The organism is Vibrio sp. 2033, from assembly GCF_033339735.1.
The window spans coordinates 56,604-171,946 of the sequence record NZ_JAWOVC010000004.1 but is presented as its reverse complement, the minus strand read 5'-3'; the positions used below and the strand labels follow the sequence as shown (position 1 = coordinate 171,946).

Here is a 115,343-nt window from a genome sequence, read left to right as displayed (position 1 = left end):
TCTAAAAATTCTCGAATCTGAGGGAAATACGACTATCCCTTGGACACGCAAGTGTATACACAATATAGAATCACTTGCACTTGATACTGACGATATCCAAAATTTATTAAGACAAGCCATAACCCAAGGCCAATACGTGAATTCTGAGTGGTGCGTTCAAAAGCCAACTGGACCTTGGGCAGCATGTGATAGCTACCGCTTACAAAGAGAGGAATGGCGAGAGCATGCATATAAGTATATGAGCTGTAATTATTATGTAAAATTTGCGATTGGTAAGACAGGTAAAATTCTATTACTTGTGTCATGCCACGTCTCGCAATAAGGATTGAGCAATGACAACTAAAATTTGTCCGATCTGCGAACAAGGCCACTTGAGTACCCAAGAAGAAATTATCCATGTTGAACATATGGGACAGCATGGTTCAATTTCTAGTCAATTTTCAACTTGTGATGTATGTGGAAGTGAACAAGCAACCCCTGCAAATGCTCGTTTTAATAAACGTGCAATGATTGCTTTCAAAAAGCAAGTTCAAGGCCTTTTGACAGGCGTTGAAGTGCGCGAACTTCGTAAGGGTTGGGGTCTCAGCCAAGAGGATGCTGCAAAAATATTTGGTGGCGGCCCTGTGGCATTTTCAAAATACGAGTCTGATGATGTAATACAGTCCGAAGCTATGGATAGGCTCATCAGGGTAGCTCGCGATGTTCCAGCCTCTCTCGATAAGCTGATGGCAAATGCAGGCGTTAAGCGTCAAATAGCTACCGACTGGACGACTGTAGCAATAGTAAATTTCCACGATAAATTAAATATCAAGCGAACTCATGTAGTGCGTCAACATGAGTTTGGTTTAGAGGCAAATTATGGCTACTAAAAATAGTAACCACTTACAGAAAGCCATTGAAAATCTGGTTATTGAAGATGTGTATCAGAAAAGTACAAGAGCATTCTGTGCAGACGATTTTGATACTAAATCATATAGTGAAATTGAACACCTTCACATCCAACAGATGCACGTTGTACACAAGAGCGAAACGATTCAGATTGAAGATGATGGTGAATTACTTCGTGTATTCGTGCGACTTGGCACACGATGGATCGTTCCATCAGAAGATGCTGAGAAACCAGATATAAAAGCTGCTATTGAAAGTGATTTTATAGCAGAATACAGAATAAAATCTCCTTTAGAACAAGAATGTATCGATGAGTTTTCATTGAAAAACGCTAGCTACCATGTTTGGCCATACTGGCGAGAATATTTAAGTTCCCAATGTGAGCGCATGAGATTACCAAGAGTTGTCCTTCCTACCGTACAGTTCACTAAATAACTAAGCCAAACCAGTGCTAACTGCACTGGTTTTTAGCCGCTAGATCGATTTCCCCCCAAAGCCACTTACGGACATAAAAACATCCTATTGCCACATAAAGTAAGCGGTATTTAGGCGAACTATATTTATCTAAGCATTCTATTTTACTAGAAACCAATAAAGGGGTAGGCGTTTCAGAATAGAATTGTTATTAATATATTTACCATCAGAGGGTTCAGAACTAAGAGAGCTTTTTTATCTATCAATGAAATGAGCAAACTTTAGTTTTTTTGATGATTTGAGCGAGAACAGTGTTCTCACAGTAGCATTCTTCTCTGCCAGCCAGACTCAATAGGTTAACTTTTATGTTATGAGAACACCCTTCTATACGGTTAAACTGCTTGAACCCTCACTCATATTCAACAGTCGCAAGTGTAGCGACACTTAGGATACGCAGAGCAACCATAGAAACTTTTACCCGCATTACGACCTTTTTTAGCAACACGAATCACAAGGTTAGACTGGCAGTTTGGGCAAACCTTGGAATGAGGCTCGGGTGCAGGCTCACCAATGACTGGCTTATTCATAAAGCTGCGTCCATCTTCAATCATGTGGACTAGCTCGCTACCATTAACCAACCACATGCGCTTCTCTTGAGCAAAGGCGATGGCTTCAGAAGTAAAATCTCCCGATGTTACGATGATCATTTTGCTAGCACGATTGTCGATCATCACACCATACATTTCTCTTAAGACTTGAACTCCGACTTTTCTAGCTTTCCAGTGCTTACATTGTACAAGACTCAACTCACCGTCTTTAGTTAACCAAATATCTACCCCACCATCGGCCTGCTTTGAGAAAGATTGTTTAACGTCGTAGCCTTGCTGCTTAAAGTACTCGCCAATGTAGCTTTCAAATTCAATCCAACTGAGGGAATTAAGCGGAGTCGTGTTTTTGTGTGCTCTGATTTGAGACGTCGTCGCAAGATAATTATGCTTTCGCTGATACTGCTTAAAGAATGCAATGGGAGCAGGAATTAAAAACAAAAAAGCAAAATACGGTGCCATTTGCGGAAGATTCGGCCCAATGGCATTGAAGATGAAGTTATCACTGCGAGCCGCTAAACCTGGCAATAGGAAAGATAAACCAACATAAATGCCTGCTGAGAACAAGATACTCACCCACCACGGCGCATCCATCAAATGCCAAATAATTCCATCATTTTTCCGAGCCATAACTCCTCCCAATAAGCATCAAAATGCATTAAAGCACAATTGCCAGACCTAATACATAGAGTTAAATCATGTATTTAGTGGGAGAACAAACAGCTAGAACATTGTTCTAGCAAGAGCATTTTTATTCGTGTTATTAATCATGTAAACAATGACTTACTTTATATTTACGAAGGTTAAGCGAGAACACTGTTCTCGCAGTAACAAGTGCATCTATTTTTGTTCTTCTAGCCATCGCTCAATATCTTTTCTCTGCCACCCAACAACTCTAGAACTAAGCGTAACAACGGGTGGTATTTTTCCATCTCGACGCCAGCGCCACAAAGTACTTACGCTTACCCCGATCTCTTTCGCTAACTGCTCTTGTCTTACAAACATTTTATTACCTTTATTTCTCTATTATTTAGTCGCATCTTAGATTCTCATCGCCCAACTCATAATATAGAATAAGCAACAAACCATGTTGACATGATAACGAATGGACTTAGATCAAAAGCGCAATGCATTGAGAGTACAGCTAGAAACAGCAATTAATGACTTAAAAAAACAGGCCGAATATCGAGGTTGTAAAATTGCTCAGCGACGTCGTTCTGGGTATTTATACGCTGTTGATGCCGCTCGGAACATTGTTCTGGAAACGTGGTTTACCAAGTTACTCAGACAACATGGAACCATACTCAAAAAGTACAGCAGTTCTAATGCTATCCATCTTGCCGAGATCATCGAAAGTTATGGTGGATTAAATAAAACAATTAAACTTATTGAAACGGTGCTAGCTTTACGTGGATTCGGTCTTCATACTCAACAACGTATCGATTATATGGATCAAGTACTGTGGGGGTTAAAAGATTTACGTTCACTCACGCCACAGCACCAAGAAGAAGCGATACGCTGGAACAGTGTTCTACCTTACTGCGCACTATGCTGGCGTCTACGCAGCCGATCTCACTACTACTGCGAAAAACACCATCCCATTAAGTCCACTAAACTTTATAAACAGCAAAAATACGCAGTTATCACTGCATTGAAACACCTGCCCAACCAGAACAGCACTGCTTACGAAAAGTATCTTGCACAGCCTAACAAACAGAAAAAGTTAGGACGACAACTGTATGATCTGGTCAGCGGCTATGCGCCGCATCCACGAGTATTTCTACGTCACTGTAAAGATAGCGCTATGTCAGGGGACTGGATCACACTATCAAAGAACATTGTTCAGACATGTAAAGTAAACTACCCAGCGAGCTATAAAAAAATAAATCAGATCAAGTCAGATGATTTTGGTCAATGGTCATCATGGTGTATCGCGATAGTGAGATGTTTAGATTCTAAAGAACCAAACGCGTGGAGTGATAAAGAGTGCCTAACGCTTTTCAATGAGTTGAATACTTGGACCACACTGATTGGGATCTTGCATCGCTTCGAATGTGTAGAACGAATCAATAGCATTGAAACTAAGCGTGGCCCAGACGTTGGATATGGAGCCAATCTAGAACAACACCAGTTGATCAAAGAGCTGTTAAAACAACAACTAGCAACGAATAGCAAAACTAACTTAAGTGATATCGCCAGAACGCTTGGGCTTAGCAGACAACGCATACACCAGATCATTAAAAAACATCAATTGCTCTCCTAAGCAGCAAAGTAACTGTTCAAAAAACAATCAAATTTATTTTACATTTTTAATTATTAAATCAAATAAAAATCATAAATATAATTACGAATAATTTAATTATTAAATTTAGCCAAGATAATTATGGCAATAAAATAGTTTTTACTTGTTGACTTTTTCATGTTATAACTATTATAACTGTTATAATTATTATAAATTTATAATTCTAATATAACGTTAATCTATTAAAATTTGGATTCTTAAACGGAATGTTCTAATTTTTAGGTCTAAATTTTAGTGCCACCATTGGCACATTCGCTGCCAATCCTGACACTTCCTCTGCCACTACTGGCAGTCTCGTTGCCAATCTTGGCAAAAAAATGTGCCACGCAATTTTGGTTTAAAAAACTTAGGCAAACATACAGTGCATTATTTTAATAAATAAAAAGCAAAATTTTGTGTTTATTATTTTCTATATATTAGATTCAAAGTAAAGAAAACATTTAATTTAAACCACATCCCAGATCAAGAGTATATTTTTGATAATATATCAGTGGTATTGGGGAATTTTCAGAAAGTTCTTCTAATCGAACAAAGGCTGCCACTGTTCGGCAACACCTTCTACTGATTAGCCTCATTACAAAACTCTCACTGCACACATAAACCTATTGATGGCAGCATATTCAGAGCCTTCGCCTTAGAGACTCATACATACCGTTACACACTTCACTGATAAGTCAGTATCTTTTCTGCTTTTATGCATCCTTTGGTATAGTCATGAAATGCATTTGTACTGAGCTGGCTAATCGCATGGAATCGACAATCAATAAATCAAAGCTATCTGAAACCGACATCATCACGAAATTCATTCTTCCTGCTATCAAAGATGCAGGATGGGATGATATGTCTCAAATCCGTCAAGAAGTTAAACTGCGTGACGGTAAGGTCATTGTTCGTGGTCAGGCAGCGGCGAGGAAAAAGGTTAAGTCTGCGGACATCGTCCTTTACCATAAACCGAGCATGCCTCTAGCCGTTGTCGAAGCAAAAGCGAATAAGCATGAAATCGGCAAAGGTATGCAACAAGGTCTAGATTACGCCAGCTTACTTGAAGTCCCTTTTGTCTTTGCCTCAAATGGCGACGGTTTTATCTTCCACGACAAAACCAACCCAGCTCAACTCGAAACTGAAATTCGACTTGAAGACTTCCCGACACCTCAGCAACTATGGGACAAGTACTGCGTTTGGAAAGGCTACAAAACCGAGCACCTTCCAGTTATTACTCAAGATTACCATGATGATGGTAGCGGTAAGTCTCCGCGCTACTATCAGCTACAAGCGATAAACAAAACCGTGGAAGCGGTCGCAGCAGGACAAGACCGAGTACTCTTGGTTATGGCAACGGGTACGGGCAAAACTTACACTGCATTCCAGATTATTTGGCGACTATGGAAGTCCCGAGCCAAAAAACGCATCCTATTTTTGGCGGACAGAAACATTCTGGTCGATCAAACTAAGACCAACGACTTCCAGCCGTTTGGCACCGCTATGACCAAAGTCACAGGGAGAAGCGTCGATCCTGCTTACGAAATTCATCTAGCTCTGTATCAAGCTCTGACAGGCCCAGAAGAGCACCAAAAAGCATACAAACAGGTCGATCCTGATTTCTTTGACCTTATTGTCGTTGACGAGTGCCATCGTGGCAGTGCCGCTGAAGACAGCGCATGGCGCGAGATTCTTGAGTATTTCGGTTCAGCGACTCAAATAGGGCTAACCGCGACACCGAAAGAAACCGATATCGTGTCTAACACCGAGTACTTTGGCGATGCCATTTATACCTACTCGCTAAAGCAAGGTATTGAAGACGGTTTCTTAGCCCCTTACAAAGTTGTGCGTGTAGATATCGATGTAGATTTACAAGGTTGGCGACCAACAAAAGGACAAGTCGATAAACATGGTGAAGTCATCGAAGACAGGATCTATAACCAGAAAGACTTCGACAGAACTATGGTCATTGATGAACGAACAGAACTGGTTGCACAGACCATCACCAGCTATCTCAAGCGCACCGACCCCATGGCGAAGACCATTGTGTTCTGTAATGACATTGACCATGCAGAGCGTATGCGTCGGGCACTAATCAACTGCAACCCTGAGCAAGTTGCAAAGAATGATAAATACGTAATGAAAATCACTGGTGATGATGAAATAGGCAAAGCTCAGCTCGATAACTTCATCAACCCCAAAAAGGCTTACCCTGTAATCGCGACCACCTCAGAACTTATGACAACAGGTGTCGATGCAAAAACTTGTAAACTGGTTGTTCTTGACCAGGGCATTCAGTCGATGACCAAGTTTAAGCAGATCATCGGTCGTGGTACTCGTATTGATGATCGTTACGGAAAGCTATGGTTTACCATTCTCGACTTTAAAAAGGCGACAGAACTGTTCGCGGATGAGCGCTTTGATGGTGTCCCTGAGCGAGTTAAAGAGACAAAACCAGAAGACTTCGAAACCGATGAAGGACTCGATGAGATTATCGATGGTGAGGATGAGCTTGAACAAGATGATCCATTTGAAGGGGAAGATATCGACCCTGAAAGCATACAAGAACCAGAAGCTCCATACGACTATAGTTCATCTCCTTCAGGTGCTAGCAATCCCGATGATGATTGGCAGGATGAAAACCGAGTTAGAAAGTTCCATGTCAACGGTGTAACGGTGAAAGCCATTGCCGAACGTGTTCAATACTACGATTCCGACGGTAAACTCGTAACCGAATCGTTCAAAGACTATACCCGCAAGACGATGGCAAAACAGTTCACCTCAATGGATGACTTTGTTAAGCGCTGGCAAGATGCCGATAAAAAGCAAGCAATCATTGATGAACTGGCAGAGGAAGGCATCATCTGGGAAGCGTTAGAGCTGGAAGTCGGCAAAGATCTCGATCCATTCGACATGATTTGTCATGTCGTGTATGACCAACCAGCACTCACCAGAAAAGAACGCGCTGACAACGTCAAAAAGCGCAACTACTTCACTAAGTACGGTGAAACGGCTCAGCAGGTGTTGAATAACCTACTGGACAAGTACGCAGACGAAGGCGTTCAAGAGATTGAGAATATTCATGTACTCAAAGTTAAGCCTTTTGACGAGATGGGACGCCCTGCTGAAATCGTCAAAAAGTGCTTTGGCGGAAAAGAGCAGTACTTAGAAGCGATTTCTGAACTGGAAGCTGAGATTTATCAATCTGCTTAATCACCATTTAAACCAAGCTAGAGCTTCTTTAGCTTGGTTAGTGACCTCAAGTCATCATGCATATCTATATTTTTGGTAACCTAAATTCAGGTAAAACAACGTTAAGCAAACAAATACAAGGACGTTTGCCTGAGTTCATTTATTTATCGTTAGATGAGTATCGAATTCGCTTTGGCGATGGAACCGAGCAAGGTGAGCAACTTGCTTGTGAGCATTTCCTCGCTGCGGTTAAACAACAGGAAAACGCGATTGTTGAACTTACAGGATACGGTCAAACAGCTAGCCTTCTTACCAGTCAATTAGATAGGAAAACAGGCATACTAATCTGTTGTACTAGAGATATTGAGCAGAGCATCAATGCAATTGATGACGAGAAATACTCAGAAATCCCTTACCCATCGTGCTACAAAAAACTGCAAGCTGTTGATGAAACGATTAGATTTTTGAAAGATAAAATCATACCGACGGAACTAGAAACTCGCTGGCAAAGACAAATTTGGCAGTCTTACTGCTTTGACTTCTCTGAGAACTTTGATGCCTTCTGGGCGGACTTCCCATTATCTCAACACACTTGGGTCAGAAAACTTTATAAAGTATTGAGCACAGATACAAGTGTATCTACAGCTCTACTTTACGGAAGTTTGGGCGCTAATCAGTTAACAAAGCGCTCCGATATCGATTTATTTATTCAGTCATCGATTTCGGTTCAGAGTTGGCATGAAAGACTCCTCAGATTGTTCGGTGCACAATTGGCTCATACCGATATTTTAGGGTCGAAAATCACTCTTAGAACACAAGAGCGTTTGCTTATAGAAATCGTTATAGGCCAATCGCTGTCTGACATTTCTCTTTATTATCGCGAGTCACAAATCTACAACGTTCACTTCACTATTTTAAAGGGTGAGCTTGGCCTTGCAGAACAATTAGACGCAGTTACCAAAACACATACAAGCGAGCGAAAGCAAGCCAAAGAGTTGGCCGCTCAGGTTTACTTTTTGTTTTGCTCCTTACCGAACCTTATCGCTAACAACGACAGTTACAAGTACCACTTTCACTGCTCTATCATCCAGCACTATTGTGTTCAGCTAGAACATTTATTGCTAAGTGAGTTTAAACACAACTACCTTCCCAAACATGCCGCTACAACATTGATTGATTTCCCATGGCAAGTATTTAACTGCTCAGCAACTCATATCAATACAGTGCAATATACTGAACTTTATCAGTACCTAATCTCACTGTTCGAACGGCTTAGAAAGAAACAACTGATTAAAAGTAATGGCTATTTCTCTGTGGAGAGTCGCTTTCTCCACGAGATCTCTAGTGAAGATAACAAGGCTTAAAAATTGAAAAATCATCAAATAAAAACAATCAACTACCAACTGTGGCTAGTGCTGATTCTGACAAGCTTAATACCATTAATCTACTCAACTACACGAATCCATTTCTTGGGCAGCATCCCTAGCCCATGGACTTTTAGTATTGCAGCACAAGTTGCATGGCTAAATGTAGGATATGAAGTCCTCAGCGAAGCATTACTTATCCCTCTAGCATTTATTCTAGGCAGAGTGATTCATAGTAATGAAGCTTTTCGCGAACGAGCCAGTCTATCTCTTTTGGTTACCTTAATTTGCTACTTTGTGGTGACCTTAATGGTATTGTGGCTAGCCCCGAACTTTGTAGATGCTATGCAGCAACAGGCTGAATTATTGGCCCAAACGATCCAATACATTCGATTGGAATCTGCCGCTATTCTGCTCTCCAGCTTCTATGCTTTTTTGTCTTTAGTTCTCGTCCTAAGAAATGAACGAAAGGCGCTGTATGGTCTCCTAATAGTACAAATGCTCATGACTGTCCTTTGTGACAGCGTCTTCGTCAGTCAACTACCTTACTCCCTTCAGTTAGGAGTGAATGGCATTGCTCTGAGTAATATCGTAGTCAATAGTCTTCTCGCACTATTTGCCCTGATTTATTTATCGAAATCAGGGATCACTCTGAGCTTCAAGTTTTCTAAAGGAGATCAATCGCAATGGCTCAAAGAATGGGCAAAGATTGGATGGAAGTCAGGGCTTGAGTCACTCGTGCGAAATACTGCCTTTATCGTCATGATTCTTCAGCTTATTAACCAAGTACAACAAGCGGGAACATTCTGGGTTGCTAATCAATTTATTTGGGGCTGGCTACTACTTCCCGTTTTGACATTAGGGCAACTGGTTAAGCAAGATGCTGCGACAAACAATGGATTAACATCTGAGCGAGTCAATGGCTACCTTTGGATAACGTTAGGAATTATTGCTGTTTGGATACTCACCGCACCGCTTTGGAACAGCTTTATAGCCAATGTCATGGGGATAGAAAACCCAGAATCAATCACCAGTCTAGTTTGGCTAATGGTTGGGTTCTATGTGATTTTCAGTTTAAACAATGTCATAGACAGTTACTTTTATGGTATTGGACGCACGGATTTAATGCTGTATCAATCACTTATCGTAAACACCTTGTTTTACGGTTGTGCTTTTGTGCTCTATCAAATCGGTATCTTTGTACCTACGCTTGAACGAATCGCCATAATGTTCGGCTTGGGCATTACTGCTGATGCGCTAATCACTTGGGTGTTGTACCTTGCCTTACGGAGCAAAGAGAGCATGAATCAACAACCAGAAAGCCATTAATTTATATATTTACCACAGATATAAATGCCCACTAACCTCCACCGTTATTGGGCATCACATCTCCCCCTTTTCAGTACTCACATTGACGTAGAAATGCTATAATCTGCCCCAATTTTTTTCAGTCATTTAGTAGTAGAACTCCATGTCAATCAGTTCAGTTATCAAGTCTATTCAAGACATCATGCGTAAAGATGCGGGTGTTGATGGTGACGCGCAGCGTCTAGGTCAAATGTCGTGGCTTTTATTCCTTAAAGTGTTTGATGCTCAAGAGGAAGAGCTAGAGTTCGAGTTAGATGATTACCGCGAACCCATCCCAACGAAATACCTATGGCGTAACTGGGCGGCAGATAACCAAGGCATTACAGGTGATGAGCTGCTGGAATTCATCAATGATGACCTATTCCCGACGTTAAAAAATCTAACCGCACCGAAAGACACCAACCCACGCGGTTTTGTGGTGAAAGAAGCCTTTAGTGATGCCTTCAACTACATGAAAAATGGCACACTGCTTCGCCAAGTGATTAACAAGCTCAATGAAATCGACTTTACTGACTCTAAAGAACGCCACCTGTTTGGTGATATCTATGAACAAATCCTACGCGATCTTCAAAGCGCAGGTAATGCGGGTGAGTTCTATACCCCTCGCGCGGTGACTCGTTTTATCGTCAACAGACTGGATCCAAAGCTAGGTGAACAAATTATGGATCCTGCCTGCGGCACGGGCGGATTTCTGGCTTGCTCGTTCGATCACGTCAAAGAGAACTACGTGACAAGCGCAGCCGACCACCAAACACTGCAAAAGCAAATCCATGGTGTAGAGAAGAAACAACTGCCACACTTGCTGTGTATCACCAATATGATGCTCCACGGCATCGAAGTCCCTGTGCAGATCAAGCACGGCAACACGCTTAACAAGCCGCTTTCAAACTGGGATAGCAATATCAATGTGATTGCGACTAACCCACCGTTTGGCGGTACAGAAGAGGACGGGATTGAAAAGAACTTCCCTGCCGAAATGCAAACTCGTGAAACCGCCGATCTGTTCTTGCAGCTTATTGTCGAAGTATTGGATAAAGATGGTCGCGCTGGTGTGGTGTTGCCTGATGGCACCTTATTTGGTGAAGGTGTAAAAACCAAAATTAAAAAGATGCTGACGGAAGAGTGTAACCTGCACACGATTATTCGCTTACCTAATGGCGTGTTCAACCCATACACGGGCATTAAGACCAACATTCTATTTTTCACCAAAGGCCAACCGACCAAAGAAGTGTGGTTCTATGAGCACCCTTACCCAGAAGGCGTGAAGAACTACAGCAAAACCAAACCGATGAAGTTTGAGGAGTTCCAGCAAGAGATCGATTGGTGGGGTAACGAGGCCGATGGATTCTCTAGCCGCATCGAGACCAAGCAAGCTTGGAAAGTGTCGATTGAGGATATTATCGAGCGCAACTTTAACCTTGATATTAAAAACCCGTATCAGGACGAAGTCGTCAGCCATGATCCTGAAGAGTTACTGGCGAACTATCAGCAGCAACAACAAGACATTAAAGCACTGCGTGACCAACTGAAAGGCATTCTCGGTGATGCGCTTAGCTCTACCATTCAAGGTAAAAAGCAAGGTGGAGAACAATAATGGCTGTAGAAAACCTGATCACCGAGCATATTGATATTTGGACTTCGGCAGTAAAGACCAAATCGACCTCTGGTCGCGGTAGCAGCAAGAAACTAGAGCTTTATGGGATTAAGAAGCTGCGCAAGCTTATTCTTGAACTAGCGGTTCACGGGAAATTAGTTCCACAAGACCCCAATGATGAGCCAGCAGATATATTGGTTCAAAGAATCATGGCTAAGAAGAAAGAACTTCTAGCAGATGGCACCTTAAAAAAAACAAAGAAAAGCAAAGTTCACGATGCAATAATTTCCGCCGAGGAATTACCTCTAGGATGGGTTGCTGCTGATTTTGGAGACATAACTTTCAACCTTGACGCACAAAGAATACCGCTATCAGTAAGTGAACGAAAAGGACGTCAAGGGATCTATGACTACTATGGTGCTTCGGGAGTAATAGACTCGATTGATGCGTATCTATTTGATAAACCGCTTCTCTTGATAGGGGAAGATGGTGCAAACTTAGTAAATAGGAGCACCCCTATAGCATTTATGGCTCGCGGAAAATACTGGGTTAATAATCATGCACACGTTATAGATGGTATTAGTGAAGACTTTTTAATCTACCTTAGCTTGTATATTAACTCGATTTCACTTATTCCATATATAACTGGTATTGCCCAGCCCAAAATGAACCAAGCGAAAATGAACTCGATCTTGGTATTACTTCCACCTGAAAAAGAACAACACCGCATCGTCGCCAAGGTCGATGAATTAATGGCGCTTTGCGACAAGCTTGAGCAACAAACCGAAAGCAGTATTGAAGCGCATCAAGTGCTGGTAACGACTCTGTTGGACACACTCACCAACTCTGCCGATGCTAACGAGTTAATGCAAAACTGGGCGCGAATCAGTGAGCATTTCGATACTTTGTTCACCACTGAAGAGTGTATCGACCAGCTTAAACAAACCATCCTACAACTGGCTGTGATGGGTAAGTTGGTTCCGCAAGATCCAAGTGATGAACCTGCTGCTGAGTTACTGAAAAGAATTGCGGAAGAAAAAGCACAGTTAGTTAAAGAGAAGAAAATCAAAAAGCAAAAAGCCCTACCGCCGATTGCTGAAGATGAAAAGCCGTTTGAACTGCCGAATGGATGGAGTTTTTCAAGGCTCGAAAGCTTAAGTGAATTAATAACTAAAGGATCGTCTCCTAAATGGCAAGGTGTCAGTTATACAGAAAATCCTGAAGATGTCCTTTTTGTTACAAGTGAAAATGTAGGTGCATTTAAGCTTTTATTGGATAATGAAAAGTACGTAGAAAAAAAATTCAATGACATAGAGCCTCGTTCAATTCTAAAGCAAGATGATTTTTTAATGAATATTGTAGGGGCATCGATTGGAAGAACAGCATTATTTGATAGCGATCGTGTAGCTAATATTAATCAAGCAGTATGCCTTATTCGCATACTTGCTCATGAACTGATACCCGAATTTTTCCTGATTTTCTTCAATAGCCGAATCTGCATCTCTTATATGTATGATAAACAAGTAGATAATGCTAGGCCAAACTTGAGTATGAGTAATATATCTAAGTTTGTTATTCCTATTCCTCCAGTGAGAGAACAAAAACTTGTTGTTGCTATGGTTAATCATTTTATGGATGTCTGCGATCAACTTAAAAGTCGATTAAAAGAGTCCCAAATCACTCAACTACATCTGACTGATGCTATTGTCGAACAGGCGGTATAACCATGAGCCTATACAATATCGCCAATAAAAACCTCACCGCACTGACACCGACCACTTTTGCAGCCGAAGGGCTGCAAGAGCGGCACGATTTACAAGAAGCGCTGAAAGGCTGTATTGATGCCATCGCTCCTGACTGTTTGGTGATATCAGAGGAGTTTTCAGACTGGGAAGACAGCCGCCGCCGTATCGACCTGTTAGCCATCGACAAAAATGCCAACTTAGTCGTCATCGAGCTTAAGCGGGATGAAATCGGGGCGCATATGGAACTTCAAGCGCTACGCTATGCCGCAATGATCTCTACCATGACGTTCGACAAAGCATGTGACTACTATGCCCAGTACTTGAAGAAAGAAGGTCTAGAGATCGAGGCCCGCGAAGCCATCCTAGAGTTTGTCGATCTTGATGAGAACAGCTTGGATGACTTTGGTAACGATGTGCGAATCGTTCTAGCCTCAGCAGACTTCGGTAAAGAACTCACCACTTCTGTGTTATGGCTGCGTGATAAAGGCGTCGATATCAGTTGTGTGCGCCTCACGCCCTATCGCTACAAAGAAGATGTACTGATCAATGCTGAGCAGATCATCCCTGTTCCAGAAGTGGAAGAGTACCAAGTGAAGTTCCGCGAGAAGCGTGCCGAGCAGCGCACAAGCGTTCAAAAAGGCGAAAAAGATTACTCGGAGTACCGCTATAGCGGTCATACCTATAAAAAGCGTCACCTCGCGCTAGCGTTAGTCACGGACTGGATCGAGAAGCATCAGCCACAAAGCCTGAATGATGTACTCAACGCATTTAACGAGCCAGTAAGACGACGCATTGCCATCCTAGCAGATGATATCCCTCAAGGTAGAATTCGCCGCTTCCACAGCGATGAGGACGCGCTGATTACCCTGCCTAACGACGAGGTGATAGCCATCACCAACCAATGGAGCCTAAGCAATATCACTCGATTGATTCACTTTGCAGAGCAAAGTGGCATGGTTGTAGAAAAAGCAGACTGATTCAGCTACCCAAAGTCTCAAGTAACAAGCTTTGAGTAGAACATCGTTCTCCTCGAAGCATTTTTTATTTGTTAATCAAATACTCAATCTTTAGGTTTTGATGATTTGAGCGAGAACAGTGTTCTCGCAGTATCAATCACCAGCTCACCAATACCGTTTGCAACACTCGCGACTCAGGGAACATTGTTCCAATATTTAGAATATCCCTACTATAAGATCTATAAAATCATGGATGAGCAAAGCCTTGGGTCAATACGACCTTTTGCTAAATAAGCTCATAGCATAGTCATATTAATTAAGATCCATCCACTTAAAAAGTCAAAAATATAGTTTTTATTATACATAAAAAACTTTTTAGTCAAGTTGAAAAAACACTTGATTAAGAAAAAACATTCTAATATATTAAATCCCGTAGCAAGAAGCAGAGCTTCTATCTAGAAAGTGGCTTAAAGATATATTTAAACTAATATTACTTAACCTTTAAAAGTAAAAATAATTTCTTCCACCTCACTGGTGGCTTAAAGAAAATTTAGTTTTAATACAATTAAATGTATCACTATTTTATCCACTAATAGATGGTTACACTTCCGCGCCAACTGGCGGTTAAGCGTTGGATAAAAAGGTCGAGTTTATCTCGGCCTTTTTATTATTAATTGCAAAACTACTCTTCAGGACTTTTAATTAATTATATTTTTAGAAGGCTAGTTGTTGAGTATTAATTATTAACTCCACAAACACTACTCTCTGAAAGCCTCTCTTATTAAAAGAAAGGTTCTCTGACTTATCATTCGGAACATTGTTCTTCCACAGTTTTTATTGATTAATTAAATACCCAATCTTTACTATTTTAAGATTGCGATAAGAACATTGTTCCAAGTAAACATCATCTCACTGTCGAGATAGTTATTCACATAAAATCAAAACAGGTGTTACTTAAAAGCTAGCGTCAGATAAGGCAATACATACGCTTTGAGCTTAGACTCTATCTGTTCCACTGTTTTTAGTTGAGCTGGTAGAACATTGTTCATAGGAGTTTCAACATCTATAACAGTGACCATTCCACTCGCTCGTGGTACCGTTTTTTTCGTTACCACTACTAGTGCTTCGGCTTCACTTTCAACGGTATCTAGTGCACTTAATAGAGCGTCACATTGAGATATTTGCGGTGTGTAACGAATCAAAAATCGGGTAGGGTTTATTGGGCTTACGAACACTTCCCGAGCAAGTTCTGCTGTTTCGTGGTAAAAGTATCGTTCTACTACATCTCCAATTGCTACCTTCCAACCTTGTTGAATGGCCGCAGTCGTTGTCGGCATCCAAAACTTAGAGAAATTCTCTCTCTGTTCTCTTGGCACATTACGTGTCAGATCGCCAATCACTGGGTGAGCAGGAACAAATCCCATGCTCTTAAAACCATCTCGTAATTCTTTGACGATTGGATTGGAGTCTTCGCATAACAAAGGGTAAATATCACGCCACAAATAATGAGGCCTTTCTATCGGCGATAGATACTTAGGATGGCTCGTAACTTGGTATGAAGGCGACAGTAACTCAGAGCGAATATAAATCACATGATCCACAGGCAATTGCAGATATCGCTCCAATTGTAAAAGGTTGCCACTCTCAACATTACCGATCGTTTCGGCAGCATCGAGTTTATTTTCACAAAGAACAATTGAACCATCACTTAATATCAAACGCATGTCTGGTCGGCATCCAGGATAGATAACTTGTGTCTCGACCTTGCTGATCAACCTGCTATCTTCGTCTCCAAAAATCAACCTGACAAATGCACGACTGAAACGTTCTGAAGACCTTAACGCCGCAGCGAAGAACTCAGTTAAATGATCCTCTTTTGCTACCGTTAGTTTTTGAGTATTGATGAATAAGCCCACAAGCATCCCTTTCTGTCAGCGCCGTTTCCTAGCAAAAAGGTTATCCGATTTTCCAGTCAGAACAATGTTCTTGTATCAAATATCAGCGTGATATCTTAGTAGCCTTGCTCTAAGCAAGAACAAGGTTCTTGCAATATCGTTAACCTCTTAACGAGTAATTACTTCTGGCAGAACTCAACTCAACCTAACAGTATCATGGAACATTGTTCTCATTGAACTCTTTCAGTTAGCCGCTTGTTCCAATGCCGCTTGACCGTCGGAATGGAGATACCAAGAGCATTTGCTGTTTTGGATTGACTCAGTCCTCTTACCCTACATTCTTGAACTTTTTGAGTTGTACTGATAGCTTCTGGTCGGCCAATCCGCTTACCCTCAGATTTAGCCCTAGCTTGCCCTTCCAACGTCCGTTCCCGAATACGGTTTCGCTCAAACTCAGCAAATGCTGAGAACATTTGTAGCATCAATCGTCCCTCTGCTGAGCTTAGATCAGCGGTCGGCAGATCCAGAGAAATTGGCGTAACACCTTTTTCTAACAGCATACTGATCGTATGCTGAACATCGATGTTATCTCTTCCAAGTCGATCAAGCTTTAGTACCACCAGTTTGTCCCCTGGTTCAAGTTTATGCTCAATCAACATTTTGAACTCACGTCGTTCAGTTGCAGGTACACTCCCCGAAACCGTCTCATGAACAATTCGGTGCTCCTGAATATCGTAGCCAGCATTCCGAATGGCTAAAATCTGATTTGAAACTGTTTGCTCACTAGTCGATACACGACAATAAGCGAATGTCCGTCCCATACTCCCCACAATAGCCCCCTTTTTGGCATCACAACTAGTATCAGAAAACGGATGTTTGTTGATACTACAGGGGTGTTTACATCTCGCTAAAGTTGACTAGTTAAGTCGATAATTAAGGCAAACCACCTTTGCCTTAATAAAAATCGAGTAAATAAATTATTACGCATAGATAAAAATCATTACTCTAAAGTTATTTATATATAATAAAAAACAAACTCAGTTAAAAAACCTTGACATTAAAATCCAACATAAAAAATTAAATTTTATTTATTTAATTTTTTATGTTATAACTATTATAACTGTTATAACTATTATAAAGTTATAATTCTAATATAAGGTTAGCTTTTACAAAAATGAAGGTTAAACCCAAATAAGTCTAAATTATTGCAGAAATTCTTCTGCCACTACTGGCACTTTCAATGCCAGTAGTGGCACATTGCTTGCCAGTCTTGGCAAATTCTCTTGCCACGAGCTTTGATGACGGAATTTTTAAGGCTTTCATCATTTGCCTGACACAAGCTCACAGGCTTTAACGTTGTGCAAAAAAAGAACAACGTTAGAACACGTTGAATGTCTCATTTTTCCTTGACTTATAACGGTTACAACCATATAAGCCAGGCACTCGGCATTCTTTATCTTCCTTAATAGGTTGTCTTTTTAAACGAACTTGAGGAACATTGTTCTTTTCATCTAAATTAATAAAGTTTGCTCTACGTAATGCTTCTTCATCCGAAATATCGTTATAAACGACTTGAAATCTATTTGGCTTAGTTTCACGTTCTTCTCTTGCAGAGAGATAACTCATTTCACGATTACGTTTAGAATAAACCAAAACTTGAGACATATCGACAACCCTCTTAATATATATAGATAAATTCAATGACTATTATATTTATCAAGTAATATTCTCTTTGTAAAGGACCTTTAACCACTATTTTAAAAATAACATTAACATTTGATTATTAAATAAAAATCGTTTGATTTTTTAATTATTAAATTAGAGAAGCAATAATTAGTTAAACTCCTACCCAAATGAAAAAGATCGGACTCTGGGCTATTAGTGTTGCGATTATCCTCCTCAAAGAATCATATTTATCATCATAGATTCCGAGTTAGGATCCTAACCGAGAATAGGGAACCAGCTTCTGACTATTGGTGCTGCCATTTCCTTACCTCAAAACAACCATAATCATCCCCATAAATTCCGAGTTAGGATCCTAACCGAGAATAAAGAACAGATTCTGACTATTGGTGACGCTATTCCCCCTCCTCAAAGAACCATATTCATCATAATTCCGAGTTAGGATCCTAACTCGGAAAAACCAATCAGGGATCAGGAAGGGTATTAGCGATCACCAGTTGCTATCTTCAACCATAAGTGTACAAAAATATATGTCATACTTACTTTTTATGGCTACTTATGAGCATTGACGTGAAGATTGAGGTTGCATTGGAGCGCCTGCATAAATTTGACGGGCGAGGTATACACGTTTATCGAAAGAGTGATCTCAGGAGATTATTTTTTGATGATTCACTTACAGCATTCCAGCAAAGTTTACCTCGTTTGGTGAAAGCTGGAGTACTAGAGCGGGTATGCAACGGTGTTTATGTATTCTCATACAGTCGTCATAAGGGCGGTTATACTATTGAATACATTGCCAAATGCTTGCGACGAGGAGAGTACAACTACATCTCTCTAGAATCGGCGCTTTCAGAATACAGTGTTATTTCCCAAGTAATGCTTGATCGAATTACGATCATGACGACTGGACGCAAGGGAGAGTTTAAGACACCTTACGGCGTTATCGAATTCACACATACGAAACGTGATGATATTGACATTATCAGCAATACCATAACTTCAGGCCGTCCCTTGCGGATTGCGAAGAAAGAAGCTGCAATTCGAGATTTGAAAAGGGTTGGCAGAAACACACACTTGATAGTGATGAATCATGATTAAGGCTGATTTGGGTACTCCCAAAAACCACACAACTCACTTTTGGACAAAAGTTTGCAGTGCTTTCCCTAAATTAGCATTTAGCGGATAATCTGAGGTATTGCAAATACCTCTTATCTATTGGCCAAATCAACTCATCCACTACAGTTCGAGTTAATCCGTCATGTGGCGGAGATCTTATACGTCGTACTGTTTCTTAGCTATGAAGACTTCCGACGAAACCGTTTTTGGATGATAACCCTGTCCCTTAGGTTGCACGATAAACTGCAATGAGTCCGACAAAGCTACAGGATTCTCTTCATAATCGTCACCAATGTACATTTGGTCTGAGAAAGGGGATATTGCATAAGCAAGATGTTCGACAAGTGTATCTCGATTAGAGAACTCACTTTCTTCTAAATTGATCATCTGCGCAATGATTGCACTATCGATGAAAGTGCCACTTAGCCAGTTAGATGTCGAAGCATAACCTGCACACCAACGTAAATTATTGGCAGTGGTGAAGACTTCGATTAACTCAGTATTCCCCCCGACGAAACATGAACCGAACATAACCCCTGTTATGTTGTACTGTTTTGATTTCATGCCAATAGCGAAAAGAATATCCTCTAACTTCATATTACCTATTTTCTTCTTGTACCCATGAGCTGCAATATAGACAATAGTGTTAGAAAACCTGACTTTACAAAGACATTCTAAGGCATATTCAAAGCTCTTTTTGTCATAAAAATCAGCATGGTAAACTTCTGTATCCCCTGCCAATTTTGCAACACCTTCAATAAAAGGCACAACACTTGAACGGTTAGAGTCACTATCATCCAATTCCCATGGACTTTCCAGCACCAGTATTCCCCGATTGGCACTATGTCTTGCCATCTTTAGTTCCTTTTAAAAAATTTTGGTATTCATTAAAGTTAAATTTGCAGCCATCATCTGAGCAAATCGTAAGGTAAGCTCAAAGCTTGAAAAATAGGCTTTGAGCTTCTTAGCTATTCGCAGCGTCAATATTGAAGAGTTTTTTCCTAATTATCAATATTATAATACCAAAATCGCTAGGTAGGCCGTTCACTTTTAAGTTATTAACCAGATTGCCATACAGTGTCATTTCCCAAGTGATGATTGACCGAATTACGATCATGACGACTGGACGCAAGGGGGGAGTTTAGGACCTCATATGGCGTTATCGAGTTCACACACACGAAACGTGATAATATTGACATTATCAACAATACCATAACTTCAGATCGGCCCCTGCGAATTGCTAATAAAGAGACATCAATTCGTGATCTAAAAAGAGTTGGAAGAAACACACACTGAATTGTGACGAATCAGGATTAAGCAGATGCGGGCACTCCCAAAAACTGCACAAATCATTTCTGGAGAGACTGTAAATAGTCCTTTGTAATTGTCGGGGTGACATATAATCACTCAGTCTGTCTTAGAACATAACCATCATATCAAGCACCAAATTACACCAAGAATATTACCGACCGTCTATAGCTTTACAGGTTACGGTAATCAATACCTTCACTTGTTCCAAAGCACTATCAAGGCAATATCGAGTTGAAAAAACATGGTTATCTGTCAATGACTCGATCTGCTTGGAGAGTCCTAAAAGTTTACGAAGAATTTTATCGAGGGTTAATGTATTGGTTCGCCAATCACTCTGGAAACGGCTATTGGCTATTAATAAATCTATCCTTAATAGATAAATTTGAAGCTCTAAGAGAATGTTCTGCTCTCCAACATTTTCCGATATGAACTTCGCATCTTCTAGGCATTTGTGAAGATTACTGGTATTGATCACGGTAGGTATTTGAGGGGTTAACAACACAAACCTCCTTGGAGGATAAGTGGCTACTATCGAGTAACCACACACCTGCGCCAGTCTTATTTAGATTTGAAAACTAGTCCATTTCTAGCCAGTTCGAAGTCTAGATACTCCCAAAAAGTGAAGTTTGTTAAGCAGATTTCATCATTCTGTCCGATACCTAGAAGAGATTTATCACCTGTTTCTTCATACTCTTCTTCAACTTCATCTGTTGCTTCCCTTAAAGCCTCTTCCACAAGCTGTTCTTGAATATCTTCGTCCGACCAACCTAAGAACTTTGCAGTTAGGTTTGATCTAAGTGGATAGTAATCGTAAATCTCTCCCAGTTGCGGCTCATATCCCTGCTGTATTGCTTTGATGCTTTGCTCCAGCCCATACAGGTAACTAGCCTCATCCCATTTAAATAGTTGATCTTCATCCACCGCAAATACAAGCCAATAATCAGGGTTAATGGCTACCTGCCAGCCTAGATAATTAAACTCTCTGATAATGGAAAAGCGGTCATCATGAGATAAAGGTATGCCCGTTATCTTCTGGATGAGACCTTCACGAACTTTGAACCTATTTTGACCTGCTTCAGCATCTGAACAGTGTTTTTGAGAACACAAAAGAATCAGCTTCGCCACATGCTCATAATTGATATGATTATTTTTAACTCTTCTTTTAATAGGCATAGTTAGTTTCATCCTGTTGTTTAATAAAGTAGTATGTGCTAACAACTAGCTAAACTCGCTTATACCTAAAACTAAGAAAGAAATCTCACGATTTTGCCCGATACTCAAGTCATCAAGCCAGTAAGTAACTCTTTTGTGACGTCTACAGGATGACTGCTCCCTTGTGGTCTTACCCAAAAACGTATTGATTCACCAAGAGTTTGGGGACTTCCATCGTCACCATTGGCTAAAGGGATATTCAAATCAAATGGGAAAAGAGCATTATGGAAGCAAGTGATAATGTCTTGTTTAGAGTTCAACTTACCCTCGTTAATATACCCTTCAGTGAACTCTTTGATTATTGCAGTTTCTAGTAGTACTGACTGAAACCAATCGACAGAGTGCTTATATGAAATGACCCAATTAGGACCATTTACAATATCAAAATTAGTGTCATATTATCCCCAGGACTTTGATTCAGAGAGAGTATCTTTGCTAGCAGCCAAACAAGAGCTAACAATCAACTGAATCGAAAGGGGTTCGATGAGAATAGTCTCTTGACCTTTTACTCGTGAAAGGGGCGTCAATTAGCATAGCGAATATAACTATCCACTTTTTCTTTCAGAACAGCGTCGTATACACTAGGATTCTATTACTTCGTTCTGAGAAGGATACTCATGAAAGCTCGCATTGGGGTTGCATCGGAAGATCTCATTCGTAGGCACATGATTAGTGTGGCCGCAGGCAACATTAGCCATAACAAGCATCTACCGACGCTTTGGTTCACGTCACTAAATGAAGCCTCAAAGCTACTGTGTAATGAGAATATCGAACTAATGCTGCTGATCAATAGAGAAAAGCCTGAAAGTCTAGCTGAGCTTGCGGAGATTAGCGGTCATCATATCCGCGAACTCTCACGAACTCTCGACGACTTATCATCAAAAGGATTCATCCAGTTAGAGGAAAAAGGCAACGCTTGCCGCCCTATTGCTGTATTTACTGACTTTGAGATTATTCTCGGCAAAGAATTAGAGAATACACTGCAAGAAGGCTATCTTTCATGATACCGAACACTCGTTACTGCGGCGCATGCCGCTTGGGTAGCACAGCTTCATGCTGTGCAGACTCGAATGGTGATTGTTCTTGATACTTTCCGTCTAGGCCAACTTGATAGCCATAGATGATCTCTTCCAGTTCTATTTTGAGGGCTTCAGTTACTTCAACTAGCTTATCAGTATTGGTAAAGATAGCGTGATCAAGCAAGTCAAGAAGTCCATTTAGCGTAACCTTACTATCCTTTGATTCGGCTTGCTCGTTATCACTTCTTGTAGCCTTAGCCTCGTTCTTCATATCAGCCTCGCTCATAAAAATGCCTGCCGTACACACGGCTGTAGCACAATTACACTCTCGCCAGCCTCTGAGAAGTTTCCTCAGCAAAAAACCTTAACTGTTTACAATAAAAACGATTAATTTCAGACAGTTATAAACCACCAAGATTTAGACACTAAAAGTTAGTGTCTAAATCTTAGTGCCGAAAAATCAAACAAAGCGTCCAATCATTGTCTTCCATGGAGGTTTCACTTTAAGCTACTGATGTTAAAGCACTTAGCGTATGTGCTCACTTCTCTAATCTAAAAAACCCCTGTACCATGGAGAAGTCAATCAACTCTAAGGTCATGATAGTTTGAAGTTTTACGTTGTTTCCGATCTGCATCTCGACATTCACGGAATACGCCGTGATTTCTGGTATAGCTTCGATAACGAAGCCACTTTAGTCGTTGCAGGTGACACAGCGAACGGCCTCTTAGGCATGGCGTATGTGAAGAATGTACTTTGCCGCCACTTTAAGACTGTGATAATGATTGCAGGAAACCATGAATGGTATAGCAATAAGAGTAAATCCTACCGCCATAGAAGTACGTCCGTTGGGTGCAAATCTAGTGCTAACTCTGACGTTCTCAAAGATTCTAGGAGTTCCGTACTAGCCAAGCTTAAGGCTCATAGTGATACAACTGAAAACCTGTTCTTTTTGAATAATGAGTCAATAAATTTAGATGGATGTAGTATTTATGGAGGAACTCTTTGGTTTCCTATCCACACATACTCGTCTGCGCTGATTGATGTGTACTCAGAACTGATGAATGATACAAAGTACATCAGCCATCAAATGATTGAAGAGCAGCACAAAGCATTCATTAACAACTTTCCAGAGAAAGTTGATATAGCAATATCTCACCACCTTCCATCTAAAGAAGCTTTTGCTTTCGAGCAAAATGCCAGCAGCGATTATGCTCCGTATTATCATGCAGGGTTGAGTAATGAGTTGATCTCAAGAGCTAGGTATTGGGTGGCAGGGCATCAACATGATGCTGTAGAGAAAGTCATCGCTGACGGTAGGACGACATTTATTTGTAACCCCAAGGGTTCTGTCCGCTTAAGCAGTGGATTACTTACTAATAAAGCTTATTACCTATAAGAGCTAGCCAACAATAGACTTCGGCATCTGAAAGCCCGCTAGGGCTTTCTCACTGTGATCATTGGCCTTGTGAAGCAACCAATCAGAAATGATGCATAGATTCATCACCTCCCTTCACAATGCCAACACTATCATTCGCACAAATACACACATAACACTTTTACGCGCATAAAAGTGTTATTTAATACATTTTTATGCGCACTTAAATGTTAACGCTTGCATTTTATTGCGCATTTTTATGTAATAAACAATCGACCAGATAAGCACTTTAACTGAGGTGGCTAGATGAAACGAACACTACTTGAAAACCTACTCACCTGGAAAGACAAGCCGACAAGGAAGCCTTTGCTGATTGACGGTGCTAGACAAACTGGTAAAACATTCCTATTGCAGGAACTATTAGGAAGTACATTCGAAAATGTCCTAAGAATCGATTTTCTAGAAAGCCCTGAGTTAATGGAAGCCTTTTCAGGCTCTCTAAACCCTGATGACATCATCACCAACATTGAACTCTTAACAGGAGAAATCTTCGAACCATCGACAGATCTCCTTATTTTAGATGAAATTGGTGAATGTCCAAGAGCGGTCACCTCTCTTAAGTACTTTGCAGAAAAGGCTCCCAAAGCTTATGTTGCGGCCAGTGGTTCAAATATCGGATTGCTCACGTCCTTTCCCGTTGGAAAAGTTGAGCAGCACAACTTAAGGCCACTGACTTTCAGGGAATTCTTGTGGGCATCTGGAGAAAAAGCACTGCACAAAGCATTTGACCAAAAGCTGAACTCTTCAGCTGCTCATACAAAATTAATCGAACTACTGACCGATTATTATTTTGTTGGCGGTATGCCTGAAGCCGTAAACTCATGGTTCGAAAACTCAGAACTCAGTATTATTGAACGCATTGAAGCCGTATCTGAAGTCCATAGGAACTTAATTGAGGGCTACATGCGTGATTTCGGAAAGTACTCTGGAAAAGTGGACGCACAGCTAATCGAATCTGTATTTCGAAGCATTCCCGCTCAACTATCTTCGGTATTCGACGACTCCGTTAAACGGTTTAAGTTCAAGGGAGTTCACGAACGCAAGTCTCGCTATGCTGAATATGAAAGTGCGATTACATGGCTTCACAAGTGTCGGCTTGCTTTAAAAAACCATCCTATTGAAGGACAGCCTCGTTCTCCTTTAGCTGCTTATCAGAAGGACAATACAGTTAAACTATTTCTCTTTGATGTAGGGCTATTGAACCATATGCTCGGTACTGGTTACCGTGAAATCAAACAGCAAGGCTATGAATACAAGGGATATGTCGCCGAAAACTATGTTCAACAGGAAATCGCTGCGCTAGGTATTGAACCAAGTTTCTCTTGGGGAGACGCAAGAGCAGAGATAGAGTTCATTATCGCTGATGACCTAGGTCGAATTGTGCCTGTAGAAGTAAAGAGTGGTAAGCGAACCCGTGCGAAATCATTGCAATCCTACATCGAGAAGTGCAAACCCCACAAGACAATCAAACTTACAGGTACTCAAGGCTCTCCAGCAACAGAGAAGGAGCACATCGTGATGCCGCTTTACTACACCGAATACTTACTTGATCACCTGAATGATCTAGACAAAAACTAGGTAGTAACAAAATTAACAGAAAGCCCCAATGGGGCTTTCAAAAACAATCTTTATTTAAGATTAGCTCTTAGCGACTGAGTACTTTTAATGTCTGGAAAAGGTAACGTTTCAGCGGAGGGTACAACTGACAACGCTGGTGGAACATACCCAATCAACTCTTTCAATTTACTGCTCCAGGCTTCAAGCCCAACTAACTTATCGTCAAAATAGTCATAGCGATCATAGTGACGTGTACTCACATCTTGTAACGCGTGATTTTGAATACGATCTCGAACTTCCTTGCTGATTCGGCATGCCCCCATCAAAGTTTTACACGTTCGGCGAAGATCTTTAGGCACAAACTTATCGAATCCTACGGCATCGCGATAACGAGTCACTGCACGACAAATTGAGCTAGTTTTCATGGGTTCTTCTGCATCTTTGGGATTTGGAAAAACATATCGTCCACCACCAGAAAGCTCATATTGTTTCTGAAGTATTTCAAAAGCCAATCCGTTCAACGGTACGATATGATCTTTTTTGTTTTTGGAACGTTCTTTAGTGATGCAGACAAACCTTTCTTCCCAATCAACATTCCACCATTCAAGTGTAATCACCTCATATGGTCGTTGTCCCCCTAGATAGATGCACAGTTGAAGTAAGTGCCTCAAATCTTGTCCGATGGGTACAAGATCATAGTTTTCACGAAGATCTTTTAGTAGACGCCGTAACTCTCGCCATTCTAAGAACCTTTCACCAATGCGCTCTCCATCTTTTTGCTTTGGAATTGGTGCTACTGGATTGTATTTTATGCCAAATTTCGACTCTAAAGAGAAATAGCGAGGATCGTTATCAAAGCGCATCCCATGGTTAAACGCCGCCATCACATAGCTACGTACTCGGTTGCTTTGGGTGATAGCTCCACGCTGGATCATCATACTAATAACGTATTTAATATCATCTGTCGTTACATCACACGCTTTGGTGTTTTTGTCTATATATGGATAGAACTCTCGTACCAGCGCATTTCGCACGTCTTCATACGTTCTCTTTCCATCTATTTTCATGCGCTCCGTGTAGCTATGAAATAGCTCATCAATGGTTCCTAAGCTTTTACTCTCAGCATCAATTTTTTTCTGCTCGCTCTCTTGTTGTTCAAGGTGCAATTTAGGATCTTTTCCGCCGAGCAACAGTTGTGAGAAAACTTGGGCTTTCTCGCGAGCTTCTGTAAGAGTCATGCTGCCAGCACGTGCACTGAATAAACCGATTGAGATAAATTTTTCTTTCTGGTGCTGGTAGTAGCGAAACACGAACTGCTTTTTCCCACTAGTGAAAATTTTTACTCCCAAACGCCCTGTACCGCGTTGACCTGATTGATCCCAGAGATAATAGGAATTTTTACTACTGGTCGCGGATTGAATTTTAGTAACAGTTAACATTCTGATTTTCTCTTGTCTTTTTTGGCGAAGTTAACTTTCTAGGTCAATAGACATAACCTAAAAGCAGCCAAAAATAATATTGACAGATTTCATGCCTAAGCAAAGCTAGGTCAGGTAATGGGTCAGACAAGAGAAAAGTGACATGAAAATCAATGCAAACTAACGCAACAAAGACAAACAGATAAATATTTGAATTTAATAGAAATTACCAAGCATTGCATACTCATAAAAATGAACCTGGTAGGACTCATAATCGATTGGTCCGCAGTTCAAGTCTGCGAGGGGCCACCATATTTCGAAAGGCGTAGCAGGTTAATACCTACTACGCCTTTTTTGTATCTTATATCTTTGGGTACAATTTCGGTTGCGGTAACTCGTCATTAACCTCGTAATAGCTTTTCCTCTTCCCCTTTTCTTTAACTATTATCTGGCTTTCTATATGTAGCAATGAAACAAAATGTCCGCTCGTGATTTAAACCATTGACCCTCAGACAACTTCTGATAGGATGGACATACAAACGTATGGACGTCTAAAACAAAAAATGGAGCTACAATGAAAAGTATTGGTCACTTAAAGAAACTAGCTTTGATTCTCACGGCAGTAGTCGGCTTAAGCGCTTGTGGAGAAAAAGATGACTCTGTCATTAAAGTGGGCGCGACAGTTGGGCCACATGCACAAGTAGTCGAGGCGGTAGCGAAGGAGGCAGCGAAGCAAGGTTTGAATGTCGAAGTCATTGAGTTTTCTGACTACGTGACACCTAATGCCGCTCTTAGCGATGGTAGCATCGATATTAATAGCTATCAGCACCAGCCATTTTTAGACAACTTCAACAGTAGCCATAACGCCCAATTAGTATCAATTGGTCAGTCCATTCTTATGCGTATGGGGCTTTATTCCAATAAGTATCGCTCACTGCAAGAGCTTCCAAACAATGCACGTATAGCGCTTCCAAATGACCCTACCAACGGTGGTCGTGGTCTGTTGCTACTCGCCGATGCAGGTTTAATTGAGCTGAAACAGGGTGTTGGCCATAAAGCCGCCCTAACTGATATCACAAAAAACGCAAAATCATTTGAATTTGTCGAGGTAGATGCCGCTCAGCTACCAAGAACATTAGATGATGTGGACGCGGCTGCGATTACAATGAACTACGTAATGTCTTCTGGTTTAGATCCGAAGAAACAAAGTATCTATCTTGAAGCAAAAGACGCCCCATTAGCAGTCATGGTCATCGCCACTCGTGACGCAGACAAAAATAATGAAGCGTATAAAAAGTTCGTTTCTATTTATCAATCTCAAGCGATTCGTGATTATCTCGATCGCACTTTCAAAGGCACAATCGAAGCAGCTTTTTAATCAATAAAGCAGCGAATATTTTGCTCCACGAATCAGATAGAAAAGAGGCTAATGTTTTCTCATAGCCTCTTCTTTTCATTACTCACTAAATCGACTCATTGTCGACTTTCAGCCTCTAACTTCATTGCCAAATAAGCTTGGTCAGCAGAAACCAATTCAGGACGGTTAATCAACTTCCAGAGGAAGTATGGTGGGATTAAAAATACGATGAAGTAGAGAGATTCATGGAAGAAAACATCGGCTATCGTTTGCTGATGCTCCCAAAGTGCCGTCAGTGCGAAGAGCTCTAACATCACGCCTAATACGCCAAAGACGACAGAGACAACAATCGCTAAACCCAGTAGTTCTCTAACAAAGTGCTTGTATGCCATGATACTAATTCCTTCTAGCAATAAGTCATACTAACTTACGCTCATAAGAAACAAGTGAGCTTGATTATTATCAAACTCACCTCATCACTGTTAAGAACTTAGTTTTATAAAAAAGTACTTGTATATAGCGTCAGCGAAGACTGACTTCCCTATCACAGAGCATAGATACCTCTACAAACAGAGGGTGATGGAACGACCAACTATTGGCTATATGAGCGCAACTTTAATCAGATAAGTAATATTGAACCGTCGATACCACTCGGACTTTTTTAATGTAAGGCGTGTTGCTGTCTCGGTCATAAATCGAGAACTGCCCTTGAGTTGCACGTTTGATCTTACCCAGTGAACTCTGTGAGTCTTTCGCAAATTTCTCAGCCACTTCACGCGCATTCTTAGTCGCTTCTTCGATCATGTCTGGCTTCACATCATTCAGCTTAGTAAAGCTGTACTCAACACGATTTTCATAAGGATCTTGGTTAAGCAAAACGCCTTGTTTTCCTAGCTCACCTATTTCATTGATTGCCGCTCGAACAACATCAACACTCTGGCTGTAAACCGTAACGGTTCGCGAGGCCAAATAACGATACTCAATGTCTTGCTCGCTCCCATATTGCTGTGCTTTTCTGTCAATGACCGCAGGGGAAGAAAGGGAAACGCTGGTTTCAGGAAGCCCTTTGGCACTTAGAAAGTCCAAAATCAAACGGGTTTGCTGGTCAATTTCATCAAACATGGCTCCCATATCATTACTCGCTAGAGTAAATTGAATCGGCCAAATCACCGTATCAGCAGGATACTCACGCTCCGACAAACCTTTTACTGTCACGACTCTTTCATAGGCTCGGTATTTCACCGCCGTCTGCTGCATAAAATAGCCAAGGATGCCAAGACCAAGTATCAAACTTAGCCCAATCCAAAGTGCTGCTTTATTGGAAACTCGTTCCATTATTTCCCCCTGATAAATATCAACTTAGCTTAATCTTTGTTCTAGATAAGATAGCCTATCTATTGTTTTAAGAGGGAGACATAACGCGAGTTTTGATTCATAGCACAGTGATATACCGTTTTCTTTAGTCAATAAAGCTTCATTGGTTTGTCACCAAAGGCTCATGCTTTTGCCTCTTAACTGTCATCTGTAATTTCTACTATCCAATCAGCAACTTGTACGCTGAGGTAAATATGGATAGTTCAACCCCTTTTCGTCTCCCTCGTAAAACGCCGTTTGGCATTGGTGAAAACGTTGCTGAATGGGCAACCGGTTTAAACCAACTTGATAAGTTCTACGCCCAACGCCCCGTTAATGCCGATACCAAAACTTTTCTCCGCTTCACGCTGGATATCTTAGGTATCGATTATCGCATTGCTCATGGTTCACTCGACTCAGTACCTAAACAAGGTGCTACCGTCATTGTGGCGAACCATCCGCTTGGTTGTGTGGAAGGCGTCATCTTGGCCGAACTCTTGTTGATGGTACGAGACGATATCCAAATTCTAGCCAATCAATACCTGAAAACCGTGCCGGAGTTAGATCAGCTCTTCATTGGTGTCGATGTGTTTGAAGGCAAAGACGCCGTCAAATCGAATATGAAGGCCCTCAGAGCGGCTAATAAACACCTAGCAAGTGGCGGCTTATTGCTTGTCTTTCCTGCCGGTGAGGTTTCCCAGTTAGTCGATGCCAAACAGCAACGCTTGGAAGATAAAGCGTGGAGTCGAAGCGTAAGTAGCCTAATCCGCAAAAACAAAGCAACGACAGTTCCAGTATTCATCAGTGGTCAGAACTCGAAACGCTTCTATATGGCAGGGAAAATCCATCCACTTTTGCGTACCCTAATGCTCGGGCGGGAGCTACTGAACAAACATGCACAAACCATCAACTTGTCTTTTGGCCAAGCGATTAAATTCAAAGAGCTCAACACACTTAACGATGATCAAGTGGTGAACTATTTGCGGCTCAACACTTACTTGCTCAATCGTGAACCCCATTCAGTGAAGCCTTCTTCTTCATCAGAAATGCTCTCTCCAATAGCGGCAGGGTTACCCGTAGGCGAATTGCTTGAAGAGCTGAACGGCTTACCAAAAGAGTCCAAGCTGCTAACAAGTGGTGAGTTCGATGTCTACTGCACGGAGTCGCAGAATATCCCTTCCCTACTGCATGAAATTGGTCGCCTACGTGAGCTCAATTTTCGACAAGTTGGCGAAGGGACGGGACTAGCAATAGACATTGACCATTTCGATCATGATTACCTGCATCTGTTTGTGTGGGACAGAGAGAACCAATGCTTGGTGGGCGCGTATCGTTTAGGTCTGGTTGATCAACTGATTCAAAAGCGCGGCGTAGCAGGTCTGTATTCACGAACGTTGTTTAACTATGACCAACGCTTTATCGACCAAATGGGTAAATCCATTGAGATGGGGCGCTCTGTGATTGCACAGCAATATCAAAAGAGCATGAGCGCGCTACTGCTGCTGTGGAAAGGCATCGCAACGTTCGTTCATCAAAACCCAGATTACACTCACCTATTTGGTCCGGTAAGCATTAGCAACGATTATAGCGATACTGCACGTCAATTACTGGCTCAATCAATGACACTGCACCACTACGACAACAATTGCGCAGAGTACGTCACACCTTCTAACCCACTTCCTGAGCACCACCGTGACTGGAACACCAGCATGCTCACTGCTCTGGGTGATTTACAGCTATTGTCACGTGTCATTGCCAGAATCGATGAAGGGAAAGGAGTGCCCGTTTTGCTGCGTCAGTACTTAAGCCTCAATGGCAAGCTGGTATGCTTCAACGTCGACCCTGCATTCAATAACGCTCTAGATGGATTGATTATGGTGGATTTGCGCGATGTTCAAGAAAAGACGTTGGCAAGGTATATGGGACGCGAGCAAGCTCATGACTACCTCGTCTATCATACTAATAGCAACGATGATTAAGAACAGTGATTAAGTAGAGAGTTGGGAATCACAAGAAGAACCGTGTGGCGACTCTCTTTATTTACTCTTTCATCAACTAATTAGGCGTACTCCGTGAAGTGCGCCGAAAAGAATCTTATAGATACAATCTATCGAAAGATCTAGATAGCATTTATCTCACCAATTCCGTCACAAACTTTCACAAAAAACAAAAACAGATCCAAGTCACACTTTAAATCCACCACAACTCAACACAAAACGTGACATTGATCATTACAAGTATTTAATTCGAATTTCAAAAAAAATTAAAAGCGATCAAAGTCACAAGGTATTTTAATTTTAAATTTGTCAGAAGATCGGATTGATCACTAAGATTTTCATTGACAGATTTGAAAGTGGTTTTTTGTTATTAAGTTACAAGTTAATAAGTTGAACTTGGTCACTTAAAAACCGTTTCTCAGCCTAAGAAATGCGGGCGTAGATCACAAAAAACCCGTTGTCAGTTCCAATTGGAAAATGTGTGGTAAATTGATTGGGTACTAAGCAATCAAACAAACGGTTTTGGCGAACCGTTTACTACAACAAGATTCATCAGAACATCGAACGGGGAATTGTTATGATATCACCAGATGCCAAGATCAAGATACAAAATTTTGGTCGTTTTCTGTCAAACATGGTAATGCCAAACATCGGCGCGTTTATCGCGTGGGGCTTTATCACTGCTCTATTTATCCCAACTGGATGGCTACCAAACGAAACGTTAGCCTCTATGGTTGGCCCAATGATTACCTACTTGCTGCCACTACTTATCGGTTACACCGGTGGTAAATTAGTTGGTGGCGATCGTGGTGCGGTAGTCGGTGCAATCACAACAATGGGTGTGATTGTCGGCACAGACATCCCAATGTTTATGGGGGCAATGATGGTCGGCCCAATGGGCGGCTGGGCTATCAAGAAATTCGATAACTACATCGATGGTAAAGTAAAAAGTGGCTTCGAGATGTTGGTTAACAACTTCTCTGCGGGCATCATCGGCATGCTATGTGCGATCCTTGCCTTCATCTTTATCGGTCCATTCGTAAAAATTCTTTCTGGTGGCTTGGCGGCTGGCGTTAACTTCCTAGTTTCTGCTCACCTACTACCACTGACTTCAATCTTCGTTGAACCTGCGAAGATCCTGTTCCTAAACAATGCGATCAACCACGGTATTTTCTCTCCACTGGGTATCCAACAAGCGTCTGAGACAGGTCAATCTATCTTCTTCCTAATCGAAGCGAACCCAGGTCCTGGTCTAGGTATCTTGCTGGCTTACATGGTGTTTGGTAAAGGAACGGCTCGTCAAACTGCCGGTGGTGCATCAATCATCCACTTCTTCGGCGGTATCCACGAAATTTACTTCCCATACATTCTAATGAACCCTCGCCTAATCCTAGCAGCTATTGCAGGTGGTATGACTGGCGTATTCGTTCTAACAATGTTTAACGCAGGTATCGTTTCTCCAGCATCACCAGGTTCAATCTTTGCAATCTTGTTGATGACTCAGAAAGGCTCAATCGTTGGTGTTCTAGCGTCTATCGCAGCAGCAACAGGCGTGTCATTCGCCGTAGCAGCACTGCTAATGAAGACTCAAACGTCAACAGAAGAAGACGGTGATGAAGCAGCACTAGAAAAAGCAACATCACAAATGAAAGACATGAAATCTGCATCTAAAAACGATGCGGTGGTAAACAACCAAAGCAAAGGTGACGTAGACCTAGCGACAGTACAAAGCATCATTGTCGCTTGTGATGCGGGCATGGGCTCGAGTGCAATGGGCGCGAGCATGCTACGCAAAAAGGTTCAAGACGCAGGTCTGAACATCCACGTAACCAACCTTGCCATTAACAGCTTACCAGAGAGTGCAGATATCGTGATTACTCATAAAGACTTAACGGATCGTGCACGTAAGCATGCTCCAAACGCACACCACATTTCATTGACTAACTTCCTAGACAGCGAGATGTACAACCAGCTAGTCACCAAACTACTAGCAGCACAAAACCAATCCGCAGCCAATGACGACCAAATGGTAAAAGTGTCGCTCGTGGCAGCAAACGACGACAACTTCGAACCACAGCAAACGTCGGTGTTCCAAATCCAGCGTGAAAATATTCACCTAGGTTTGAAAGCTGCCAACAAAGAAGAAGCGATTCGCTTCGCGGGCAACAAGTTGGTCGAACTTGGCTACGCAGAACCAGAATACGTAGACGCGATGTTTGAGCGTGAAGCATTGGTTCCAACTTACCTAGGCGAATCTATCGCAGTGCCTCACGGCACGGTAGAAGCGAAAGACCGCGTGAAGAAAACCGGCATTGTAATCTGCCAATACCCATCGGGTATCCAATTTACTGAAGACGACGATGATGTAGCGAAACTGGTTATCGGCATTGCCGCTAAGAACGATGAGCACATCCAGGTGATCACCACCATTACGAACGCGCTCGATGAGCCGGAGGCAATTGAGAAGCTAACCAGCACCAACGATGTGGAAGAGATTCTAAACATCCTTGGCGGTCAACAAGCGGCTTAATTACCCCTTTAATTTGCTCCTGAGGCAAATGAGGTCAGCTGTCACCCCCTATGCGGTTGGCCTCCCCCTAGTTTCGTAAGTCAACATTTTAGACATTGGTAGGTAAGAATTATGAAAAACGCAGTTCATTTTGGCGCAGGTAACATTGGTCGTGGCTTCATCGGAAAACTCTTAGCAGATGCAGAAGTCGAGGTCACATTTGCAGACGTTGACGCTCCACTCGTCGACCAACTGAGTCACAAGCAAGAATACAAAGTAAAAGTGGTCGGTACTGAGTGCCAAATCGACACAGTAACTCACGTCACCGCGGTAAACTCAGCCAGTAAAGATGTCATTGACCGCATTGTAAAAACCGACTTGGTCACAACAGCGGTTGGCCCTAACGTACTGGACATCATTGCAAAAACCATCGCTACCGGCATTGCTAAGCGCTTTGCAGTAGGTAACGATAAGCCATTGAACATCATCGCGTGTGAAAACATGGTTCGTGGCACCACACACCTAAAAGGTGAAGTGTACAAACACTTGGATGAATCATTGCACGCGAAAGCAGACGAATTGGTTGGCTTTGTCGATTCAGCGGTAGACCGCATCGTGCCACCAGCAGAAGCAGCGAACGATGACCCACTAGAAGTGACGGTAGAGAGCTTTAGCGAATGGATTGTGGATGAGCAGCAATTCAAGGGCGAAATCCCTGACATAGCTGGCATGGAAAGAACCAACAACCTAATGGCATTCGTAGAACGCAAGCTATTCACTCTCAATACAGGCCACTGCATTACCGCTTACCTAGGTTGCTTGAAAGGCCATCGCACCATTCGTGAAGCAATTGAAGACCCTAGCATTCACGCTGAAGTAAAACAGGCGATGCAAGAGAGTGGTGAAGTGCTGATCAAACGCTACGGCTTCGACCGTGACATGCACAACGCCTACATCGAGAAGATTTTAGGACGCTTTGCCAACCCATACTTAGTGGATGAGGTGGATCGCGTAGGTCGTCAACCAATTCGAAAATTGGGTGCAAACGATAGATTAGTGAAGCCTTTACTCGGTACAATTGAGTATGGCACTGAAAATCAAACACTTTTGAAAGGCATTGCCGCTACGTTGAAGTACACTAACGACACTGACCCACAAGCCGTAGAGCTACAAAACTCATTAAAAGAAGTGGGAGTGAAGAAGACGCTAGCGACATACACAGGTCTTGCAGAAGACAGCGATGAAGTGGCTCAAATCGAGACACTTTACAACCAACTTTGATTTACCTAGGGGAGCTCGGCTCCCCTTCTATGTCCTTCTCTGCTTGAAGAGTTGGGATAGCTAATAATTAGAAATGTATTCAGTATATGGCAGATAACATCAACGAAACCGAGATCATTGAGCGATTAAACAGCGCACCATCGGTACGAGGCTTTTTCATTGCAGCAGTCGACGTTTTTAACGATTCGATCGACGGGTTGGTGCAAAGAATCTTTCGTAAAGATAACTTCGCTGTTCAATCAGTTGTCGGTCCGCTGCTACAAGACTCTGGACCGCTGGGCGATCTGTCTGTTCGTTTGAAGTTATTGTTTGGCTTGGGAGTGCTCCCCGATGACATTTACCACGACATCGAAGACATCATCAAACTCAAAAACCAACTCAATAGTGACGCTTCAGATTACGAATTCACTGACCCGAATATTCTAGAACCAATTAAGAAACTGCACTTGGTGAAGAAAATGGGCATGGTACAACTGGAAGTCAGCGAACCAGATGACGACATCGACCTTGAGTTTTATCAGCTACAACTGCAACGTCAACAACAAATCATTAAGTCAGGGCTCTCACTTGCCATTGTCGAGATTTGCAATGAGCTCGGCAAAGACAGCCCTTTTTAATCGAAAAACTGGCACGGAAGCCTCCTCAACTCGCCCCTCTTTTTGCACATTCTTCTATACAACGTGCGTGAAAGCCATCACAGTCCATATTCCGATGTCTCTGTAACATCAGACCAATCTATCGCTAGTATTGAAACGGTATCGCATGCTTTCAATCGAAGACACTAAAACTAAGTGGGAGTTTTTCCAGAAACACCACTGGGTATCTCCAGAATTTTCCCGCACTCCCGTCCTCGAGTCGTGGGAGCGTTGCATAAAGCAATGCAGCCCTTACACCTGGTCAAAACCACATATTGCCTCTGGATTTACCTTCTCATCTCTAATGAAGCGCAATGAACATCTCATCGAATGCGCCACGACCGTACTTGAAGATACGTACGATATGCTTGGTGACGAAGACCTGGTATTGATGGTAACCGATGGCAACGGCTGTATTCTCTCCACCGTCGGGCACGACTCTATGCGACAAGAGATGCAAGCACTCGGCATAAAACAAGGCTGCTTTCTCTCCGAAGGAAAGATAGGCACAAATGCAGTCAATCTCTGTATCAATACTCATATCCCGTGTGAAGTTTTTGCTGCCGAACATTTCAATCGCCGCTTGCACTCTTATGCCTCTGTAGCGGCGCCTGTTTTCGACCAATTTGGCAAATTACGCGGTACAACATGCCTTTTCAGAAAAGCGGAAAGCTATAAGAAAGAAGACTTAGTCATCATCGCGTCGAGCGCGAAAGAAGTCAGCTTGCAAATCCACATTCAGTCGGAACAAGAAAACATGAACCGCCTCACTTGTGCGCATAACGCAACGTTAGAGTGCATGGATGACGGCCTTCTGGCCTGGGATGAAGAGAGCCGTATAACCATGGTAAATCACCAGTCCGAGCGCTTGTTAAACATTGAAGCCAGTCAGGTCTTGGATAAAGAAGTCTTTTCTGTTTTGCGCTTCCCACCGAATGTCCTTACTAGTATTGAGTCAGGTGCGAGCATAAACCGTAAACTCACAACGGTAGAGGTTCGTGGCGAGTTTGTTGAAGCGATCATCACCTTGCGTCCACTCAACGACGGCACACACTTATTGTTCTTGCACCCTATCGATAAAATTCGCGAACTTGCTCAACAACAAATAGGTGGCAGTGCGCGCTATACGTTCAGCACTTTGCCTGTCATTTCACGAAAAATGAAGCATGTCATTACCGTGGCAAAACGGGCCATAAAGTCCAAATCACCGATTCTAATTACAGGTGAAGAAGGTGTAGGAAAAGCCACTCTCGCCATGGCGATTCATAACGAAAGCACCTACAAAGAAGGGCCATTCATTACGCTCAACTGTCGCTCTATCAATACAGAGCAACTGGTCAAAGAAACCCTAGGCTACGACGAAGGACAAGGCATGCCTTCTAAGTTTGAACTCGCCCATGGCGGTACGCTCTTTTTAGAGAAGGTGGAATATCTGTCGCCCGATTTACAAGCCGTGTTACTTAAGTTGTTAAAAACTGGGCTCGTCAGCCGCAGCGACAGTTTGCGATTGATCCCCGTAGACTTTCAACTTATTACGAGCACCGCTTCAGAGATCAGCGAGTATGTCACTCAGCGCTCATTTGGTCGGCAACTTTATTATGAAATCTCCTCGAACGAGCTGCATATTCCGCCACTACGAAAGCGTAAAGAAGACATTGAATTTCTCGTCCAGCAGCTTATCAGCCATTATGAACGCCGCCACAATGTGACGATCTCGATAGAGCCAGTCGCACTGGAAGCGTTGATGAATTTTCGTTGGTCAGGCAACAACTCTGAATTAAGAAACCGAACTGAGCGAATTTTGCTGAACCGCAGTTCCAACTTAATCAAGCTGAACGATATTCCTGAAGACATTAAACTGAATTCTCGCCATACCGCAGAAAATACGCCAGTAATCACGTTAGAAGAAGCCGAGAGAAGAGCGATTGTTCAGGCTTGGAATCAGTGTGATGGCAAAATGCATGATATGGCGAAAGCATTGCAAATTGGCCGCACGACCTTATGGAGAAAAATTAATAAGTTTGGGCTGCAGGAGCAAAGGAAGCTGTATTAAGCCAAGAAGTGGCGTTCCTACAAAAAGTAAAACCGGCGTAAGCACGCCGGTACAGATGTACTAACGATAAGATATCGACTAAACATCGACAGACAGCTGACGAATCTGCGCTTTTAGTCCCGGGAGCATACTCGAACTGGCGCTGAATTTTCGCAACCCCACGCGAAGCAATGTTTCTGTGGCATTTGGATCGCCAGCCATCTCACCACACATACTAACCGGTATGCCCGCGCGATCGCCTGCTGCACACGTGAGCTCAATGGCTTTTAGTACCGATGGTTCAAAGTAGTTCACCAATTCAGCAACAGCGGCGTTACCTCGATCGGCAGCCATAACATATTGAGTCAAATCATTGGTGCCAATAGAGAAAAAGTCGACTTCTTGGGCTAACGCATCAGCATTTAATACCGCGGCGGGTACTTCAATCATAATACCGACAGGCAAATGAGTCGCATCCAAGCCAAGTTGGTTTGCTTGATGTGCCAACAGCGCTTTTACTTTTCTCACTTCTTCAACCTGAGCCACCATCGGTATCATCAATTGAATATTCGGTTGCTCGTGAAAAGCTCTCAGAATGGCTCGAAGTTGGGCGGTAAACAATGACTCATGTTGAAGGCACAACCGTACCCCTCTCAGACCTAAAAATGGATTATCTTCCGCTGGCATAGGATAAGCGGCTAAAGGCTTATCACCGCCAACATCTAGACTACGAATCGTAAGTGGCTTATCACCAAGTGCGGCGGCAATATCACGATACACTTGGTACTGCGCTTCCTCAGTCGGCAACTCATCACTGTTTTGAAATAGAAACTCAGTCCGAAATAGACCAACGCCCTCAGCTCCTGATGTTAGTGCATCATCAATATCTTTCGGTCCACCAATATTGGCGAATACTGGAATATGGACACCATCACAGGTGACTGCGGCTTGCTGAGCACTCGCTAGTGCACTTTGTCGGGTGCTTTGCCACTCAATTTGTTGCGCTTCTAATTCCTGTTGTATGGCATCTGAAGGAGAGAACCATAAATGCCCTCGAAAGCCATCAATAGTCACCACTTGCCCAGCACGCACAGTATCAAGACAACCCTGAGCTTTAACCATGGCAGGAATCCCCATCGCACGAGCAAGAATCGCACTGTGAGAGGTTTTCCCTCCTTCACTCAAACAGATACCAAGCACTTTCGATTTATCAAGCCCAGCCACATCAGAAGGCATAAGGTCACGGGCCAACAAAATACTCGGTTCCTGAATGTCGATGGCATTAGGCGTTACGCCTGTCATTTCAACCATAACTTGCCGTGCGATATCATGCACATCAGCTTCGCGCTCCCGCATGTACTGGCTTTCAGCCTGGCGAAACTCGTCGGCTAACGTTTGCAGTGATTCTATCCAAGCTTGCTCGGCTATCATGCCCGTTTGAATTCGCGACTCGACCGATGCCCATAATTCTGGGTCACAGAGCATCATGCTATGAGCAGAAAATATTTCCCCTTTCGGCTGCTTCGCTTGCTCCTGCAAATGTTGAACAACCACGCCTATCGCACGCTTAACCCGTTCAATTTCATCTTGTTCACTTTGGAAATCACGTTCAGGCACTGCTGGCATTTCATGAGTAAAAAAGACAACTGGAGCAGTAGCGATACCGTCATTGACTCGAATACCAACAACAGCACCTTCAATCTGATTTGAGGCCATGCCATCGAGTAAAGTATCCGAGCTTTCTTCAGGTTCGACAATGCCTTGCTCAACCGCCTCTTTTTCTCCGAAGTGCTCACTAGCTAAGGCTTCAAATGCCTTGATTGCTTCACTGGATTGAGGTCCAAGTGCGCATAAGGTGATCGTCTCTTGACTACGAACGCCAAGTTTCGCAATGCTGTTCAAGCTTTTCGCGTTCACACGGCGCTCGCCTTTTTTCAACCATAATTGGCAGTCGAAAGGCGCGAGTGCACCAACAATGGCCGCAGCGGGACGAGCATGTAATCCATGCGGATTTTGCACTACCCAATCAAATGTCCGTTCTTGCTCAAAGTTTTCTGATACTGGCGCTATCTCAGCGGATGTTAGTGGCTGATCACCAAGATGCTCTCGTTTTACGCTTAACGCATTCTGTGCCTCTTCGACTACCGTCGATAAAGGTAGCCCGGCAGCAGCTGCGACCGACGCCGCCATGGTCCCTTCAACAATAGGTGCCGAGATAAGGGTGACATTTTCCCTCACATGATCATCAATCAGATCCAGAGCCATTTCCGTGCTAAGCAACGCGCTGCCAAGATCCATCAACACAACAACCCCTTGTTGATCTTGTACCTGCTCAATCGCTTCCATCACGGCAATGGCATCGGTTCCGATCGGGTTCTCTGGATCATCAATCCCAGCAGCAATCGCAAGCTTGGCTTTGCCTTGCGTCATTTGGGTGGCAAGTTCTGCCACCCCTTCTGCAAGTCGACGACTATGAGATACAACTACAATTCCCACCATCTTAATTACCTGCTATTGCCTGCTGTAGTGCTTTAATCATTAACAAAGAAGAGGTTGCACCGGGGTCTTGGTGGCCAATACTACGTTCACCTAAATAGCTTGCTCGCCCTTTTTTCGCCAACATTTCAATCGTGGCAACCGCGCTCGTTTCTGCTAGCTCAACCATTTCATTCAGTAAGTGATCGGCGCTCATACCATTTTCTAACAACGCCTTCACGCTAACTAAAACGGGTAACCAAACATCACACATGGTTTTATCACCCAGTTCCGCTTTACCACGAGACACCACGCCATCCACACCGCTTTTTAGTGCATCCACCAACTCTTCAAACGTTAATTGCTCTCGAGTTCCGACAGCGGCGGCCGTGCGAATAAACAGCGTGCCATACAGAGGGCCACTTGCCCCACCGACACTAGAAAGCAAGGTCATGCCCGTATTCTTGAGAATGCTGCCGATATTTTGGTCCGCAAATTGCGGCAGTTTTTCAGCAACTTTTTTAAAGCCACGGTTCATATTGAGACCATGGTCTGCGTCACCAATATCACGATCAAGGTCGGTCAGAAAATCTTGATTCTCTTGATACGTTTTTGCACATAACTCTAACCAGTGAACGATATGTTGTTTTTCAATTTGCATGTTTGCTCCCCCCTCTTACCACTTGATCGCGGCCGTATCGACAGGAGCATCAAACAGCTCCAACATCTCTTTGTCTGCCTTCAGCAACGTAATCGAAACGCCTTCCATATCGAGTGACGTACAGAAGTTACCAACCATATTACGCACGATATGGAACCCTGCTTGCTCGCAGTTATGAGCCAGACGGCGGTACACTCCGTAAAGCTCTGAAGTTGGCGTACCACCCATACCATTCACCATCACGATGTAGTCGTGTTCAGCGGCGAAAGGCTCAATGCTGGATTCCACTTCATCCCATTCACCTTCGTCACGATTCCAAATACGCAATGTGCGCTGATAAGGTGTGTTTTCAGCAACTTCAGCAAACATTTCATCCACTAACGTATCGACATCGGTGTATTTCACTCGCTTGATACCTGGTTCACCATGGATACCAACACCAAACTCCACTTCATCATCTTCCAGAACAAAAGATGGTTTACCTGCTGCGGGTACAACACAAGCATTAAGCGCCACGCCAAATGAACGACAGTGGTTATTAACGCGACGAGCCAGCGCTTCACATTGCTCCAACGAATAACCTTTGTTCGCGGCAGCCCCAACTAACTTTTCAACCAATACCGTTCCAGCAACGCCACGGCGACCAGCGGTGTATAGGCTGTCTTTGACTGCAACATCGTCATCCACCAACACCGACCCAACTTTGATACCATCGGTATGAAGCAGCTCCACAGCCGTTTCAAAGTTCAACACATCACCGGTGTAGTTTTTAATGATAAACAGCACGCCCTCACCGGTATTCACTTGGTTGCCACATTCGTACATTTGATCAGGCGTAGGTGAAGTAAATACCTCTCCTGGGCAGGCGCCTGTCAGCATGCCTTTACCAATAAAACCTGCGTGCAAAGGTTCATGACCACAGCCACCACCAGAAACCAGTGCCACTTGCCCCGGAGTTTCCTCATGCCACATGTAACGAGGTTCGTAGTTCGCTTTTAGCTCAGGGCGGGACAATGCCAGACCTTCCATTTGCTGCAATACAACATCATCAACTTGGTTAATTAACTTTTTCATCGTTCTATCTCATTCCATTTATATTTTTATGTAGGGTATGAATTCATCTTAAACAGAGAAAAAGCGTGCTCAACAAAAATCAATCTGTTTCATATTGAAACAAAAACTTCGGCATTTTTGTTTCAATATGAAACGTAAAACGACAAATTGTCCTGAATAGTGATCGTCGCCATAAAGCATGCTGATGCTTATTACTTCTGACAGTCGGTTTGACACAGAGGTCATAAAAGCATGGAACAAAACCAGAGATATCCTTCACCACTTACCACACCAAACCTAATATAAACCTTATCCCTACAATGGATATTCATTGCAGTCCAAAACACACATAAAAAAGGTTAAAGGTTTGAATTATGGACAAAATTATTATCAGCCCAAGCAAATACGTCCAAGGTGAACAAGTACTTACATCTATCGCTCACTATGTGAAAACATTGGGTGAACGTCCGTTAGTAATTGCCGATGAGTTCGTGACTAACCTGGTTGGTGATGACGTCAAGCAAAGCTTTGCTGACGAAAAGCTTCCACTCACTATGAACATTTTTGGTGGCGAATGTTCGCGCGTTGAGATTGAACGCATCACGGACATTTGTGCGACTCAAAAACATGATGTCATTGTCGGTATTGGTGGCGGTAAAACGTTAGATACAGCAAAGGCCGTTGCGTTTTACACCAAAATTCCTGTCGTGGTGGTTCCTACGATTGCCTCGACTGATGCGCCAACCTCTGCTCTTGCGGTGATATACACACCAGAAGGTGAATTTGCGGAATACTTGATGATCCCTAAAAACCCAGACATGGTCATCATGGATACATCAGTCATCGCCAAAGCCCCTGTTCGCCTACTGGTATCGGGGATGGGTGACGCGCTTTCCACCTACTTTGAAGCCAGAGCCAACATGACCTCTGGTAAGGCAACAATGGCTGGTGGTTTAGCGACACGTTCAGCGCAAGCTCTTGCGAAACTTTGCTATGAAACCTTGCTTGAAGATGGTTTAAAAGCAAAAGCTGCGGTAGAAAATGGTGTGAGCACCAAAGCGGTAGAAAATATTATTGAAGCCAATACATACCTAAGCGGTATCGGTTTTGAAAGCAGTGGCCTGGCAGGTGCTCACGCTATTCATAACGGCCTAACTAAGCTTGAAGAGTGTCATCATCTCTATCATGGTGAGAAAGTCGCGTTCGGCACACTTGTTCAATTGGTGCTAGAAAACGCAGCGATGGAAGAGATTAATACGGTTCTCGCCTTCTGCCGCTCTGTAGGTCTACCAACCAACTTATTTGATATGGGCGTTAAAGAGCTTAATCACGCTAAGTTGCGCGAGGTCGCCGAAGCTTCAACGGCCGAGGGAGAAACCATCCACAATATGCCATTCCCAGTGACGGCAGAAAATGTCTACTCTGCAATTCTAACCGCTCACCAGTTGGGTCAATAACTCACCCCCTTAAAGTGGGCTTAAATAAAAAAGCGGCACATACTCTCGCATGTGCCGCTTGGATTTTTGCTGTTAAGCGTAATTACTCAACCGTTACCGCTTTCGCCAGGTTACGTGGTTGGTCTACGTCCGTACCTTTGATCAGTGCTACGTAGTAAGACAGTAACTGCATTGGGATGGTGTAGTAGATCGCCGCCGTGATTTCACTAACGTGAGGCATTGTGATGATCTTCATTGTTTCATCGCCTTCGAAGCCTGCGTCTGCATCTGCGAATACGTATAGAAGGCCGCCACGCGCACGCACTTCTTCAACGTTTGATTTTAGCTTTTCAAGTAGGTCGTTGCTTGGTGCAACCACAACAACTGGCATGTCAGCATCAATTAGAGCCAGAGGACCGTGTTTCAGTTCACCCGCCGCGTACGCTTCTGCGTGGATGTACGAGATCTCTTTCAGTTTTAGAGACGCTTCCATCGCGATTGGGTAGAACTCGCCACGGCCTAGGAACAATGTGTGGTGCTTGTCTGCAAAATCCGTTGCTAGTGCTTCAATTTCTTTCTCGAAAGAAAGTGCCGCGTTGATTTGCTTAGGAAGTGCGTGTAGCGCTTCAACAATCTCTTTTTCTTTCTCTTTGCTGATGCGACCTTGCTCTTTACCCAGTGCCGTTACCAACATAAGTAGTGCAGAAAGTTGAGTCGTGAACGCTTTAGTTGAAGCCACACCGATTTCAACACCAGCGCGAGTCATGAATGCAAAATCTGATTCACGAACCAAAGAGGAACCCGCTACGTTACAGATGGTCATCGCCGCCATGTAACCTTTCTCTTTTGCTAGGCGAAGTGCTGCTAGGGTATCAGCGGTTTCACCAGACTGAGACAACGTGATCAATAGGCTGTTTGGACGAGTCACAAACTTGCGGTAACGGAACTCAGACGCGATTTCTACATCACAGCTAACGCCAGCAATGTCTTCAAACCAGTAACGTGCCGTCATACCTGCGTTGTAAGACGTACCACACGCGACGATTTGTACGTGTTCTACTTTGCTTAGAATGTCTGCCGCGTGCACACCGATCGCGTCTGTCACAACAGAGTCTGCCGTGATACGACCTTCCATTGTGTTGATCAACGCTTTAGGTTGCTCATAGATTTCTTTTTGCATGAAGTGACGGTATTGGCCTTTATCACCTGCATCATGCTCTGCATTAGATTCAACAATTTCACGCTCAACTGGCTCACCCGTTGCATCAAACACAGTGACTTCACGGCGAGTAATTTCTGCTACGTCCCCTTCTTCTAGGTACATGAAACGGCGCGTAACGTTGAGTAATGCAAGTTGGTCAGACGCTAGGAAGTTTTCACCCACACCAAAACCGATCACGATCGGGCTGCCTGAACGCGCTACTACGATGCGTGAAGGATCTTTGCGATCCAACGCTACCGTGCCGTATGCGCCTTCAAGTTGTTTTGCTGTTTTTTGTACCGCTTCTAATAGCGTTTCTGAAGTACGAAGTTCCCACTCAACCATGTGTGCGATAACTTCTGTATCCGTTTGCGATTCAAACACGTAGCCACGAGATTGAAGCAGCTCACGCAGCTCTTCATGGTTTTCGATGATGCCGTTATGGACCACTGCGATATCACCAGACATGTGTGGGTGAGCATTGATTTCAGAAGGTTCACCGTGCGTCGCCCAACGAGTGTGCGCAATACCAGTTCCGCCGATCACTTTTGCTTCTTCTACTGCATCAGCCAATTCTTGTACTTTACCCAAGCGACGAACGCGCGTTAGGTTTGATTCGCCATCAACAACCGCAACGCCAGCAGAGTCGTAACCGCGGTACTCTAAGCGGCGTAGACCTTCAACCAAAATTTCTGCAACATCTCGTTGTGCTACTGCACCTACGATTCCACACATGTGTTTATCTCCGTTTGTAGTTTTGTTCTTCCCTAGCCATGATTTCAAATAGAGGCAGCAAGCAAAGGCCTTTATCCAGAGGGAAGTAAAATATGAAACTGATTACATTATTAGGCGCAAATGACTTTCACGCCATGTTGTTCAATCTGTACTTTATGCTCTGCTTGGATATCTGCATCGGTCACCAACACATCAACTTGATGCCAAGCGAGCTCTAAGTTTGGGATCTTACGGCCGACTTTTTCGGACTCGATCATTACGATCACTTCACGTGACGCTTCTGCCATTACCTTACTTAAGCCAACCAATTCATTAAATGTCGTGGTTCCACGCTCGAGATCGATGCCATCCGCACCGATGAATAGTTGGTCAAAGTCGTAAGCTCGTAATACAGATTCGGCTACTTTGCCTTGAAAGGACTCTGAGTGCGTATCCCAAGTACCGCCAGTCATCAGCAGTGTCGGTTCGCTCTCTAATTCATTTAGGGCGTTAGCAACATGCAACGAGTTGGTCATGACCACTAAGCCACGTTTGTCATTCAACTGTTGAATCAGCGCGGCAGTCGTGCTGCCACTGTCGATCACGATGCGATTATGATCGCGAATCAATGATGCTGCTGCTTTTGCTAAGCTTAACTTTCGAGTCGAAACATTAGCGCCCAATTCTTCGTGAATGACTTCCTTTGGGATAGCAATCGCACCGCCATAGCGGCGTAGAAGTTGGCCGTTTTTCTCTAAAGAAGCTAAATCCTTTCTAATCGTGACCTCTGAGGTTTCGAATTTCTGAGCAAGTTCATCAACGCTGACTTCTCCTAGTTCAGAAACCAAGTTAGAAATGGCGTGTCTTCTTAATTGAGTATTTCGTTTCGACATTTAAGTTTTGATTTTAAGTTTCGATGTGAAACTTATTATAGTCAAACCGAAACTTTTAAGTCCATTTATTTCGATCCAAAAAATTAATATTTCTCGATAAAACCTTGTCCTAAGACAATTCTTAAACAGTGATATTGGATTCATTCAGTGGTAGAATTCGCCACCGAAAAGAAAAAAAATTACAGAATTGAAGGCTATTTTTTTGCAACTTTCTGCATATAAAGTGGGATTAGTCACAAAAAGGTAACCAAAATCGCCGATCTTTTAGTCATAAAATGACTAAACTTGGTGAAAGACTTTCAGAATCTGAAGTTCTAATAATGAGACGAAAAATCGGTGGGTGACAGGTACTAAATGTCATCAAAAACGTCCTGACTTCAGAGTAAATAACCGACTTTCAAATTGTAACTATACTTACCGGAGAGTATCTTCCATGAAAAAGACCAAAATCGTATGTACGATTGGCCCCAAAACAGAATCTGTAGAGAAGCTAACTGAACTAGTTAACGCAGGCATGAACGTAATGCGCCTTAACTTCTCTCACGGTGACTACGAAGAACACGGCACTCGTATCGCGAACTTCCGTAAAGTAATGGAAGCTACTGGCAAACCACTAGCAATTCTTCTAGATACTAAAGGTCCAGAAATCCGCACTATCAAGCTAGAAGGCGGTAACGATGTTGATCTAGTAGCAGGTCAAGAATTCACTTTCACAACTGACACTTCAGTTGTAGGTAACAAAGATAAAGTTGCAGTAACTTACGCTGGTTTCGCAGCAGACCTAAACGTAGGTAACACTATCCTAGTAGACGACGGTCTAATCGAGATGGAAGTTATCTCTAAGACGGAAACTGAAGTTAAATGTAAAGTTCTTAACAACGGTGCACTAGGCGAAAACAAAGGTGTTAACCTTCCTGGCGTTTCTGTAAACCTACCTGCACTATCTGAAAAAGATAAGAACGACCTTAAGTTTGGTTGTGAGCAAGGCGTTGACTTCGTAGCAGCTTCTTTCATCCGTAAAGCGTCTGACGTTCAAGAAATCCGTGAAGTACTTGCTGCAAACGGCGGCGAGAACATCCACATCATCTCTAAGATCGAAAACCAAGAAGGTGTTGATAACTTCGACGAGATCCTAGAGCTTTCTGACGGCATCATGGTTGCACGTGGTGATCTAGGTGTTGAAATCCCAGCTGAAGAAGTAATCTTCGCTCAGAAAATGATGATCGAGAAGTGTAACCGTGCACGTAAGATGGTTATCACAGCAACTCAAATGCTTGATTCTATGATCAACAACCCACGTCCTACTCGTGCGGAAGCAGGCGACGTTGCTAACGCGGTAATGGACGGTACTGACGCAGTAATGCTTTCTGGTGAAACGGCGAAAGGTAAATACCCTGTTGAAGCGGTAACTATCATGGCTCAAATCGCGAACCGTACTGATTCAGCGCTAAAAGCTGAGCTAGGTTCTCGTCTAGACAGCCCACGTCTACGCATCACTGAAGCAGTATGTAAAGGCGCAGTAGACACAGCAGAGAAACTAGCTGCTCCACTTATCGTTGTTGCAACTGAAGGCGGTAAGTCTGCACGTTCAGTACGTAAGTACTTCCCAACTGCAAACATTCTAGCGCTAACAACTAACAAGAAAACTGCTGCACAGCTAGTTCTAACTAAAGGTGTTACTCCTGTAGTTGTTGATTCAATCGAAAGCACTGACGCATTCTACGTAGCGGGTAAAGAACTTGCTCTAGAATCAGGTCTAGGTAACAAAGGCGATATCGTTGTTATGGTTTCTGGCGCTCTAGTTGCTTCAGGTACTACGAACACAGCTTCTGTACACGTGCTATAAGACTGAACTTTTAACACTTCAGTTTCTTGAGAAGGAGGGCTTATGCCCTCCTTTTTTATATGGCTTTCTTGCTCTCATAATAGGCTAATTGTATTATTTACCTCTATCAGAATTTCGTACTGTTTAATTTTATCGTCACGATTAAAGTTTCTATGAGGTGTATGTGTCTAGTCCCACTCTTACCGACAAAGTATTAAGAATGATCCGTCAGGATATTCTCGATGGCGAGCTTAAACCAGGTCAAAAACTCGTGGTTGCCGAACTCAAAGAGAAGTACAACGTAGGAGCGTCACCCATTCGAGAAGCATTGGTGCAATTATCTTGGAGCAAATACGTCAAACTCGAGCCGCAAAAAGGCTGCTGGGTTGCACCTGTATGTAAAGATGAGTTACATGACTTGTACGAAAGCCTGCAAATGGTCTCCGCATGCTTACTCAGTAAGGCAATTATGATTGGCGATGAAAAATGGGAACTGGATGTACTAACTGCTTATCACAAGTTATCCCGAGTAAAACCTGGCGAAAGCTTTTGTTGGAGGGAATGGGAAGAGCGCCAAAATCAGTTTCTTACTGCGCTGTTTGAAGGTGCTGGCTCTGTCAATATGTTTGGGTTTTTCCGCGATCTACTCACGAAAATTAAACGCTACCAATACTTCGCGATGCAGATTTTAGGCACAGGGAACCCTGGGCACTGTAATCTCGATGAGCAAGAAATACTGATGAAGGCATCGCTAGACAAAAAGAGTCAGGATGCTTTAGGTTATCTAGAGCGTTATTTGAGACAGTCAATACAGTGTATCGAAGCCGCCATCGACAACCAATGTCGCATACTGGCTAGCGAATAACGCTGAGACTAAAAAGCGGGGGTCTATCCCCGTTTTTTCGTTTTTGTAAAAGCACTAAGCAATATCATCATAACTATGACACAGCGATACGCAGTTACGCCCTGCACTTTTTGACTCATACAAAGCAATATCAGCACATTTATACGTTCTTGTACGATCAGAGGTTAAATCACTATACCCAGCACTGACAGTAATGCCTCTATCACTACGCATTTGAACCGCGACACGTAGCCTGTTCAATACAATTTCAGCCTCTTCTAGTGTTGTATGCGGCATGATCACTGCAAATTCCTCACCACCGACACGAGATACAAAGTCTGTGCTGCGGACTTCTTCTAGGAGGGTTTCTGCGACACTACAAATCACCTTGTCTCCTTCGTCGTGGCCTAGCTCGTCATTAATACGCTTAAAATGGTCAATATCAAACAACGCCAAACAAGCAGGAGGGCTATCAGGATAGCGTTCAATAATCCCCGCATATTGCGCCAATTGCTCTTCAAATTTTCGGCGGTTCCACAACCCCGTCAAGCCATCTTTTTCGCTTAGGTTTCGTAATTTTTCTTCTAACTCTTTTTGCCCAGAGATATCCACCAGCGACGTAATGTAATAACTCACTTTACCTGATTTGGTTAAATTCGCCTGAATACGCATTATTGCAGTAAAGACTTGATTAAACTTAGTTCGACAACGAATCTCCCCTTCCCATACGTGTTCACTCTTCAGTGTTTTCCAGATACTCAGGTTTGCTTCGAGATCTTCAGGTAAGAGAATTAAATGATGTGCACTCCAACCTTGGGCATGCTTGGTTGAGTAACCCATCATATTTTCAAACTCTTGATTAACCATGATGATTCTATGTGAAGCATCCGAGATCATCACCGCAGTCATACCATCAAGAGCAGCTCGAGCCAACTTCGATTCCATACTATGACGCCGATAATGCAGAGCAAGGGCTGCCGTCGGCAAAGTGAAGCCGAGCACCAAACTTAGAACAAAAAACGCTTCTTGGATTAAGTCATCAATATCCCTCTGAGCTCGGGATAATAACTGCTCATTGGTAAGATCAATAACCAGATGAAGAGGTTCGCTAGAAACAAACTGGATGGTGCGATACGCGACCAAATTCGAACCATTGTAAGCATAGCCCGAATCTTTTGAATTTAAACTACGCCAAATGTTTGGGTACATCCGGCCAAAATTAAATTGAGAGCGAGCGGGAATTATATGGCCATACAAACGAGCTGATTTAGGGCTATCAATGTAAAATCCGTCACTCTTAATCAGCTCAATATGGAAATCAAGCACTGACGAATAGTTGAGTCGAGAGGATAAATAGTCAATATCAACATTAAGCACAAGATACCCTTCGCGCTTTCCGTTAAGCGAAATAGGCATCAAAATACGCAGTGACGGGCTATAGGGATAGACTAACTCGCCATACTCTCGTTCTAAACCTATCCCCCACGAAGCGATTTCGCCATCGTCTAAGTTCTTAGCGAATTGAAAGTAATCTCGCTCTGACTTATTTTGCAATTTGATCGCGGGCAACGCAGCGCCTGTTTCAATCTCATAATTAATCCTCACTTTTTCTCGACCAGAAACATCAAGAAAGCGAATTTGCTTATACAACTTTTGATTGATTGCGACCGAGATCCACATGTCTTCTAAGATGGAACGGTTCACCCGGTTAGGTTGGCGCAGATATTCATACAGACTTTGGCTGTGACCAAGTAGGTCACTGATCGTTTCGATTTGATCCTGAATATTGCTGTATTCACGGCCAGTATAGGCCAATTGATGTAACGCTTCTTGAGCGGTGTTCTCAACATTGTTTTCTAACAACGTCAGATATTTCTGATAGTAGTAAGCGGCAGTGAGTGCACTAAAAAATAGTGCTGTCGCCAATAAGGTGCCGACTCGCTTAGGTACTTTCACACGTCTAATGCCTATCATGCTTACTAAAACGACAATTATATCATTAATTGTTATTTTCTAAACAAAAAAGCCACTTAGATTAAGTGGCTTTTCTATATGCAATCAGAGAGTTAAGGTTTGAGGGCTCGCTCTCCTCGCGCAATGCCAACGACACCACTGCGAGCAACTTCGACAACTTCGGTCACTTCGGATATCGCTTGAATGAAGGCATCTAGCTTTTCACTCGTACCCGCAAGTTGTACGGTGTATTGGGAAGCCGTGACATCCACGATCTGGCCACGGAAGATGTCTGCCGTCCGCTTCACTTCTGCTCGCGCAAAACCACTGGCTTTCACTTTCACCATCATCAGTTCACGCTCAATGTGCTCATACTCGGTGACTTCTTGTACTTTCAGCACATCGATCAGTTTGTGTAACTGCTTCTGAATTTGTTCCAACTGCATCTCATCAGATGTCGTGGTAATGTTCATTCGCGACAGGGTTTCATCATCAGTCGGTGATACCGTCAAAGATTCAATGTTGTAACCACGTTGAGAGAACAAACCAACAACACGAGACAACGCACCCGGTTGGTTTTCCAATAGCAATGAAATAATGTGTCTCATATTAAGTTCTCTCCGTTTTGCTTAGCCACATTTTATCCATACCCTCACCTTTGATTTGCATCGGGTATACGTGTTCGGTTTCGTCTACGTTGATGTCCACAAACACCAGACGATCTTTCATATCCAACGCTTTTTGTAGCCCTTCTTCGAGCTGATCAGGCGTTTCGATACGAATACCGACGTGACCATAAGCTTCTGCAATCGCTGCAAAGTCAGGAACAGAACTCATGTAAGAATTAGAGTGACGACCTTGATAAATAATGTCTTGCCACTGTTTTACCATGCCTAAGAATCGGTTGTTCAGGTTGATGATCTTCACCGGAATGTCGTATTGCATGGCTGTCGACAATTCTTGAATATTCATCTGAATACTGCCGTCACCAGTCACAACCACGACCTCTTCTTGTGGCATGGCAAACTTCACGCCCATGCCAGCCGGAAGACCAAATCCCATGGTGCCAAGACCACCAGAGTTTATCCAACGGCGCGGCTTATTGAATGGGTAGTACAGCGCCGCAAACATCTGATGCTGGCCCACATCAGACGCCACATATGCGTCACCATTAGTTAGCTTGTGCAGCGTTTCAATTACTTGCTGTGGCTTGATTCGTTCTGGAGACGTTTCATAAGACAAGCAGTTGCGGTCACGCCATACTTGAATGTCGTCCCACCATGCGGTGATAGCATCTTGATCATTTCCACTACCTTGCTCTGCAAGCAGCCCGAGCATGGTTGTCAGCACTTTTTCCGCAGAACCTACGATCGGCAAATCCACTTTCACGTTTTTCGAGATCGATGACGGATCGATATCAATATGCATCACTTTTGCGTTTGGGCAGTACTTTTCAAGGTTGTTGGTTGTACGGTCATCAAAACGCACACCGATACCAAAAATAAGATCCGCTTCATGCATTGCCATATTAGCTTCGTAAGTGCCGTGCATACCCAACATGCCCAGTGAGTTTTTATGTGTACCCGGGAATGCCCCCAAGCCCATCAAAGTACTCACAACGGGTAGGTTCAGTTTGTCGGAAAGCTCTAAAATATGTTCATGGGCGCCAGAAATCACCGCACCACCACCGATATAAAGCACTGGTTTTTTCGCTTCTAATAGCGATTTAAGCGCTTTTTTAATCTGGCCTTTATGGCCCGAAGTTGTCGGCTTGTAAGAGCGCATTGAAAGCGTTTCTGGATATTGATAAGGCAGTTTGATTTGCGGGTTCATTACATCTTTTGGCAAATCAATCACAACTGGACCAGGTCGACCTGTAGTCGCGATATAAAACGCTTTTTTGATTGTTTCAGGAATATCTTCCGCTTTTTTTACTAAAAAGCTGTGTTTGACCACTGGGCGGGAGACACCGACGATGTCACACTCTTGGAAAGCATCATTACCAATTAGGCTATTCGGTACGTTACCCGAGATAACGATCATTGGGATAGAGTCCATATAAGCCGTGGCAATACCAGTAATGGTATTGGTCGCGCCCGGCCCCGAGCACACAAGTACGACACCCGGTTTACCGGTAGCTCGAGCGTAACCATCTGCCATATGAGTGGCGGCTTGCTCATGCCTTACAAGTACGTGTTTGATTTGATCGGTTTTGGCATGCAGTGCATCGTAGATATCCAAAACAGAGCCACCTGGGTAGCCAAAGATCTGCTCTACGTGCTCTTCTATCAGAGATTGAACCACCATCTCTGCGCCTGACAACATTGCTGTCATAATTGCTCTCCTTAGCCAGTTTCCTCACCGTAAGGTCAACGGATTGGTCTGGTTTTACATAGTCTAGGTCTTATTCGTAGCCTAATCGAAATACTTCCACGTTTTCGGCTATGTCTTGCGTTCGTCATAACATCCCGCAAGGTTACCCAACAAATGTAACGTTTTATTATCAAAGGGTCTAATGAGAGATTGATCTACTTTTTAAACAAGATACTAGTAATTAGAATGTTAGTAGGAATAGCAGCCACACATCTCCTATTTCACAGTACAACCTAAAAAGTTAACGCTCAAAAAAAGAACATTATTTCATAAGCTTTTAGCTATAGGGTGCGAAATAGCGTTATTTGACGAGAAAAACAGAAAAAATCAATACAAACAAAAATCCCCAGCAATGCGCGATCACATCACTGGGGATTTTTTCATCAATATAAAATCTAAGTCAGCTTAAGTTACTTTTTATCCGACTTTTCCTTATACATTTCTTCAATTTCATCTTGGTATTTGTCATTGATGACTTTACGACGAAGTTTTTGAGTTGGCGTTAACTCACCATCATCCATAGAGAAAGCTCTTGGTAACAGTTTAAACTTCTTCACTTGTTCAAACTTTGCCAACTCTTTTTGAAGATCGTTCACACGCTTCTCAAGCATTTCGACCACCTGGTGGTGCTTAATCAACTCAACGCGATCGTGATATTTGATATTCAGCTCTTTCGCGTACTCTTCTAGCGAGTCATAACAAGGCACGATAAGCGCAGAAACAAACTTACGAGTATCCGCAATGACTGCGATTTGCTCGATGAAGTGGTCTTTACCAATCGCACCTTCAATCATTTGTGGAGCGATGTATTTACCACCTGAAGTTTTCATCAACTCTTTGATACGATCGGTGATGAACAAGTTGCCATTTTCATCAATGTAACCAGCGTCGCCCGTTTTTAGGAAACCGTGCTCATCAAAGGTCTTTTCCGTCTCTTCTGGCATTTTGTAATAGCCACGCATCACCATTGGAGCACGAACCAGAATCTCGTTGTTTTCGCCAATCTTAACCTGTGCGCCAGGCATCGACATACCAATAGAGTCGGGGTTAAAACATTTATCATCCCAACACGATACTGTCGCCGTGGTTTCAGTCATGCCGTAGCCCAACTTAACGTTGATACCAATCGCATGGAAGAATCGACCGATGGTTTCATCCAACTTTGCACCGCCACAAGGCATAAAGTTGATTTGCCCGCCAAGTAGCGCACGCAGTTTGCTCAGAACCAACTTATCCGCCAAAGCGTATGACTTACGCAGCAAGAGCGATGGCTGACGTTTTTCTTGATGACAAGCGGCCATTTTTGCGCCCATGTTGACTGCCCAAGTAAACATGATCTTACGATGAATCGGCGCGCGAGACACTTTCTCGTGAATCGCAGAGAAGATCTTCTCATAGAAACGCGGTACGGCACACATCACGGTAGGTCGCACCTGGCTCAGTGCATCACGTACTTGCATGGTGTCTTGCAAATAGCAGTTGGTCGCCCCTTTGTACAATACATAAAAAGTCCAAGCGCGCTCAAATACGTGTGACAACGGAAGGAAACATAATGACACGTCACTTTGAGAAAGGCTCAAGCGCTGATCGTGCCCTTCCAATTGCGCCGCAATGTTTGCGTAGTCCAACATAACGCCTTTTGGCTGGCCTGTTGTACCCGAGGTGTAGATCAGCGTGAGTAGATCATCTTCTTTTGCCTGATCTAAACGCACGTCCAATTCAACTTGATATGTAGTGTCGCCTTTGGCAACAAATGCTTGCCAAGAGATAACGAAATCATGATCGCCAAGTTCTATATCATCAGACATCGCAACAATGAGCTCTAACTGTTCGCACTGGTCGAAAATGCTCACTGCTGCATCAAATTGAGGCTGTTCACCAACAAACAGAACTTTGACGTCTGCATTGTTAATGATGTACGCCGACTGGGCGGCAGTATTGGTTGGGTAAATAGGTACTGTCACGCTGCGTAATTGCAGTGCTGCGATATCAGCGATCGTCCATTGCGGCATGTTGTTCGAGAAAATGCCGATCTTATCTTGGACTCCTAATCCCTGAGCCAAAAGTGCAAGTGATAAAGCATCAACTTGCTGACCAAATTGCGTCCACGTAATACCTTGCCACTCCTCACCCACTTTATGCTTGAGTGCAACGCGTGTACCACCGTTCGCAATTTGTTCACGAATACGTTTAACGATATGAAAATCTAACTTGGCCATTCTTTTACTTACCTTTTGGCTTACAGGCGTAAGCTAATTGAGCGAACAAGTGTACTCACGGCTTGCTAAAACGCAACTGACCAGTATCAAACTTATCACTAATAAGAGACAACTATCACTTATACGTCGCGAACGTACCTCAAATTGCTGAATGATTACTCCATTTAACTTACTGTTTCGATTGTTGATTACGAAAACAAAAAGCCCCGAGAGACAAAAATCGCTCGGGGACCAATGAATTGTAAAAATTGATGATTACCAATATGGTCTAATCGAGAAGACCAAACGTCATCTTATTTTGCGGCAACGACTTCACCACAAGTGATCATCAGTTGATCGCGTAGCCAAATGTGGCCTTTATCTTTTTCACTTGATTCATGCCAGCTTAAGAAACCGCTGATTTCTTTGTTCGCAAATGGAAAATCAAGAATTTGCAGTTGATCGCTGTTTACCGCATTTTCCGCCATCCAACGTGGTGCAATAGTCACAAGCTCAGATTGACCCACCACGTATAGTAGGTTGCTTAAACTAGAACCTTCATACGCCGCTTGGCAATCCAGTTCACGGTACGCTTGCTCTGAGAAACTACGTTGGCCATGCACTTTCGATAACTTCGCATGCTTTTCGTTAAGCAGTTGCTCAGCCGTCACACCACCTTGAATGCGTGGGTGTGTTTTTGATGCGATAACCACTAATTCATCTTTGAAGATTTCAGTGCTTGAGAAACCTTGCTCATCAAAACGAGCGTAGTCGATCACGAAATCAATTTCTTGGTAGCGCATACGCTCAGACAACAAACGGTCAAATTCTGCATCTAGGTGAAGCTGAACGTTTGGTGCTTGTTGATTCACTTTTGCCATGATCTTCGGAGCAAAACGCATGTCACAAGGGCTGCAAATCGCAAGCTTGAATAAGCGAGTCGAAGATTCTGGTTGGAATACAGAGCTAGGAAGTTCATTGCGAATCAGCTGTAGTGCTTGGCGAATAGGGCCAAACAGTTGACGTGCTCGTTGCGTAGGCTGAATACCACGGCCTTGGCGCATGAATAGCTCGTCGTTAAACATCACTTTTAAGCGTGCCACGGCGTTACTTACCGCCGGCTGAGACATGCCTAGGTTATGTGCTGCACGAGTAATATTTTGCTCTTGCATTACAGCATCAAATACAGTCAGTAGGTTTAAATCTACACCACGCAAAGTGCTTTCCATACGGTAGCTAGCAATTGCGCTCATCGCGTCTTTCTTCTCTAACATTGAGTGCGCCTCTTTTGTAATCGTCAACTTTGTTCATTAAATTCATAACGAATAGAATCCCATCTCGCACAAAAGACGGCGGCTGGATTCGAATCATTTTACGAATAGATAACCTAACTTTTTATTATATTTATCGTCCGGATACTTCCGGCTCGAACTGTACTATCAACTAATCGATTGCGGTTTCGCAACTAGATTGATATTTAATCAGTAAATTTTAGCCAATTAGGTATTTATTCGTTAAATAACAAAAGCTTGATAAAAACATAAAAAACTATAAAACACGTAAAAATGCATTCTTTGAGGACGTATTTAGCAAATTGATAGGACAGGTGGTTAACACAAGCATGCATTTAGCTCGGTTATTGGTTGGGATAGGAACAACATATAGCAGCTATATCTCTGATTGAATTTTGCACTTATCAGTCAAATTATCAGCAAATACACACTGAATAGAAATGAGAGAGGAAGAATAAAAATGCAGCCTTCCAAACAGAAAGGCTGCAACAAAATCGTGTCAAAAATGGAAGGAACAATGTACTTAGAACAACGTACTTAAATGTTCGACACGTAACTTGGAAAATCAACCTGCTCCCACAGCTGTCTGGATAACTCTGCTTTTGAATCCCATGCACCTTGCAGTACCCAATGAACAATAGCCTGAGCAACATCTGGGTATTTCACACTTTCGGCTTGTTGCTCCTTTAGCCACTGGCGTACTGCGGAAATGTCTAAGCTCTCCATCGACATCGCAAGCCCTAAATCTTCTAAGGTCGCAACATTGCTCTGCTGCTCGAATTGACCCGCGAGTGGCTTTAGTAACAATTTTTTCCCCAAAGACAAGGCTTCTGAAGGAAGCTCAAACCCACCATTAGCAATGACACCACTACAGCGATGCAAATGATGCTGGAAGTTGCTGTGGCATAAAGGGCGCAGTTCTATGTTTTCTACCTGCTCACATTCGATCACATCCGGGTGATAACAGATAAACGCTTGTTGATTAAAGTGGAACAATAAGTCTGAGATATCTTCAATCGATTCGAACGGTAGATACACCAACACGAAGTCGTCGTTTTCTGCTTGGCTATCGACGGTATGCACTATCGGTGGTAACAAAGGTTGATCAAAATGATGCCAATGCAAACCAAGGTGGTGTTGAGAAGGCGCAAAGTATTCAATGACGGATTTATCTAACCAACTTGCTCCCTTTAGTGGCACCGGATAACGGAAAGCATTTTGGTGGCTGATACCAATAGAAGGCTTATTTTGCTGTCTCGCTGCCCACGCAGTCACAGGTTCGAAGTCATTAATGATAAGATCGTAGGACGACAGATCGAGTTGCTTAACTTCTTTGAAAAACTGCACCAAATTGTTATTCAATGCTGTTTTCGCGTAGTTTACAGAGCCTTTTTCGGTAATAAAGGTGAAGCCTCGGCGAGTCTGGTAATCGCCAAATGCTTCCATTGAAAAGTATTTTTCCGGCGCTCGCCCAGAAAACAAAAAGTCGACCTCAACATCGTGCTCTTTAAACGCATGACTCATCGCCCTTGCGCGTGCAATATGTCCGTTTCCTGTCCCTTGAACACCGTACAAGATTTTCATCAATTAGCCTCCTAACATCGCAATCGCTAATCCACCACAGAGACTGCCAAGCAGTGCACCAATGATGACATCGGTAAAAAAGTGCACACCCAATAAGATTCGCGCGGTTCCGATTAAACTTGCCCAAAAGAATGCAGCAACGCCTAGGCTCGGATAGAAATGGTCAATCAGCGTCGCCATGACAAACGCAGCGGCAGTGTGTCCTGAAGGAAGACTATAGCGATCAGAGGGGGTAATAAAAGCAGGAAGGAGTGCACTAAGCTCTTCAGGGCGACGACGCTTAAAACTATTTTTCAGCGTCCAATAAATTGGTAGCTCGATAGCAAAAGCAAGTAAACCCGCCAGTAAAAACCAGACTCCTTGCTCCTTATCTAAATACCCAGCTAATAACCCCAACACCAAGTAAAGATGCCCGTCACCACTGTGGGAAACTCCTTTACTGATATTGGCGACTTGTTGATTAAAACGGTGCTTAAGACAAACACTAGAGAGCGCTAAATCAAACTTAGCAATGGTTGCAATTGGCTGTGTAATTGTCTCTATGGTTCGCATGTGACCTTTCCTTACTTTGACAACGCCTTTGTGTGAAAAGTAGGAGGTTTAGGTGACAACAGCATGACGGGAGTTTGGACAATTAATGACAAAGGCCAAATTAAGGTGTGCCCAACAATTTATCTATTGGGCATAACCATAAAAATAGAACATTAAGAACGGTTTGATGGTTGCGGTTGAGGGGTGTCTATATACCAGACTTTTCTCTTCTTGCGGCAGGCGCGCAAAGAGCCTGTCGTAATGTCGCCATCTTTTGTAAGCTCATAGCTCAGTGAGCGGCAAGTATAGTTTCCCGACAGTTCATGCTCTATACTCGTTTTCTCCGTTTTACTCGAGTTAGGCTCTAGTAGAGGGTTAGGCTGAGTAGATAAAATGTCACGATTTATCACATTGCTGCGCGCATAATCCTTATGGACATAACCTTTTATCACTCCTTTCTGTTCAACGAGAAACCAAGGTTGATCAACCACTTTTGCTAGCACATTAAAGACTTCCCCTTTCGATAATACGCCAAGCTTTGCCCCTTCAAGACTCGGTTTGGAGCGTAGGTTTAATGTGGTCTTAGAGCGGTAAGAGACATCCATAAACTCTACTGGGTTTGAGGTATCGACACCTTCAGTGGTTGGTCGGAAAACTTCCGCTTGCTGTTTCTCACTAGGCTGGACACGGATCTTCCACCAAGAATACGTTTCCGGATCTTTACCTTTAAACTTATTTCGGCTGTCAGACTCAAGGGCAACAAGCATCTGATTCAAGAACGATTCGCGTCCTTCATAACTCAAAAATCGATCCATTTGATCATTGATGACCATGACGCTCTGTGAGTGATCATTCATAACAACGGGGGAAGCCACTTCCACATAGGTCTGCGATTGAAACAGCTGACAACCCGACAAGCTGACCAGAGTAAGTACTATGGCTGAACGTCCAAATTGTTTTGTTAACCTCATTCTTTCCCTAACCCTTATATTTCTTTTACCTAGTGCAACTGCACTACTATAAATGGTCATTCAAAACTTTTGCCAAACAATTCGGACCTTTGTGTGACAAGTCGCAATCCCGATGCTTGTTTCGGTAATGAAACGTCGCAAACTTGATGAGAACTTACTTCTTCTAGCACGTTTCTATCGCATCATGTTGTTTCACTTAGTGCATCATTTTTTTCAAGCAAACGAAAAGACTCATCCGATATGAATAAAAAATCGACTTTAGGGTTGACGCGCTTCATGGAGTGCGGTACTAATTTGTTAACTTAATTATGTGGAAAGCTTAACAACTATGTCAGCTCATTTTTCTATCCTGCTTAGCCTCCTCCTGATCGTGACCAGTTCGCGCGGGTAGGCTGTGGAAGAAAAATAACCACACCAATTTCTAAGAACCCGCATGAGAATGCGGGTTTTTTTATATCTAAATACTGGAAGTAAACGATTCACTTGCGCGAAAGTGCAGAAATCAGGAAGGAAGCAAACATGAACGATCAGGTCATTATATTCGACACCACATTGCGTGATGGCGAGCAAGCGTTGTCAGCAAGCTTGACGGTTAAAGAAAAACTGCAGATTGCCTATGCGCTGGAAAGACTCGGCGTTGATGTTATCGAAGCTGGCTTCCCAATCTCTTCACCAGGTGATTTCGAGTCTGTACAAACCATCGCAAAAAACATAAAAAACAGTCGAGTTTGTGCCCTTTCGCGTGCCGTTGCGAAAGACATTGATGCTGCCGCTGAAGCATTAAAAGTGGCTGACCAATTCCGTATCCACACGTTTTTAGCCACTTCCACCATTCACGTAGAAGACAAACTACGCCGCAGCTACGACGATGTACTAGAAATGGCAGTCAACGCCGTTAAACATGCACGTAACTACACTGATGATGTCGAGTTTTCTTGTGAAGATGCTGGTCGTACTCCAATCGACAACCTATGTCGCATGGTAGAAGCCGCCATCAATGCAGGTGCGAGTACAATCAACATTCCAGATACCGTTGGCTACACCGTACCAAGTGAGTTTGGTGGGATTATTGAAACTCTATTTAACCGCGTTCCGAACATTGATAAAGCGATCATCTCCGTTCACTGTCACGACGATTTGGGGATGTCAGTTGCCAACTCTATTGCCGCCGTTCAAGCTGGCGCACGTCAGATAGAAGGCACGATCAATGGCATTGGAGAGCGAGCGGGTAACTGTTCACTTGAAGAGATCGCAATGATCATCAAGACTCGTCAAGAGTTTTTGGGCGTTCACACTGGCATTAAGCATGATGAAATTCACCGCACCAGTAAGTTGGTTAGCCAGCTATGCAATATGCCTATTCAAAGCAACAAAGCAATTGTGGGTGCAAATGCGTTTAGCCACTCTTCAGGCATCCACCAAGATGGCATGTTGAAGAATAAGAATACCTACGAAATCATGACCCCTGAGTCTATTGGCCTAAAAAACCAAGCTCTGAACCTAACCAGCCGCAGCGGTCGCGCTGCCGTGAAGAGCCATATGGACACCATGGGTTACAACGAAGACGAGTACAACCTAGACGCACTGTATGCGGATTTCTTGAAACTTGCTGACCGCAAAGGCCAAGTGTTCGATTACGACCTAGAAGCCCTAATGCACTTCTCGAACTTGCGTGAAGAAGATGACTTCTACAAATTGAGCTACCTAAGCGTGCAGTCTGGCAGCGTAATGGCTACCACCAGCATCAAAATGCAATGCGGTGATGAAGAAATGTGTGAAGCAGCGGTCGGTAATGGCCCAGTTGATGCGCTATACCAATGTATCTACCGCGTGACAGGCTACGACATCGTTCTGGATAAATTCGACCTAACCGCGAAAGGTGAAGGTGAAGATGGTTTGGGTCAAGCAGACATCATTGCCAACTACAAAGGTCGCAAATACCACGGTACGGGTGTTTCCACCGACATCGTTGAGGCTTCCGGCCAAGCATTATTGCACGTTATTAACAGCATTCATCGTGCAGATAAAATCGAAGAAATGAAGCAGAAAAAGATTGCGACTGTGTAATAACAACCGGGCTACACGGCTCAGGAAAGAACACGCTCGTTGAAATAATTAAGCTCAAAATTAGAAAACTTAAAGGATTAACATGACAGACAAATCGTACAAAATTGCCGTCCTACCCGGTGACGGCATTGGCCCGGAAGTAATGGCGCAGGCACATAAAGTATTGGATGCAATCGAAAAGAAACATGGTATTGCGTTTGAGCGTGACGAGCATGATGTAGGTGGTATCGCGATCGACAATCACGGTTGTCCACTTCCAGAGAGCACAATAAAAGCATGTGAAGAGTCTGATGCAGTCCTATTCGGCTCGGTTGGCGGCCCTAAGTGGGAGCACTTACCACCAAACGACCAACCTGAACGCGGTGCCCTACTTCCACTACGCAAACACTTCCAACTGTTCTGTAACTTACGTCCAGCGCAAATTCACTCAGGTCTTGAAGCTTTCTCACCGCTACGTGCAGACATCTCGGGTCGCGGCTTTGACATCGTGGTAGTCCGTGAACTGACGGGTGGTATCTACTTCGGCCAACCGAAAGGTCGTGAAGGTGAAGGCGCAACAGAAAAAGCATTTGATACTGAGGTGTACCACCGCTTTGAGATCGAACGTATTGCAAAAATCGCTTTTGAGTCTGCTCGTCTACGTCGCAAGAAAGTGTGCTCTATCGACAAAGCGAACGTTCTACAAAGCTCTATTTTATGGCGTGAAGTAGTCGAAGAAATCGCAAAAGACTACCCAGATGTCGAGTTGTCACACATGTACATTGATAACGCGACTATGCAGCTTATCAAAGACCCTGCTCAGTTCGACGTAATGCTGTGTTCAAACATCTTCGGCGACATCATTTCTGATGAATGCGCGATGATCACAGGCTCTATGGGTATGTTGCCATCAGCAAGTCTAAACGAAAGCAAATTCGGTCTGTACGAGCCAGCAGGCGGCAGTGCACCAGATATCGCAGGTAAGAACATCGCTAACCCTGTGGCACAAATCCTATCTGCTGCACTGATGCTGCGTTATAGCCTAGGTGAGGAAACAGCGGCACAAGACATCGAAACGGCAGTTTCAAAAGCACTATCAGCGGGTGAGCTAACGGGTGACCTTGCTGGTGACAACCCTGCACTTTCGACGCCTGAGATGGGCGATAAGATCGCTGAGTACATCTTAAACTCTTAATACAAAACAGATTCATAATAAATACTAAATCCTCTATCCACCAATGACTTACCTCTAAGTCATTGGTGCTAAAACAAAGCAACAAGGATAACGAGGAAAGGAAGCAAACAATGGGCAAAACATTATACGAAAAAGTCTACGACGCACACGTTGCCGTCGCAGCAGAAGGGGAAAACCCAATCTTGTACATCGACCGTCACTTGGTACATGAAGTGACGTCTCCGCAAGCATTTGACGGCTTGCGTGAAAAAGGTCGTAAAGTGCGTCAGGTCAGCAAAACTTTTGCCACCATGGACCACAACGTTTCGACAACCACCAAAGACATCAACGCATCGGGTGAGATGGCTCGTATCCAGATGGAAACGCTATCGAAAAACTGTGAAGAGTTTGGCGTTACGCTTTACGACATCAACCACAAATACCAAGGTATTGTGCATGTTATGGGCCCAGAGCTTGGTATTACCCTACCGGGCATGACCATTGTTTGTGGTGACTCACACACTGCTACACACGGTGCATTCGGCTCGCTAGCTTTTGGTATTGGTACATCTGAAGTTGAGCACGTATTAGCAACTCAAACGCTAAAACAAGCGCGCGCCAAAACGATGAAGATCGAAGTAAAAGGCAAAGTGGCTCCGGGTATCACGGCGAAAGATATCGTGCTAGCAATCATCGGTGAAACGACAGCAGCTGGCGGTACAGGCTACGTGGTTGAATTCTGTGGTGAAGCGATCACTGACCTTTCAATGGAAGGCCGCATGACCGTATGTAACATGGCGATAGAGCTAGGTGCGAAAGCCGGTTTGATTGCGCCAGATGAAACCACGTTCGAATACATCAAAGGCCGTAAATTCTCACCTCAAGGTGCCGACTTTGATGCAGCAGTAGAATACTGGAAGACATTAAAAACTGACGATGATGCTCAGTTTGATGCAGTCGTGACGCTAAACGCAGCAGACATTAAACCACAAGTCACTTGGGGTACTAACCCAGGCCAAGTGATCGCGGTAGATCAACCTATCCCAGCACCAGAAAGCTTTGCCGACCCAGTAGAAAAGGCATCGGCAGAAAAAGCATTGGCTTACATGGGCCTAGAGGCAGGCAAGTCATTGTCTGATTACAACGTCGATAAAGTCTTCGTTGGTTCTTGTACTAACTCACGTATCGAAGACATGCGCGCAGCCGCTGAAGTAGCGAAAGGTCGCAAAGTCGCGCCTCACGTTCAAGCGCTAATCGTTCCTGGCTCTGAGCAAGTAAAAGCGCAAGCTGAAGCGGAAGGCTTGGACGTTATCTTTAAAGAAGCGGGCTTTGAGTGGCGCCTACCAGGTTGCTCGATGTGTCTAGCAATGAACAATGACCGTTTGGGTCCACATGAACGTTGTGCGTCTACTTCAAACCGTAACTTTGAAGGCCGCCAAGGTCGTGATGGCCGTACCCACCTAGTGAGCCCTGCGATGGCAGCGGCAGCAGCAATTGCTGGTCACTTTGTAGATATTCGTGAACTAGACTAAGGAGCAAACCAATGTCAAGCTTTAAACAACACACAGGCTTAGTTGTTCCTCTAGATGCAGCGAACGTTGATACTGATGCCATCATTCCAAAGCAGTTCCTACAAAAGGTCTCTCGCCTAGGCTTCGGTAAGCACCTATTCCATGACTGGCGCTTCCTAGACGATGCTGGCGAACAACCGAACCCAGAGTTCGTGATGAACGCACCTCGCTACCAAGGCGCTTCTATCTTGCTGGCTCGTGAGAACTTCGGCTGTGGCTCATCTCGTGAGCACGCACCGTGGGCACTAGCGGATTACGGCATAAAAGCGATGATCGCACCAAGCTTTGCCGATATCTTTTACGGCAACTCGATCAACAACCAAATGGTGCCAGTTCGTTTGACTGAACAAGAAGTGGATGAAATCTTCCAGTTTGTTGAGGCAAATGAAGGTGCAGAAGTCGAGGTCGACCTAGAAGCGAATGTCGTTCGTGCCAACGGCAAAGAATATGGTTTTGAAATCGATTCGTTCCGTCGTCATTGCTTGCTAAACGGTTTGGACAACATTGGTCTAACCCTTCAACACGAAGATAAGATTGCCGAGTACGAAGCGAATATTCCAAGCTTCTTGCGTTAAGACGCGTTAGTAAATACACAAATCAAGGGCTGGCAATTGTCGGCCCTTTTAATGTTTTGGGTAACTGTTCTCATATCGCTTTGCTTACAGAATACCGAACGCCTCTGTTGAAATTCGTCATCCTGAACAGCGACGAAGGAGTGTGATTCAGGATCGACTGCCAGAGCGCACTGTGCAGATTCATACTGTCTTTACTCAAGAGTTTGTGGGTATTAGATTCCTGATATCGCTTATGCTCCTCAGAATGACGGCGAATAAAGACCACTGATTACTGAAAGAAAACAAGCACTAAACTGGTCTACACTATCAACAATATCTCATTCAAAGGTATCTCTATGAAGCGTCTGTTATTGCTGTTGTGTGCTCTGGTTTCTTTCTCGACATTTTCCGCTCCAAAATCCGACTTATGGCCATATTGGAAACAATCGAATCAAGCCAACCAAACCCAAATTTCTCATCAAGAATGGCAACAACTACTCGATACTTATTTAGTTGAACAAGGCGAGAATACCTTGTTTCGTTATAGCCAAGTCTCCTCTGTCGATAAAACCAAGCTGAAACAATACATCCAGCGTTTGGCAAAACTAGACCCTCTACAATACAGCCAAGCAGAGCAATATGCCTATTGGGTAAACCTTTACAACGCCATCACGGTAGATCTTATTTTGGATAACTATCCAGTCGAATCAATCACCAAGCTAGGTGGTTTATTTAGCTTTGGTCCTTGGGGAGACGATGTGGTCGTGGTCAACGGGAAGGATCTAACTTTAAACGATATTGAACATCGAATTTTGCGTCCAATTTGGAATGACCCAAGAACGCATTACGCGGTTAACTGTGCCAGCCTAGGATGCCCTAACCTACAAGCTCAAGCATTCACTGCTGACAACACGCAAGCTCTACTGGATAGTGCCGCCAAAACATTTATCAACAGCAGCAAAGGCGTATCTATCCAAGGTAACACGGCACAGCTGTCTTCTATTTATGATTGGTTTGCAACGGACTTTGGTGGAGAAAAACAAATCTTCAAACACATCGCAAAGTACGCACCGCAATACAAAAACTTCTCTGGCAAAGTGAAATACGAATACGATTGGGACTTGAATCAAGCCAACTAAACTGGGGGGATGTGAGGTCAATTAGCATTAGGGACATAATAGGCCAAAAGCTAAAGACACCGGCAACTCAAAGACTAAGACATAAAAAAAAGGGCACTGAGTGCCCTTTTTTACATCCAAATGTTTGATAGAAAACGTCCGACTACTTAAAGCCTTTAACCTTCTTAATAAGATCGTAAGCGTTTTGAATCTCTTGAGATTTCTCTTTCGCGACGTTCATCATCTCTGGTGGTAAACCTTTAGCCATCAATTTGTCCGGGTGATGCTCGTTCATCAGTTTACGATAAGCACGCTTAACGGTTTTACTGTCTGCATCTGAAGACACATCCAGAATTTTGTACGCGTCGGCCAACTGATCCGCTTGTGAAGCTTGTTGCCAGCTACCACCTGAAGATTGGCCTTGATGCTGACCATGAAAACCGCCCTGGCTTTGGAAACGAAATGCGGCTTCTTGCATTTGCAAACGACGCTCTAATTGCTCAGAAGAGAAACCCAAACCACGTGCAATCTTGTGTAGTACATTTCGTTCACTCGGGTGGATCGAGCCATCTGCAAAGGCCGCCGAGATTTGCAGCTCTAAGAAAAATTGCAACAAGTCAAAGCGACCAGCTGTCGAAATTTTCACACGAACAAGAACATCTTCTAACGGAAAGTCGCTGTCTTTACCTTCACGAAACGCGTCTTGCGCTGCGCGACGCTGTTCGCCATGCAAATTCATGCGGTCCATCATGGCTGAAGCCAGTTGGATTTCCTCTTTGGTGACTTGGCCTTTCGCTTTTGCCACATGTCCCATTACCGCAAACGCCGCTTTAAAAAACTCTTCTTGGCGCTGAGCTTGACTTGGCCCTTTTCCAAAGCCGCCAGTAGAGAACCCGGCTTGACTCAAGCGACGTGCTTTATCGAATTGATGGCCAATAAATAAGCCAAAGAGTAAACCTAGCGGCCCGCCAAGTAACAAGCCAAAAAAGGCACCCAGAATTTTGCCAAAAATATGCATTATGTGTTCTCTATCAATGAATTTTTATCGACGACGGCGGTCTTATAGTGCCGGATGCAACGATTTCCTTTATGATAATGGAATTAGTTTTATTTCGGCTAGGCCATTTCGCCTGCTTATCTTTGCAGCTATTTTGTCGTCATTATGCCACAGTGAATCAATACGCTGGGATAAATGCGACTATAGTTGATTCATTTGGCTATTACGCTAGGGTACAACAAGCCCTATAGCCATCGAGTAGTAGTGACACAGGAAAGTTCAATTCAATGCAACATTTCTCCCGCACATTTTTAGCGGCCTCTATCAGCACCGCCTTGTTTGTACCCACCACTCAAGCTGAAGCGAATATCCATGATAGTGTGCAGGAAATGCCCGCCACAGATCAATGTTTGGTCGATACAAGTGGCGAGGAGGACGCTCTTAATACCCCAGTAGTGGTAGAAGCTGACACCCTGCAAGCCATCAATGGTGACAAAGCTCAGTACTCAGGTAATGTACAAGTCACCCAAGGCCAGAAGAAAATTACCGCAGATAGCGTAACGCTGCACCAACAAGACAACGTCGTGGTTGCCGAAGGCAACGTGACTTTCAATGACGGCCAAGTCAAAGCTCGATCTGATCGTGTTACTAACGACATTAATCAAGATACGTTTTCACTTGAGAACACCGATTATCAGTTCCTTTGCCAACAAGGCCGAGGCACTGCGGCCTATATCGCCCGCACAGGTCAGTCGGTTTATGAACTCGAAGACGGCTCTATCACATCGTGCCCTCAAGGCGATAATTCATGGCGATTGGTTGCGTCAGGCATCGATGTTGACCAAGATGAAGAGACAGCGACGCTGCACCATCCTCGATTTGAAGTGTTAGATGTGCCTGTTTTCTATGTGCCGTATCTAACCATGCCAATTGGAGATACGCGCAAAACGGGTTTCCTCTTCCCTTCTTTATCGTACGGTTCTAGTGATGGTATGGAAGTCGAGGTGCCATTCTATTGGAACATCGCGCCTCAATATGACATGACACTCACCACGCTCTACATGCAGCAACGTGGTACAAAACTCGATACTGACTTCCGCTACCTAACAGATGGTTGGGGAAATGGAGAAATCAAAGGCGAATACCTCAATAGTGATCGCAAATATCAGGACGAGTCTCGTTGGGGCTACCAAGTTAAACACGACGGTATCATCAATAAACAGTGGATAGTCAAAGTCGATTACTCAAAAGTGAGTGATATTGATTACTTCCTCGATCTCGACTCCGACATTGGTAACCGTGAAGATGGTCAACTGGTTCAAGAAGGACAAGTACAATATCGTTCTGACTTCTGGGATGCCTCGTTAACCGTTCGTGACTTCCAAATCTTATTGAAAGAAGAGAACCGCCCTTATCGCCTGCTTCCTCAGTTAGACTTGAACTACTACACGCCGTTGTGGGGAGACTACCTTAACTTTGACGTGAAGAGCCAAGTCAGCCGCTTCGATACCAGCGATGCTGCGCGACCAAATGCGACCCGTGTTCACATTGAACCAGGGCTTACATTACCGCTCTCAAACTCATGGGCAACGTGGACAACAGAAGCGCGCGTGCTCTCTACGTATTACTCTCAAGACTTAACGGGTTTGACAGATGTAAACTTGCAAAACCAGTTGGATGATGAAGTTTCTCGTGTTATTCCTGAGTTCCGTACGCATGCGCAACTTTACTTAGAACGAGATACAAGCTGGATCAAGGGCTACACCCAAACACTGGAGCCTCAGCTGCAGTACTTGTACGTACCTGAAGAAGATCAAACCAACATCTACAACTACGATACCACCTTGCTACAAACCGACTACTACGGGCTATTCCGCAGTCGTAAGTACAGTGGCATTGATAAAATCGCCTCGGCGAACCAGTTAAGCTACGGTGCGAGTACTCGCTTCTTTGATGATGACTATAAAGAGCGTCTTAACGTTTCATTTGGTCAGATTTACTACTTCGATAAAAAGACCAAACTGAGCAACAGCCCAAATCTTCCGGATGAGACCACCAATTACTCATCATGGGCGATTGAAGCTGATTTCAACTACAACGATTACTTGTTCTATCACGGTGGAATTCAATACGATATTGATTTGAGCTCCATGCAGTTGGCAAACAGTACCTTGGAATACCAATTCAACGGCGGCTTTATTCAGGGTAACTATCGCTACGTTACACGTGAATACATCGAAGATACGATCATTCTCGAAAACCTAGACACAATTACTCGTAAAGGTATTTCTCAAGCAGGTATTGTAGCGGCCTACGAGTTCAACCCGAACTGGTCTGCGAGTGGTCAATACTACTACGACCTCAATGAAAATGCGGACCTAGAATGGTTAGCGAGCCTACGTTACCAATCTGACTGTTGGTACATTGGCGTCACTTACTCAAACCAATTGCTTGGTTGGGAAGACCAAGCTATAGGCAGCACCGGGGCATCACCTGAATACGAAAATAACTTCAGCGTTAACTTCGGTATTCAAGGCTTTGCGACCAACCAGCGTGAAGACACTGCTGTCAAAGAACTGGATGGTTCTGACAACGCGATTAAGTACGGCCGCCCATTCTATCTGAACAATTAATCAAAATAGGCGTCTTAAATGAATAAGACGCCTATTCAAAAATACTGACGGAATTTTAAATGAAAATTTGGAAATCAATCTTATTCACGACCCTACTCTCTTGCGGAGCGGTTGCAGCACCAGTAGAGATCGATAAGGTTGCGGTCATCGTGAACGACGGTGTAGTTCTACAAAGCGACATCGAAACAGCGATGAAAACGCTGCAAGCCAACGCTCGTCAAAGTGGAAAGAGCTTACCTTCTACCAGCGTGTTAAAAGAACAAGTCGTTGAAAAACTTATCATTGATACGTTGCAAGGCCAAGAAGCAGACCGTATTGGTGTGCGTATTGACGACAACCGTTTAAACCAAGCGATTGCAGAGATCGCACGTAATAATGAGCAATCGGTAGAACAACTCGCTGCTTCTGTAGAAAGTGAAGGTTTAAGTTACCCAGAATTCCGCGAACAAATTCGTAAGGAAATCGCCGCATCAGAAGCTCGCAATGCACTGGTTCGTCGCCGTATTAATATCCTTCCAGCAGAGGTCGATAGCCTTGCTGAGCAACTATCACAAGAAACCAATGCGACTGTTCAATACAAAATTGGACACATTCAACTGCGCTTCTCTGACGATAAAGAAAAGTCAGCTGTAGAAGCAGAAGCTAAAGCGCTCGCGAAAAAGCTAAACGAAGGTGCAGACTTTACGGAGATGGCCTACACCTACTCAAAAGGTCCTAAAGCTTTACAAGGTGGTGACTGGGGCTGGATGCGTAAAGAAGAGATGCCAACCATCTTTGCTGATCAGATCAAGATGCAAAACAAAGGCAGCATTATTGGTCCTTTCCGTAGTGGCGTTGGTTTCCACATCCTAAAAATAGAGGATGTAAAAGGCCTAGAAACGGTTGCGGTAACGGAAGTAAATGCGCGTCATATTTTGATTAAACCAACCGTGATTCTGAGCGACGAAGGGGCGAAGAAGCAACTGAATGAATTTGTACGCCGCATCAAAGCCGGTGAAGCAACGTTCGCTCAATTGGCAACACAATACAGTCAAGATCCTGGCTCGGCAGCACAAGACGGTGAACTAGGTTATCAAACACCAGATCTTTACGTGCCAGAATTTAAGCACCAAGTAGAAACTCTGCCAGTTGGCTCAATCAGCGAACCGTTCAAAACCGTTCACGGCTGGCATATCGTTGAAGTGTTGGATCGTCGCCAAGTTGACCGCACTGACTCAGCGATGAAGAACAAAGCTTACCGTATTCTATTTAATCGTAAATTTAATGAAGAAGCGGGCGCATGGATGCAAGAGCTACGCGCAAGTGCGTTTGTTGAAATCGTGGATGACAACAATGACAACTAATACAATTCGTAGAATTGTCGTAACCGCAGGGGAACCTGCGGGTATCGGCCCAGACTTAGTGCTTGCCCTATCGAAAGAAGATTGGGCGCACCAAATTGTCGTCTGTGCCGATAAGAATATGCTGACGGAGCGAGCCAAGCAGCTTGGCATCGAAGTCCAACTGTCTGATTACAATCCAGAAGAAGCACCTAAAGCACAAAAAGCGGGCACGCTTATCGTTGACCATATCCAAATATCGGAACCTGCGGTCGCAGGCGAGCTCAATGAAGCGAATGGCCACTATGTACTAAAAACGCTAGAAAGAGCGGCTTTAGGCTGTATGAATGATGAATTTGATGCTATTGTCACCGGCCCTGTTCATAAGGGGGTGATTAATCGCGCAGGTGTTGCATTCAGTGGTCATACTGAATTTTTCGCCGAGAAGTCACAAACGCCGCTAGTCGTAATGATGCTAGCAACGGAAGGACTGCGCGTGGCGCTGGTTACAACACATATTCCTTTAGCTTATGTGTCCAAAGCTGTCACCGAAGAGCGATTAGAAAAAATCATCGATATTCTTCATAAAGACCTTGTAGAAAAGTTTGCTATCGCACAACCAAACATCTACGTTTGCGGGCTTAACCCTCATGCTGGCGAAGATGGCTGCTTAGGTCGTGAAGAGATCGAGACCATCACTCCGACACTGGAAAAAATTCGACAAGAAAAAGGTATCAACCTGATCGGCCCTCTGCCGGCTGATACCATTTTCAATGAAAAATATTTAAATGATGCTGATGCTGTTTTAGGCATGTACCATGATCAAGTGTTGCCAGTATTAAAATACAAAGGCTTTGGTCGTTCAGTAAACATTACTCTTGGTCTACCTTTTATTAGAACATCGGTGGACCACGGTACTGCATTAGATCTGGCAGGGACAGGTCAAGCGGATACAGGGAGTTTCCGAACAGCGCTCACGCATGCGATAGATTTGGTAGAGAAGAAACAATGAGAAATGATGTCCATTTAGGACACAAAGCGCGTAAACGTTTTGGTCAAAACTTCCTGAACGATCCATACATTATTGATGGAATCGTATCAGCGATTAACCCAAAACCAGGTCAAAACCTGGTTGAAATCGGTCCTGGTCTTGGTGCAATCACTGAGCCAGTAGGTCGTGAAGTAGATAAGTTCACAGTTATCGAATTAGACCGCGATCTGGCGGAACGCCTACGTACTCACCCTGAACTGGCAGATAAGTTGACCATCCATGAGGGTGACGCTATGCGTTTTGACTTCACTCAACTAGTGAAGCCAAACAACAAGCTGCGCATTTTTGGTAACTTGCCATACAACATCTCTACACCATTGATGTTCCACCTTTTTGAGTTCCATAAAGACATTCAAGACATGCACTTTATGCTGCAAAAAGAAGTGGTAAACCGCTTAGCCGCCGGCCCTGGCAGCAAAGCTTACGGCCGTTTGACGGTAATGGCTCAGTACTACTGTAAAGTGGTACCAGTACTGGAAGTACCGCCAACGGCATTCGTTCCACCACCGAAAGTGGATTCTGCCGTTGTTCGTTTAGTGCCTTACGAAGAGCTGCCATGCCCGGCGAAAGATCTGCGTTTGCTCGATCGCGTTTGTCGTGAAGGCTTTAACCAACGTCGTAAAACAGTTCGTAACTGCTACAAATCGTTGTTAAGCACAGAAGTACTAGAAGAGCTAGGTGTTAATCCAAGCATGCGTCCAGAGAACCTGACGCTAGAACAATTCGTCGCAATGGCGAACTGGCTTGCGGATAACCCGCAGCACTAAGAACTCAAACAATGAGCCAAACCCTTGTAGGTTTGGCTTATTATTATTGGGATATTACGTTTCTGAGGAGTGCACATGGACGTCATTCAACCTTGCATCAAAATTCAAGTTCACACCAAATACATCGAAGAACAGTCCAACCCAGAGCTACAACGCTACGTTTTCGCTTATATCATCACCATCAAAAACCTTAGCCAACAAACCGTACAGTTAGTGAGCCGCCGCTGGCTAATCACAGACTCGAATGGCAAGCAAATGACGGTTGAAGGTGACGGAGTTGTAGGCCAGCAGCCCTTTATTCCAAGCAATGATGAATACACGTACAGTAGCGGAACCGCGTTAGAAACCCCTGTCGGCGTTATGCAAGGACACTACAAAATGCTGGATGAGAAAGGGCAAGAGTTCATCACCGAAATTGAACCATTTCGCTTGGCTGTTCCAAATGTTTTAAATTAGTAAATTGGAGATTCAGTGGCTACCTATATTGTTGGTGACATCCAAGGCTGTTTTGATGAATTGCAGCGACTACTAGAAAAAGTATCTTTCTCTGCGAAAAAAGACCAACTTTGGCTTGCTGGTGATTTGGTCGCCAGAGGGCCTAAATCATTAGAAACGTTACGCTTTGTGAAGTCACTTGGCGCAAGCGCAATCGTCGTGCTTGGTAATCACGACCTTCACCTTCTTGCAGTGGCTCACGGGATAAAAAAGGTCAAAGACAAAGATAGAACCGCACCTATTTTCACGGCCCCTGACAAAGAGGAACTACTGACATGGCTAGCTCAGCAACCTCTAATGGCCGAGCATGACGAGTTCGTGATGTGTCACGCTGGCATATCACCGCAGTGGAATCTAAAAACAGCGAGAAAGTGTGCCCGTGAAGTTGAGCGCATCATCCAAAGTGAAGAGCTGCCTTGGCTATTAAAAAACATGTACAGCAATCAACCTGATTCCTGGGATGACTATCTACAGGGTTTGGACCGATACCGTTATATTATCAATGCTTTTACGCGGATGCGCTTTTGTTTCCCTGATGGTCGTTTGGATATGGATTGTAAATTGCCACCGCAACAAGTTTCCGGTAACGAACTTATTCCATGGTTTGAGGTGCCTAAACGTATCCACTTAAACAAAGCGGTGCTCTTTGGGCACTGGGCTGCACTGCAAGGTTATATGAACAGCGAAGTCATCGGGCTAGATACTGGCTGTGTTTGGGGCGGAAGCCTAACCATGATCCGTTGGGAAGATAAGAAAATTTTTACTCAGGATGCGTTAAGTTAAACACTGAATAACAGTCGATAATCCATAGTAGGAGGAATACCTGTCACTTAACACCTCCTGTAGGGTCATTCCAACGAGCCTTAACGAGACTAGAAATCTAATATCCTCGCGCTGCGAATAGATAGAAATACCTTTGACAACAAAGTACTCGTATAGAGGCTCCTGAATCTCGCTCTTTCGTCGCTTTTCAGGATGACGGTAGGTTGGGATGGCCGCTCGCTGTTATACGAACGGCATTACCGTATTAACTACGCGGTGTTAATCTCGAATTACTTTTCTAACACAGTAAAGCGCATGTTGTAGGCGTTCTTCTCATCGGCTTGATACATTTCTGAGTAAGTTTCCTTAAACTCGTCTCCCCAATCTGGGAACTGAGTATCACCATCAATGGCCGCTTCAATGTGTGTTACATACAGTTTATTGGCCATAGGCAGACAAGTGGTGTAAATCGCACCACCACCAATGATCATCACTTCTTCCACATCACCTGCGACTTCCAGAGCCTGCTCAATCGATGTTACGGTAGTGACACCTTCGATCTTTAGTGTCTCATCACGGCTAATAACAATATTCAAGCGACCAGGTAAAGGGCGACCAATAGACTCATAGGTTTTGCGTCCCATCACAACCGGTTTTCCCATGGTACAACGCTTAAACCAAGCGAAATCGGCGGGAAGGTGCCAAGGCATTTGATTGTCTTTGCCAATGATGCGATTGTCGGCCATCGCGGCAATCATACTAATGATCATGTTAGGTCCTTATACAATAGGTCTGCGGCGATAGAATAACAGCCCTGGAACCGCAAGACCAACTGCTAAACCTGCAATAATAAACATGGCCTTAAGAAAGTTTTCCATACAGGTTGCAACAAGCTCGGGTGAGTAGCCAACATGATTGATCTCTACCATAGCGATCATTGCTTTGTAAGCAAACACACCCGGCACCATCGGGATCAAAGCAGCCACAGTAAACACTTTTGGATGCGCGAGAAAACGGTGAGACCAGTACACACCAATCATCCCAACTAACGTCGCAGCAAAAAAGGTTGCCCACTCAATAGGAATGCCAAACTGCATCATCAAGTAGCGGCTACCATGACCAATCGCGCCACCAACAGCGCAATACACTAAAGCTCTTTGTGGCACGTTAAAAACCAATGCAAATCCTACGGCGGGAATCGCCGCAAAAAACATGTCATTCAACAGGCCAAACATCAAATCAAATAAACTCATTAGATTGCCCACCCCCAAATTCCAGTTACACTCATCGCAGCAACGATCCCCAAACATGTCGCCAACGTTAGTAAACTAGCCATCACAAATCGAGCAATCCCCATATTAATGTGGCCTTTCAACATATCTGCGACAGAGTTAATGAGTGGGAAACCAGGTACAAGCATTAATACCGACGATGCCATTGCTACGGTAGGTAGATTACCGATTTGGTAAATTTCCGCCTGTGCTGAAATTAAGGTAGTCACAAAAGCGGTCGCAGCAAAGTTCAATAGAGGGTTGAAATGACGATGACCAATTTCTTGGCGAACGATCATGCCACCAGCTGAAGCTAAAAAGGTCATGATGAAGACTCCCCAATCACCACCAGCTAGATGACTGAATGCCGCACAAGACAAGCCAATCATAAACACCACCAACCAGCGGTTATAACGCTCTGGACTGATAGCGTTCAGCTTTTTCTGCGCCATGGTTGAATCGAGCAAACCACGTTCCATCATGATACAGATTCGTTGAATTTGCGTAATAACGCGCATATTGATGCCACGATCAGCGCAGCTTCGGGTGGTGGTGATGCAATGCCCATCCATTACCGTCGTCACAACCAATGCATTAGCTGATAGTGCTACCGCAACTTCATTCACCCCACAAGCAAGGCCAATACGACGCATAATATCGCTCACAAGAGTACTTTCAGCACCATGAGCAAGTAGCATTTGTCCGGCTTGGGCGACAAGACGAGAAATCGATCGTTGAGTAGATACCGCCAACTCTCTAGGCGGTATGGTTTCTAGAGTCATAAATAAGTCTAATTCCTTTTAGGGTGTTACTCATTCATACGCGCGAGGGCCAAACTAACCCTCAAAAAACACGACGTATCGGTTATTGTGCCGTAAATCACATCACCTAAATATGATTTAGATACAAAAAAAGCCGCAATAAATAATTGCGGCTTAATGAATTATAGGCAAACAGGCATTGTTTGACCGTTCTGATTAGTCACGAACGTAGACAACGTGACCGTCATCTTCTTCATCGTCCCAGTCATCCCAATCGTCGTCATCTTCAGTGATAACGTCTTTACCCGCCATCGCATCTTTATGGTAATCATCCCACATGAAGTTAACTTTATCTTCTTCAGCCACTTCTTCCTCTTCGCGAGGTAGGTTATCCATAAAGTCAGCCAGTTTGTAACAAAGCTCTTTAGTACCGTTACGATTGATCGCCGAGATCTTAAAGTACTCGTCTTCCCAACCTAGTGCGTCTAAGATTTCTTGGATCTTCTCATTCGCTTCTTCTTCAGGCATTAGATCAACTTTGTTGAACACTAACCAGCGCGGCTTACTTGCCAGTTTTTCGCTGTATTGTTCTAATTCATCAATGATCGTCAATGCATTTTGCACCGGATCGGACTGATCAATTGGCATAATATCGATCATGTGCAGCAACACTCGACAACGCTCTAAGTGCTTCAAGAATCGAATACCAAGGCCAGCGCCATCTGCTGCACCCTCGATCAAACCAGGGATGTCTGCAACAACAAAACTTTTCTCTGGTACGACACTTACGACACCCAAGCTTGGGATCAACGTCGTGAATGGGTAATCAGCGACTTTCGGTTTTGCTGCTGATACTGCGCGGATAAAGGTTGATTTACCAGCATTAGGTAGACCAAGCATACCCACATCAGCAAGAAGCAATAGCTCAAGGCGAATTTCGCGTACTTCACCCTTTGTACCCAATGTTCTCTGACGAGGCGCGCGGTTTACTGAAGATTTGAAACGCGTGTTACCTAGACCGTGCCAACCGCCTTTTGCGATCATCACTTTCTTACCGTGTTCAGCAACTTCCGCCACGATTTCATTTGTGTGGATATCCACAGCGCGCGTACCCACAGGTACACGAAGAACGATGTCTTTACCACGCTTACCTGTACAGTTACCACCGCGACCGTTTTCACCACGCTCAGCTTCGTAGAAGCGCTGGAAACGGTAATCAATCAGGGTATTTAGGTTTTCATCGGCTTGGATATAAACATCACCACCGTCACCGCCATCACCGCCATCAGGGCCACCTTTAGTGATGAATTTTTCACGCCAGAAACTGACAACACCACTACCGCCATCACCAGCCTGAACTTTTACTACCGCTTCATCTACGAACTTCATCTTTTACTCCGACTACTTCGTGCGTGGATTAAATCTTACTATGTCATCCGACAATTTTAGCAGATGACAGATCTAAGCTCCCAGATTCAAATCGCTTAGGATCTTAGCGAGAAACTTCGATATGTCGACTGCCACAAATAAAAAACCCCGCCGATTCGGCAGGGCTTTTGAATTCAGCTTAAAGCTATTAAGTAATTTGGTTAAAAACCTAATTACTCAGCTTCGATGCTTACAAACTTACGGTTCTTAGGACCTTTCACTTCGAACTTCACTTTACCTTCAGTAAGAGCGAATAGAGTGTGGTCTTTACCGATACCTACGTTGTTACCAGCGTGGAACTTAGTACCACGTTGACGAACGATGATGTTACCTGCAAGTACAGATTCACCACCGAAACGCTTAACACCTAGACGTTTGCTTTCTGAATCGCGGCCGTTACGAGTAGAACCACCAGCTTTTTTGTGTGCCATTGTTAAACTCTCCTAATAGATTAAGCGTTGATACCAGTGATCTTCACTTCAGTGAACCACTGACGGTGACCCTGTTGCTTACGAGAGTGCTTACGACGACGGAACTTAACGATTTTAACTTTATCGCCACGACCGTGTTGTACAACTTCAGCAACAATTTTGCCGCCCTCTACAAGAGGAGCACCAACTTTGATGTCTTCGCCGTTAGCAACAAGAAGAACTTTATCAAATTCTACAGTTGCACCAGTTTCAACGTCTAATTTCTCTAAACGAAGAGTTTGACCTTCGCTTACACGGTGTTGTTTACCACCAGATTGGAAAACAGCGTACATATTTTACTCCGCTTTTTCCGCACAGCCTTTCTTGAGGGTGTGCGCTAAACTAATCATCAATAGGGCGCAGATTCTACAGAATAGATGCTCCTATGACAAGCCATATTTTGAAAAAATTGGCGAAAAGCTAATCGCCAAAGAAAAGTGCGGCAATCATGCCCTTTAGTAATGTATTAATCAACGTTTTTTAGTGTATTATTCGACAATTATATAAATCGAATAAGCCTTGCAGGGTCTAACTTCAGCCGGATATACGATGGATTTTAAAACTATCCAAGCGCTTACTGCCGATGACATGGCAAAAGTGAATGAAACAATTCAAGCCCAACTTAATTCTGATGTCTCTTTAATCAACCAGCTCGGTTTTTATATCGTGAGTGGTGGAGGCAAACGTCTAAGACCGCTTTTAGCGATACTGTCAGCCCGTGCACTTGGTTACCAAGGCAATGGTCATACAATGGCAGCTGCGTTTATTGAGTTCATCCATACAGCGACTTTGCTGCATGATGACGTGGTAGATGAATCAGACATGCGCCGTGGTAAAGCCACTGCGAATGCAGCATTTGGCAATGCGGCTAGCGTATTAGTTGGGGACTTTATCTATACACGCTCATTTCAGATGATGACGGAACTAGGATCCATGAAGATCCTTAAACTAATGAGCAATGCCGTAAACGTGATCGCCGAAGGTGAAGTACAGCAGTTGATGAACTGTAACGACCCTGACACGACAGAAGAAAGCTACATGCAAGTCATCTACTCTAAGACTGCGCGCTTATTTGAATCCGCAACTCAAATCGGTGCAATCTTAAATGATGCTCCTGAGCATGTGGAAATCGCAATGCAAAATTACGGTAAGTATCTAGGCACTGCGTTTCAGCTCATTGATGACGTCATGGATTACACTTCTGATGGCGAAGACATGGGTAAAAATGTGGGTGATGACTTGGCCGAAGGCAAGCCAACTTTACCTCTGCTCCATGCTATGCGTAATACCACACCAGAAAACGCCATCATGATTCGTGAAGCGATTGAGAAAGCGAATGGCATGGATCGCTTAGAAGAAATTCTTGCGGTCATGAAAGAAGCAGGCTCTCTGGAATACACAACGCAAAAAGCTCTAGAAGAAGCAGACAAAGCAATCGCAGAACTATCAGTGTTGCCAGAGTCTGAATACAAACAAGCGCTTGTTACTCTGGCTCATGTCGCAGTACAACGCACGAAGTAATCAATAGCTACCCATAACGCAAGACTTATAGCAAAAAGGAAGAGCATGCTCTTCCTTTTTTACGTTTGATACCTAATGACGACGCCGGAGGCGCTAGTAATATCTGTCACTACCGCCATGCAGTTGTGGATCATCTTCTATTTCATCAAAGCTAACGGCGAGCTGCTGTTCAGTCCCTTGTTTGGACAACAATACTGTCTCTGCTTCATGATCGACCACTAATATCGTACCGACGCCTTGTTGGCACTCAACAACCATGCCTTTACGGATTCGACTCGCTTCCATCATCTTCTCCTTCACTACGTGGTTTTATTCGACCATTTTTACGAAGTTGAGAAATCAAGGATCAAAAAAGCCGATCAAAATGATCGGCTTTCTTCTTATATAGGCTTTCTAGATTACTTTGCGAATTCAACACCAATGTTGATGTCGCCATTTAGTGTTTCTAGCATACCGTCTAATGCAGACTTTTCGTAATCGCTGAGTTTGCCGTAGCTTAGTACTTCTTCAACGCCTTCTTTACCCAGTTTCACAGGTTGCGCGAAGTACGTCGCGTGTTCGCCGTCGCCTTCAACGTAAGCGCACTCAACTACGCCTTCTTCACCTTGAAGAGCACGAACCAGAGACAGACCAAAGCGACATGCAGCTTGGCCCATTGATAGTGTTGCACTACCACCACCCGCTTTCGCTTCTACAACTTCAGTACCTGCATTTTGAATACGTTTCGTTAATGCTTCTACTTCTTCAGCTGTAAACTCAACACCTTCCACTTGAGACAGTAGAGGTAAGATCGTTACGCCAGAGTGACCACCAATTACTGGCACGCGAACGTCACCTGGATCTTTGTCTTTTAGCTCAGCAACAAACGTTTCTGAACGGATAACATCCAACGTTGTTACACCAAATAGACGACGCTTATCATAAACACCCGCTTTTTTAAGAACTTCAGCAGCAATTGGCACTGTTGTATTTACAGGGTTTGTGATGATACCAACACAAGCTTTCGGACAAACAACCGCAATCTTCTCCGCTAGCGATTTAACGATACCAGCGTTTACATTAAATAGATCCGCACGATCCATACCTGGCTTACGCGCAACACCAGCAGAAATTAGCACAACATCCGCGCCTTCTAGTGCTGGAGTAGGATCTTCACCAGCGTAACCTTTGATAGAAACTGGCGTAGGGATGTGGCTAAGATCAGCGGCCACACCAGGAGTTACTGGAGCAATATCATATAGGGCTAGATCAGAACCAGCAGGAAGACGGTTCTTAAGTAGAAGGGCCAGGGCTTGACCGATGCCACCAGCGGCACCAATAACGGCTACTTTCATGTAGTTCTCCTTGAGAGTATTTCTCTTATAAACGTATTCGTAGGGTAGTTTGTAACCAACTTAAATAAAGCTATCGGAATCACAACTTGATTACAATCAATTAACGCTAGCTTTGCGACCTCGCGCAACTCGCTGTTACCGTGCTACAAATGGGGCTTGGATTATTCTTTTATTCTGTTGAAATGACAAGGAATTCAAGAAAACAGATACAGCCCTACTTCAGCGCGCTAAAGAATTCTATGTGGTATATAGTTTACAGTGACGCATCTAACATAATCCTGGGACTCTTTGGCACCGCCTGAATATATATGCGAGAATATGCAAAATTGCTGACCCGTAATAAGAGATTTGTAATGACTATGCGCAATTCAGAAAAACAAGACAACTTAGTTCGCGCCTTTAAAGCCCTGTTAAAAGAAGAAAGCTTTGGCTCACAGGGCGAGATTGTTGACGCACTCAAACAGCAAGGGTTTGAGAGTATCAACCAATCTAAAGTCTCACGTATGCTGACTAAATTTGGCGCCGTCCGTACGCGCAATGCAAAAATGGAAATGGTTTACTGTCTTCCTGCTGAGCTAGGTGTCCCAACAGTCAGCAGCTCTCTGCGTGAACTGGTACTAGACATCGATCGTAATGCAGCGTTAGTGGTAATTCACACCGGCCCAGGTGCAGCACAGTTGATTGCTCGCTTGCTTGATTCACTCGGTAAATCCGAAGGTATTCTTGGCGTTGTCGCGGGTGACGATACCATTTTCATTACGCCAACCATGGCAATTACGACTGAGCAACTCTTCAAATCAGTGTGCGAGCTGTTCGAATATACTGGTTAAGTTCTATAAAGCTTCAATCAGCTAACTCATTGTGGGTTATAAAAGAAGTCTCATTTTGTAGCCCATAATTTATGTAAATTTTTTGCTTACTCCGCTCATTCTTTAACCATCCGTTTTGTGATTAACATCACGCAATTGATCTTTTTCATTTCAGTCACTAAACGTTAATTAAGTAATTGTTATAAAAAGAATTAAATCACAAATTGAATCCTATCCCCTGATACAAAATTCAGACTTATCAACTATAACATTTAACAATTGGATAATTTTCTGCCAATTTTTTGTTATGATTCGCTCGCTTTTTCAAACGATTGGATTGAAAAAGGTGCCGTTTCCAAATAGGAAACTCCAGAAGTGATTTATGGTTATTTCCGGGTAAATAATGAATATAAGGAAGGGAAATTCATGGCATTTAACAAACTTCTCAAAGTAGGCGCTATCGCTGCAGCCGTAATGGGCGCAGGCGCAGTTAACGCTCAAGAGTTTATTACCATCGGTACTGGCTCTGTGACAGGTGTTTACTACCCAACTGGTGGTGCTATCTGTAAGTTGGTAAATAAAGGTCGTAAAGACCACAACATCCGTTGTTCAGTAGAATCGACTGGTGGCTCAATTTACAACGTTAACACTATCCGTGCAGGCGAATTAGATTTTGGTATCGTGCAATCGGATTGGCAGTACCACGGCTACAACGGTACGAGCAAGTTTGAAGAACAAGGCCCGTACAAGAAGCTACGCGCAATGTTCTCTCTTCATACAGAACCTTTCAACATCATTGCGCGTGCAGATTCAGGTATTGAAAACGTTGAAGACCTGAAAGGTAAGCGCGTAAACATCGGTAATCCAGGCTCTGGTGACCGTGCAACGATGGGCGTTGTCATGGAAGCGATGGGTTGGACAAACGACAGCTTCAAATTGGCGTCTGAGCTAAAAGGCTCTGAACGCTCTCAGGCACTTTGTGATAACAAAATTGACGCCTTCATTTACATGGTCGGCCACCCGAACGGTTCAATCAAAGAAGCAACCACATCATGTGATGCGAAGCTAGTTTCAGCAACAGGCCCTAAAATCGATAAAATTGTTGCCGACAACCCATACTACGCCTTTAGCTCAGTACCGGCTGGTATGTACCGCGGTACAGACAAAGACGTAAACAGCTTTGGTGTTGCAGCAACAATGGTAACGACCTCTGATGTTTCAGACGATGTCGCTTACAACGTGGCAAAAGCTGTGTTTGAAAACTTTGATACCTTCAAGCGTCTACACCCTGCATTCGCAAACTTGAAGAAAGAAGACATGGTGAAAGCTGGTCTTTCTATTCCTCTTCACCCAGGTGCAGAAAAATACTACAAAGAAATGGGTCTAATTAAGTAATTTCCTCAGACTCTACATACAGGCAGGAAAGAATATTTTCTGCCTGTTTGAGCATACAGGTTGTAGCACGCTCTAACTGTATGCTTCATTCGCCAGTTTTCTTCTGAAAACTGCGAGCTCATACCCAAGAAAACTTAAACGCCGCCTAACAGAGTATCCAACAATCAACACTTTGAGTTCAGGCAGCAAAATACTCGAAAGCAAACTTCGCTCCATTCACTACACTGATAGAGGCGAAGTGTGGTTCTCGATAAAAATCAGACAGGACCATCAATAATAAGGAAAAAGTACATGGCGACGAATCAAGCTCCGTCACAAGATGTGCAAGAAATGGTGGCTCAGGCAGACACAGGTGCACGTAGCCCTTCGGGAATGCAAGGACGAATCCTTTGGTTTGTTCCTCTGTGTTGGTCACTATTTCAATTATGGTACGCATCCCCGTTACCATTTATTTTCAATTTTGGCGTACTGAACGACACGGAAGCGCGATCTATCCACCTTACTTTCGCGATCTTTTTGGCTTTCACTGCTTATCCAGCGATGAAGAATTCTCCTCGCGATCATATCCCTCTTGTTGATTGGATACTCGCGTTGGCTGGCAGCTTTTCAGCAGCCTATATATACCTTTTTTATACTGAGCTAGCAGGACGCTCAGGCGCACCGACAACGGTTGATATCGTTGTTGCTGTTATCGGTATGCTCCTCCTTTTAGAAGCAACACGCCGAGCACTTGGTCCACCATTAATGGTCGTGGCTGCTGTTTTCCTTACTTACACCTTTGCAGGCCCTTACATGCCTGACGTTATCGCGCACAAAGGGGCAAGCTTGAACAAGGCCATGTCTCACTTGTGGCTAACAACAGAAGGTGTATTTGGGGTTGCGCTAGGTGTTTCTACCTCTTTTGTCTTCTTGTTTGTATTGTTTGGAGCAATGCTGGAACGCGCTGGTGCTGGTGCTTACTTCATTAAAGTTGCCTTCTCGTTACTTGGCCATATGAAAGGTGGTCCAGCTAAAGCGGCCGTTGTTGCATCAGGTTTATCTGGTCTGGTTTCTGGTTCTTCAATCGCAAACGTAGTAACAACTGGCACCTTTACGATTCCACTGATGAAGCGTGTTGGCTTTCCCGGCACAAAAGCGGGTGCGGTAGAGGTAGCGGCTTCAACCAATGGTCAGTTAACACCGCCAATCATGGGTGCAGCAGCATTTTTGATGGTGGAATACGTCGGTATCTCCTACGTTGAGGTGATTAAAGCCGCCCTACTTCCAGCGCTAATCTCTTATATTGCTTTAATTTACATTGTTCACCTTGAAGCATGTAAAGCAGGCATGACAGGCCTTCCTCGTCGCCACAACCCAACACTAGTACAAAGTCTGCTGTCCTTTACTGGCACAATCTTAGGATTGTGTGTGATCAGCGCATTGGTTTACTACGGAGTGGGTTGGACAAAGGACGTCTTTGGTGATGCCGCGACACCAATTGTTACCGTCGCACTATTAATCGCGTACGTTGGGTTGGTGAAAGTCTCAGCAAATCACGTGCAAGATGGCGCAATTGAGATTGATGCAGAATTAACAGAAGTACCTGATCCTGGCCCAACCGTTAAGTCAGGCTTGCACTACCTACTCCCTATCGTCGTATTGGTTTGGTGTTTGACTGTCGAACGTTTCTCACCTGGCCTTTCGGCATTCTGGGCAACGGTGTTCATGATTTTCATTTTGCTTACTCAACGTCCGTTGATTGCACTGCTATCAAAGCAAGGTGACATGCTTCAGCAAACCAAAGATGGCTTTATCGATCTTGCCGAGAGCTTAGTTTCTGGTGCGCGCAATATGATTGGTATCGGCGTTGCAACCGCGGCAGCGGGCACCGTTGTTGGTGTTGTTACACTAACGGGTATCGGCCTAGTGATGACCGACTTCGTCGAGTTTATCTCTGGTGGCAGCATCATTCTTATGCTGCTGTTTACCGCCATCATTAGCTTGGTTCTGGGGATGGGTCTGCCAACAACAGCGAACTACATCGTGGTCTCTACGCTAATGGCGCCGGTTATTGTTACGCTCGGCGCAGCGCATGGCTTAATTATTCCGTTGATAGCGGTGCACTTGTTCGTTTTCTACTTTGGTATTTTGGCCGACGATACCCCACCTGTAGGCCTTGCGGCTTTTGCAGCAGCAGCAATTGCGAAATCAGATCCAATTCGTACTGGTATCCAAGGTTTTACTTACGATATTCGAACCGCTATTTTGCCGTTCATGTTTGTGTTCAATACCCAGCTATTGTTAATGGGGATCGACTCTTGGTGGCATTTGGCACTCACAGTCATCTCATCGATCATTGCAATGCTGATATTCTCTGCGGCAACTCAAGGGTGGTGGTTCACGCGTAACAAGTGGTGGGAAACAGTCCTATTATTAGTACTGACATTTTCGTTTTTCCGTCCAGGTTTTTGGTGGGACATGCTGTACCCAGCGAAAGTTCTTTCTCCTGGCGTTGAGGTAGCTCAAATCACGGAAACACTAAATGTAGGAGAATCATTGGAGTTACGTGTTGCCGGTGAAAACCTTGAGGGCGACTACATTGAGAAAACGGTTCGTCTTCCATTCGAAGACAGTGCGACAACAGCAGACGCACGTATTTCATCTATGGGTCTGATGCTGACCGAAAGTGACAACAAAATGATTGTCGATATGGTTGAATTTGGTAGTCCAGCAGAGTCCGCAGGTATCGACTTTGATTGGGAAATCAAGTGGGTTATCCAGGATGCAGACCGTCCGATGAAAGAGTGGGTGTTTGTACCATGCTTAATGATTTTGCTGGTGCTTGCAATGAACCAAAAACGTCGTGCTCGTAAGGAACAATTGAGCGCATAACCGATTTGGCCCCGAGGATAAAGGGGCCTTAATGAGAGACATTGAATGTACAAACAAATTCTTGTTCCGGTTGATCTAAATGACCAAGGCTTTTCAGACCGAGCGGTTGAACTAGCGGTTTGGCAGGCAAAGCAAGCAAATGCTCAAATCCATCTTCTGACTGTACTACCTGGTATTCACATGTCGATGGTTGCCACATACTTTCCGAAAGATGCTGCGGCCAAAATGAAGCAAGACGTGAAGCAGCAACTAAAAACTTTCGCTAATGAGCATATTGCTGAAGATGTGGTTTACCAAGTGCATGTTGCTGAAGGCAAGGCCTACGCGACCATTCTTGATTATGCAGAACGTTTAGGCGCTGATCTCATCATTATGCCAAGCCACAAGCGCTCTAAAATCAATAAAGTAATGCTTGGCTCTGTCGCGAGTAAGGTTGTGGAATATTCTCCAATCAATGTGATGGTCGTAAAACCGCAAGGCTAAGTAAATACAGAAACGAAAAAGGACGCTAACATTAGCGTCCTTTTTATATGAAACAAGTAAGGGTTATGCCATCACTGGGTAATCGGTATAACCTTCTGCTCCCCCCAAATAAAAGTGTTCTGGTTTCGCCTCATTAAGAGGTGCATTTTTCTTAAATCGCTCAACTAAATCTGGGTTTGCGATAAAGGGAACGCCAAATGCGACCACATCAACTTTGTTTTCTGCAATTGCTGTTGCCGCTTCTTGTGCACTGTAGCCCACGTTCGCCATTAAGTGACCTTGATAGTTTTCGCGTGCTGGCTTGAGAACATCTGCTTTTTGTACGCCTTTCAGATCCGCACGCATCACGTGCCAATAAGCAAGATCGAAAGAATTAAGTTGCTCTGCTAAGTAACGCACCAAACCAACTGGATCACTGTCTTTCATGTCATTAAATCCATTTAGCGGAGATGTACGCAGACCGACTCTTCCGGGTCCCCACACCTCAACGACTTCTTTCACTATCTCAAGTAAAAATCGAGCACGATTTTCAACCGAGCCACCGTATTCATCGGTACGTAAATTTGAGCCGTCACGAAGGAAGTTATCAATAAGATAACCATTGGCGCCATGTATCTCGACCCCATCAAAGCCGGCTTTCTTGGCGTTTTCTGCACCTTGTTTAAACGCCGCAACAATGGAAGCTATCTCATCCACTTCGAGTGCTCGTGGTACCGTATATGCTTGCTTACCCGAAGGGGTATGGACTAATTCATCACGAATGGCCAATGCGCTCGCCGCTACAGGTGTTTTTCCTTCATTCAGATCAGGATGACAAGCTCGTCCCGCATGCCAAATTTGCAGTACAATCTTACCGCCTCTCTCATGAACCGCATCCGTTACCTTTTTCCAAGCTGCGATTTGCTCTTCGTTGTAAATGCCCGGTTCTGCCATAAAAGCAGACGTACCTTCCATCACCATGGTGCATTCAGCAATGATAAGTCCGGCACTCGCACGTTGAGCGTAGTATTCAACCATAAGGTCATTAGGAATATGGTCTGCGCCAGCACGAGCTCTCGTTAAAGGCGCCATAATAGCACGGTTATCTAATGCTAATTGACCGAGTTCGATAGGAGAAAATAAGTCTACAGAGTTGGACATGTTGTTTACCTCAAATGACAATAACTTGATGGCTAAGGATGAGGTGCCAGACTATAATCAGATTAATATTGAAACAATATGGATAATTGAAAGTGATTGTTCGCAATTTAGAAACAATTGACTTTAGAACGCTTTCTATCTTTGTCACAAGCTGTCGACTACTGAGCTTAACCAAGTGCGCGCTGGAGTTAAACCTACCGAAATCTACTGTTAGTAAAGCCATAACCAAACTCGAACAACACTTTGAAGCCAAACTCCTAGAGCGCACAACCCGAAAGTTAGTGATCACCGAAGCTGGCCAAATGGTTTTAGAGCGTGCTGCAAGCTTAGTTGAGGAATTCCACTCAATTGGCCATGACGTACTGGAGATGGAACAACAGATCCAAGGCCGGCTGCGTATTTCCGCGCCACCAGCGTTGGATGCGTATATGGCGGAACACATCTTTTTGCCATTTTTAAAACAATGGCCAAAAGTACAAATTGCGTTAGAAGCATCGAACGATTTTGTTGATCTGTTTTCACACGGCTTTGATATGGCAATTCGAGTCGGTCAGATAGTTGATGATCGATTGATCGCAAAAAAATTAGGCTATACGACTCGAGTCCTGGCTGCTAGCCCTGAGTATTTAGCTGAGTTCGGCGTACCTGAAACGCCAGAAGACCTGACAAAACACAACTGTTTGAGGTATCAATATGTTTCAGAAATAGGGCCTTGGACGCTGATCTCACACGATAATACCGTCAATGTTTCAATAACCAGTAACTTCTCAAGTACAACTGTAGAAGCAATATTGAAAGGCGCACTTAAAGGACTAGGCATCGCTAACTTACCTGTGCAGAACATGACGCAAGAGCTAGAAAGTGGCACCTTAGTCAGAGTGTTACCGCAATGGCACACGGTACCAATGCCTATTTATTTAGTCTATCGTCCTGGAGCAAACCGCCCACGGCGTGTACAAGCAATGATTGACCATATCATGAGCTTAAGATCTCAATTTGAATTTGGACCTCGGCATGGTTTGTGTTGCGGAGAAGCATAACCTAGCAACTATCAGGCACTAGCATGCTGCTCGGATAAATGCCGCAAGCTTCTCACTAGCATGCTGTTCACTCAATGCAGACATATCACCCGCGGCTTCCACTTTACCATCTGCCACAAACACAAAGTGGCTGGCAATCGCTTTGGCATCGCTTAAATGGTGCGTGACCATCAATACGGTTATTCCCCGCTCTGCTGCGAGTTTTTTTACCAAGCTCAGCATCTCTTCACGCAACACCGGATCAAGCGCCGAGAACGGCTCATCCAATAGCCACATGGGATGAGGCTGAACAAAACAACGCGCTAAGGCAACACGTTGACGCTGGCCACCAGAAAGATGCTCTGGCAAACGGTCGAGGTACTCTGCAACACCAACTTGCTGCGCGGCTTGTTCAATCTGACGATTTTGGTCCACCGTAAGCTTTAGCCCTGGGTGTAAGCCCAAACCGATGTTGTCACGCACCGATAAGTGAGCAAACAAATTGTGCTCTTGGAACAACATAGAGAACGGACGCAGATAAGGCTCTTTACGCACAATGGACTCACCATCAACACAAATATCACCACGGTCAGGATGGATGAATCCTGCCACCAACGCCAGCAAGGTTGACTTCCCTGCCCCACTTGGTCCCATCAGCGATACAATCTGTCCTTGCTCAATCGTTAAGTCAAAACGAAACAGTTCACGTTGGTAGGTGTACTGCACATCATCCAACACTAACATTACGCTCTCTCCTTCGTTTTCAATACTTTCTCAATCAAGGCAAAACAGCCCACACTCAACAACAATAGGGTCACCGATACCACCGCAGCTGCGTCCATCTGATAACTGCCAAGCAACTGGAACAAATACAGAGGTAAGGTACGAAACTCTTGTCCACCAAACAGTGCGATGGCACTTAAATCCCCTATTGCAAACATAAAGCTGATCGCAAACGCATGTGCAAACGGCTTGCGTAGCGCCTGCCACTCCACCACTTTAAACCGTTGCCAGCCACGCATGCCTAAGCTGGCACATACATACTGATACTGTTGTTCAATGTGCAGCATTGGCTGCGCTAGCGTTTTGATCACGTAAGGCAAAGCCATCAAACCGTTCACCAAAATCACGACAAAAAATGCCAAGCTAAAAACATCGGTAAATGCGCGCAGTAGTAAGAATAAACCGGTGCTAATCACCAGACCTGGAGTCACCAAAATAATGGTGCCGATTAACTCTATCTGATCGGCTCGCGTGTTTTTGTACTGCAACCGCCAACGGCGACTGGTCAATAGTATGGACACCCCTGCAGCGACCGCAAGCACGCTAGCGACACAGGCGACTTTGAGGGAGTTCAATAGCGCAAACCAAAAACGCTCATCGGTTAATACTGTCCAAACTTGTTGGTTGATGCCACTCAGTAACACCATCAATAACGGCGGTATTACCAGTAAAAAGGCACCTATGATCCAAAAGCTATCCCAAGCTTTTGACCACCCATGATCCTTCGTTAAATATTGCTGTACCGATGTGCTTCCAGCACTGATAGAAACAGGCCTTGTTAACTTCTGCACTCCAATAGCAAGCAGTCCACATAACAGCATCTGCCACAGCGCCAATAACGCCCCAGCTTGTAAATCAAAATCAAACTTAATCGCTTGGTAAATGGCCAATTCAATGGTGGTGGATTTTGGCCCGCCCCCCAACGCCATTACAGTGGCAAAACTGGTAAAGCACAACATAAACACCAACCCACAAACGTGGGGAAGCTGCTGCCTTAAACGCGGCCATTCTACCCAGCGAAACTTATCCCAATGGCTCATCCCAAGATGCGCGCAAAGCTTATGCTGCTCGGCAGGAATAGACTCCAAGGCTTGCAGAAGCAATCGTGCCGCGTAAGGTAAATTAAAGAACACATGGGCGAGTAAAATGCCGTTCAAACCGTAAATAGAGAATGGCAGTTTAGTGTCGAAACTTTGCAACCACTGCGCCAACAAACCACTGTTGCCATAAATCGCTAACAGCCCAAAAACACCAACCAAAACCGGCAAAACCAGTGTCGATGCAAACAGCTTAAGCAGTAATGATTTACCAATAAATTGGCGACGCGAAAGTGCGTGCGCTACTGGAATGGCAAAGCCAACACTGAGCAATGTGGAAAGAAACGCTTGGTAGAAACTGAACTTGGTGACATGTTGATAGTACGGGTCGCCCCATACCACAGACACATCAAGTGAAGGGGCTTGAACAATCAAAGCACCTAGGGCAGAAATAACAAAGGTCGCGATGATCATCGCGACCCCTAAACCTATTTTTGGAACAGAATTCAAAGGTAAAACCTATCTCATTCAGATGAGGGTGGAAACGTCAGCTAAAACGTCAATGCGCTTTGCCATTCGCGAATCCAAGACTTACGCATTTTTGCCACTTCATCAGCACTAAAGCTCAACGACTTGCTTGGAACACTCAAAGTTTCAAAACCTTTAGGTAACTCAACGTCAGTGACTGGGTACATCCAGTTACCCGTTGGCATCGCCGATTGGAACTCATCACTTAAAATGAAACTCATAAATTGATCAGCAAGTTCTGAATTTTTTGCCCCTTTCACTTTGGCGGCGACTTCAACTTGCATGTAGTGGCCTTCAGCAAAATTCGCCGTCGCAAACTTCGAATCGTTTTCCGCAATTAAGTGGTACGCAGGTGAGGAGGTGTAAGAAAGCACTAAATCGGACTCACCATTGAGGAACATGGAATACGCTTCAGACCAACCTTTCGTGACCGTTACGGTTTTGCTCGCTAGCTTCTGCCACGCTTGCGTCACATCGTCGCCATAAATAGATTTCATCCATAGCATCAAGCCTTGGCCCGGCGTTGAAGTCCGCGGATCTTGGTAAATCACTTTCAGATCGTCGCGCGTTTCCACCAGCTCTTTCATGCTTTTCGGCGGATTAGTCATTTTCTCTTTGTTGTACACAAACGCGAAGTAGCCGTAATCGTACGGTACAAACGTCGTGTCGCTCCAACCGTTTGGTAACACTGTATTGGACGTATCTACATTGTGCTCGGCAAGCAGACCGGTTTTCTTCGCTTCTGCCATCAGATTGTTATCCAAACCTAATACGATGTCCGCTTTGCTATTACCGCCTTCAAGACGAAGACGATTCAGAATCGACACACCATCGTCCAACGCTACGAAGTTAACGTCACAGCCACATTTTGCTTCAAAAGCTTGCTCGATTTTAGGACCCGGCCCCCAATCTGCGGCAAAAGAGTCGTAGGTATAGATGGTTAATGTGTTTTCAGCGGCAAACGCTGAAGTAGAGGTGATTGCAGCTAAGGCAATCAGATTTAGAGTGGGTTTCACTGCTCGCTCTCCATGAGTATTTCAGAGAAATAAGTTGAGCGGCACAGGGTTTGAGGCGGCTATTAAGGACTTCCAATATCCAGACTCAATTCCTACGCCAGCATTATCTGGTTCAGGTAATACGGGTCCCTAGTTAAACACTTAGGTCTCAGCGCCCCAATGCATTGATTGACTCAATGCTAAATGGGTTTGCTCCCCGATGAGTTGGATGGATTGTAAAGGTATTTGAGTGGTTACACAATCAGCTCACGAGCGCTGGTCATAACCCCAACGAGGCACCAAACCTTGCTCAATACCTAAGTGGTCAAGAATTCTCGCCACCATAAAATCCACTAAGTCTTCAATACTCTTTGGCTGATGATAGAAGCCTGGAGCTGCTGGCATGATGGTGACGCCCATTTGCGACAGTTTGTGCATGTTCTCCAGATGTAGCGTTGAAAATGGTGTTTCGCGAACCACGAGCAACAGCTGCCCGCGCTCTTTCATTACCACATCAGCGGCCCGCTCGATCAAGTTATCTGACATACCATGCGCAATCGCTGCAACGCTTCCCGCAGAACATGGGCAAACCACCATTTGCTTGGGTGCAGCAGAACCAGACGCAACCGGCGAGAACCAATCGTCTTTACCGCAAACGGTGATGTTATTTGGATTGCAGTTCAGGTGCTCTACTAATGCTTGCTGCGCCGCTTCTGGGCCACTTGGTAGCTTAAGATTATGCTCGGTTGCCATCACAACACGAGCCGCCGAAGAAATCAGAACGTAGACATGATAATCCGCCGCAACCAAGCATTCTAAAAGACGAAGGCCGTAGGGAGCACCAGAAGCACCCGTTAATGCCAACGTGATGGCTTTTTTATGAGAGGGTTGTGTTTTGTTTTGCATATCAATCAGGCTTTTTGTTTTAACTGCTCAAGAAGTTTTCCGTGAATACCACCAAAGCCACCGTTGCTCATGACTAGAATTTGGTCACCTGGTCGCGCACGTTCGACGATCTTGGCTACAAAGTTATCTATATCCGCATCGACAAACGCTGGCTGTGTGCATTGGTCGGCAATGTCTTGCACAGACCACTCGATATTATCTGGCTGGAACAAGAAGACTTCATCTGCACTGTGTAGTGACTCTGCAAGTGTGTTTTTGTGTACGCCACGCTTCATGGTGGCAGAACGCGGCTCTAACACAGCAAGGATGCGTTTTTCACCTACCTTGTTACGCAAACCACCGACTGTAAGTTCAATTGCCGTTGGGTGATGCGCAAAATCATCGTAAACCGTCACACCTTGTTCTTCACCTTTCAGCTCTAAACGGCGCTTGGTATTGATGAAACGCCCTAATGCTTGGCAAGCAAGATCCGGAGTGACTCCAACATGTCGTGCAGCAGCGATTGCCATCAGCGCATTATCCACATTGTGGTCACCCACCAAATTCCATTCGACGGTACCAACCTTCTCGCCTTGCAACGCAACGTCAAATTTTGAGCCATCAAGCACTAATTTGTGCGCTTGCCAGTCACCATCAACACCTGAAAACTGCTTTTCTGTCCAGCAACCACGCTCTAATACATCCGCTAACGCTTGATCCTGCCTCGGCGCTAAGATCAATCCATTGCCCGGTACAGTTCGCACTAAATGATGGAATTGGCGTTTGATCGCTTCTAGATCATCGAAGATATCAGCATGATCGAACTCAAGGTTATTCATGATTAAAGTGCGAGGATGGTAATGCACAAACTTAGAACGCTTATCGAAAAAAGCACTGTCATATTCGTCCGCTTCAACGACAAAAAACATACTTTCACCCAAACGAGCAGACACTCCGAAGTTACCGAGTACCCCACCGACTAAGAAACCCGGTTGATAACCACAATCTTCAAGTATCCAAGCAAGCATGCTCGACGTGGTCGTTTTCCCATGTGTACCCGATACCGCCAATACCCAACGATCATGCAGCAAAAACTCGTTGAGCCACTGCGGGCCAGAGGTGTAACGCATGTTAGTGTTGAGCACATGCTCGACACAAGGGTTACCACGGCTCATCGCATTACCAATCACCACAAGATCTGGTTGAGGGTCGAGTTGAGACGGGTCAAAGCCTTCAATAATTTCAATACCTTGAGACTCAAGCAGTGTGCTCATTGGCGGATAAACGTTGGCATCAGAACCAGTGACTTTATGTCCTAATTGGCGCGCTAGAATCGCTGCGCCGCCCATAAATGTGCCACAGATACCCAAGATATGAATGTGCATAAGCTAAACCTTGTAATGCGTTTTTTAATGCTTTCATTATCGCGATTACCGCCTGAAAAGCGAGTGACTTTAGCCTTCTTCTTGCAGTCCCTTTCACAAATATGACAAGGTTGAACACAGACTGTACAACCTCTTGCTTACTGATGAATCCCTCAAACAAGTCTACAAATAAATTGAGATCTCAAACAGTTACTTCATTACCATTAAAAAGATCTGCGACTTAAACTTACATCCAGCGCAATCGTTTAACATCCATAAAGAGATGCTCACTTGCGCACTACCCCCAATGAAATGAAAATGTAAGGATTAACCATGTCAGGACTGCGCACCCTAGGCGAGTTCATTGTCGAAAAACAAGCGGATTTCCCCCACGCTAGCGGTGATCTATCATCCCTTTTAGCCTCCATTCGTTTAGCTGCAAAAATCGTTAACCGCGAAATCAACGCAGCGGGTCTCGGTGATATCACTGGTGCTGTAGGCACGGAAAATGTCCAAGGTGAAGATCAGCAAAAGCTCGATGTTTACGCGAACGATAAGTTCAAAGCCGCGCTTGAAGCTCGTGATCAAGTGTGTGGCGTTGCCAGTGAAGAAGAAGACGAAGCAGTTGCGTTCAATAAAGAACTCAACCAAAACGCCAAATATGTAGTACTGATGGACCCACTTGATGGTTCTTCTAACATCGATGTGAACGTCTCTGTTGGTACTATCTTCTCGATTTACCGTCGTGTTTCTCCAATCGGTACTCCACCAACTGAAGAAGACTTCCTACAACCTGGTCACAAGCAAGTGGCTGCGGGCTACGTGATTTACGGCTCCTCCACCATGTTGGTATACACAACTGGTAACGGCGTAAACGGCTTTACTTACGACCCATCTATCGGCAGCTTCTGTCTTTCTCATGAAAACATGATGATTCCTGATGATGGTAAGATCTACTCCATCAACGAAGGTAATTACATTCGTTTCCCTCAAGGGGTGAAGAAGTACATCAAGTACTGCCAAGAAAACGTGCCAGAAGACGGTCGCCCATACACTTCTCGCTACATTGGCTCGCTGGTTGCTGATTTCCACCGCAACCTACTGAAAGGTGGTATCTACCTTTACCCAAGCACACAAAGCCACCCACAAGGCAAGCTACGCCTGCTTTACGAATGTAACCCTATGGCATTCCTCATTGAGCAAGCTGGGGGCATTGCATCGGACGGCGTGAATCGCATTATGGACATCAAGCCTACTGAGTTGCACCAGCGTGTACCTTTCTTTGTGGGTTCGAAGAACATGGTTCGCAAAGTTGAAGAGTTCCTTGAACTGCACCGCGACGAAGAATAATTTCAGACCTTTGTCCAACGCGGCAGGTGTTTACCTGCCGCGTTTTTGTCGCTAAAGTGAAACGCGAATTTATCATCAGATGAAGCCGCTTTTGTGTGACTCATCGTTAATGAAAAGGAATATTCTAATGAGCTTAAACCATGTACCAGCAGGCAAGTCGCTGCCTGAAGATATCTATGTCGTGATCGAAATTCCTGCAAATGCAGATCCAATCAAGTACGAAGTAGATAAAGACTCTGGTGCTGTATTTGTCGACCGTTTCATGTCTGCACCAATGTTCTACCCATGCAACTATGGCTACGTGAACAATACCCTGTCTCTTGATGGCGACCCAGTCGACGTATTGGTACCAACACCATACCCACTCATGCCAGGTTCAGTCATTCGCTGCCGTCCTGTTGGCGTTTTGAAGATGACAGATGAATCGGGTGAAGATGCAAAAGTGTTTGCGGTTCCCCACTCAAAAATCTCGAAAGAGTACGAGCACATCCAAGATGTGGACGATATCCCAGAACTACTGAAAGCGCAGATCACGCAATTCTTTGAGCGTTACAAAGAGCTTGAAGCAGGCAAATGGGTGAAAGTGGATGGTTGGGCAGATGTTGCTGCCGCCAAAGCTGAAATCCTAGAATCTTACGAGCGAGCTCAGAAAAAATAAGCATCACTGCTGATACAAAATTAAAAAGAGCTGCTCTAGGGCAGCTCTTTTGCTTTCATCTTACCTGTGTCAACTAGATAGGTGCGCCTGCTGAAGACATTCGTCCAGCGTCGTAGTCATGTTGAAAGAAGGGGTCAACATCATCACAAATGCCAAAATACGGCCGCCCGATAACACCGAGCATATAAGCACTTTGCTCGCAATACTCTTGCTTGCCTTGCTGGTAACCCGCTTGATAAGCCATTATCAGTTCTGCCGTCGCATGGTTAACATCATCCAGCTTCGCAATTCGCTCCTCAGATAACTCCCGTAATCCATCTAAAGCTGACTGCTTACCAAACACTTGCCAATCGGTCACATTATTCGAAGTCGGTAGTGTTGTTTGTGCGCATGCAGCAAGAAGCAACGCCATTGATCCAATTACGAATGTTTTCATCGTGACTCCTTAGTGTTTAGCTCGTTGCTATTGATAATGTCAGTATAGCTCACACCTTTTGACACCAATCTCCGGAAGCGATTTCTTCGGTTAATTGCTCAGTATCTTGATATAAGTAGATCCAAGCTTGGCCAAACGGCGTAACGATGCTCTCTCGGCGATATTCCACTGGCACATCTTCTAACCTATCTAGCTCGGATAAGGTTTCATCATCAATCAGATACACTTCACCTTGAATCGAGCGTTGCCCATCAGACAACGCTGGATAAGGGCCTAAGTCATACATTGCAAATTGAGCATCCGTTTCATGTAAACCAAGAAACTGCGCCGAGCGCAAATACTGATGGTTGTACTCTCCCTTGCGTAACGTGCCGTAGACAAAAATCAAATGCTGCATAACCACTCCTTAGTCATGACTGTGTATGCTTAGGTTAAAGCACTTTAATCGAACTCAAACTGATAGAGTAGGTCAACGGCGCTATCTACACCAGATACCGCTTCTAAATACAAGTCTTGCATCAATCGGTAACGCACAGTGAACTCACCTAGGGAGTTAAAGATGCCGACACCATATTTCACCTGCAAACCTGGCAGAATATAACCACTCACCGTCACTTGCGAGTCATCGCCCGACCCAGCAGTGTCCAGCTGTAAATCCTGTACGCCAAAGGCTTCACCGATTTCACCAACCACACGCCCACTCTTCGCCAAGCTTAAACCAATTAAGGTAGTCGTCATTGCATTACCACCAGCTTCACCATCAATATCTTGACCACGAAGTAGATAAGAAAGTGCATTGGCTTGGTTCATCGCGGGCTCTGAGAAAATTTCTATACTCGGATCAGATGCTGGGCCCGACACTTGTACCCCCGCAATGACATCATCTTGGGTATTGTCTGGATTACGAATCGCTTTGATAGACAAGTAAGGTTGATCTGGTGGACCATTCATCAGAATCTTACCTTCTTTAATCAATAAGTCCTGACCAAACGAACGATAAGAACCGTCGACAACATTCACTTCACCAACGATGAAAGGACCTTTGTCTTTTTGTGTCACGTTTAGGTTCCCTTTCAACCCACCTTTTAAACCAAAAGCGGCAAGTTGGAAGTCATCACCAATTTTAATGTTGATGTTCGTTTCCACATCAAACGGCATCGCAGCCACATCGTCCACTGGCTGCAAGTTTTTATCGAGAATAACGGTATCACTCGATACGCCTACCGCACTTGGTGGAAGCTCTTCGACGACAATTCTGCCCCATGGCAAATTAATATCACCCTCAATTTTCGCAAGCTGAGGGGTCACATCTATTGTCATGTCAGGCTCCACTTTGATTTTTACCATTGGAGGCAAATCAACATTGAGCTCTTTAGCAAATACACGCGCTTTAGTGCGCCAGTTCTGTAAGTCCTGCCAGTCGGCATCACCGGTAACGTTCAACTCACCATCCGGGGTTAAAATTCCGGCATCCAAGTCCGCTTGATGGCCTTTAAAGTTGATGACGACCTGCCCTGAGTTTATATCTATCGGTGTGACTTCACCCTGTAGCTTCATTTGGTCAATCAAGAACTGGCCGTTCACCTTCGGATGCATGACGTCACCTGATATCGCTAGGTCAGTATTCATGTTTGCTTTAAACAAGCTGTACTCACCAATCAACGGTGCCAAGAAATCCAAGTGGAACGTAGAGAGTGAAACCTTACCATCAATAGTGGGCTTTTCAGACGAGACATTCAGTAAAGAAACCTTACCAGACAAGTCACCGTTATCTTTCACATCAAATAGCCACTCGGCATCAAGCTTGTCTTTCGCTAATGCTGCTTTAAAGTTGAAGCTTTCCCAACCGACTTTAATTGGCTGTTCAAGCGCTTGTTCAACTTGGCCTTTTGGCATATTGACACTTAAGGTTACTTCAGGCTTTTTCTCTGGTGCCCATTTAGCAAAAGCCTGTGCATTAACCGAGCCTTGCAGCTTGGTTTCTGGCGGCAGGAATTGTTTGATTTGGTCAAAATCAAAATCATTGATAGCTAACTTCGCCTGGCCACTCTTACCGACACTAATGTCTTCGGTTAGACATACGCTCGACTCCGCTTGCAACCAACAATGCGCTTGAACGTTCGCGATCTGTTTGTCGATATTGACCTTCACCGCGGTCGATTTTTGCAACGCCCACGGGCCTTGTTGCGAGCTCAGCGTCAAGCGGCGCAGCGCCCCATTCCAAATCATTTCTGGTTTCTGCTGGAATGTCCCTTCAATTTCTAAACTGGTCGACACCAGGTCAGACACTACATCGAGCGTCAGTTGATGCAGTTTTTCATCCCCAGAGACTTCAAGGTCAGCACTATCAACTTTTATGTCGTCATAGGTAATGTTGTTCGCAATTAGGCTTATGTTCGCTTTTGGTGCTGGCAGAGGCTTCACATCACCCTTTAAGGTGATCGTTTCTACGTTCGCCTGTTGCTGCCAGTTTATCTGATTTAAAGCGAGATCAAGATTGATGTCTGGTTCTTTCAAGCTACCACGTAGTGCGACTTTACCTTGCATTTTACCTGCAAGATCCGGAACACTTTTCGCAAAATCAGGGAAGTTAACCTCAACATCCATCAGAATTTGCTTATCTATCTTACCCTTTGCACTGAGTTGGTTTGGACCATGAGAAAGCGCTAGACCCTGAGTGGTAAGTTGGATGTCTTCGCCTTTGCCGTTCTTATCAGACGCTTCAAGTTGCCCTTCAACATTCAGCGGATACCCTCGCAAAATGCCGTCGATGTCTAACTTAGGCAAACTGACTTGCCAACCGCCTTGTTCTGTTAACGATCCCGAAGTCGAAAGGTTACCGCTGATATCCCCTTCAGCTTCTTTCCATTGTAAACCTGGTTGAATATTTTTCAGGTTCAAGTCAGCTTGCCAGTTGATTGGCGCGGCCCAATTGGCCATGACTTTCCCAGAGAGTTCGCCTCCCAGGGTTTTCACTACAAGGCTTTCGAGGTCAATTTGCTCTAACGTACCTTTGCCGTTTAGTGCGACATCAACGGCGGGAATATCTTTGCCCGAAGCTTTGGTTTCTAATGCGACTTCGTAGCCATCAAGTGAGCCTTTTGCCGCCAAGCTTGGTACAGAAACCTGGTAATCGCTTTGTCCAAATAGCGGCCATTGCGCCTGTACATTTTTAATCGCGACATCAAACGGCAACTGTGTTTTAAGCGGTTGAATATCACCTTTGATCTCCGCTTGTACAAGCTCAGAAAGCGTAGCATTTAGTGACAAATCACCAACCGAACCCGAGACCGAAAGCGACAGTTTTTGTCCCTTCGCATCCGCTTGCTTCACTAACGCGTCCAATTGCGCTTTGATAGGGTAATCAGAAGAAAGCGTCACTTGTGTGCTCAACTTGCCTTCCACTTCTGGCATGTCGAGCTCTAACGTTTTGACATCAACACGTTCACCGCCTGCTCTTGCAACCAAACCAAGATGATTGACGATCACTGGCGTTTCACCCGCCAGTTTGAAATTGTGAATATCAAGACGACGCGCTTCAACCGTCAGTGGAATCCATACTTCGGGTAACACAATATCTTGCGGCGTAACGTCAGTTTCTTTCGGCTCCTCGGCAGCCGCTTCAGGTTCAGCCTCACTTGGTGCTAAAGCCACATTAATGTCTTTCAACGCGGTAGGTGCGATCACCAAACGATCACCCTGCATCGACAAAGCGGTCGAGAATGTTTGCCAATCAATTTGATTGCCCAGCACATTGACATTGATGTCATTAAAGCTGACTTTATTAACAAAAATTGGCACTGGCGTACTGATAGAACGCAGTGGTGGTGTTTCCTCTTGCTCCTCGCTTGCTGGCGGTAGCTCTGGCATCTTAAAGTCAAGCCCCTGCAGTCTTAACTCATCGACACAGACCTTAGGGTCAAAGAAACAGCGGAAGTTCACTGCCAAAGCTAAACGCTCGACTTTGGCGTCGATATTCAAAGACTCATCGACAAAACTGACGTTATGCAGTTCGAAGCGAGGAAACAATGAACCCTGCACTTTTTCAATCTGCAATTGTGGTAATGCTTTTTCAGCTCCCCACAAGGCAAATTTGAGGCCTGGGTGGGTAAACAAAACTGTCGCGACAATAATGATGAGCAACAGCAATAGACCAATCAAACTGAGCGACAGCCATTTGGTCCACTTAAACATCATTTTGATCATAGCTCAGGCCCCAATGAGAAGTGGATACGAAACTCTCGTTCTGGTTTTGCATCCAACCCCCATGCAAAATCAAAACTAACAGGGCCCACCGGAGACGCCCAGCGGATACCAACACCAGCACCTGATTTCCAATCTGGTGTTTCATTAAACGCATCACCAATATCGTAAAACGTTGCAGCCCACCAGTTTCCATAAACACGATATTGGTATTCTAATGTACTGCTAACAATGTATTTACCACCCGTCAAAGCACCACTCTCATCCACAGGTGAAATAGATTCATAGCCGTAACCACGAATATTATTGTCACCACCTGCGAAGAAACGCAGCGACGGTGATAGCTTTTCAAGTTCATCGGTAATATTCGCACCACCTTCTAAGCGGAACAAACCACGATGATTCTCTCCAATACCACGAATCCAAGAAGTCGAGCCAATTAAGCGGAGCACTCTAGTTTCAGAAAGCATAGCGGTATCACCATACTCAATAGTGATGCTTTGCTTGTCTCCCCACATTGGCATATTGCCCCCTCGAACCCTAGTCCGAGAAAATGTCGCACCTGGAAGTACGAAGTTGAATTCATCATCTTGTAAACCTTGCGTAAAGCTCTCGTACAAATGACGAACATAAACGGTATTATGCCAACCACCGCCTGCTAACCAATGACGTTCCACTGCAAGGTTAGACTCGATACTCTGTGTGTCACGGTTGTCTAGGTTTTTAAGCCCATATTGAACTTGATAATAATCGTTAGCGACATCTTCTAAAGGAATTTTGTAAGAAGCAGTCACGGTTTGCTCTGGCTTAGATAGGGATAAAGCAGTGTTGAAACTGTGTCCTCGGGAGCTCACCCAAGGTTTCTTCCACTTCAACGTTCCTCGAACGCCGACATCCGTTGAGTAACCAATACCCGTCTCGATCTGATTCTTCGAAGCAGGAGATAAAGACACTTTAATTGGCAAGTCTCGGCCATCATCAAGCCTATCCAATTCAGGCTCAACAAAAACTGAGGAAAACCACTCCGTATTTGATAGCTTCTGGTTAAACTCGCCCAGCTTCGAAACGTTGTATGGGTCCCCTTCTTTAAAAGGTTGTAATGATGCGACACGATCTTCCCAGATGTGGTTGCCAATAAAAGAAACGTCGCCAAAATTGAAACGTATTCCACTGCTGTAGTGCAAACGGACATTAGCTTCGTTCAGATCAGGGATAACCTCTAATCGACTTAGCGTAAACTCACCATTGAAGTAACCACGCTGAAGCGCCAAGTTACGAATGCCTGACTTAAGGGTGTCGTATTGGCCTTGATTCAAAACTTGGCCAACTTTGAGCGGAGAGCGCTCAATAAGTTTTGCAAACTCTTCATCGTCCTTGGCCTCTCCAGTGATGACCACATCCATGACTTTCACTTTCACTGGCAAGCCCGGCTTGATGAGCACAATTAACTCATCATTCGCTTCAGGAATAGAGTATGAAATTTTTGCATGATAATACCCAAGCGCGTTAAGCGCTTCAGTGATACTTTGATCTAATCTCGCTTGAAAACGCAGAGAAGTGGAGTAATCCTTCTCTGGAATAGATGATAGATACGCACTGACATTCTCTTCTAAAGCGCCATCAATGCCTTTCAAAGTCAAAGAAACATCGGCATAGGCACCATGAGAAAAGGCAAACAGGCCAACAATGGTGGGGAGAGCTTTTTTTATCATGCTTTTATGGCTGAATGAGGTTAAGTAAACGTAAATAATGATAACGCCAATTAGATTCTAAGTCTGTAATATTAATAGGTTTAACGCGGTCTATGTCATCACAGCATCAGATACAGACAAAATGAAAAAGTTCGCAAATTTAAGACACGTATTGAAGGACAAATACCATGCTCAACAAACAAACATTGATCAGTATAGAAGATGCCTTGCCAGGTAGAGATCAACCAATGCAGATTGACGATCATCATTTTGTAAATAAATCTAACCTAAAGGCGCCTCTGGCGTCACACCAACAGCAGATTTTGCTCGGAATGGGCTGTTTTTGGGGCGCTGAGCGCGTATTTTGGCAACTCGACGGCGTTGTATCTACTTCGGTCGGTTACGCTGGGGGGTACACACCCAATCCCACCTATGAAGAGGTCTGTACAGGTAAAACGGGTCATACAGAAGTCGTACGAGTCGTTTTCGATGAACGCGTCATCTCATTAGAAAAGCTACTGGCTGTTTTTTGGGAAAAACACGACCCAACTCAGGGAATGCGTCAAGGTAACGACTTAGGTACTCAATATCGTTCAGCAATTTACACTTATTCGACGGAGCAGCTCGAGAGCGCAGAGAAATCGAAACTCTTGTATCAACAAGCACTGCAAGAAGAGCAACGCGCGAACATCACCACCGAAATACAACCAGCAGGTCCGTATTACTTTGCGGAAACCTACCACCAGCAATATTTGGCGAAAAACCCTGATGGTTACTGTGGCATCGGAGGAACGGGAGTTTGCTTCCCACCAAGCCTCCAAGGATAAACCTAACCAGCAACAAAAAGAGCGACCGATATGGTCGCTCTTTTCTAAATCTAAGTGGGTACCAAGCTAACTAAGCCGATAATGATGCTATCACTTGGTTGACTTCTTTAAAGATGGTGAGCCTTTTATGATCGTTGACGTCAGGTAGTAACACTTTGCCATTGTCGAACTGAAAACAGCCAACCCCAACAATAAAAAATTGACCTTTGAACAACGTTTTAACAAAACGGGCCACTTGTAATGGTCGATATACAGCAAACTCACGTAGCATAACTCACCTCAATTCCTTTGAGAAAACACGGATTGCTTATTTTTCCTCTGCAATCTTAATGCGCAATTTGCGACGGAACTCATTTTAGCAAATTCTAAATATAACGCAAGATTACACCACTCCATACGTTAAATAAATGTTATCAACGGTCCTACAAATTTCTAGGATCTGGATATATACTGGAAGCTTCCAAACCTCGTACGGAATATAACAATATGAAAACTAAGACTCTCCTACCTCTATTACTGGCCTTAACGCCAAGCTTGACCTTTGCACACAACTTGTCAGTGGGAAAAAGCGTTCCTCCTGTCAATGTTGCCGCTTACGGCGAGATTGTTTTACAAGGCGAAGGCGTTGCATACCAACCCTGGGCAACTCAACATATGCAAGGCAAAGTTCGTGTCATTCAAGCCATTGCAGGCCGTAGCAGTTCAAAAGAGATGAATGCCCCTTTAATGTCAGCAATAACAGCGGCAAATTTTCCACAAGAAAGCTACCAGACGACGACTATCATCAACCAAGATGATGCAATTTGGGGGACAGGCTCTTTCGTGAAGTCTTCAGCTCAAGACAGTAAAAAAGAGTTTCCTTGGTCATCCATGGTTCTTGATGAAAATGGCGTAGTTGCTAATACTTGGGACCTGAAAGAAGAAAGTTCGGCCATTATTGTTCAAGACAAAACGGGCAAAATTCTGTTCGTCAAAGAGGGCGCACTTGAGCAAGATGAGATAACAAAAGTCATTGAGCTTATTAAACAGAACATCTAGCTTCATTGAATGGCTCCTTGTTCTTGTTGTAAGGAGCTATATGAATTTGATTAGAAGCATGGGCAGTGACAACTCTGCTCTTTATAAGTGCGACACTTCCACAGAGAGTATTACCAATATTTTTCGGCACGTATGTGTGGAGTTAAATTTTTCTGCTAGCCAACAAAAGAGTGAACTTTTATTCATTATGGGTGTTATATTATAACAGTCGGTAAGAGGAGCTCAGATGTACCACCACCAGCAAAAAACACTAAGATATTGGTATCGCACTGCTTTATTTTTCAGTGTTGCGTTGCTGATCGCTTGGAACTTTGCGGTTGTACTCCATCAAGTCGATCTGACGCCCGACCATCATACCCATCATCATTGCCAATTATTTTCTGGTGTTCAGCACGGTATAGCAAAGGTACAACCTACCCTCTCTACACCGACTTTTACGCGCGCCCAGCATCATCATGTTTTTTTGCATCTCGTGTACGGCGAAGAAGTTCTTGGCGCTGCTCGTGCCCCTCCTTATTTTGCTTAATTTCCAAACTATTCCACACTCAAAATTATTGAGTTCATTTCCGCACCTAGTGTGTCAGGAACAATAACTTAGTGAAACTCGAATCTGAGCAATACCGCCTTTGGTTAATGCCAGTAAAATTAGGAAAAATACAATGTCATCAAAACACGTTTTAGCCCTTGCTATTGGCCTCACTTTATCGACAGCAGCGAATGCAAACGAATACCGCCAGCATGGTGCTCATGTGCATGGTCACGTCGAGTTTAATATCGCCCAAGATGGCAAAGATCTGTTAGTAGAGATCACAGCTCCTGGAGCTGATGTTGTGGGTTTCGAACATGCTCCAGAAAACGCACAACAAGAGCAAGCGCTTAAACAAGCCGTCGCTACACTCGAAGACAGCAACGCATTGTTCGCTATTAACTCACAAGCTGATTGTAATGTTGAAGAAGCTTACGTGAGCCACAACCTAAGCGAAACTCATGAGGAACATGATCATAGTGAGCACGACCATGATGACCATGCACATCACGATCATGAAGGACACGAACACCATGATCATAATGAACATCATGATAAACATGACCACCATGACGATCATGATGAGGCGCACGATCATGGCGGTCACGGTGAATTTTCGGTGCAATATCGCTTCAATTGCGAACAAGTTAATCAGCTTAGCCAAATCCAAACCGATTGGTTTAACCAATTCCCAACTACAGAGTCCATCAGCGTCAATATATTCACTGATACCATGCAATCAGCAATTAAATTAAGCAAAGATAACACCCAAATCGCAATCAAATAACACGAGTGGCGTGTAAGTACCCACTTACACGCCACAGCTTTGGTGATTTAATATGACTGAAACCACACCAAATGTTGTCGAGCTAGAGGATGCCCAATTTTTCTGGCCCGGTTCAACCAACGCGACCATCCACATCCCCAAATTACACATTACACAAGGCGAACATGTGTTTATCAAAGGTCCAAGTGGCTGCGGTAAATCGACCTTGCTCGCTTTGTTGACGGGGATTAACACATTAACTTCAGGCTCTCTATCTGTACTCGATACTGACCTTGCTAGTTTAAGTGCCAGTCAGAGAGACCGCTTTCGCGCCAATCATATTGGCTACATCTTTCAACAGTTCAATTTATTGCCGTACCTTAACGTACTTGAAAACGTATTATTGCCATGTCAGTTCAGTAAAATACGACGTGACCGTGCCCATTTAGGTGCCTCATCTCAAACGTTAAATGAACAGGCTCAGGCCCTACTAGAACGACTGCACTTGCCAAACGAGCTTCATACACGCCCTGTCTCTGAATTGAGTATTGGTCAACAACAACGTGTGGCTGCGGCTCGAGCTCTGATAGGACATCCAGAGTTAGTGATCGCTGACGAACCAACCTCAGCTTTAGACTATGACAATCGTAAAGCATTTATTGAGCTCCTTATGGAGCAAGCGAATCAAGCCAATGCCACACTGGTATTCGTTAGCCACGACCCAACACTCGAACCCTTATTCGATCGCACGCTCAATCTACCCGACATTAATCAAGTATCTAGCCTAGGAGCCATATCATGAGTGCTGTTGTAAAGCTCGCCTGGAAAAGCTTGATGAACCGCAAAGCGACGGCAATTCTAACCATCATGACCGTTGCGATTTCAGTGGTACTCCTCTTGGGCGTCGAGCGTATCCGAACTCAAGCCAAGGATAGCTTCGCCAATACAATTTCAGGCACAGACCTCATTATTGGTGGACGCTCTGGGCAAGTGAACCTATTGCTCTATTCTGTGTTTCGTATTGGTAATGCGACCAACAACATCGATTGGAAAAGCTACCAAGAGTTTGCCAATCATCGTTCAGTCGATTGGGCTATTCCAATCTCGCTTGGCGACTCGCATAAAGGCTTCCGAGTTATGGGAACCAATCACAGTTACTTTGAGCATTACAAGTTTGGAAGTAAGCAACCACTAACATTTGGCAAGGGTAGAGAATTCAATGGTTTATTTGAAACCGTGCTAGGTTCTGATGTCGCTAAACAACTTGGTTATGATATCGGTAGCGAAATCATCATTGCCCACGGCATTAGCGACGTTGGCTTTAGCCGTCATGACAATCTGCCATTTAAAGTTGTCGGTATCCTTGCTCCTACAGGAACACCAGTCGACAAAACTGTCCATGTATCATTGGAAGCCATCGAAGCCATTCACGTCGGATGGGAAAGTGGTGCGCGTTTGGGCCCGACACCCAAGGCACAAGATCTCAAAAACAGAGACTTTCAGCCCAAACAAATTACCGCTATGCTCGTTGGTTTGAAATCTCGTATTCAAACTTTCGCCCTGCAAAGACAAATTAACACCTACCCCAAAGAGCCGCTCAGCGCCATTATGCCCGGCGTTGCGTTGCATGAGTTATGGGGAATGATGTCGGTTGCAGAGCAAGCCCTAATGGCAGTATCTGGTTTTGTCGTGATCGCAGGGTTGCTAGGTATGTTAAGCAGTCTATTAACTAGCCTACAGGAACGCCGCCGTGAAATGGCGATTTTGCGTGCCATGGGAGCAAGGCCTCGTCATGTTTTCTCACTCTTAATTAGTGAAGCCAGCTTGCTTACTGCTGCTGGTATTATTACTGGCGTTACTGGGCTGTATGCCATTCTTGCTATCGCGCAGCCGATCATCCAACAGCACTATGGAATACATCTCACCTTAAGCATCTTATCTACTTATGAGTGGATGCTATTAGGTTTCGTACAATGCGCTGGTATTGTGATTGGTTTCATTCCCGCACTCCGCGCCTACCGACAGTCACTGAGTGACGGAATGACAATAAGGATTTAATAAAATGTGGAAAAAAATACTCGCAAGTTGCTTGCTGGTCGTCGCATTCACAGCGCCTGTTATGGCCAGCGAAGAACCATTAAAGCTTGACTGGATTGACCTTGTTCCAGAAAAAGAGCGTAAATTGTTCGACAGTATAGGCATGCCCGCATCTGATCACAGTGGTGGCGCAGCCCAGCAGTCCAAGATTGGTAACGTTCGACCAGAACTGAACGGAAGCCAAGTTAAAATTCCGGGGTTTGTTATCCCACTTGAAGGTGATGCCGATACCGTCACCGAATTTTTATTGGTGCCATATTTTGGAGCTTGTATTCACGTGCCACCACCGCCTCCAAACCAGATCATTTACGTGAAGTTTCCGAAAGGCGCGCCTGTTCAAGAGTTGTGGGATGTTATATATGTGGTTGGAACGTTGAAAACCGAGACGATAAACCACGAACTGGCAGAAACGGCTTACGTTATTGAGGGATCAGAAATAGAAGCCTACGACGATATGTAATTTAAGTCGTCGATAAGCCTCGCTACACCTAAGGCGTCACACTGGCGCCTTTTTTAGCTTTGTGCTACACGATATAACGAGATAAATACGCTAATACGCCCACATAAATAACCAAAAGAAACGCTATCGACAGGTGCTTTTTGAGTTTACCTGCTTCTGAGAACTTCATAGCCCCTCCAAAATAACGATAACAATTTTAACAACTCATTATCATTTTGAATAGCCCTATTCGTTCAAAAACTGAGAACTCCTGTCTGGTCGCTTGGTCAGATAAGGTGTAAATTTAAACGTGCGAACCACGCAGTTCTTGGTAGGAAAACGAATGGCAGACCCGACAAAGCAACCTGTTGTCATCGAACATCAGTCAGACACAAAAAAAAATACGCAACAAGAAAAGAAACAAGGCTACATAAAAGACAGTGCTAGTAAGGTAAAAACCATAGCCCAAATACACGGTCTTGACGCCTTACTGCAAACCGAACCGCCAGCCAAATCTGCGTTTGAAAGAGCCCAATTGCGAGAGCAACGACGCCAAGAACAGCGACAAAAAAACTTAGAACAGATTTTAAAATTAGCGCACAGTTCATGCCGAGATGAGACAGCGGGAGAGCCAGACCAAGATTGGTTGCATCGATTTTTTGAGATGGCTCAAGACATCCATAACAGCGCGATGCAAAAGCTATGGGCTCAAGTGATGAAGCGTGAAGTGACCAATCCGGGCTCAACATCCATGAAAGCGTTGAAAACCCTCAAAGATATGTCACCAAAGGAAGCACAAACTCTGCAAAGAGCCGCCTCTTTAGCGTGCAGTTTTGGAGGGGATCACAGCAGAAAACTGTTGATTGGTTACAAAGCGCAAGGAGGCATATTTAGCTTCGGCAAGCGAGACGTCGCCAACAGCCTAAATATGGGAAGTTTTCAACTGCCGTATTCAAGCTTGTTGCTCTTAATTGAATTAGGGCTGCTGCACAGTGCCGAACTTGAATCTGGCGAAATTAGTATCGAGACACCGTTGGTCCTCACCTACCAAGGTAAAAACTTGTCACTGAACGTAAACAGTAAAGGTGTCCGCCTTTTATATTACCGCTTCACACCCACAGGTAATGAGCTCTGTACCTTGCTCGGAAACAAACCACATGCCGAATACTACGATCAAATGCTTGCACTGTTAAATCATAGATTTAGTGTCCATAGTGAAGCTAAAAGTACGGTTCATCATACCGTCTAACCAGCTTGAGAAGCATTTGATCACCTATGATCCAAATACTTCTCAAGCAGCTCAAAGAGCTTTAGGTCACCTATGATCTAAATGCTTTTTTATCGGATCACACCGCGTTGTTTAAGATCGATTAAGCACAAATCCACCAGCTCATCGACACTCTTTTCTCCCGCGGGCAAATCGATTTCAGGGTTCTCTGGCGCTTGATATTCCGAATCAATACCAGTGAAATTAGGAATCTCTCCCGCACGGGCTTTACGGTATAAACCCTTAGGATCTCGACCTTCGCAAACCTCTAGAGATGCATTGACATACACTTCGATAAACTCGCCTTCTGGCAATAAATCGCGCACTAACTTCCGCTCTGCACGATGCGGTGAAATAAACGCCGACAGAACAATTAAACCCGCATCTGCCATCAACTTCGCCAGTTCACCAATGCGACGAATGTTCTCGCGACGGTCCTGTTCAGAAAAACCTAAATCGCTACACAAACCATGCCGTACATTGTCACCATCCAATAAATAGGTGTGGTAACCCAATGCTGCAAGGCGATTTTCCAACGCACCTGCTACGGTTGATTTACCCGCTCCAGATAAGCCGGTAAACCACAATACGGCAGGTTTTTGCTTCTTTAATTCAGCACGAAACTGTTTATCAACCGAATGCTGGTGCCAAACAATGTTTTCATCTTTTACCGTCGTTTCGGCAGTCATAACGTATCCTTGTAAATATCGGAATTAAAACGGGAAAAAGACCGGGATCAAAGTAAGTACTAATACAGAGTACACAATCGAAATTGGCACTCCAATTCTCACGTAGTCGGTCAATTTGTAATTTCCTACGCTGTACACCAGCAGGTTAGTTTGGTAACCGTAGGGAGAGATAAAGCTCGCACTCGCGCCGAACAAAACCGCCATGATGAATGGCATCGGATCCACGCCATAACCCACCGCCATACTATAGCCGATAGGAAAAGAAAGCGCAGCCGCGGCATTGTTTGTCACCAATTCAGTGAGTACCAATGTCATGATATAAGTCGCCACCAAGGCACCAAATACTCCCCAGCCATTAAACGCTTCAATAAACATCACTCCCATTCTTTCTGACAATCCAGAAGAGATCATCAGTTGAGCAATAGACAAAGCGGAACCTACAATCACGACGATATCGATCGGAAAACGGCGGCGCAGTTCTGAAATCTGCACAATACCAAACGCAATAAGCGCGATAAGGTACGCAGCTAGACCTTTAATAATCGGTACTAACTCTAATAGAGCGCATCCAATTACGGCTGCAAAGCCCAGTAATACAATGGAAGACTTATTCGTATCAAGCCGAGCGCTAGAGTCCAAGTCATGCACTAAAACAAACTCTTTACGATGAGCTCGGCGTTCAGACTCAAAACGCTTGCCTGGAACCAGAACTAACGTGTCCCCAGGCGCTAAGGTAATGCTACCCAAGCCACCTTCTAGGCGTTCGTGGCCTCGGCGAATCGCCACAACAACGGCATCGAATCGGTCGCGGAATCGGCTCTCTTTGAGGGTTTTGTAGCAAAACGTCGCCGACGAGCTCACCACAACTTCGATAAAGTTTTGCCCATTTAAGTGCTGCTGACCAAACAACTTGAGGCCCGGAATTTCTTGCAGGGTCGCGACGCTCTCAACATCGCCACAAAATAACAGGCGGTCTTTTGCATTGAGCACAAAATCCGGTCCCACAGAAGAAACAGTAACACCATCGCGCACCACTTCTGCAAGAAACAGTTTGCGCAGCGCACGTAAATTATTCTCGCTGATCGTACGCCCAACTAGCGGTGAGCCTGGCTCAACGCGAGACTCAAGAAAGTAAGGTAAATCTTCTTGGTTTTGATCATCATAATTCGGTAGCAAGTAGCTCAGTGGGATAAGAATCAGCATCCCTCCCACCAGCACAGCCAAACCTATCATCGTAGGTGTAAAAAAACTCAGGCTCGGTAAGCCTGCGTCTTCGACAAAGCTGTTGATGATTAAGTTAGTCGACGTACCAATCAAAGTTAACGTGCCACCAAAAATGGCGGCGTAAGACAAGGGAATAAGTAATTTCGAAGGTGCATGCTGCTGATTACGCTTAATCGCCCCAATCAATGAGACAACCACAGCGGTATTATTCGTAAATGAAGAAAGCAAGGCGGTCGATACACCGAGCTTAGCAATCACGCTGCCTAACTGGCCCTCAGAGATACTTCGGCTCACCCAACTGATCAGCAGTGTTTTTTCTAGAGCACAGGATGCAAGAATCAATAGAACCAGGGTTAACAATGAAGAGTTGGTAAAATTGGATGCGATAGTGGCTGAATCCATCATCCCAGCCATGAATGCAATAAAAGCGGCACCCGCAAAGACGTAACTAGGCTTAATTTTCGTGACAAGCAAGCAAGTGATAATGCCAAGCAAAATCGCTAACACAAACCCTTGTTCCCACATAGCCTTTCCTTACCAAATAGCCCCAAAGGGCACAACAACGACTCATTTATCCATGAAACACCGACAAACGAGTAAACAGACAAAAATCAGCGCAAGCGAAAAGAACATCAGAATGCTCGGTTTTCTGGGCTCCACCGAAGCATTCTGGTATTAGGAGAATACCTAACGACATTTCGCAATTCAGTTAGGTAGCGACGCCCCAAGTACAACAGCAGACAGAGCCTGAAATTATCGTACTTGGGTAAGCCAGTTACTTTTTCAGAAACTGGCTGACGTCTTTTGCTTCCCAGTGTGGGAAGTGTTTACGGACAAGCGCATTAAGCTCAACTTCAAACGCAGAGATGTCCGTCAAATCGCGCTCAACCACGGCGAGGCTCTCTTTAACCATGCCAGCACCAACCGTCACGTTTGTCAGACGATCGATAATGATAAAGCCACCGGTATCTGCACAGTCTTGATAATTGTCCAGCGCGACTGACTCATTAAGAGACCATTCACACAAACCAATACCATTCAATGGCAGCTCTGCCGAGCTATGAGTCGAGAGATTATTAATGTCATATTGATGACGAATCGCTTCAACATGACCTACGGTTTTCTTACCTGCGATTTTGATGTCATAGTCACGACCCGGTTGCAGGGGTTGCTCTGTCATCCACACCACATCGGCAAGCAAATGGTTTGTGGTTTCCACTTGAGCATTATCTAGAACAATCAAATCTCCACGGCTAATATCGATCTCATCGCTTAGCGTCAGAGTGACAGCTAATCCGGCACGAGCTTCTTCAATATCACCATCAAATGTCACAATACGTGCCACAGTTGACGTTTTACCCGATGGCAATGCTTTAATCGCATCACCGACTTTGATCGAACCAGAAGAAATGGTCCCCGCAAAGCCACGGAAATCGAGGTTAGGACGATTAACGTATTGCACAGGGAAGCGGAACTCACCCGCGCCTTTTTCTTGATCCACATCGACCGTTTCAAGAAGCTCAAGCAATGATGGGCCTTTAAACCAAGTCAGGTTTTGGCCTTTATCCACCACATTGTCCCCTTCAAGCGCTGAGATCGGGATGATTTGAATATCAATATCCCCTGTCAGATTCTCAGAGAACTTCAGATACTCGTCGCGGATCTCTTCAAAGCGCTCTTGGGAGTAATCCACTAAGTCCATCTTGTTGATCGCCACAACAAAGTGCTTCAAACCCAACAGGTTGGAAATGAAAGAGTGACGACGAGTTTGATCGAGAATGCCCTTACGTGCATCAACTAGAATCACAGCTAAGTCACATGTCGATGCACCTGTAGCCATGTTACGTGTGTACTGCTCGTGTCCAGGAGTATCTGCAATGATGAATTTACGTTTCTGCGTCGAGAAATAGCGGTAAGCTACATCAATCGTGATCCCCTGCTCGCGCTCAGCTTGTAAGCCATCGACCAACAACGCAAGGTCAGGCTTTTCACCCGTGGTGCCCACACGTTGGCTGTCTGAGTGCACTGCCGCTAGCTGATCTTCATAAATTTGTTTTGAGTCATGGAGTAAGCGACCGATTAATGTACTTTTACCGTCATCCACCGAGCCACAAGTCAAGAATCTAAGTAACGACTTGTACTGGTGTTGTGTTAAATAGCCTTCGATACCAAGCTCGGCTAATTGAGCTTCAACTGCACTGTTCATTATCTTTCCTTAGATCCTTTAGAAGTAACCTTGACGTTTCTTAAGCTCCATCGATCCTGACTGATCGTGGTCGATCGCTCGGCCTTGGCGCTCACTCGACGTTGCCACCAGCATCTCTTCGATAATGCCAGTTAAAGTGTTTGCTTCAGACTCGATGGCCCCAGTCAATGGATAACAACCAAGGGTACGGAAGCGCACACTCTTCTCTTCAATCACTTCACCCGGTTGAAGCTCCATACGATCATCATCAACCATGATCAGCATGCCATCGCGTTCAACAACTGGGCGTTTGTCCGCGAGGTAAAGCGGCACGATCTCGATGTTTTCTAAATAGATGTATTGCCAGATATCAAGCTCAGTCCAGTTAGACAGCGGGAATACACGAATGCTCTCACCCTTATTAACCTGACCGTTGTACGTCTTCCATAGCTCAGGACGTTGGTTTTTAGGGTCCCATGTATGGTTCTTATCGCGGAATGAATACACGCGCTCTTTCGCCCGTGATTTCTCTTCGTCGCGGCGCGCGCCACCAAAGGCCGCATCAAAACCGTACTTGTTCAGCGCTTGTTTTAAGCCTTGAGTCTTCATGATGTCAGTGTGCTTAGAAGAACCATGAACAAACGGACTACAGCCCATGGCTAGACCTTCTGGATTCTTATGTACCAAAAGCTCAAAACCGTATTTGGCCGCGGTGCGATCACGAAATTCAATCATCTCGCGGAACTTCCAATCGGTGTCGACATGCAGCAATGGAAATGGAATCTTACCTGGGTAAAAAGCTTTACGCGCAAGGTGCAGCATCACTGATGAGTCTTTACCAATCGAATACATCATGACTGGGTTATCAAACTCAGCCGCAACTTCACGGATGATGTGGATACTCTCCGCTTCGAGTTGTTTAAGGTGAGTTAAACGTTGTTGGTCCATGTTTTGTATTTCCTTTTTAAGCTTGAAGGCGCATTACGTCTCTAATCTTTGGTCTGAAATTATATGGAGTTGGCAATAGCACTTTTGTTGAATTCAGTACTAGACAAAAACCAGTCTAACTTTTGAGACAGTCGCACTACCTCTCCGACAACAATCAAAGATGGCGACTGTGCTTCCTTCGATAAATCAGAGAGTT

98 protein-coding genes, 1 pseudogene and 1 riboswitch (1 of these 100 only partly in view) are annotated in these 115,343 nt (G+C 44.3%); of the genes and pseudogenes, 50 read left to right on the top strand and 49 right to left on the bottom strand.

Annotated elements, in window-relative coordinates:
• Window positions 1–332: 332 nt before the first annotated feature.
• Both R7P74_RS08330 and R7P74_RS08325 read left to right on the top strand, forming a co-directional pair.
• The gene (locus R7P74_RS08330) at window positions 333–869 is read left to right on the top strand and encodes a type II toxin-antitoxin system MqsA family antitoxin (RefSeq protein WP_025500614.1); all 537 of its coding nucleotides are present in this window, start codon (window positions 333–335) and stop codon (window positions 867–869) included.
• Window positions 859–1,323 carry a hypothetical protein gene (locus R7P74_RS08325; protein ID WP_025500613.1) on the top strand — a complete coding sequence of 155 codons (465 nt, stop codon included), beginning with the start codon at window positions 859–861 and terminating at the stop codon, window positions 1,321–1,323. Before R7P74_RS08330 ends, R7P74_RS08325 begins: the two co-directional genes overlap by 11 nt.
• A 398-nt stretch (window positions 1,324–1,721) precedes the next feature.
• On the opposite strand, the gene R7P74_RS08320 is transcribed toward R7P74_RS08325, so the two are convergent.
• A complete protein-coding gene (locus tag R7P74_RS08320) occupies window positions 1,722–2,537 on the bottom strand; it encodes a restriction endonuclease (RefSeq protein WP_005480548.1) in 816 nt (271 codons plus the stop codon).
• 210 nt (window positions 2,538–2,747) lie between these two features.
• Window positions 2,748–2,912: a helix-turn-helix transcriptional regulator gene (locus tag R7P74_RS08315; protein ID WP_025591867.1), complete on the bottom strand. Its 165-nt coding sequence runs from the start codon at window positions 2,910–2,912 to the stop codon at window positions 2,748–2,750.
• Between the two features lie 100 nt (window positions 2,913–3,012).
• On the opposite strand from R7P74_RS08315, the gene R7P74_RS08310 reads away from it, so the two are divergent.
• The 7 genes from R7P74_RS08310 to R7P74_RS08280 all read left to right on the top strand — a co-directional run bounded on the left by R7P74_RS08310 (window position 3,013) and on the right by R7P74_RS08280 (window position 14,428).
• A complete protein-coding gene (locus tag R7P74_RS08310) occupies window positions 3,013–4,170 on the top strand; it encodes a MarR family transcriptional regulator (protein WP_253652036.1) in 1,158 nt (385 codons plus the stop codon).
• Window positions 4,171–4,956: 786 nt separating this feature from the next.
• Complete coding sequence (hsdR, locus tag R7P74_RS08305) at window positions 4,957–7,401, top strand: EcoAI/FtnUII family type I restriction enzme subunit R (RefSeq protein ID WP_140292462.1); 2,445 nt, start codon at window positions 4,957–4,959, stop codon at window positions 7,399–7,401.
• Between the two features lie 56 nt (window positions 7,402–7,457).
• On the top strand, window positions 7,458–8,744 hold the full coding sequence (locus R7P74_RS08300; RefSeq protein WP_078580891.1) for a hypothetical protein: 1,287 nt from the start codon (window positions 7,458–7,460) through the stop codon (window positions 8,742–8,744).
• 3 nt (window positions 8,745–8,747) lie between these two features.
• Window positions 8,748–10,073, top strand: a complete 1,326-nt coding sequence (locus tag R7P74_RS08295; RefSeq protein ID WP_030000307.1) for an MATE family Na+-driven efflux transporter — start codon at window positions 8,748–8,750, stop codon at window positions 10,071–10,073.
• A gap of 142 nt (window positions 10,074–10,215) precedes the next feature.
• Window positions 10,216–11,706, top strand: a complete 1,491-nt coding sequence (locus tag R7P74_RS08290; protein WP_086587226.1) for an N-6 DNA methylase — start codon at window positions 10,216–10,218, stop codon at window positions 11,704–11,706.
• Window positions 11,706–13,430 (top strand): restriction endonuclease subunit S, encoded by a 1,725-nt coding sequence (locus R7P74_RS08285; RefSeq protein WP_318122801.1) that lies wholly within the window; start codon window positions 11,706–11,708, stop codon window positions 13,428–13,430. The genes R7P74_RS08290 and R7P74_RS08285 overlap by 1 nt, the downstream gene beginning before the upstream one ends.
• A gap of 2 nt (window positions 13,431–13,432) precedes the next feature.
• Entirely contained in the window at window positions 13,433–14,428 is a 996-nt protein-coding gene (locus R7P74_RS08280; protein WP_140104346.1) for a hypothetical protein, read from the top strand.
• Between the two features lie 929 nt (window positions 14,429–15,357).
• Here R7P74_RS08280 and R7P74_RS08275 read toward each other — a convergent pair.
• The 3 genes from R7P74_RS08275 to R7P74_RS08265 all read right to left on the bottom strand — a co-directional run bounded on the left by R7P74_RS08275 (window position 15,358) and on the right by R7P74_RS08265 (window position 17,967).
• Window positions 15,358–16,329 (bottom strand): hypothetical protein, encoded by a 972-nt coding sequence (locus R7P74_RS08275; RefSeq protein ID WP_253652033.1) that lies wholly within the window; start codon window positions 16,327–16,329, stop codon window positions 15,358–15,360.
• A 203-nt stretch (window positions 16,330–16,532) separates the two neighbouring features.
• Entirely contained in the window at window positions 16,533–17,123 is a 591-nt protein-coding gene (locus R7P74_RS08270) for a recombinase family protein (RefSeq protein WP_001963163.1), read from the bottom strand.
• 556 nt (window positions 17,124–17,679) lie between these two features.
• The gene (locus R7P74_RS08265) at window positions 17,680–17,967 is read right to left on the bottom strand and encodes a hypothetical protein (protein WP_253652032.1); all 288 of its coding nucleotides are present in this window, start codon (window positions 17,965–17,967) and stop codon (window positions 17,680–17,682) included.
• Between the two features lie 576 nt (window positions 17,968–18,543).
• On the opposite strand from R7P74_RS08265, the gene abiEi reads away from it, so the two are divergent.
• Window positions 18,544–19,083, top strand: a complete 540-nt coding sequence (gene abiEi / locus R7P74_RS08260; RefSeq protein WP_253652031.1) for a type IV toxin-antitoxin system AbiEi family antitoxin — start codon at window positions 18,544–18,546, stop codon at window positions 19,081–19,083.
• A gap of 174 nt (window positions 19,084–19,257) precedes the next feature.
• Here the strand turns inward: abiEi and R7P74_RS08255 are convergent, their stop codons facing one another.
• On the bottom strand, window positions 19,258–19,956 hold the full coding sequence (locus R7P74_RS08255) for a hypothetical protein (protein WP_213869531.1): 699 nt from the start codon (window positions 19,954–19,956) through the stop codon (window positions 19,258–19,260).
• A gap of 218 nt (window positions 19,957–20,174) precedes the next feature.
• Here R7P74_RS08255 and R7P74_RS08250 point away from each other — a divergent pair.
• Window positions 20,175–20,397: pseudogene (locus R7P74_RS08250) on the top strand (type IV toxin-antitoxin system AbiEi family antitoxin); the annotation flags it as partial.
• A 573-nt stretch (window positions 20,398–20,970) separates the two neighbouring features.
• Here R7P74_RS08250 and R7P74_RS08245 read toward each other — a convergent pair.
• On the bottom strand, window positions 20,971–21,585 hold the full coding sequence (locus tag R7P74_RS08245) for a hypothetical protein (RefSeq protein ID WP_250154589.1): 615 nt from the start codon (window positions 21,583–21,585) through the stop codon (window positions 20,971–20,973).
• A gap of 656 nt (window positions 21,586–22,241) precedes the next feature.
• Here R7P74_RS08245 and R7P74_RS08240 point away from each other — a divergent pair.
• Complete coding sequence (locus tag R7P74_RS08240) at window positions 22,242–22,628, top strand: HVO_A0114 family putative DNA-binding protein (protein WP_253652030.1); 387 nt, start codon at window positions 22,242–22,244, stop codon at window positions 22,626–22,628.
• Between the two features lie 13 nt (window positions 22,629–22,641).
• Here R7P74_RS08240 and R7P74_RS08235 read toward each other — a convergent pair whose 3' ends face one another.
• Entirely contained in the window at window positions 22,642–22,929 is a 288-nt protein-coding gene (locus R7P74_RS08235; protein ID WP_253652029.1) for a hypothetical protein, read from the bottom strand.
• A 319-nt stretch (window positions 22,930–23,248) separates the two neighbouring features.
• On the opposite strand from R7P74_RS08235, the gene R7P74_RS08230 reads away from it, so the two are divergent.
• Both R7P74_RS08230 and R7P74_RS08225 read left to right on the top strand, forming a co-directional pair.
• Complete coding sequence (locus R7P74_RS08230) at window positions 23,249–24,040, top strand: metallophosphoesterase (RefSeq protein ID WP_318122800.1); 792 nt, start codon at window positions 23,249–23,251, stop codon at window positions 24,038–24,040.
• 285 nt (window positions 24,041–24,325) lie between these two features.
• On the top strand, window positions 24,326–25,657 hold the full coding sequence (locus R7P74_RS08225) for an ATP-binding protein (RefSeq protein WP_253652028.1): 1,332 nt from the start codon (window positions 24,326–24,328) through the stop codon (window positions 25,655–25,657).
• Between the two features lie 50 nt (window positions 25,658–25,707).
• Here the strand turns inward: R7P74_RS08225 and R7P74_RS08220 are convergent, their stop codons facing one another.
• On the bottom strand, window positions 25,708–27,075 hold the full coding sequence (locus tag R7P74_RS08220) for a tyrosine-type recombinase/integrase (protein ID WP_182019229.1): 1,368 nt from the start codon (window positions 27,073–27,075) through the stop codon (window positions 25,708–25,710).
• Between the two features lie 553 nt (window positions 27,076–27,628).
• Here R7P74_RS08220 and R7P74_RS08215 point away from each other — a divergent pair.
• A complete protein-coding gene (locus R7P74_RS08215) occupies window positions 27,629–28,432 on the top strand; it encodes a MetQ/NlpA family ABC transporter substrate-binding protein (protein WP_017633488.1) in 804 nt (267 codons plus the stop codon).
• 95 nt (window positions 28,433–28,527) lie between these two features.
• Here the strand turns inward: R7P74_RS08215 and R7P74_RS08210 are convergent, their stop codons facing one another.
• On the bottom strand, window positions 28,528–28,803 hold the full coding sequence (locus tag R7P74_RS08210) for a hypothetical protein (RefSeq protein WP_005379716.1): 276 nt from the start codon (window positions 28,801–28,803) through the stop codon (window positions 28,528–28,530).
• 223 nt (window positions 28,804–29,026) lie between these two features.
• The gene (locus R7P74_RS08205; RefSeq protein WP_318122799.1) at window positions 29,027–29,746 is read right to left on the bottom strand and encodes an SIMPL domain-containing protein; all 720 of its coding nucleotides are present in this window, start codon (window positions 29,744–29,746) and stop codon (window positions 29,027–29,029) included.
• Between the two features lie 233 nt (window positions 29,747–29,979).
• Here R7P74_RS08205 and R7P74_RS08200 point away from each other — a divergent pair, with 233 nt between their 5' ends.
• The 5 genes from R7P74_RS08200 to dhaR all read left to right on the top strand — a co-directional run bounded on the left by R7P74_RS08200 (window position 29,980) and on the right by dhaR (window position 38,239).
• Window positions 29,980–31,743: a lysophospholipid acyltransferase family protein gene (locus R7P74_RS08200; RefSeq protein ID WP_239945575.1), complete on the top strand. Its 1,764-nt coding sequence runs from the start codon at window positions 29,980–29,982 to the stop codon at window positions 31,741–31,743.
• 595 nt (window positions 31,744–32,338) lie between these two features.
• Window positions 32,339–34,291 carry a PTS mannitol transporter subunit IICBA gene (locus tag R7P74_RS08195; RefSeq protein WP_225473417.1) on the top strand — a complete coding sequence of 651 codons (1,953 nt, stop codon included), beginning with the start codon at window positions 32,339–32,341 and terminating at the stop codon, window positions 34,289–34,291.
• 111 nt (window positions 34,292–34,402) lie between these two features.
• Complete coding sequence (locus R7P74_RS08190) at window positions 34,403–35,551, top strand: mannitol-1-phosphate 5-dehydrogenase (RefSeq protein ID WP_318122798.1); 1,149 nt, start codon at window positions 34,403–34,405, stop codon at window positions 35,549–35,551.
• An 86-nt stretch (window positions 35,552–35,637) separates the two neighbouring features.
• Window positions 35,638–36,168, top strand: coding sequence for an MltR family transcriptional regulator (locus tag R7P74_RS08185; RefSeq protein ID WP_005379708.1), 531 nt, complete (start codon window positions 35,638–35,640; stop codon window positions 36,166–36,168).
• 145 nt (window positions 36,169–36,313) lie between these two features.
• Window positions 36,314–38,239, top strand: a complete 1,926-nt coding sequence (dhaR, locus tag R7P74_RS08180) for a dihydroxyacetone kinase operon transcriptional regulator DhaR (protein WP_318122797.1) — start codon at window positions 36,314–36,316, stop codon at window positions 38,237–38,239.
• 78 nt (window positions 38,240–38,317) lie between these two features.
• On the opposite strand, the gene ptsP is transcribed toward dhaR, so the two are convergent.
• The 3 genes from ptsP to dhaK are packed head-to-tail and all read right to left on the bottom strand — an operon-like array spanning window position 38,318 to window position 42,428.
• Window positions 38,318–40,717 carry a phosphoenolpyruvate--protein phosphotransferase gene (ptsP, locus tag R7P74_RS08175; RefSeq protein ID WP_318122796.1) on the bottom strand — a complete coding sequence of 800 codons (2,400 nt, stop codon included), beginning with the start codon at window positions 40,715–40,717 and terminating at the stop codon, window positions 38,318–38,320.
• Window position 40,718: 1 nt separating this feature from the next.
• Window positions 40,719–41,354 (bottom strand): dihydroxyacetone kinase subunit DhaL, encoded by a 636-nt coding sequence (dhaL, locus tag R7P74_RS08170; RefSeq protein WP_262637903.1) that lies wholly within the window; start codon window positions 41,352–41,354, stop codon window positions 40,719–40,721.
• A 15-nt stretch (window positions 41,355–41,369) separates the two neighbouring features.
• The gene (dhaK, locus tag R7P74_RS08165; protein WP_213903652.1) at window positions 41,370–42,428 is read right to left on the bottom strand and encodes a dihydroxyacetone kinase subunit DhaK; all 1,059 of its coding nucleotides are present in this window, start codon (window positions 42,426–42,428) and stop codon (window positions 41,370–41,372) included.
• A 353-nt stretch (window positions 42,429–42,781) separates the two neighbouring features.
• Between dhaK and R7P74_RS08160 the strand changes: the two genes are divergently transcribed.
• A complete protein-coding gene (locus R7P74_RS08160) occupies window positions 42,782–43,864 on the top strand; it encodes a glycerol dehydrogenase (protein ID WP_005487429.1) in 1,083 nt (360 codons plus the stop codon).
• Window positions 43,865–43,946: 82 nt separating this feature from the next.
• Here the strand turns inward: R7P74_RS08160 and glmS are convergent, their stop codons facing one another.
• Window positions 43,947–45,779: a glutamine--fructose-6-phosphate transaminase (isomerizing) gene (glmS, locus tag R7P74_RS08155; protein WP_033906046.1), complete on the bottom strand. Its 1,833-nt coding sequence runs from the start codon at window positions 45,777–45,779 to the stop codon at window positions 43,947–43,949.
• A gap of 110 nt (window positions 45,780–45,889) precedes the next feature.
• A complete protein-coding gene (locus tag R7P74_RS08150) occupies window positions 45,890–46,651 on the bottom strand; it encodes a DeoR/GlpR family DNA-binding transcription regulator (RefSeq protein WP_151514452.1) in 762 nt (253 codons plus the stop codon).
• A 433-nt stretch (window positions 46,652–47,084) separates the two neighbouring features.
• Here R7P74_RS08150 and pykF point away from each other — a divergent pair, with 433 nt between their 5' ends.
• Window positions 47,085–48,497 (top strand): pyruvate kinase PykF, encoded by a 1,413-nt coding sequence (gene pykF / locus R7P74_RS08145; protein ID WP_005392243.1) that lies wholly within the window; start codon window positions 47,085–47,087, stop codon window positions 48,495–48,497.
• Window positions 48,498–48,654: 157 nt separating this feature from the next.
• Complete coding sequence (locus R7P74_RS08140) at window positions 48,655–49,341, top strand: GntR family transcriptional regulator (protein ID WP_225473412.1); 687 nt, start codon at window positions 48,655–48,657, stop codon at window positions 49,339–49,341.
• Window positions 49,342–49,395: 54 nt separating this feature from the next.
• Here the strand turns inward: R7P74_RS08140 and R7P74_RS08135 are convergent, their stop codons facing one another.
• The 8 genes from R7P74_RS08135 to R7P74_RS08100 form a co-directional block, all read right to left on the bottom strand.
• The gene (locus R7P74_RS08135; protein WP_005379698.1) at window positions 49,396–51,276 is read right to left on the bottom strand and encodes a sensor domain-containing diguanylate cyclase; all 1,881 of its coding nucleotides are present in this window, start codon (window positions 51,274–51,276) and stop codon (window positions 49,396–49,398) included.
• Between the two features lie 110 nt (window positions 51,277–51,386).
• Window positions 51,387–51,881, bottom strand: a complete 495-nt coding sequence (gene ilvN / locus R7P74_RS08130; RefSeq protein WP_005379697.1) for an acetolactate synthase small subunit — start codon at window positions 51,879–51,881, stop codon at window positions 51,387–51,389.
• Between the two features lies 1 nt (window position 51,882).
• The gene (locus R7P74_RS08125) at window positions 51,883–53,607 is read right to left on the bottom strand and encodes an acetolactate synthase 3 large subunit (protein WP_005379695.1); all 1,725 of its coding nucleotides are present in this window, start codon (window positions 53,605–53,607) and stop codon (window positions 51,883–51,885) included.
• Window positions 53,608–54,056: 449 nt separating this feature from the next.
• On the bottom strand, window positions 54,057–55,865 hold the full coding sequence (locus R7P74_RS08120; RefSeq protein WP_318122795.1) for an AMP-dependent synthetase/ligase: 1,809 nt from the start codon (window positions 55,863–55,865) through the stop codon (window positions 54,057–54,059).
• A gap of 293 nt (window positions 55,866–56,158) precedes the next feature.
• Window positions 56,159–57,118: a LysR family transcriptional regulator CalR gene (calR, locus tag R7P74_RS08115; RefSeq protein ID WP_005379693.1), complete on the bottom strand. Its 960-nt coding sequence runs from the start codon at window positions 57,116–57,118 to the stop codon at window positions 56,159–56,161.
• A gap of 555 nt (window positions 57,119–57,673) precedes the next feature.
• On the bottom strand, window positions 57,674–58,720 hold the full coding sequence (locus tag R7P74_RS08110) for an MJ1255/VC2487 family glycosyltransferase (RefSeq protein ID WP_005379691.1): 1,047 nt from the start codon (window positions 58,718–58,720) through the stop codon (window positions 57,674–57,676).
• Between the two features lie 3 nt (window positions 58,721–58,723).
• Window positions 58,724–59,272, bottom strand: a complete 549-nt coding sequence (locus tag R7P74_RS08105; protein ID WP_318122794.1) for a phosphatase PAP2 family protein — start codon at window positions 59,270–59,272, stop codon at window positions 58,724–58,726.
• A 152-nt stretch (window positions 59,273–59,424) separates the two neighbouring features.
• Window positions 59,425–60,222 carry an SH3 domain-containing protein gene (locus R7P74_RS08100; protein WP_225473410.1) on the bottom strand — a complete coding sequence of 266 codons (798 nt, stop codon included), beginning with the start codon at window positions 60,220–60,222 and terminating at the stop codon, window positions 59,425–59,427.
• A 519-nt stretch (window positions 60,223–60,741) separates the two neighbouring features.
• Here R7P74_RS08100 and leuA point away from each other — a divergent pair.
• The 5 genes from leuA (at window position 60,742) to R7P74_RS08075 (ending at window position 66,706) form a co-directional block, all read left to right on the top strand.
• Window positions 60,742–62,289: a 2-isopropylmalate synthase gene (leuA, locus tag R7P74_RS08095; protein ID WP_005379685.1), complete on the top strand. Its 1,548-nt coding sequence runs from the start codon at window positions 60,742–60,744 to the stop codon at window positions 62,287–62,289.
• An 82-nt stretch (window positions 62,290–62,371) separates the two neighbouring features.
• Window positions 62,372–63,463 (top strand): 3-isopropylmalate dehydrogenase, encoded by a 1,092-nt coding sequence (leuB, locus tag R7P74_RS08090; protein WP_225473408.1) that lies wholly within the window; start codon window positions 62,372–62,374, stop codon window positions 63,461–63,463.
• Between the two features lie 110 nt (window positions 63,464–63,573).
• A complete protein-coding gene (gene leuC / locus R7P74_RS08085) occupies window positions 63,574–64,974 on the top strand; it encodes a 3-isopropylmalate dehydratase large subunit (protein ID WP_005379681.1) in 1,401 nt (466 codons plus the stop codon).
• Window positions 64,975–64,985: 11 nt separating this feature from the next.
• Complete coding sequence (gene leuD, locus R7P74_RS08080) at window positions 64,986–65,588, top strand: 3-isopropylmalate dehydratase small subunit (RefSeq protein ID WP_318122793.1); 603 nt, start codon at window positions 64,986–64,988, stop codon at window positions 65,586–65,588.
• 335 nt (window positions 65,589–65,923) lie between these two features.
• The gene (locus tag R7P74_RS08075) at window positions 65,924–66,706 is read left to right on the top strand and encodes a DUF547 domain-containing protein (protein WP_170893667.1); all 783 of its coding nucleotides are present in this window, start codon (window positions 65,924–65,926) and stop codon (window positions 66,704–66,706) included.
• Window positions 66,707–66,848: 142 nt separating this feature from the next.
• On the opposite strand, the gene djlA is transcribed toward R7P74_RS08075, so the two are convergent.
• Complete coding sequence (gene djlA / locus R7P74_RS08070; RefSeq protein WP_005383076.1) at window positions 66,849–67,703, bottom strand: co-chaperone DjlA; 855 nt, start codon at window positions 67,701–67,703, stop codon at window positions 66,849–66,851.
• A gap of 266 nt (window positions 67,704–67,969) precedes the next feature.
• Between djlA and lptD the strand changes: the two genes are divergently transcribed.
• The 6 genes from lptD (at window position 67,970) to apaH (ending at window position 74,730) form a co-directional block, all read left to right on the top strand.
• Window positions 67,970–70,315 (top strand): LPS assembly protein LptD, encoded by a 2,346-nt coding sequence (lptD, locus tag R7P74_RS08065; protein WP_005379673.1) that lies wholly within the window; start codon window positions 67,970–67,972, stop codon window positions 70,313–70,315.
• A gap of 59 nt (window positions 70,316–70,374) precedes the next feature.
• Window positions 70,375–71,658: a peptidylprolyl isomerase SurA gene (gene surA, locus R7P74_RS08060; protein ID WP_005379672.1), complete on the top strand. Its 1,284-nt coding sequence runs from the start codon at window positions 70,375–70,377 to the stop codon at window positions 71,656–71,658.
• The gene (gene pdxA, locus R7P74_RS08055) at window positions 71,648–72,646 is read left to right on the top strand and encodes a 4-hydroxythreonine-4-phosphate dehydrogenase PdxA (protein WP_005383085.1); all 999 of its coding nucleotides are present in this window, start codon (window positions 71,648–71,650) and stop codon (window positions 72,644–72,646) included. The genes surA and pdxA overlap by 11 nt, the downstream gene beginning before the upstream one ends.
• Window positions 72,643–73,452: a 16S rRNA (adenine(1518)-N(6)/adenine(1519)-N(6))-dimethyltransferase RsmA gene (rsmA, locus tag R7P74_RS08050; RefSeq protein ID WP_005379669.1), complete on the top strand. Its 810-nt coding sequence runs from the start codon at window positions 72,643–72,645 to the stop codon at window positions 73,450–73,452. The genes pdxA and rsmA overlap by 4 nt, the downstream gene beginning before the upstream one ends.
• Before the next feature lie 75 nt (window positions 73,453–73,527).
• Window positions 73,528–73,908, top strand: a complete 381-nt coding sequence (apaG, locus tag R7P74_RS08045; RefSeq protein WP_005379668.1) for a Co2+/Mg2+ efflux protein ApaG — start codon at window positions 73,528–73,530, stop codon at window positions 73,906–73,908.
• A 15-nt stretch (window positions 73,909–73,923) separates the two neighbouring features.
• Window positions 73,924–74,730, top strand: coding sequence for a bis(5'-nucleosyl)-tetraphosphatase (symmetrical) ApaH (apaH, locus tag R7P74_RS08040; RefSeq protein WP_005383087.1), 807 nt, complete (start codon window positions 73,924–73,926; stop codon window positions 74,728–74,730).
• A 269-nt stretch (window positions 74,731–74,999) separates the two neighbouring features.
• Here apaH and folA read toward each other — a convergent pair whose 3' ends face one another.
• The 6 genes from folA to rplU form a co-directional block, all read right to left on the bottom strand.
• Window positions 75,000–75,479, bottom strand: coding sequence for a type 3 dihydrofolate reductase (gene folA / locus R7P74_RS08035; protein WP_005379666.1), 480 nt, complete (start codon window positions 75,477–75,479; stop codon window positions 75,000–75,002).
• A gap of 9 nt (window positions 75,480–75,488) precedes the next feature.
• Window positions 75,489–75,962 (bottom strand): threonine/serine exporter family protein, encoded by a 474-nt coding sequence (locus R7P74_RS08030; RefSeq protein WP_005379665.1) that lies wholly within the window; start codon window positions 75,960–75,962, stop codon window positions 75,489–75,491.
• Window positions 75,962–76,762, bottom strand: coding sequence for a threonine/serine exporter family protein (locus tag R7P74_RS08025; RefSeq protein WP_005379664.1), 801 nt, complete (start codon window positions 76,760–76,762; stop codon window positions 75,962–75,964). The genes R7P74_RS08030 and R7P74_RS08025 overlap by 1 nt, the downstream gene beginning before the upstream one ends.
• Before the next feature lie 195 nt (window positions 76,763–76,957).
• Window positions 76,958–78,130 carry an Obg family GTPase CgtA gene (cgtA, locus tag R7P74_RS08020; RefSeq protein WP_042522432.1) on the bottom strand — a complete coding sequence of 391 codons (1,173 nt, stop codon included), beginning with the start codon at window positions 78,128–78,130 and terminating at the stop codon, window positions 76,958–76,960.
• Window positions 78,131–78,342: 212 nt separating this feature from the next.
• Window positions 78,343–78,600 (bottom strand): 50S ribosomal protein L27, encoded by a 258-nt coding sequence (gene rpmA / locus R7P74_RS08015; protein WP_005383095.1) that lies wholly within the window; start codon window positions 78,598–78,600, stop codon window positions 78,343–78,345.
• Between the two features lie 20 nt (window positions 78,601–78,620).
• Window positions 78,621–78,932, bottom strand: coding sequence for a 50S ribosomal protein L21 (rplU, locus tag R7P74_RS08010; protein WP_005383096.1), 312 nt, complete (start codon window positions 78,930–78,932; stop codon window positions 78,621–78,623).
• A gap of 256 nt (window positions 78,933–79,188) precedes the next feature.
• On the opposite strand from rplU, the gene ispB reads away from it, so the two are divergent.
• Window positions 79,189–80,160: an octaprenyl diphosphate synthase gene (ispB, locus tag R7P74_RS08005; RefSeq protein ID WP_005383097.1), complete on the top strand. Its 972-nt coding sequence runs from the start codon at window positions 79,189–79,191 to the stop codon at window positions 80,158–80,160.
• A gap of 93 nt (window positions 80,161–80,253) precedes the next feature.
• Here ispB and R7P74_RS08000 read toward each other — a convergent pair whose 3' ends face one another.
• Both R7P74_RS08000 and mdh read right to left on the bottom strand, forming a co-directional pair.
• Window positions 80,254–80,445 (bottom strand): hypothetical protein, encoded by a 192-nt coding sequence (locus R7P74_RS08000; RefSeq protein WP_005379661.1) that lies wholly within the window; start codon window positions 80,443–80,445, stop codon window positions 80,254–80,256.
• Between the two features lie 113 nt (window positions 80,446–80,558).
• Window positions 80,559–81,494 (bottom strand): malate dehydrogenase, encoded by a 936-nt coding sequence (mdh, locus tag R7P74_RS07995; RefSeq protein ID WP_005379660.1) that lies wholly within the window; start codon window positions 81,492–81,494, stop codon window positions 80,559–80,561.
• A gap of 359 nt (window positions 81,495–81,853) precedes the next feature.
• Between mdh and argR the strand changes: the two genes are divergently transcribed.
• The 4 genes from argR to R7P74_RS07975 all read left to right on the top strand — a co-directional run bounded on the left by argR (window position 81,854) and on the right by R7P74_RS07975 (window position 87,052).
• Window positions 81,854–82,324 carry a transcriptional regulator ArgR gene (gene argR, locus R7P74_RS07990; RefSeq protein ID WP_005379659.1) on the top strand — a complete coding sequence of 157 codons (471 nt, stop codon included), beginning with the start codon at window positions 81,854–81,856 and terminating at the stop codon, window positions 82,322–82,324.
• Between the two features lie 405 nt (window positions 82,325–82,729).
• On the top strand, window positions 82,730–83,698 hold the full coding sequence (locus tag R7P74_RS07985; RefSeq protein ID WP_005379657.1) for a TAXI family TRAP transporter solute-binding subunit: 969 nt from the start codon (window positions 82,730–82,732) through the stop codon (window positions 83,696–83,698).
• 291 nt (window positions 83,699–83,989) lie between these two features.
• The gene (locus tag R7P74_RS07980; RefSeq protein WP_213886519.1) at window positions 83,990–86,569 is read left to right on the top strand and encodes a TRAP transporter permease; all 2,580 of its coding nucleotides are present in this window, start codon (window positions 83,990–83,992) and stop codon (window positions 86,567–86,569) included.
• A 45-nt stretch (window positions 86,570–86,614) separates the two neighbouring features.
• A complete protein-coding gene (locus R7P74_RS07975; RefSeq protein WP_005379654.1) occupies window positions 86,615–87,052 on the top strand; it encodes a universal stress protein in 438 nt (145 codons plus the stop codon).
• Between the two features lie 63 nt (window positions 87,053–87,115).
• On the opposite strand, the gene R7P74_RS07970 is transcribed toward R7P74_RS07975, so the two are convergent.
• Window positions 87,116–88,192 carry an alkene reductase gene (locus R7P74_RS07970; protein ID WP_025768366.1) on the bottom strand — a complete coding sequence of 359 codons (1,077 nt, stop codon included), beginning with the start codon at window positions 88,190–88,192 and terminating at the stop codon, window positions 87,116–87,118.
• Between the two features lie 92 nt (window positions 88,193–88,284).
• On the opposite strand from R7P74_RS07970, the gene R7P74_RS07965 reads away from it, so the two are divergent.
• Window positions 88,285–89,232: a LysR family transcriptional regulator gene (locus tag R7P74_RS07965; protein ID WP_042522435.1), complete on the top strand. Its 948-nt coding sequence runs from the start codon at window positions 88,285–88,287 to the stop codon at window positions 89,230–89,232.
• An 18-nt stretch (window positions 89,233–89,250) separates the two neighbouring features.
• On the opposite strand, the gene thiQ is transcribed toward R7P74_RS07965, so the two are convergent.
• From thiQ to mpl, 5 genes are all read right to left on the bottom strand, one after another.
• Complete coding sequence (gene thiQ, locus R7P74_RS07960; RefSeq protein ID WP_005379648.1) at window positions 89,251–89,955, bottom strand: thiamine ABC transporter ATP-binding protein; 705 nt, start codon at window positions 89,953–89,955, stop codon at window positions 89,251–89,253.
• Window positions 89,955–91,541, bottom strand: coding sequence for a thiamine/thiamine pyrophosphate ABC transporter permease ThiP (thiP, locus tag R7P74_RS07955; RefSeq protein ID WP_136976965.1), 1,587 nt, complete (start codon window positions 91,539–91,541; stop codon window positions 89,955–89,957). The genes thiQ and thiP overlap by 1 nt, the downstream gene beginning before the upstream one ends.
• A 41-nt stretch (window positions 91,542–91,582) precedes the next feature.
• Complete coding sequence (gene thiB, locus R7P74_RS07950) at window positions 91,583–92,575, bottom strand: thiamine ABC transporter substrate binding subunit (protein ID WP_136976964.1); 993 nt, start codon at window positions 92,573–92,575, stop codon at window positions 91,583–91,585.
• Between the two features lie 72 nt (window positions 92,576–92,647).
• Window positions 92,648–92,784, bottom strand: a riboswitch (TPP riboswitch).
• A 37-nt stretch (window positions 92,785–92,821) separates the two neighbouring features.
• A complete protein-coding gene (locus tag R7P74_RS07945; RefSeq protein ID WP_025768362.1) occupies window positions 92,822–93,460 on the bottom strand; it encodes a flavin prenyltransferase UbiX in 639 nt (212 codons plus the stop codon).
• Window positions 93,461–93,465: 5 nt separating this feature from the next.
• Window positions 93,466–94,824 carry a UDP-N-acetylmuramate:L-alanyl-gamma-D-glutamyl-meso-diaminopimelate ligase gene (gene mpl / locus R7P74_RS07940; RefSeq protein ID WP_064353586.1) on the bottom strand — a complete coding sequence of 453 codons (1,359 nt, stop codon included), beginning with the start codon at window positions 94,822–94,824 and terminating at the stop codon, window positions 93,466–93,468.
• A 312-nt stretch (window positions 94,825–95,136) separates the two neighbouring features.
• Here mpl and fbp point away from each other — a divergent pair, with 312 nt between their 5' ends.
• On the top strand, window positions 95,137–96,153 hold the full coding sequence (gene fbp, locus R7P74_RS07935) for a class 1 fructose-bisphosphatase (protein WP_005383114.1): 1,017 nt from the start codon (window positions 95,137–95,139) through the stop codon (window positions 96,151–96,153).
• A 127-nt stretch (window positions 96,154–96,280) separates the two neighbouring features.
• Window positions 96,281–96,811 (top strand): inorganic diphosphatase, encoded by a 531-nt coding sequence (gene ppa / locus R7P74_RS07930; RefSeq protein ID WP_005379635.1) that lies wholly within the window; start codon window positions 96,281–96,283, stop codon window positions 96,809–96,811.
• Between the two features lie 73 nt (window positions 96,812–96,884).
• Here ppa and R7P74_RS07925 read toward each other — a convergent pair whose 3' ends face one another.
• The 4 genes from R7P74_RS07925 to tamA are packed head-to-tail and all read right to left on the bottom strand — an operon-like array spanning window position 96,885 to window position 103,162.
• A complete protein-coding gene (locus R7P74_RS07925; RefSeq protein ID WP_005379633.1) occupies window positions 96,885–97,247 on the bottom strand; it encodes a DUF2799 domain-containing protein in 363 nt (120 codons plus the stop codon).
• Window positions 97,248–97,296: 49 nt separating this feature from the next.
• The gene (locus tag R7P74_RS07920) at window positions 97,297–97,644 is read right to left on the bottom strand and encodes a gamma-glutamylcyclotransferase family protein (RefSeq protein ID WP_033906019.1); all 348 of its coding nucleotides are present in this window, start codon (window positions 97,642–97,644) and stop codon (window positions 97,297–97,299) included.
• 44 nt (window positions 97,645–97,688) lie between these two features.
• Window positions 97,689–101,453: an autotransporter assembly complex protein TamB gene (gene tamB / locus R7P74_RS07915; protein ID WP_262635644.1), complete on the bottom strand. Its 3,765-nt coding sequence runs from the start codon at window positions 101,451–101,453 to the stop codon at window positions 97,689–97,691.
• Complete coding sequence (tamA, locus tag R7P74_RS07910; RefSeq protein ID WP_318122792.1) at window positions 101,450–103,162, bottom strand: autotransporter assembly complex protein TamA; 1,713 nt, start codon at window positions 103,160–103,162, stop codon at window positions 101,450–101,452. Before tamA ends, tamB begins: the two co-directional genes overlap by 4 nt.
• A 167-nt stretch (window positions 103,163–103,329) precedes the next feature.
• On the opposite strand from tamA, the gene msrA reads away from it, so the two are divergent.
• A complete protein-coding gene (gene msrA, locus R7P74_RS07905) occupies window positions 103,330–103,968 on the top strand; it encodes a peptide-methionine (S)-S-oxide reductase MsrA (protein WP_005379620.1) in 639 nt (212 codons plus the stop codon).
• Window positions 103,969–104,038: 70 nt separating this feature from the next.
• Here the strand turns inward: msrA and R7P74_RS07900 are convergent, their stop codons facing one another.
• Window positions 104,039–104,239, bottom strand: a complete 201-nt coding sequence (locus R7P74_RS07900) for a DUF1107 domain-containing protein (RefSeq protein ID WP_005379612.1) — start codon at window positions 104,237–104,239, stop codon at window positions 104,039–104,041.
• Window positions 104,240–104,454: 215 nt separating this feature from the next.
• Here R7P74_RS07900 and R7P74_RS07895 point away from each other — a divergent pair, with 215 nt between their 5' ends.
• The 7 genes from R7P74_RS07895 to R7P74_RS07865 all read left to right on the top strand — a co-directional run bounded on the left by R7P74_RS07895 (window position 104,455) and on the right by R7P74_RS07865 (window position 110,083).
• Complete coding sequence (locus R7P74_RS07895) at window positions 104,455–105,006, top strand: YtfJ family protein (protein WP_005379610.1); 552 nt, start codon at window positions 104,455–104,457, stop codon at window positions 105,004–105,006.
• Between the two features lie 226 nt (window positions 105,007–105,232).
• On the top strand, window positions 105,233–105,532 hold the full coding sequence (locus tag R7P74_RS07890; protein ID WP_005379608.1) for a DUF2607 family protein: 300 nt from the start codon (window positions 105,233–105,235) through the stop codon (window positions 105,530–105,532).
• Between the two features lie 133 nt (window positions 105,533–105,665).
• Window positions 105,666–106,319 carry a zinc uptake protein ZrgA gene (zrgA, locus tag R7P74_RS07885; RefSeq protein WP_225473402.1) on the top strand — a complete coding sequence of 218 codons (654 nt, stop codon included), beginning with the start codon at window positions 105,666–105,668 and terminating at the stop codon, window positions 106,317–106,319.
• 52 nt (window positions 106,320–106,371) lie between these two features.
• Window positions 106,372–107,100: an ABC transporter ATP-binding protein gene (locus tag R7P74_RS07880; protein ID WP_042522447.1), complete on the top strand. Its 729-nt coding sequence runs from the start codon at window positions 106,372–106,374 to the stop codon at window positions 107,098–107,100.
• Window positions 107,097–108,356, top strand: a complete 1,260-nt coding sequence (locus tag R7P74_RS07875; protein WP_053306844.1) for an ABC transporter permease — start codon at window positions 107,097–107,099, stop codon at window positions 108,354–108,356. Before R7P74_RS07880 ends, R7P74_RS07875 begins: the two co-directional genes overlap by 4 nt.
• Before the next feature lie 4 nt (window positions 108,357–108,360).
• A complete protein-coding gene (locus tag R7P74_RS07870; RefSeq protein WP_005379600.1) occupies window positions 108,361–108,855 on the top strand; it encodes a DUF3299 domain-containing protein in 495 nt (164 codons plus the stop codon).
• Window positions 108,856–109,177: 322 nt separating this feature from the next.
• Window positions 109,178–110,083 (top strand): TIGR03899 family protein, encoded by a 906-nt coding sequence (locus R7P74_RS07865; protein ID WP_005379599.1) that lies wholly within the window; start codon window positions 109,178–109,180, stop codon window positions 110,081–110,083.
• 89 nt (window positions 110,084–110,172) lie between these two features.
• Here R7P74_RS07865 and cysC read toward each other — a convergent pair whose 3' ends face one another.
• The 5 genes from cysC to cobA all read right to left on the bottom strand — a co-directional run.
• Entirely contained in the window at window positions 110,173–110,790 is a 618-nt protein-coding gene (gene cysC / locus R7P74_RS07860; protein ID WP_005379598.1) for an adenylyl-sulfate kinase, read from the bottom strand.
• A 24-nt stretch (window positions 110,791–110,814) separates the two neighbouring features.
• Window positions 110,815–112,539, bottom strand: a complete 1,725-nt coding sequence (locus tag R7P74_RS07855) for an SLC13 family permease (protein ID WP_005379596.1) — start codon at window positions 112,537–112,539, stop codon at window positions 110,815–110,817.
• A 250-nt stretch (window positions 112,540–112,789) separates the two neighbouring features.
• A complete protein-coding gene (cysN, locus tag R7P74_RS07850; protein WP_017633444.1) occupies window positions 112,790–114,220 on the bottom strand; it encodes a sulfate adenylyltransferase subunit CysN in 1,431 nt (476 codons plus the stop codon).
• Window positions 114,221–114,238: 18 nt separating this feature from the next.
• Complete coding sequence (gene cysD / locus R7P74_RS07845; RefSeq protein ID WP_005379592.1) at window positions 114,239–115,147, bottom strand: sulfate adenylyltransferase subunit CysD; 909 nt, start codon at window positions 115,145–115,147, stop codon at window positions 114,239–114,241.
• A 59-nt stretch (window positions 115,148–115,206) separates the two neighbouring features.
• Window positions 115,207–115,343 carry the final stretch of a uroporphyrinogen-III C-methyltransferase gene (gene cobA, locus R7P74_RS07840; RefSeq protein ID WP_031780800.1) on the bottom strand. It continues 739 nt past the right edge of the window, so only the last 137 of its 876 coding nucleotides appear in the window; its start codon lies off the right edge, out of view; it ends in the stop codon at window positions 115,207–115,209.

What these genes read in the sequence shown, in the direction of transcription:
- R7P74_RS08030 (WP_005379665.1), bottom strand. Translation starts at nt 75,962, where the DNA reads ATGAGTTTATTTGATTTGATGTTTGGCCTGTTGAATGACATGTTTTTT.
- tamB (WP_262635644.1), bottom strand. Translation starts at nt 101,453, where the DNA reads ATGATCAAAATGATGTTTAAGTGGACCAAATGGCTGTCGCTCAGTTTG.
- R7P74_RS08000 (WP_005379661.1), bottom strand. Translation starts at nt 80,445, where the DNA reads ATGGAAGCGAGTCGAATCCGTAAAGGCATGGTTGTTGAGTGCCAACAA.
- R7P74_RS08160 (WP_005487429.1), top strand. Translation starts at nt 42,782, where the DNA reads ATGGACAAAATTATTATCAGCCCAAGCAAATACGTCCAAGGTGAACAA.
- R7P74_RS08125 (WP_005379695.1), bottom strand. Translation starts at nt 53,607, where the DNA reads ATGACAGCAATGTTGTCAGGCGCAGAGATGGTGGTTCAATCTCTGATA.
- R7P74_RS07945 (WP_025768362.1), bottom strand. Translation starts at nt 93,460, where the DNA reads ATGCAAAACAAAACACAACCCTCTCATAAAAAAGCCATCACGTTGGCA.
- R7P74_RS08325 (WP_025500613.1), top strand. Translation starts at nt 859, where the DNA reads ATGGCTACTAAAAATAGTAACCACTTACAGAAAGCCATTGAAAATCTG.
- ilvN (WP_005379697.1), bottom strand. Translation starts at nt 51,881, where the DNA reads ATGAGACACATTATTTCATTGCTATTGGAAAACCAACCGGGTGCGTTG.
- leuB (WP_225473408.1), top strand. Translation starts at nt 62,372, where the DNA reads ATGACAGACAAATCGTACAAAATTGCCGTCCTACCCGGTGACGGCATT.
- R7P74_RS08075 (WP_170893667.1), top strand. Translation starts at nt 65,924, where the DNA reads ATGAAGCGTCTGTTATTGCTGTTGTGTGCTCTGGTTTCTTTCTCGACA.
- R7P74_RS08215 (WP_017633488.1), top strand. Translation starts at nt 27,629, where the DNA reads ATGAAAAGTATTGGTCACTTAAAGAAACTAGCTTTGATTCTCACGGCA.
- R7P74_RS07870 (WP_005379600.1), top strand. Translation starts at nt 108,361, where the DNA reads ATGTGGAAAAAAATACTCGCAAGTTGCTTGCTGGTCGTCGCATTCACA.
- rplU (WP_005383096.1), bottom strand. Translation starts at nt 78,932, where the DNA reads ATGTACGCTGTTTTCCAATCTGGTGGTAAACAACACCGTGTAAGCGAA.
- R7P74_RS08120 (WP_318122795.1), bottom strand. Translation starts at nt 55,865, where the DNA reads ATGGCCAAGTTAGATTTTCATATCGTTAAACGTATTCGTGAACAAATT.
- R7P74_RS07875 (WP_053306844.1), top strand. Translation starts at nt 107,097, where the DNA reads ATGAGTGCTGTTGTAAAGCTCGCCTGGAAAAGCTTGATGAACCGCAAA.
- R7P74_RS08270 (WP_001963163.1), bottom strand. Translation starts at nt 17,123, where the DNA reads ATGGGACGGACATTCGCTTATTGTCGTGTATCGACTAGTGAGCAAACA.
- R7P74_RS08200 (WP_239945575.1), top strand. Translation starts at nt 29,980, where the DNA reads ATGGATAGTTCAACCCCTTTTCGTCTCCCTCGTAAAACGCCGTTTGGC.
- cgtA (WP_042522432.1), bottom strand. Translation starts at nt 78,130, where the DNA reads ATGAAGTTCGTAGATGAAGCGGTAGTAAAAGTTCAGGCTGGTGATGGC.
- ptsP (WP_318122796.1), bottom strand. Translation starts at nt 40,717, where the DNA reads ATGGTGGGAATTGTAGTTGTATCTCATAGTCGTCGACTTGCAGAAGGG.
- dhaK (WP_213903652.1), bottom strand. Translation starts at nt 42,428, where the DNA reads ATGAAAAAGTTAATTAACCAAGTTGATGATGTTGTATTGCAGCAAATG.
- argR (WP_005379659.1), top strand. Translation starts at nt 81,854, where the DNA reads ATGCGCAATTCAGAAAAACAAGACAACTTAGTTCGCGCCTTTAAAGCC.
- R7P74_RS08210 (WP_005379716.1), bottom strand. Translation starts at nt 28,803, where the DNA reads ATGGCATACAAGCACTTTGTTAGAGAACTACTGGGTTTAGCGATTGTT.
- cysC (WP_005379598.1), bottom strand. Translation starts at nt 110,790, where the DNA reads ATGACTGCCGAAACGACGGTAAAAGATGAAAACATTGTTTGGCACCAG.
- mpl (WP_064353586.1), bottom strand. Translation starts at nt 94,824, where the DNA reads ATGCACATTCATATCTTGGGTATCTGTGGCACATTTATGGGCGGCGCA.
- R7P74_RS07900 (WP_005379612.1), bottom strand. Translation starts at nt 104,239, where the DNA reads ATGCTACGTGAGTTTGCTGTATATCGACCATTACAAGTGGCCCGTTTT.
- R7P74_RS08100 (WP_225473410.1), bottom strand. Translation starts at nt 60,222, where the DNA reads ATGAGGTTAACAAAACAATTTGGACGTTCAGCCATAGTACTTACTCTG.
- rsmA (WP_005379669.1), top strand. Translation starts at nt 72,643, where the DNA reads ATGAGAAATGATGTCCATTTAGGACACAAAGCGCGTAAACGTTTTGGT.
- R7P74_RS08220 (WP_182019229.1), bottom strand. Translation starts at nt 27,075, where the DNA reads ATGTTAACTGTTACTAAAATTCAATCCGCGACCAGTAGTAAAAATTCC.
- R7P74_RS08320 (WP_005480548.1), bottom strand. Translation starts at nt 2,537, where the DNA reads ATGGCTCGGAAAAATGATGGAATTATTTGGCATTTGATGGATGCGCCG.
- cysN (WP_017633444.1), bottom strand. Translation starts at nt 114,220, where the DNA reads ATGAACAGTGCAGTTGAAGCTCAATTAGCCGAGCTTGGTATCGAAGGC.
- R7P74_RS08150 (WP_151514452.1), bottom strand. Translation starts at nt 46,651, where the DNA reads ATGTCGAAACGAAATACTCAATTAAGAAGACACGCCATTTCTAACTTG.
- R7P74_RS08105 (WP_318122794.1), bottom strand. Translation starts at nt 59,272, where the DNA reads ATGCGAACCATAGAGACAATTACACAGCCAATTGCAACCATTGCTAAG.
- R7P74_RS08025 (WP_005379664.1), bottom strand. Translation starts at nt 76,762, where the DNA reads ATGACTCTAGAAACCATACCGCCTAGAGAGTTGGCGGTATCTACTCAA.
- folA (WP_005379666.1), bottom strand. Translation starts at nt 75,479, where the DNA reads ATGATCATTAGTATGATTGCCGCGATGGCCGACAATCGCATCATTGGC.
- calR (WP_005379693.1), bottom strand. Translation starts at nt 57,118, where the DNA reads ATGTTAGAGAAGAAAGACGCGATGAGCGCAATTGCTAGCTACCGTATG.
- apaG (WP_005379668.1), top strand. Translation starts at nt 73,528, where the DNA reads ATGGACGTCATTCAACCTTGCATCAAAATTCAAGTTCACACCAAATAC.
- djlA (WP_005383076.1), bottom strand. Translation starts at nt 67,703, where the DNA reads ATGCATATTTTTGGCAAAATTCTGGGTGCCTTTTTTGGCTTGTTACTT.
- R7P74_RS07970 (WP_025768366.1), bottom strand. Translation starts at nt 88,192, where the DNA reads ATGTCCAACTCTGTAGACTTATTTTCTCCTATCGAACTCGGTCAATTA.
- zrgA (WP_225473402.1), top strand. Translation starts at nt 105,666, where the DNA reads ATGTCATCAAAACACGTTTTAGCCCTTGCTATTGGCCTCACTTTATCG.
- R7P74_RS08205 (WP_318122799.1), bottom strand. Translation starts at nt 29,746, where the DNA reads ATGGAACGAGTTTCCAATAAAGCAGCACTTTGGATTGGGCTAAGTTTG.
- R7P74_RS07925 (WP_005379633.1), bottom strand. Translation starts at nt 97,247, where the DNA reads ATGAAAACATTCGTAATTGGATCAATGGCGTTGCTTCTTGCTGCATGC.
- R7P74_RS08110 (WP_005379691.1), bottom strand. Translation starts at nt 58,720, where the DNA reads ATGAAAATCTTGTACGGTGTTCAAGGGACAGGAAACGGACATATTGCA.
- mdh (WP_005379660.1), bottom strand. Translation starts at nt 81,494, where the DNA reads ATGAAAGTAGCCGTTATTGGTGCCGCTGGTGGCATCGGTCAAGCCCTG.
- msrA (WP_005379620.1), top strand. Translation starts at nt 103,330, where the DNA reads ATGCTCAACAAACAAACATTGATCAGTATAGAAGATGCCTTGCCAGGT.
- R7P74_RS08240 (WP_253652030.1), top strand. Translation starts at nt 22,242, where the DNA reads ATGAAAGCTCGCATTGGGGTTGCATCGGAAGATCTCATTCGTAGGCAC.
- R7P74_RS08225 (WP_253652028.1), top strand. Translation starts at nt 24,326, where the DNA reads ATGAAACGAACACTACTTGAAAACCTACTCACCTGGAAAGACAAGCCG.
- ppa (WP_005379635.1), top strand. Translation starts at nt 96,281, where the DNA reads ATGAGCTTAAACCATGTACCAGCAGGCAAGTCGCTGCCTGAAGATATC.
- R7P74_RS08255 (WP_213869531.1), bottom strand. Translation starts at nt 19,956, where the DNA reads ATGGCAAGACATAGTGCCAATCGGGGAATACTGGTGCTGGAAAGTCCA.
- R7P74_RS07985 (WP_005379657.1), top strand. Translation starts at nt 82,730, where the DNA reads ATGGCATTTAACAAACTTCTCAAAGTAGGCGCTATCGCTGCAGCCGTA.
- hsdR (WP_140292462.1), top strand. Translation starts at nt 4,957, where the DNA reads ATGGAATCGACAATCAATAAATCAAAGCTATCTGAAACCGACATCATC.
- dhaL (WP_262637903.1), bottom strand. Translation starts at nt 41,354, where the DNA reads ATGCAAATTGAAAAACAACATATCGTTCACTGGTTAGAGTTATGTGCA.
- surA (WP_005379672.1), top strand. Translation starts at nt 70,375, where the DNA reads ATGAAAATTTGGAAATCAATCTTATTCACGACCCTACTCTCTTGCGGA.
- dhaR (WP_318122797.1), top strand. Translation starts at nt 36,314, where the DNA reads ATGCTTTCAATCGAAGACACTAAAACTAAGTGGGAGTTTTTCCAGAAA.
- R7P74_RS07895 (WP_005379610.1), top strand. Translation starts at nt 104,455, where the DNA reads ATGAAAACTAAGACTCTCCTACCTCTATTACTGGCCTTAACGCCAAGC.
- pykF (WP_005392243.1), top strand. Translation starts at nt 47,085, where the DNA reads ATGAAAAAGACCAAAATCGTATGTACGATTGGCCCCAAAACAGAATCT.
- abiEi (WP_253652031.1), top strand. Translation starts at nt 18,544, where the DNA reads ATGAGCATTGACGTGAAGATTGAGGTTGCATTGGAGCGCCTGCATAAA.
- leuC (WP_005379681.1), top strand. Translation starts at nt 63,574, where the DNA reads ATGGGCAAAACATTATACGAAAAAGTCTACGACGCACACGTTGCCGTC.
- R7P74_RS08290 (WP_086587226.1), top strand. Translation starts at nt 10,216, where the DNA reads ATGTCAATCAGTTCAGTTATCAAGTCTATTCAAGACATCATGCGTAAA.
- R7P74_RS08330 (WP_025500614.1), top strand. Translation starts at nt 333, where the DNA reads ATGACAACTAAAATTTGTCCGATCTGCGAACAAGGCCACTTGAGTACC.
- R7P74_RS08195 (WP_225473417.1), top strand. Translation starts at nt 32,339, where the DNA reads ATGATATCACCAGATGCCAAGATCAAGATACAAAATTTTGGTCGTTTT.
- leuA (WP_005379685.1), top strand. Translation starts at nt 60,742, where the DNA reads ATGAACGATCAGGTCATTATATTCGACACCACATTGCGTGATGGCGAG.
- R7P74_RS08275 (WP_253652033.1), bottom strand. Translation starts at nt 16,329, where the DNA reads ATGCTTGTGGGCTTATTCATCAATACTCAAAAACTAACGGTAGCAAAA.
- R7P74_RS08310 (WP_253652036.1), top strand. Translation starts at nt 3,013, where the DNA reads ATGGACTTAGATCAAAAGCGCAATGCATTGAGAGTACAGCTAGAAACA.
- R7P74_RS07865 (WP_005379599.1), top strand. Translation starts at nt 109,178, where the DNA reads ATGGCAGACCCGACAAAGCAACCTGTTGTCATCGAACATCAGTCAGAC.
- thiQ (WP_005379648.1), bottom strand. Translation starts at nt 89,955, where the DNA reads ATGTTAGTGTTGGATGATGTGCAGTACACCTACCAACGTGAACTGTTT.
- lptD (WP_005379673.1), top strand. Translation starts at nt 67,970, where the DNA reads ATGCAACATTTCTCCCGCACATTTTTAGCGGCCTCTATCAGCACCGCC.
- R7P74_RS08190 (WP_318122798.1), top strand. Translation starts at nt 34,403, where the DNA reads ATGAAAAACGCAGTTCATTTTGGCGCAGGTAACATTGGTCGTGGCTTC.
- R7P74_RS08315 (WP_025591867.1), bottom strand. Translation starts at nt 2,912, where the DNA reads ATGTTTGTAAGACAAGAGCAGTTAGCGAAAGAGATCGGGGTAAGCGTA.
- leuD (WP_318122793.1), top strand. Translation starts at nt 64,986, where the DNA reads ATGTCAAGCTTTAAACAACACACAGGCTTAGTTGTTCCTCTAGATGCA.
- R7P74_RS08280 (WP_140104346.1), top strand. Translation starts at nt 13,433, where the DNA reads ATGAGCCTATACAATATCGCCAATAAAAACCTCACCGCACTGACACCG.
- glmS (WP_033906046.1), bottom strand. Translation starts at nt 45,779, where the DNA reads ATGTGTGGAATCGTAGGTGCAGTAGCACAACGAGATGTTGCAGAAATT.
- R7P74_RS08185 (WP_005379708.1), top strand. Translation starts at nt 35,638, where the DNA reads ATGGCAGATAACATCAACGAAACCGAGATCATTGAGCGATTAAACAGC.
- R7P74_RS07880 (WP_042522447.1), top strand. Translation starts at nt 106,372, where the DNA reads ATGACTGAAACCACACCAAATGTTGTCGAGCTAGAGGATGCCCAATTT.
- fbp (WP_005383114.1), top strand. Translation starts at nt 95,137, where the DNA reads ATGTCAGGACTGCGCACCCTAGGCGAGTTCATTGTCGAAAAACAAGCG.
- R7P74_RS08285 (WP_318122801.1), top strand. Translation starts at nt 11,706, where the DNA reads ATGGCTGTAGAAAACCTGATCACCGAGCATATTGATATTTGGACTTCG.
- R7P74_RS08300 (WP_078580891.1), top strand. Translation starts at nt 7,458, where the DNA reads ATGCATATCTATATTTTTGGTAACCTAAATTCAGGTAAAACAACGTTA.
- R7P74_RS08245 (WP_250154589.1), bottom strand. Translation starts at nt 21,585, where the DNA reads ATGCCTATTAAAAGAAGAGTTAAAAATAATCATATCAATTATGAGCAT.
- R7P74_RS08235 (WP_253652029.1), bottom strand. Translation starts at nt 22,929, where the DNA reads ATGAGCGAGGCTGATATGAAGAACGAGGCTAAGGCTACAAGAAGTGAT.
- tamA (WP_318122792.1), bottom strand. Translation starts at nt 103,162, where the DNA reads ATGATAAAAAAAGCTCTCCCCACCATTGTTGGCCTGTTTGCCTTTTCT.
- R7P74_RS07855 (WP_005379596.1), bottom strand. Translation starts at nt 112,539, where the DNA reads ATGTGGGAACAAGGGTTTGTGTTAGCGATTTTGCTTGGCATTATCACT.
- R7P74_RS07980 (WP_213886519.1), top strand. Translation starts at nt 83,990, where the DNA reads ATGGCGACGAATCAAGCTCCGTCACAAGATGTGCAAGAAATGGTGGCT.
- rpmA (WP_005383095.1), bottom strand. Translation starts at nt 78,600, where the DNA reads ATGGCACACAAAAAAGCTGGTGGTTCTACTCGTAACGGCCGCGATTCA.
- R7P74_RS07975 (WP_005379654.1), top strand. Translation starts at nt 86,615, where the DNA reads ATGTACAAACAAATTCTTGTTCCGGTTGATCTAAATGACCAAGGCTTT.
- R7P74_RS08265 (WP_253652032.1), bottom strand. Translation starts at nt 17,967, where the DNA reads ATGTCTCAAGTTTTGGTTTATTCTAAACGTAATCGTGAAATGAGTTAT.
- pdxA (WP_005383085.1), top strand. Translation starts at nt 71,648, where the DNA reads ATGACAACTAATACAATTCGTAGAATTGTCGTAACCGCAGGGGAACCT.
- R7P74_RS07920 (WP_033906019.1), bottom strand. Translation starts at nt 97,644, where the DNA reads ATGCAGCATTTGATTTTTGTCTACGGCACGTTACGCAAGGGAGAGTAC.
- ispB (WP_005383097.1), top strand. Translation starts at nt 79,189, where the DNA reads ATGGATTTTAAAACTATCCAAGCGCTTACTGCCGATGACATGGCAAAA.
- R7P74_RS07890 (WP_005379608.1), top strand. Translation starts at nt 105,233, where the DNA reads ATGTACCACCACCAGCAAAAAACACTAAGATATTGGTATCGCACTGCT.
- cysD (WP_005379592.1), bottom strand. Translation starts at nt 115,147, where the DNA reads ATGGACCAACAACGTTTAACTCACCTTAAACAACTCGAAGCGGAGAGT.